The 113,721-nt window shown below is 73.7% G+C and carries 101 protein-coding genes and 1 pseudogene (1 of these 102 only partly in view); 42 read left to right on the forward strand and 60 right to left on the reverse strand.

Annotation, left to right across the window (positions count from 1 at the left end; genetic code table 11):
- From I003_RS0103975 to I003_RS0104005, 7 genes are all read right to left on the reverse strand, one after another.
- Positions 1 to 1,168 (reverse strand): PQQ-dependent sugar dehydrogenase (locus I003_RS0103975; RefSeq protein WP_027770316.1); only part of this gene is annotated, 1,168 nt, incomplete at its 3' end.
- Positions 1,169 to 1,409: 241 nt separating this feature from the next.
- Positions 1,410 to 2,411, reverse strand: coding sequence for a sugar phosphate isomerase/epimerase family protein (locus tag I003_RS0103980; RefSeq protein WP_027770317.1), 1,002 nt, complete (start codon positions 2,409 to 2,411; stop codon positions 1,410 to 1,412).
- Positions 2,412 to 2,468: 57 nt separating this feature from the next.
- A complete protein-coding gene (locus I003_RS0103985; protein WP_027770318.1) occupies positions 2,469 to 3,674 on the reverse strand; it encodes a Gfo/Idh/MocA family protein in 1,206 nt (401 codons plus the stop codon).
- 89 nt (positions 3,675 to 3,763) lie between these two features.
- On the reverse strand, positions 3,764 to 4,783 hold the full coding sequence (locus I003_RS0103990) for a substrate-binding domain-containing protein (RefSeq protein WP_037720047.1): 1,020 nt from the start codon (positions 4,781 to 4,783) through the stop codon (positions 3,764 to 3,766).
- A gap of 44 nt (positions 4,784 to 4,827) precedes the next feature.
- A complete protein-coding gene (locus I003_RS0103995) occupies positions 4,828 to 5,850 on the reverse strand; it encodes an ABC transporter permease (protein ID WP_027770320.1) in 1,023 nt (340 codons plus the stop codon).
- Positions 5,851 to 7,362, reverse strand: coding sequence for a sugar ABC transporter ATP-binding protein (locus tag I003_RS0104000; protein ID WP_027770321.1), 1,512 nt, complete (start codon positions 7,360 to 7,362; stop codon positions 5,851 to 5,853). It lies immediately after the preceding gene.
- A 297-nt stretch (positions 7,363 to 7,659) separates the two neighbouring features.
- Positions 7,660 to 8,841, reverse strand: coding sequence for an ROK family transcriptional regulator (locus tag I003_RS0104005; RefSeq protein WP_027770322.1), 1,182 nt, complete (start codon positions 8,839 to 8,841; stop codon positions 7,660 to 7,662).
- A 179-nt stretch (positions 8,842 to 9,020) separates the two neighbouring features.
- On the opposite strand from I003_RS0104005, the gene fdhD reads away from it, so the two are divergent.
- From fdhD to I003_RS0104030, 5 genes are all read left to right on the forward strand, one after another.
- Positions 9,021 to 9,854 (forward strand): formate dehydrogenase accessory sulfurtransferase FdhD, encoded by an 834-nt coding sequence (gene fdhD, locus I003_RS0104010; RefSeq protein ID WP_027770323.1) that lies wholly within the window; start codon positions 9,021 to 9,023, stop codon positions 9,852 to 9,854.
- Between the two features lie 69 nt (positions 9,855 to 9,923).
- A complete protein-coding gene (locus I003_RS0104015; RefSeq protein ID WP_027770324.1) occupies positions 9,924 to 10,538 on the forward strand; it encodes a TetR/AcrR family transcriptional regulator in 615 nt (204 codons plus the stop codon).
- Positions 10,535 to 11,401, forward strand: a complete 867-nt coding sequence (locus I003_RS0104020) for a thioesterase family protein (RefSeq protein ID WP_027770325.1) — start codon at positions 10,535 to 10,537, stop codon at positions 11,399 to 11,401. Before I003_RS0104015 ends, I003_RS0104020 begins: the two co-directional genes overlap by 4 nt.
- A 387-nt stretch (positions 11,402 to 11,788) precedes the next feature.
- Entirely contained in the window at positions 11,789 to 12,388 is a 600-nt protein-coding gene (locus I003_RS0104025) for a methyltransferase family protein (protein WP_027770326.1), read from the forward strand.
- Positions 12,389 to 12,647: 259 nt separating this feature from the next.
- Entirely contained in the window at positions 12,648 to 15,569 is a 2,922-nt protein-coding gene (locus I003_RS0104030) for a BTAD domain-containing putative transcriptional regulator (protein ID WP_027770327.1), read from the forward strand.
- 55 nt (positions 15,570 to 15,624) lie between these two features.
- On the opposite strand, the gene I003_RS0104035 is transcribed toward I003_RS0104030, so the two are convergent.
- Complete coding sequence (locus I003_RS0104035) at positions 15,625 to 16,206, reverse strand: M23 family metallopeptidase (protein WP_486584080.1); 582 nt, start codon at positions 16,204 to 16,206, stop codon at positions 15,625 to 15,627.
- Positions 16,207 to 16,458: 252 nt separating this feature from the next.
- Here I003_RS0104035 and I003_RS0104040 point away from each other — a divergent pair, with 252 nt between their 5' ends.
- The gene (locus I003_RS0104040; protein ID WP_027770329.1) at positions 16,459 to 17,904 is read left to right on the forward strand and encodes a lipase maturation factor family protein; all 1,446 of its coding nucleotides are present in this window, start codon (positions 16,459 to 16,461) and stop codon (positions 17,902 to 17,904) included.
- Here the strand turns inward: I003_RS0104040 and I003_RS0104045 are convergent.
- Positions 17,894 to 18,733, reverse strand: a complete 840-nt coding sequence (locus I003_RS0104045; RefSeq protein ID WP_027770330.1) for an MmyB family transcriptional regulator — start codon at positions 18,731 to 18,733, stop codon at positions 17,894 to 17,896. The two genes, I003_RS0104040 and I003_RS0104045, sit on opposite strands and share 11 nt — an antisense overlap.
- Positions 18,734 to 18,904: 171 nt before the next feature.
- On the opposite strand from I003_RS0104045, the gene I003_RS0104050 reads away from it, so the two are divergent.
- The 4 genes from I003_RS0104050 (at position 18,905) to I003_RS0104065 (ending at position 23,617) form a co-directional block, all read left to right on the forward strand.
- Positions 18,905 to 19,765, forward strand: coding sequence for an NAD-dependent epimerase/dehydratase family protein (locus I003_RS0104050; RefSeq protein WP_027770331.1), 861 nt, complete (start codon positions 18,905 to 18,907; stop codon positions 19,763 to 19,765).
- 275 nt (positions 19,766 to 20,040) lie between these two features.
- On the forward strand, positions 20,041 to 21,855 hold the full coding sequence (locus I003_RS0104055) for a long-chain fatty acid--CoA ligase (RefSeq protein WP_027770332.1): 1,815 nt from the start codon (positions 20,041 to 20,043) through the stop codon (positions 21,853 to 21,855).
- Positions 21,856 to 21,963: 108 nt separating this feature from the next.
- A complete protein-coding gene (locus I003_RS0104060) occupies positions 21,964 to 22,791 on the forward strand; it encodes an aldo/keto reductase (protein WP_027770333.1) in 828 nt (275 codons plus the stop codon).
- A gap of 100 nt (positions 22,792 to 22,891) precedes the next feature.
- Entirely contained in the window at positions 22,892 to 23,617 is a 726-nt protein-coding gene (locus I003_RS0104065; protein WP_027770334.1) for a tyrosine-protein phosphatase, read from the forward strand.
- 13 nt (positions 23,618 to 23,630) lie between these two features.
- Here I003_RS0104065 and I003_RS35910 read toward each other — a convergent pair whose 3' ends face one another.
- Positions 23,631 to 23,798 (reverse strand): hypothetical protein, encoded by a 168-nt coding sequence (locus I003_RS35910; protein ID WP_158688936.1) that lies wholly within the window; start codon positions 23,796 to 23,798, stop codon positions 23,631 to 23,633.
- Between the two features lie 228 nt (positions 23,799 to 24,026).
- On the opposite strand from I003_RS35910, the pseudogene I003_RS31435 reads away from it, so the two are divergent.
- A pseudogene (locus I003_RS31435) lies at positions 24,027 to 24,794 on the forward strand (GH12 family glycosyl hydrolase domain-containing protein); the annotation flags it as partial.
- A 214-nt stretch (positions 24,795 to 25,008) separates the two neighbouring features.
- Here I003_RS31435 and I003_RS0104080 read toward each other — a convergent pair.
- Positions 25,009 to 25,317 (reverse strand): 4a-hydroxytetrahydrobiopterin dehydratase, encoded by a 309-nt coding sequence (locus I003_RS0104080; RefSeq protein ID WP_027770335.1) that lies wholly within the window; start codon positions 25,315 to 25,317, stop codon positions 25,009 to 25,011.
- A 74-nt stretch (positions 25,318 to 25,391) separates the two neighbouring features.
- Between I003_RS0104080 and I003_RS0104085 the strand changes: the two genes are divergently transcribed.
- The 3 genes from I003_RS0104085 to I003_RS0104095 all read left to right on the forward strand — a co-directional run bounded on the left by I003_RS0104085 (position 25,392) and on the right by I003_RS0104095 (position 30,835).
- Entirely contained in the window at positions 25,392 to 26,264 is an 873-nt protein-coding gene (locus tag I003_RS0104085; RefSeq protein ID WP_027770336.1) for a helix-turn-helix transcriptional regulator, read from the forward strand.
- A gap of 149 nt (positions 26,265 to 26,413) precedes the next feature.
- Positions 26,414 to 28,525 (forward strand): sulfatase family protein, encoded by a 2,112-nt coding sequence (locus I003_RS0104090; RefSeq protein WP_027770337.1) that lies wholly within the window; start codon positions 26,414 to 26,416, stop codon positions 28,523 to 28,525.
- 282 nt (positions 28,526 to 28,807) lie between these two features.
- Positions 28,808 to 30,835, forward strand: coding sequence for a sulfatase family protein (locus I003_RS0104095; RefSeq protein ID WP_027770338.1), 2,028 nt, complete (start codon positions 28,808 to 28,810; stop codon positions 30,833 to 30,835).
- Positions 30,836 to 31,187: 352 nt separating this feature from the next.
- On the opposite strand, the gene I003_RS0104100 is transcribed toward I003_RS0104095, so the two are convergent.
- Positions 31,188 to 31,361, reverse strand: a complete 174-nt coding sequence (locus I003_RS0104100) for a hypothetical protein (RefSeq protein WP_158688937.1) — start codon at positions 31,359 to 31,361, stop codon at positions 31,188 to 31,190.
- Between the two features lie 47 nt (positions 31,362 to 31,408).
- Positions 31,409 to 33,892 (reverse strand): phage holin family protein, encoded by a 2,484-nt coding sequence (locus tag I003_RS0104105; RefSeq protein WP_027770340.1) that lies wholly within the window; start codon positions 33,890 to 33,892, stop codon positions 31,409 to 31,411.
- A gap of 148 nt (positions 33,893 to 34,040) precedes the next feature.
- Here I003_RS0104105 and I003_RS0104110 point away from each other — a divergent pair, with 148 nt between their 5' ends.
- Complete coding sequence (locus tag I003_RS0104110; RefSeq protein WP_027770341.1) at positions 34,041 to 34,823, forward strand: MBL fold metallo-hydrolase; 783 nt, start codon at positions 34,041 to 34,043, stop codon at positions 34,821 to 34,823.
- A gap of 2 nt (positions 34,824 to 34,825) precedes the next feature.
- Positions 34,826 to 35,467 carry a VTT domain-containing protein gene (locus I003_RS0104115; protein WP_037720049.1) on the forward strand — a complete coding sequence of 214 codons (642 nt, stop codon included), beginning with the start codon at positions 34,826 to 34,828 and terminating at the stop codon, positions 35,465 to 35,467.
- 50 nt (positions 35,468 to 35,517) lie between these two features.
- Here I003_RS0104115 and I003_RS0104120 read toward each other — a convergent pair whose 3' ends face one another.
- The 3 genes from I003_RS0104120 to I003_RS0104130 all read right to left on the reverse strand — a co-directional run bounded on the left by I003_RS0104120 (position 35,518) and on the right by I003_RS0104130 (position 38,314).
- Positions 35,518 to 36,549 (reverse strand): MBL fold metallo-hydrolase, encoded by a 1,032-nt coding sequence (locus I003_RS0104120; RefSeq protein WP_027770343.1) that lies wholly within the window; start codon positions 36,547 to 36,549, stop codon positions 35,518 to 35,520.
- Positions 36,546 to 37,865 (reverse strand): aminotransferase class I/II-fold pyridoxal phosphate-dependent enzyme, encoded by a 1,320-nt coding sequence (locus I003_RS0104125; protein ID WP_027770344.1) that lies wholly within the window; start codon positions 37,863 to 37,865, stop codon positions 36,546 to 36,548. The genes I003_RS0104120 and I003_RS0104125 overlap by 4 nt, the downstream gene beginning before the upstream one ends.
- A gap of 206 nt (positions 37,866 to 38,071) precedes the next feature.
- Positions 38,072 to 38,314: a DUF6158 family protein gene (locus I003_RS0104130; RefSeq protein WP_018837095.1), complete on the reverse strand. Its 243-nt coding sequence runs from the start codon at positions 38,312 to 38,314 to the stop codon at positions 38,072 to 38,074.
- 163 nt (positions 38,315 to 38,477) lie between these two features.
- Here I003_RS0104130 and I003_RS0104135 point away from each other — a divergent pair, with 163 nt between their 5' ends.
- Both I003_RS0104135 and I003_RS0104140 read left to right on the forward strand, forming a co-directional pair.
- Positions 38,478 to 39,278: a methyltransferase domain-containing protein gene (locus I003_RS0104135; RefSeq protein ID WP_027770345.1), complete on the forward strand. Its 801-nt coding sequence runs from the start codon at positions 38,478 to 38,480 to the stop codon at positions 39,276 to 39,278.
- A 77-nt stretch (positions 39,279 to 39,355) separates the two neighbouring features.
- Entirely contained in the window at positions 39,356 to 39,703 is a 348-nt protein-coding gene (locus I003_RS0104140; RefSeq protein WP_027770346.1) for a VOC family protein, read from the forward strand.
- Between the two features lie 3 nt (positions 39,704 to 39,706).
- Here the strand turns inward: I003_RS0104140 and I003_RS0104145 are convergent, their stop codons facing one another.
- From I003_RS0104145 to I003_RS0104185, 9 genes are all read right to left on the reverse strand, one after another.
- Positions 39,707 to 40,261 (reverse strand): GNAT family N-acetyltransferase, encoded by a 555-nt coding sequence (locus I003_RS0104145; RefSeq protein WP_027770347.1) that lies wholly within the window; start codon positions 40,259 to 40,261, stop codon positions 39,707 to 39,709.
- 25 nt (positions 40,262 to 40,286) lie between these two features.
- Positions 40,287 to 40,658, reverse strand: coding sequence for a bleomycin resistance protein (locus tag I003_RS0104150; RefSeq protein WP_027770348.1), 372 nt, complete (start codon positions 40,656 to 40,658; stop codon positions 40,287 to 40,289).
- Positions 40,659 to 40,665: 7 nt separating this feature from the next.
- Complete coding sequence (locus I003_RS0104155) at positions 40,666 to 41,232, reverse strand: endonuclease domain-containing protein (protein WP_027770349.1); 567 nt, start codon at positions 41,230 to 41,232, stop codon at positions 40,666 to 40,668.
- 81 nt (positions 41,233 to 41,313) lie between these two features.
- Positions 41,314 to 41,550 carry a LapA family protein gene (locus tag I003_RS0104160; protein WP_027770350.1) on the reverse strand — a complete coding sequence of 79 codons (237 nt, stop codon included), beginning with the start codon at positions 41,548 to 41,550 and terminating at the stop codon, positions 41,314 to 41,316.
- Between the two features lie 60 nt (positions 41,551 to 41,610).
- Positions 41,611 to 42,123 carry a DinB family protein gene (locus tag I003_RS0104165; protein ID WP_027770351.1) on the reverse strand — a complete coding sequence of 171 codons (513 nt, stop codon included), beginning with the start codon at positions 42,121 to 42,123 and terminating at the stop codon, positions 41,611 to 41,613.
- 44 nt (positions 42,124 to 42,167) lie between these two features.
- Positions 42,168 to 45,146, reverse strand: coding sequence for a prolyl oligopeptidase family serine peptidase (locus I003_RS0104170; RefSeq protein WP_027770352.1), 2,979 nt, complete (start codon positions 45,144 to 45,146; stop codon positions 42,168 to 42,170).
- A gap of 100 nt (positions 45,147 to 45,246) precedes the next feature.
- Positions 45,247 to 46,605 carry a M20/M25/M40 family metallo-hydrolase gene (locus tag I003_RS0104175; protein WP_027770353.1) on the reverse strand — a complete coding sequence of 453 codons (1,359 nt, stop codon included), beginning with the start codon at positions 46,603 to 46,605 and terminating at the stop codon, positions 45,247 to 45,249.
- The gene (locus tag I003_RS0104180) at positions 46,598 to 47,431 is read right to left on the reverse strand and encodes a M55 family metallopeptidase (RefSeq protein WP_027770354.1); all 834 of its coding nucleotides are present in this window, start codon (positions 47,429 to 47,431) and stop codon (positions 46,598 to 46,600) included. Before I003_RS0104180 ends, I003_RS0104175 begins: the two co-directional genes overlap by 8 nt.
- A 214-nt stretch (positions 47,432 to 47,645) precedes the next feature.
- A complete protein-coding gene (locus I003_RS0104185) occupies positions 47,646 to 50,120 on the reverse strand; it encodes an MFS transporter (protein ID WP_027770355.1) in 2,475 nt (824 codons plus the stop codon).
- Between the two features lie 325 nt (positions 50,121 to 50,445).
- Between I003_RS0104185 and I003_RS0104190 the strand changes: the two genes are divergently transcribed.
- Complete coding sequence (locus tag I003_RS0104190) at positions 50,446 to 51,504, forward strand: Rv2578c family radical SAM protein (RefSeq protein ID WP_027770356.1); 1,059 nt, start codon at positions 50,446 to 50,448, stop codon at positions 51,502 to 51,504.
- A 96-nt stretch (positions 51,505 to 51,600) separates the two neighbouring features.
- Here the strand turns inward: I003_RS0104190 and I003_RS0104195 are convergent, their stop codons facing one another.
- Positions 51,601 to 52,212, reverse strand: coding sequence for a HEAT repeat domain-containing protein (locus I003_RS0104195; protein ID WP_027770357.1), 612 nt, complete (start codon positions 52,210 to 52,212; stop codon positions 51,601 to 51,603).
- A 422-nt stretch (positions 52,213 to 52,634) separates the two neighbouring features.
- Between I003_RS0104195 and I003_RS0104200 the strand changes: the two genes are divergently transcribed.
- The 9 genes from I003_RS0104200 (at position 52,635) to pssA (ending at position 63,708) form a co-directional block, all read left to right on the forward strand.
- Positions 52,635 to 54,455 (forward strand): 3-hydroxyacyl-CoA dehydrogenase family protein, encoded by a 1,821-nt coding sequence (locus I003_RS0104200; RefSeq protein ID WP_051368080.1) that lies wholly within the window; start codon positions 52,635 to 52,637, stop codon positions 54,453 to 54,455.
- 79 nt (positions 54,456 to 54,534) lie between these two features.
- Positions 54,535 to 55,302 carry a TetR family transcriptional regulator gene (locus I003_RS0104205; protein WP_027770359.1) on the forward strand — a complete coding sequence of 256 codons (768 nt, stop codon included), beginning with the start codon at positions 54,535 to 54,537 and terminating at the stop codon, positions 55,300 to 55,302.
- Between the two features lie 361 nt (positions 55,303 to 55,663).
- Positions 55,664 to 57,082, forward strand: a complete 1,419-nt coding sequence (ccrA, locus tag I003_RS0104210) for a crotonyl-CoA carboxylase/reductase (protein WP_027770360.1) — start codon at positions 55,664 to 55,666, stop codon at positions 57,080 to 57,082.
- Complete coding sequence (locus tag I003_RS0104215) at positions 57,082 to 59,109, forward strand: protein meaA (protein ID WP_027770361.1); 2,028 nt, start codon at positions 57,082 to 57,084, stop codon at positions 59,107 to 59,109. The genes ccrA and I003_RS0104215 overlap by 1 nt, the downstream gene beginning before the upstream one ends.
- 235 nt (positions 59,110 to 59,344) lie before the next feature.
- Positions 59,345 to 60,316 (forward strand): HpcH/HpaI aldolase/citrate lyase family protein, encoded by a 972-nt coding sequence (locus I003_RS0104220; RefSeq protein WP_027770362.1) that lies wholly within the window; start codon positions 59,345 to 59,347, stop codon positions 60,314 to 60,316.
- A gap of 1 nt (position 60,317) precedes the next feature.
- Positions 60,318 to 60,836, forward strand: coding sequence for a MaoC family dehydratase (locus I003_RS0104225; RefSeq protein WP_027770363.1), 519 nt, complete (start codon positions 60,318 to 60,320; stop codon positions 60,834 to 60,836).
- Positions 60,836 to 62,053 carry an acyl-CoA dehydrogenase family protein gene (locus I003_RS0104230; RefSeq protein ID WP_027770364.1) on the forward strand — a complete coding sequence of 406 codons (1,218 nt, stop codon included), beginning with the start codon at positions 60,836 to 60,838 and terminating at the stop codon, positions 62,051 to 62,053. The genes I003_RS0104225 and I003_RS0104230 overlap by 1 nt, the downstream gene beginning before the upstream one ends.
- 166 nt (positions 62,054 to 62,219) lie before the next feature.
- Positions 62,220 to 62,873, forward strand: a complete 654-nt coding sequence (locus I003_RS0104235) for a phosphatidylserine decarboxylase (protein ID WP_027770365.1) — start codon at positions 62,220 to 62,222, stop codon at positions 62,871 to 62,873.
- A complete protein-coding gene (gene pssA, locus I003_RS0104240) occupies positions 62,860 to 63,708 on the forward strand; it encodes a CDP-diacylglycerol--serine O-phosphatidyltransferase (protein ID WP_027770366.1) in 849 nt (282 codons plus the stop codon). The genes I003_RS0104235 and pssA overlap by 14 nt, the downstream gene beginning before the upstream one ends.
- A 182-nt stretch (positions 63,709 to 63,890) precedes the next feature.
- Here pssA and I003_RS0104245 read toward each other — a convergent pair whose 3' ends face one another.
- The 6 genes from I003_RS0104245 to I003_RS0104270 all read right to left on the reverse strand — a co-directional run bounded on the left by I003_RS0104245 (position 63,891) and on the right by I003_RS0104270 (position 70,626).
- Entirely contained in the window at positions 63,891 to 65,018 is a 1,128-nt protein-coding gene (locus tag I003_RS0104245; RefSeq protein ID WP_027770367.1) for a glycerate kinase family protein, read from the reverse strand.
- A gap of 155 nt (positions 65,019 to 65,173) precedes the next feature.
- Positions 65,174 to 65,659 carry a methylated-DNA--[protein]-cysteine S-methyltransferase gene (locus I003_RS0104250; protein WP_027770368.1) on the reverse strand — a complete coding sequence of 162 codons (486 nt, stop codon included), beginning with the start codon at positions 65,657 to 65,659 and terminating at the stop codon, positions 65,174 to 65,176.
- Positions 65,660 to 65,664: 5 nt separating this feature from the next.
- Complete coding sequence (locus tag I003_RS0104255) at positions 65,665 to 67,164, reverse strand: AlkA N-terminal domain-containing protein (protein WP_027770369.1); 1,500 nt, start codon at positions 67,162 to 67,164, stop codon at positions 65,665 to 65,667.
- A gap of 98 nt (positions 67,165 to 67,262) precedes the next feature.
- Positions 67,263 to 68,678, reverse strand: coding sequence for a phytoene desaturase family protein (locus tag I003_RS0104260; protein ID WP_027770370.1), 1,416 nt, complete (start codon positions 68,676 to 68,678; stop codon positions 67,263 to 67,265).
- Positions 68,679 to 68,766: 88 nt separating this feature from the next.
- Positions 68,767 to 69,627: an inositol monophosphatase family protein gene (locus tag I003_RS0104265; protein WP_027770371.1), complete on the reverse strand. Its 861-nt coding sequence runs from the start codon at positions 69,625 to 69,627 to the stop codon at positions 68,767 to 68,769.
- Between the two features lie 267 nt (positions 69,628 to 69,894).
- Positions 69,895 to 70,626, reverse strand: coding sequence for a TRADD-N-associated membrane domain-containing protein (locus tag I003_RS0104270; protein WP_199784231.1), 732 nt, complete (start codon positions 70,624 to 70,626; stop codon positions 69,895 to 69,897).
- A 209-nt stretch (positions 70,627 to 70,835) separates the two neighbouring features.
- Between I003_RS0104270 and I003_RS0104275 the strand changes: the two genes are divergently transcribed.
- From I003_RS0104275 to I003_RS0104285, 3 genes are all read left to right on the forward strand, one after another.
- Entirely contained in the window at positions 70,836 to 71,672 is an 837-nt protein-coding gene (locus I003_RS0104275; protein ID WP_027770373.1) for a Scr1 family TA system antitoxin-like transcriptional regulator, read from the forward strand.
- Complete coding sequence (locus tag I003_RS0104280) at positions 71,669 to 71,893, forward strand: DUF397 domain-containing protein (protein WP_027770374.1); 225 nt, start codon at positions 71,669 to 71,671, stop codon at positions 71,891 to 71,893. The genes I003_RS0104275 and I003_RS0104280 overlap by 4 nt, the downstream gene beginning before the upstream one ends.
- 94 nt (positions 71,894 to 71,987) lie before the next feature.
- Positions 71,988 to 72,731, forward strand: coding sequence for a Sir2 family NAD-dependent protein deacetylase (locus tag I003_RS0104285; protein ID WP_027770375.1), 744 nt, complete (start codon positions 71,988 to 71,990; stop codon positions 72,729 to 72,731).
- Here the strand turns inward: I003_RS0104285 and I003_RS0104290 are convergent.
- From I003_RS0104290 to I003_RS0104315, 6 genes are all read right to left on the reverse strand, one after another.
- A complete protein-coding gene (locus I003_RS0104290; RefSeq protein WP_027770376.1) occupies positions 72,694 to 74,259 on the reverse strand; it encodes an NCS1 family nucleobase:cation symporter-1 in 1,566 nt (521 codons plus the stop codon). The two genes, I003_RS0104285 and I003_RS0104290, sit on opposite strands and share 38 nt — an antisense overlap.
- A 9-nt stretch (positions 74,260 to 74,268) precedes the next feature.
- A complete protein-coding gene (locus I003_RS0104295) occupies positions 74,269 to 75,288 on the reverse strand; it encodes a TIGR03842 family LLM class F420-dependent oxidoreductase (RefSeq protein WP_027770377.1) in 1,020 nt (339 codons plus the stop codon).
- A gap of 50 nt (positions 75,289 to 75,338) precedes the next feature.
- Complete coding sequence (gene hydA, locus I003_RS0104300) at positions 75,339 to 76,739, reverse strand: dihydropyrimidinase (protein ID WP_027770378.1); 1,401 nt, start codon at positions 76,737 to 76,739, stop codon at positions 75,339 to 75,341.
- A gap of 430 nt (positions 76,740 to 77,169) precedes the next feature.
- Entirely contained in the window at positions 77,170 to 78,396 is a 1,227-nt protein-coding gene (locus tag I003_RS0104305; protein WP_051368095.1) for a class-III pyridoxal-phosphate-dependent aminotransferase, read from the reverse strand.
- A gap of 68 nt (positions 78,397 to 78,464) precedes the next feature.
- Entirely contained in the window at positions 78,465 to 79,307 is an 843-nt protein-coding gene (locus I003_RS0104310; RefSeq protein ID WP_027770380.1) for a nitrilase-related carbon-nitrogen hydrolase, read from the reverse strand.
- A gap of 129 nt (positions 79,308 to 79,436) precedes the next feature.
- The gene (locus I003_RS0104315) at positions 79,437 to 80,993 is read right to left on the reverse strand and encodes a hypothetical protein (protein ID WP_486584081.1); all 1,557 of its coding nucleotides are present in this window, start codon (positions 80,991 to 80,993) and stop codon (positions 79,437 to 79,439) included.
- A gap of 122 nt (positions 80,994 to 81,115) precedes the next feature.
- Here I003_RS0104315 and I003_RS0104320 point away from each other — a divergent pair, with 122 nt between their 5' ends.
- Both I003_RS0104320 and I003_RS0104325 read left to right on the forward strand, forming a co-directional pair.
- A complete protein-coding gene (locus I003_RS0104320) occupies positions 81,116 to 81,859 on the forward strand; it encodes a hypothetical protein (RefSeq protein ID WP_027770382.1) in 744 nt (247 codons plus the stop codon).
- A gap of 133 nt (positions 81,860 to 81,992) precedes the next feature.
- On the forward strand, positions 81,993 to 82,739 hold the full coding sequence (locus I003_RS0104325; protein ID WP_027770383.1) for a GntR family transcriptional regulator: 747 nt from the start codon (positions 81,993 to 81,995) through the stop codon (positions 82,737 to 82,739).
- 22 nt (positions 82,740 to 82,761) lie between these two features.
- Here I003_RS0104325 and I003_RS0104330 read toward each other — a convergent pair whose 3' ends face one another.
- The gene (locus tag I003_RS0104330) at positions 82,762 to 83,208 is read right to left on the reverse strand and encodes a DUF6278 family protein (RefSeq protein ID WP_027770384.1); all 447 of its coding nucleotides are present in this window, start codon (positions 83,206 to 83,208) and stop codon (positions 82,762 to 82,764) included.
- 177 nt (positions 83,209 to 83,385) lie between these two features.
- On the opposite strand from I003_RS0104330, the gene I003_RS0104335 reads away from it, so the two are divergent.
- The gene (locus tag I003_RS0104335) at positions 83,386 to 85,197 is read left to right on the forward strand and encodes an SGNH/GDSL hydrolase family protein (RefSeq protein WP_027770385.1); all 1,812 of its coding nucleotides are present in this window, start codon (positions 83,386 to 83,388) and stop codon (positions 85,195 to 85,197) included.
- An 11-nt stretch (positions 85,198 to 85,208) separates the two neighbouring features.
- Here the strand turns inward: I003_RS0104335 and I003_RS0104340 are convergent, their stop codons facing one another.
- The 8 genes from I003_RS0104340 to I003_RS0104375 form a co-directional block, all read right to left on the reverse strand.
- Positions 85,209 to 86,021 carry an exodeoxyribonuclease III gene (locus tag I003_RS0104340; RefSeq protein WP_027770386.1) on the reverse strand — a complete coding sequence of 271 codons (813 nt, stop codon included), beginning with the start codon at positions 86,019 to 86,021 and terminating at the stop codon, positions 85,209 to 85,211.
- A 70-nt stretch (positions 86,022 to 86,091) separates the two neighbouring features.
- The gene (locus I003_RS0104345; protein ID WP_027770387.1) at positions 86,092 to 86,736 is read right to left on the reverse strand and encodes an MBL fold metallo-hydrolase; all 645 of its coding nucleotides are present in this window, start codon (positions 86,734 to 86,736) and stop codon (positions 86,092 to 86,094) included.
- Between the two features lie 21 nt (positions 86,737 to 86,757).
- Positions 86,758 to 87,300, reverse strand: a complete 543-nt coding sequence (locus I003_RS0104350; protein WP_027770388.1) for a hypothetical protein — start codon at positions 87,298 to 87,300, stop codon at positions 86,758 to 86,760.
- Between the two features lie 65 nt (positions 87,301 to 87,365).
- Positions 87,366 to 88,487 (reverse strand): ROK family glucokinase, encoded by a 1,122-nt coding sequence (locus tag I003_RS0104355; RefSeq protein ID WP_027770389.1) that lies wholly within the window; start codon positions 88,485 to 88,487, stop codon positions 87,366 to 87,368.
- 258 nt (positions 88,488 to 88,745) lie between these two features.
- Positions 88,746 to 89,597 carry an ATP-binding cassette domain-containing protein gene (locus tag I003_RS0104360; protein WP_027770390.1) on the reverse strand — a complete coding sequence of 284 codons (852 nt, stop codon included), beginning with the start codon at positions 89,595 to 89,597 and terminating at the stop codon, positions 88,746 to 88,748.
- Positions 89,594 to 90,640 carry an ABC transporter permease gene (locus I003_RS0104365; protein ID WP_027770391.1) on the reverse strand — a complete coding sequence of 349 codons (1,047 nt, stop codon included), beginning with the start codon at positions 90,638 to 90,640 and terminating at the stop codon, positions 89,594 to 89,596. The genes I003_RS0104360 and I003_RS0104365 overlap by 4 nt, the downstream gene beginning before the upstream one ends.
- Positions 90,637 to 91,635: a sugar ABC transporter substrate-binding protein gene (locus I003_RS0104370; RefSeq protein ID WP_027770392.1), complete on the reverse strand. Its 999-nt coding sequence runs from the start codon at positions 91,633 to 91,635 to the stop codon at positions 90,637 to 90,639. The genes I003_RS0104365 and I003_RS0104370 overlap by 4 nt, the downstream gene beginning before the upstream one ends.
- A gap of 165 nt (positions 91,636 to 91,800) precedes the next feature.
- Positions 91,801 to 92,565, reverse strand: coding sequence for a GntR family transcriptional regulator (locus tag I003_RS0104375; RefSeq protein ID WP_027770393.1), 765 nt, complete (start codon positions 92,563 to 92,565; stop codon positions 91,801 to 91,803).
- Between the two features lie 98 nt (positions 92,566 to 92,663).
- Between I003_RS0104375 and I003_RS0104380 the strand changes: the two genes are divergently transcribed.
- On the forward strand, positions 92,664 to 93,671 hold the full coding sequence (locus I003_RS0104380; RefSeq protein ID WP_027770394.1) for a Gfo/Idh/MocA family protein: 1,008 nt from the start codon (positions 92,664 to 92,666) through the stop codon (positions 93,669 to 93,671).
- Here I003_RS0104380 and I003_RS31440 read toward each other — a convergent pair.
- The 3 genes from I003_RS31440 to I003_RS0104395 all read right to left on the reverse strand — a co-directional run bounded on the left by I003_RS31440 (position 93,618) and on the right by I003_RS0104395 (position 95,857).
- Positions 93,618 to 94,151, reverse strand: coding sequence for a hypothetical protein (locus I003_RS31440; RefSeq protein ID WP_027770395.1), 534 nt, complete (start codon positions 94,149 to 94,151; stop codon positions 93,618 to 93,620). The two genes, I003_RS0104380 and I003_RS31440, sit on opposite strands and share 54 nt — an antisense overlap.
- 29 nt (positions 94,152 to 94,180) lie before the next feature.
- Positions 94,181 to 94,801 (reverse strand): 2-dehydro-3-deoxy-phosphogluconate aldolase, encoded by a 621-nt coding sequence (locus I003_RS0104390; protein ID WP_027770396.1) that lies wholly within the window; start codon positions 94,799 to 94,801, stop codon positions 94,181 to 94,183.
- Positions 94,802 to 94,885: 84 nt separating this feature from the next.
- Positions 94,886 to 95,857: a sugar kinase gene (locus I003_RS0104395; RefSeq protein WP_027770397.1), complete on the reverse strand. Its 972-nt coding sequence runs from the start codon at positions 95,855 to 95,857 to the stop codon at positions 94,886 to 94,888.
- A 237-nt stretch (positions 95,858 to 96,094) separates the two neighbouring features.
- Here I003_RS0104395 and I003_RS0104400 point away from each other — a divergent pair, with 237 nt between their 5' ends.
- Positions 96,095 to 98,782 carry a glycoside hydrolase family 84 protein gene (locus I003_RS0104400; RefSeq protein ID WP_027770398.1) on the forward strand — a complete coding sequence of 896 codons (2,688 nt, stop codon included), beginning with the start codon at positions 96,095 to 96,097 and terminating at the stop codon, positions 98,780 to 98,782.
- A gap of 209 nt (positions 98,783 to 98,991) precedes the next feature.
- On the opposite strand, the gene alc is transcribed toward I003_RS0104400, so the two are convergent.
- Both alc and allB read right to left on the reverse strand, forming a co-directional pair.
- Positions 98,992 to 100,086 (reverse strand): allantoicase, encoded by a 1,095-nt coding sequence (gene alc / locus I003_RS0104405; protein ID WP_027770399.1) that lies wholly within the window; start codon positions 100,084 to 100,086, stop codon positions 98,992 to 98,994.
- Positions 100,083 to 101,444, reverse strand: coding sequence for an allantoinase AllB (allB, locus tag I003_RS0104410; protein ID WP_027770400.1), 1,362 nt, complete (start codon positions 101,442 to 101,444; stop codon positions 100,083 to 100,085). Before allB ends, alc begins: the two co-directional genes overlap by 4 nt.
- A 174-nt stretch (positions 101,445 to 101,618) precedes the next feature.
- Between allB and I003_RS0104415 the strand changes: the two genes are divergently transcribed.
- The 4 genes from I003_RS0104415 (at position 101,619) to I003_RS0104430 (ending at position 105,710) form a co-directional block, all read left to right on the forward strand.
- On the forward strand, positions 101,619 to 102,410 hold the full coding sequence (locus I003_RS0104415; protein WP_027770401.1) for an IclR family transcriptional regulator: 792 nt from the start codon (positions 101,619 to 101,621) through the stop codon (positions 102,408 to 102,410).
- Between the two features lie 63 nt (positions 102,411 to 102,473).
- Positions 102,474 to 103,124 (forward strand): NTP transferase domain-containing protein, encoded by a 651-nt coding sequence (locus I003_RS0104420; RefSeq protein WP_051368081.1) that lies wholly within the window; start codon positions 102,474 to 102,476, stop codon positions 103,122 to 103,124.
- Positions 103,125 to 103,290: 166 nt separating this feature from the next.
- Positions 103,291 to 104,892, forward strand: coding sequence for a malate synthase A (gene aceB, locus I003_RS0104425; RefSeq protein ID WP_027770403.1), 1,602 nt, complete (start codon positions 103,291 to 103,293; stop codon positions 104,890 to 104,892).
- 65 nt (positions 104,893 to 104,957) lie between these two features.
- Positions 104,958 to 105,710, forward strand: coding sequence for an SIS domain-containing protein (locus I003_RS0104430; RefSeq protein ID WP_051368082.1), 753 nt, complete (start codon positions 104,958 to 104,960; stop codon positions 105,708 to 105,710).
- Positions 105,711 to 105,906: 196 nt separating this feature from the next.
- On the opposite strand, the gene I003_RS0104435 is transcribed toward I003_RS0104430, so the two are convergent.
- The 6 genes from I003_RS0104435 to I003_RS0104460 are packed head-to-tail and all read right to left on the reverse strand — an operon-like array spanning position 105,907 to position 109,899.
- On the reverse strand, positions 105,907 to 107,283 hold the full coding sequence (locus tag I003_RS0104435) for an 8-oxoguanine deaminase (protein WP_027770405.1): 1,377 nt from the start codon (positions 107,281 to 107,283) through the stop codon (positions 105,907 to 105,909).
- Positions 107,284 to 107,324: 41 nt separating this feature from the next.
- Positions 107,325 to 108,254, reverse strand: a complete 930-nt coding sequence (gene pucL, locus I003_RS0104440) for a factor-independent urate hydroxylase (protein ID WP_051368083.1) — start codon at positions 108,252 to 108,254, stop codon at positions 107,325 to 107,327.
- Between the two features lie 3 nt (positions 108,255 to 108,257).
- Positions 108,258 to 108,659 (reverse strand): hydroxyisourate hydrolase, encoded by a 402-nt coding sequence (gene uraH / locus I003_RS0104445; RefSeq protein WP_027770407.1) that lies wholly within the window; start codon positions 108,657 to 108,659, stop codon positions 108,258 to 108,260.
- A 2-nt stretch (positions 108,660 to 108,661) separates the two neighbouring features.
- Positions 108,662 to 109,174, reverse strand: a complete 513-nt coding sequence (gene uraD, locus I003_RS0104450; RefSeq protein ID WP_027770408.1) for a 2-oxo-4-hydroxy-4-carboxy-5-ureidoimidazoline decarboxylase — start codon at positions 109,172 to 109,174, stop codon at positions 108,662 to 108,664.
- Between the two features lie 57 nt (positions 109,175 to 109,231).
- Positions 109,232 to 109,630: a helix-turn-helix domain-containing protein gene (locus I003_RS0104455; protein ID WP_027770409.1), complete on the reverse strand. Its 399-nt coding sequence runs from the start codon at positions 109,628 to 109,630 to the stop codon at positions 109,232 to 109,234.
- On the reverse strand, positions 109,627 to 109,899 hold the full coding sequence (locus I003_RS0104460; RefSeq protein ID WP_199784232.1) for a hypothetical protein: 273 nt from the start codon (positions 109,897 to 109,899) through the stop codon (positions 109,627 to 109,629). The genes I003_RS0104455 and I003_RS0104460 overlap by 4 nt, the downstream gene beginning before the upstream one ends.
- A gap of 139 nt (positions 109,900 to 110,038) precedes the next feature.
- On the opposite strand from I003_RS0104460, the gene I003_RS31445 reads away from it, so the two are divergent.
- Positions 110,039 to 111,142 (forward strand): FAD-dependent monooxygenase, encoded by a 1,104-nt coding sequence (locus I003_RS31445; RefSeq protein ID WP_051368084.1) that lies wholly within the window; start codon positions 110,039 to 110,041, stop codon positions 111,140 to 111,142.
- Between the two features lie 351 nt (positions 111,143 to 111,493).
- Positions 111,494 to 112,162 carry a response regulator transcription factor gene (locus I003_RS0104470; protein ID WP_027770411.1) on the forward strand — a complete coding sequence of 223 codons (669 nt, stop codon included), beginning with the start codon at positions 111,494 to 111,496 and terminating at the stop codon, positions 112,160 to 112,162.
- A gap of 51 nt (positions 112,163 to 112,213) precedes the next feature.
- On the opposite strand, the gene I003_RS0104475 is transcribed toward I003_RS0104470, so the two are convergent.
- Entirely contained in the window at positions 112,214 to 112,876 is a 663-nt protein-coding gene (locus I003_RS0104475) for a response regulator transcription factor (RefSeq protein WP_027770412.1), read from the reverse strand.
- A protein-coding gene (locus tag I003_RS0104480) for a histidine kinase (protein ID WP_027770413.1) crosses the window boundary here: on the reverse strand, positions 112,873 to 113,721 show its 3' portion. The gene runs 153 nt beyond the window's last position; the window shows 849 of its 1,002 coding nt (coding positions 154-1,002); its start codon lies off the right edge, out of view — the gene reads right to left on this strand; its stop codon occupies positions 112,873 to 112,875. The genes I003_RS0104475 and I003_RS0104480 overlap by 4 nt, the downstream gene beginning before the upstream one ends.

Below are 113,721 nucleotides of genomic sequence, written 5' to 3' on the forward strand. Positions count from 1 at the left end.
GGTAGACGGGGCCGCCCATCGGGGACTCGGAGCCGTTGCCGAACTCGGGGACGGAGCCGCCGTCGTAGGGGATCCAGGCGGGCTGGGCGGGCGGCAGCTCGGTCAGCCCGCTGTTGTGCGGCGAGTTGTTCACGGGCGCGTCGCAGTCGAACGCGTCGCCCGAGGCGCCGGAGCCGAAGTCGTAGTCGCGGTAGGCGTCGTTGGCGCCGGTGCAGTACGGCCAGCCGAAGTTGCCGGGCTCGGTGACACGGGCGAACTCGACCTGTCCGCCGGGCCCGCGGGTGTCGCTCGCGGTGCCCGCGTCGGGGCCGTAGTCGCCGACGTAGACGGTGCCGGTGGCCTTGTCCACGCTCATCCGGAACGGGTTGCGGAAGCCCATGGCGTAGATCTCGGGGCGTGTCTTGTCGGTGCCGGGCGCGAAGAGGTTGCCGTCCGGGATGTCGTACGAGCCGTCCGCGTTGACCTTGATCCGCAGCACCTTGCCGCGCAGGTCGTTGGTGTTGGCCGCGGAGCGCTGCGCGTCGAAGGCCGGGTTGCGCTCGGCCCGCTCGTCGATGGGCGTGTAGCCGTCCGAGGCGAACGGGTTGGTGTCGTCGCCGGTGGACAGATAGAGGTTGCCCTCGGCGTCGAAGTCGATGTCACCGCCGACGTGGCAGCACAGGCCACGGGAGGCGGGCACGTCCAGGACCGCCTTCTCGCTGCCGGCGTCGAGGGTGCCGTCCTCCGTCAGTACGAACCGGGAGAGCCGGTTGACGCCGTCGAACGGCGCGAAGTCCTCTGCGCTGCCGTCGGAGGGGGCGTCGCCGCCGGGGGTGTCCAGGGGCGGGGCGTAGTAGAGGTAGACGAACCGGTTCTGCGCGAAGCCCGGGTCGACGCCGACGCCCTGCAGGCCCTCCTCGTCGTGGTTGTACACGGCCAGCTTGCCGGCGACCTTGGTCGTACCGGCGGCGTCCGTCAGCCGGACCGTGCCGTCGCGGGAGGTGTGGAGCACGGAGCGGTCGGGCAGCACTGCCATGGTCATGGGCTCGCCCATCTCCGGCTCGCCCTTGGCCAGCGTCACCTGCTGGAACTCCGCCGCGGCCGGGGCCGGGTGGTCATGGCCGGGATGCGCGGCGCCGGTGGCGGTCGTGCTCAGCACGAGGGCGGGGACGGCCAGCAGGGCCGCCACCGTCCTCGCGGCCGTTCTCCGCGTCTTTCTGGTGTGCACCTGATCTCTCCTGCCGAGAGTGGGGGGGTTTTTTATGTCAGGGACATCACAGGAACGTAACCGCCTTTTGCAGGATAGAGAAGCCCTTTGACAGGACTTCAGTTATCTTCATCCTTGATGCGGACAAAGTGTTCCCCGGACATGCCGGAGCGGCCCGGCGGCAGGTGCCACCGCCGGGCTGTGCTCCTCGCCGCGACGGCGGTCAGTCGCCGCCGAAGGCGGCGTCGAACGACGCCTGCGGAGGCTCGAAGTCGAGCGCCTTGAGCGCCTTGAGCGCCTCCGGCGCACCCTGCAGGCGGTCCATCCCGGCGTCCTCCCACTCCACCGAGATCGGCCCCTCGTACCCGATCGAGCGAAGCATCCGGAAGACGTCCTCCCAGGGCACGTCGCCGTGACCGGCCGAGACGAAGTCCCAGCCGCGGCGCGGGTCGCCCCAGGGCAGGTGCGAGCCGAGCCGGCCGTTGCGGCCGTCGAGCCGCTTGCGGGCCTCCTTGCAGTCCACGTGGTAGATGCGGTCCTTGAAGTCCCACAGGAACCCGACCGGGTCGAGGTCCTGCCAGACGAAGTGGCTGGGGTCGAAGTTCAGCCCGAAGGCGGGCCGGTGGCCGATCGCCTCCATCGCCTGGTGCGTCGTCCAGTAGTCGTACGCGATCTCGGACGGGTGCACCTCGTGCGCGAAGCGCACGCCCTCGGCGTCGAACACGTCGAGGATCGGGTTCCAGCGGTCCGCGAAGTCCTGGTAGCCGCGCTCGATCATGTGCGGCGGCACCGGCGGGAACATCGCCACCAGATGCCAGATCGACGAGCCGGTGAAACCGATGACGGTGTCGACGCCGAAGGCCGCCGCCGCCCGCGCGGTGTCGGCGATCTCGGCGGCGGCCCGCTGCCGGACGCCCTCGGGTTCGCCGTCGCCCCAGATCCGGGCCGGGAGGATGGCCTGGTGGCGTTCGTCAATGGGATGGTCGCAGACCGCCTGGCCCACCAGGTGGTTGGAGATCGCCCAGCACTTCAGGCCGTACTTCTCCAGAAGCTGACGGCGGCCGTCGAGGTAGCCGGGCTCCTTGAGGGCCTTGTCGACCTCGAAGTGGTCGCCCCAGCAGGCGAGTTCGAGACCGTCATAGCCGAAGTCGCGGGCCAGCCGGCAGACCTCCTCCAGGGGGAGGTCCGCCCACTGGCCGGTGAACAGGGTGAAAGACCGGGGCATCGTGCGCTGCCTCTTTCTCCGGAGTGCCTCCGGGGGTGGTCGGCTGATCCGATGGGGTCAGGTGGCTTGCTCTGTCGGGGCCACGGGCGTGTAGACGGCGTTCTTCTCCGCGCTCTCCTCGACGGCCGCCAGCACCCGCTGCACCTGCAGCCCGTCCGCGAAGGACGGCGCGGGCGGGGCGCCGGCGGCGATGGCGTGGACGAGGTCGCGGGCCTGGTGTACGAAGGTGTGCTCGTACCCGAGGCCGTGGCCCGGCGGCCACCACGCCTCCAGGTACGGGTGCTCCGGCTCGGTGACCAGGACCCGCCGGAAACCGGCGGTCTCGGCCGGCTCCGCGTGGTCGTGCAACTGCAGTTCGTTCAGCCGCTCCAGATCGAAGGAGAGCGAGCCGGACTCGCCGTTCAGCTCCACCGACAGGGCGTTCTTGCGGCCCGCGGCCATCCGGCTGACCTCGAAGGACGCCAGCGCCCCCGAGGCCATCCGGCCGGTGAACAGGGCGGCGTCGTCCACCGTGACGGGACCGCGCTCGCCGCCGCCGGCCGCCGCGCCGGAGAGCCCCGCCGCCGCGGACGGCAGCGGGCGCTCCTTGACGAACGTCTCGGTCTGCGCCGAGACCCCCACCAGCCGCTCGCCGGTCAGGAACTGCGCCAGGTCGACGATGTGCGCGCCGAGGTCGCCGAGCGCCCCGGAGCCCGCCTTCTCCCGCTGCATCCGCCAGGCGAGCGGAAACTCCGGGTCGACGAGCCAGTCCTGCAGGTACGTCACACGCACGTGCCGCAGCGCACCCAGCCGGCCGCGGGCGATCAGCTCGCGCGCGTAGGCCAGTGCCGGCACCCGGCGGTAGTTGAAGCCGACCATGGCGAGCTGCCCGCGCTCCCGCGCCCGCGCCGCGGCGTCGGCCATCGCCTCGGCCTCGGCGACGGTGTTGGCGAGCGGCTTCTCGCACAGCACGTGCTTGCCCGCCTCCAGCGCGGCGATGGCGATCTCCGCGTGGCTGTCACCCGGCGTACAGACGTCGACGAGCTGTACGTCGTCCCGGGTGATGAGCCGGCGCCAGTCGGTCTCCGCCGCGGCCCAGCCCATCCGCCGGGCCGCGGTGGCGACCTTGTCCTCGTCGCGGCCGCAGATCGCGGCCATGACGGGGGTGAGCGGAAGGTCGAAGACCCGGGCGGCGGTCCGCCAGCCCTGCGAATGGGCCGCCCCCATGAACGCGTAACCGACCATGCCGACCCCGAGTGCGGGTGCGGTCGTGTCGTGGGACATAGAACTCCTTGTCAGTAGGCTGCTTCCGGCGCGCCGCAGCGGTCGTTCCGTGATCTACGGGCGTGCGGCTCCTGGCGCTGGATTACCCGTCACTTGAAGCCGGTCGGCAGGTACTGGTCGATGTTGTCCTTGCTCACGACAGCGGAGTACAACGTGATCGACGCCGGGATCTCGAACTCGGCCATGCCCGAGACACCCTTCTGCTGGCCGAGGGCGCGCGCGAGGTCGATCGCGGACGCGGCCATCGTCGGCGGGTACAGGACGGTGGCCTTGATCACCGAGTCGTCGGCCTTGATGGAGTCCATCACCGCCTTGGAGCCGGCCCCGCCGACCATGAAGAACTCGTCGCGGCCCGACTGGTCGATGGCCCGCTTGACACCGACGCCCTGGTCGTCGTCGTGGTTCCACAGGGCGTCGAACTCCGGCACGGCCTGCAGCAGGTCGGACATCTTCCGCTGGCCCGACTCGACGGTGAACTCGGCGGCCTGCCGCGCCACCTTCTCGATGTTGGGGTAGTTCTTCAGCGCGTCGTCGAAGCCCGCGGTGCGCTGCTTGGTCAGCTCCAGGTTGTCGAGCCCGGCCAGCTCGACGACCTTCGCGTTCTCCTTGCCCTTGAGCTGCTCGCCGATGAAGCGCCCGGCGTTCAGGCCCATGCCGTAGTTGTCGCCGCCGATCCAGCAGCGGTACGCCTGCGGGTCGTCGAAGATCCGGTCCAGGTTGATGACGGGGATGCCGGCCCGCATGGCCTTGAGTCCGGCCTGCGTCATCGCCTTGCCGTCGGCCGGAAGGATGACCAGGACGTCGACCTTCTTGTTGATCAGGGAGTCGACCTGGCCGATCTGGGTGGCCGTGTCGTTGGATCCCTCGGTGATGTCGAGGGTGACGTCCTCGTACTTCTTCGCCCGCGAACGCGCGTTGTCATTGATGGCGTTGAGCCAGCCGTGGTCGGCCTCGGGGCCGGCGAACCCGATGGTGACCGGCTTGCCCGGCTTGTCGTTCGCGACGTTCGCCTGCTGCTGCTCGGAGCCGCCGTCGTCGTCGCTGTCGTCATTGCTGGTGCAGCCGGTGAGGAAGGCGGCCGCCGAGACACCGGCGGCGCCGAAGAGCATGTTTCTACGGCTGAAAGGCGATTCGGGCATGTGTGTGCGACCCTTCATTGCGTCGAGGACTTGCGCGAAGTCTGGTGCTGGATAAGGACGGCGGCGACGATGATCGCCCCCTTGGCGATCTCCTGGACCGCGCTCTGCACATTGTTGAGGGCGAACAGGTTCGTGATGGTGGTGAAGACGAGCACGCCCAGCACGGAGCCGATGATGGTGCCCCGGCCGCCGCTGAGCAGGGTGCCGCCGATGATCGCGGCGGCGATGGCGTCCAGTTCGTACAGGTTGCCGTTGGTGTTCTGGCCGGAGCCGCTGAGCACGATGAGCATGAACGCCGCGATGCCGCAGCACATGCCGGACAGGACGTACAGCAGCAGCCGCTGCCGCTTGATGTCGATGCCGGCGAGCCGGGCGGCCTCGGGGTTGCCGCCGACCGCCACGGTGCGCCGGCCGAAGGTGGTGCGGTTGAGCACCACCCAGCCGAGGACGGCGATCCCGAGGAATATGAGTACCAGCGGCGGGATGCCCAGGATGCGGGCGTCCGCCGACGCGAGGTCCAGCACCGCGTCGACCTCGACGATCTGGGTCCCGCCGTCACTCATCTGCTCGGCGAAGCCGCGCGCGGAGGCGAGCATGGCGAGCGTGGCGATGAACGGGACCAGGTTGCCGTAGGCGATGAGCACGCCGTTGACGAGTCCGCAGCCGATACCGACGACCACGGAACAGAAGAGCATGCCGGCCAGGCCGTAGTCCTGGGTGGCCTGCGTCGTCGCCCAGACCGAGGCGAGGGCGACGATGGCGCCGACCGACAGGTCGATGCCGCCGCCGATGATGACCAGCGTCATCCCGATGGTGACGACGCCGATCGCCGACGACTGGACCAGGATGAGCCGGACGTTGTCGATGTCCAGGAACTGGTCGGGCTTGGTGACGGCGCCGACGACGACCAGCACGCCGAGGACGCCGACCAGCGCCACCAGTCTCAGGTCCACGAAACTCTGCCAGCCGGCGGCGTGGCCGTTCCCCTTCGGCTTCTCCGGCGCCGGGGCGGGAAGCGAGTCCGATTTGCTCAACACTTACGAGGTCCCTTCCATGACGAGGTCGAGCACCCGGTGCTCGTCGAGATCCCGGGCCGGGGCGGTGTGCACGACCTGACCCTCGCGGAGCACGAGGACCCGGTCGGCGAGGCCGAGGACCTCGGGGAGTTCGCTGGAGACGAGCAGGACCGCGACGCCTTCGTCGGCGAGCCTGCGGATGAGCGCGTACAGCTCTGCGCGCGCGCCGACGTCCACACCGCGGGTGGGCTCATCCAGCAGCAGCACCCGGCAGTCGCGCAGCAGCCAGCGCGCGAGCACGGCCTTCTGCTGGTTGCCGCCGGAGAGCGTGCGGACGAGCGCGTCGGGATTGTCGGGGCGCAGCGACAGGTCGCGTACGGCCGCCCGGGTCGCGGACCGCTCCCCCGACCGGTCCAGCCAGCCGCCGGTGGAGAAGCGGGTGAGGGAGGAGATGGAGACGTTGCGGCTGACCGATTCCGTCATGAGCAGGGCCTGGGACTTGCGTTCCTCGGGGGCCAGCCCGACGCCCGCCTTCACGGCGGCGGTGACGCTCCCGGGACGCAGCGGACGGCCGCCGACCAGCACCCGGCCGGCGGTCGGCCTGCGCGCGCCGAAGACGGTCTCCAGGATCTCCGAGCGGCCGGAGCCGACCAGGCCCGCCAGGCCCACGATCTCGCCGGGCGCGACCTGGAGGTCCACCGGCGCGAACTCGCCCTTCCTGGCCAGACCTTCGAGGACGAGCACGGGATCTTTGCCCGCGGCCGGTGCCTCGGGCCGGTCGGGGAAGACGTGCGCGACGTTGCGGCCGGTCATGAGGGTGACGATCTCTTTGGTCGACGTGCTCTGGGCCGGCAGGCCGCGGGCCACGGCGCGGCCGTCCTTCAGCACGGTGACGCGGTCGCCGATACGGCGGATCTCCTCCAGCCGGTGGGAGATGTAGACCACCGCAACGCCCTGAGCGGTGAGGTCGGCGACGATGCGGAAGAGGTTGTCGACCTCGTCGGGGTCGAGCGCGGCGGACGGCTCGTCCATGACGATGAGCCGCACGTCGTGGGAGAGCGCCCGGGCCATGGAGACGACCTGCTGACCGGCGGCGGAGAGGTCACCGACGATGGTGCCGGCGGATATCTCCGGGTGGCCGAGCCGGGCCAGCAGGGCCTGGGCGGCGGAGTGCGCCTCGCGGGCCTTGATGAACCCGCCGGAGGAGCGCTCGTGGCCGAGGAAGACGTTCTCCGCCACCGACAGATGCCTGACCAGGTCGAGTTCCTGGTAGATGGTGGAGATGCCCAGGCGCATGGCGGCCACGGGCGACTTCAGCGCGGTCTGCTCGCCCTGCCACACGATGGTGCCCTCGTCCGGCTGGTGGGCGCCGGCCAGGACCTTGATGAGGGTGGACTTGCCGGCACCGTTCTGGCCGAGCAGGCAGTGCACCTCGCCGGCCACGACGTCGAGGTCGACGCCGTCGAGCGCGCGGACGCCGGGGAAGGACTTGGTGATCCCTGTCATCGTGAGCAGGGGTGTGCCGGCGGCGATGGGCGGCGTATCGGACGTGAGCGCCATGTACGGGTCTCCTCGGCGGTGCTCCATCTGCGTCTGCGCAGGGGCAGGTTGGGCAGGGTGGAGCGCAAACGGGCGGGTTCACCGGGTGGTGCGGGTGGTGCGTGAGGTGTTCGGTCCAGCGGGATGGTGCGGGGGGCTTGCCCGCGTGGTGCCGCGGTCGGCCGGGTTACTGCGTCGGTGCCGGGTGGTGCTGCTGGTGCGGTGGTGGTGCGTGGGTCGAATCCTGTGGTGCGGGTCGTACGGGTGGTGCGCGGGTGTCCCCGCCCGGTGTCAGGCGGGCGAGAACAGGTGGTCGCTGGTGAGCCGGGCGGCGCCGATCACGCCCGCGGTGGGGCCCAGCTCGCCGAGCACGATGGGCAGGTTGCCGGTCGCCAGCGGCAGCGACTGACGGTAGACCTGGGTGCGGATGGCGGCCAGCAGCGTGTGACCGAGGCCGGTGACGCCGCCGCCGATGACCACGAGCCCCGGGTTGAAGAAGCTGACCAGACCGGCGATGACCTGGCCGGTCCGGGTGCCGCCCTCGCGGATGAGATCGAGCGCGACCGCGTCGCCCGCGGTCGCCGCCGCGGCGACGTCCTTGGCCTCCAGCTCGCCGCTCTCCTCCAGCCGGGCGGCCAACTGCGCGGAGCGGCCCTCGCGGGCGGCGTTCTCGGCGTCCCGGGCGAGGGCCGAACCGCCGAAGTACGCCTCCAGACAGCCGCGGTTACCGCAGGCGCACGGGCGCCCCTCCACCTCCACCTGGATGTGGCCGATGTCGCCGGCACTGCCGTTCGTCCCGCGGTAGACCTCGCCGCCGACGAGGATGCCGCAGCCGATGCCGGTGCCGATCTTGACGTAGAGGAAGTCCCGCACCGCACGGGCGACCCCGGCGTGCTGCTCGCCCTGGGCCATGATGTTCACGTCGTTGTCGACCATCACCGGGCAGCCCAGCTCCTGGCTGAGCGCCTCGCGGACCGGGAAGCCGTCCCAGCCGGGCATGATCGGCGGCGCGACGGGCACGCCCTCGGGGAAGCGGACGGGACCCGGGACACCGATGCCGGCGCCGTCGAAACCCTCCGCCACCCCGGAGGCGCGGAGCTTGGCCGCCATCGCCAGCGCCTGCTCGAAGACCGCTACCGGACCCTCGCGCACGTCCATGGGCTGGGTCAGGTGGCCGAGCACCTCCAGCTCCGCGTTGGTGACCGCCACGTCGATGGAGGTGGCACCGATGTCGACACCGAGAAAACGCAGCGAAGGCGCGAGGCGGATGTTGTGCGACCTGCGTCCGCCCCGGGAGGCGGCGAGGCCGTCGGCGACCACGAGCCCGGTCTGCAGCAGCCGGTCGATCTCGACCGCCAGCTTGGAGCGGGACAGTTCGACCTGGTCGCCGAGTTGCGCCCGGGAGTTCGGGCCGCCGTCACGCAGCAGGCGGAGCAGTCGCGCCTGGTGCGCGTTCGCGGGCCGAGCTGTCATGCGCCTCACGCCACTCCTCCCCGGCTCGCGCACGTCGTTCTCGTACGCCGTTGTCGGCTTTCCACGGGGAACGTAGCAGTGCTCGGCCACTGAGGGAAGAAGTTCTGCAGGAATCGGTATCTACTTTCTCCACCGCCAGGACAAAGGTCGGTCACCATCGGCGGCGTACGCTGACCGGCATGGGTCGGGTGACGGTGCGGCGTGCGGTGGTGCGGGTGCGTGGGGGGCGGGCGGATCGGCGGGCGGACACGCTGGTGGCGGAGGAGCCGCTGGAGATCCGGCTGGGCGGGCGGGCGCTGGCGGTCACGATGCGGACGCCGGGTGACGACTTCGCGCTGGCGGCGGGATTCCTGGTCAGCGAGGGCGTGCTGGCGCGGGGCGGGGAGTTGGCCGGGATCACGTACTGTGCGGGAGCGGTCGACGGCGCGGAGGGCGGGAACTCGTACAACGTCGTCGACGTGCGGCCGGCCGCGGGAGTGGCGCTGCCGGACATCACGTTGGAGCGGCACGTCTACACGACGTCGTCGTGCGGGCTGTGCGGGAAGGCGAGCCTGGACGCGGTCCGCACCACCACCCGCTGGCCGCTCGCGGACGAGGGGATGCGGCTGACGCCCGAGGTGCTGGCGGTGCTGCCGGAGCGGCTGCGGGCCGGCCAGCGGGTCTTCGACCGCACCGGCGGACTGCACGCCGCCGCGCTGTTCACCCCCGCCGGGGAGTTGATCGACCTGCGCGAGGACGTGGGCCGCCACAACGCCGTCGACAAGCTCGTCGGCCGGGCGTTGCAGCAGGACCGGTTGCCGCTGCGCGACACGGTGCTGATGGTCTCCGGCCGGGCCTCCTTCGAGCTGGCGCAGAAGGCGGCGATGGCCGGCATCCCGGCCCTGGCCGCGGTCTCCGCGCCCTCCTCCCTGGCCGTCGACCTCGCCGCCGAGACCGGGATGACGCTGGTCGGGTTCCTGCGCGGCGACTCCATGAACGTGTACGCGGGCGAACACCGGATCGCGCTCGGCTGACTCCCGGCGGATACGGAAGAAGGCAGCCCGAGGTGGACAGTGTCCACTCCATGGTAGACACTGTCCACCATGGCTCGCTCCACCCGCGCCCGCCTGCTCCAGGCGGCGCTCGAACTGCTCGACGAACGAGGCGTCGACGCCCTGACCCTGCGCGCCATCGCCCGGCGCTGCGGCGTCTCGCACGGCGCCCCGCTCAAGCACTTCCCCCACCGCGCGGCACTGCTGTCGGCCGTCGCCACCCAGGGATTCCACGAACTGCAGGACTGGGCGGACGAGGCGCTGGCGAAGCTGCCCGCAGACGCGAGCCCGGCGCTGCGGCTGCGCAAGGGCACGCGCGCGTACGTGGAGTACGCCGTGGCCCGGCCCGCCATGTTCGCGCTGATGTTCCGGCGCGACCTGCTCGACGCGCACAACCGCGAACTGGGCCGCGCCTCGCTCGGCGGCTTCGAGAACCTCGTCCGCCTCGTCGAGGCCCGGCAGGCCGAGGGCTGGCGGGCCGACGTCGACCCGCGACTGCTCACCGGCGCCCTGTGGTCCGCCATGCACGGCACCGCCGAGCTGTGGTCCTGGGGCTCCCTGCCGCTGGCCACCGGTGCGGCGAGCATCGACGACGTTCTCGACGGCCTCTGCGCGGCGTTCGAGATGGGCCCACCCACCGCACGACGAAAGCGAACCACACCATGACCACCACCCCTCCCCCGGACTTCGACCAGGAGACCGCCGTCCACGCGCGCACCGGCGAGCCCGGTGCGTACGACGCGGACCTGCCCGGCACCTGGAAGGTCGGCGCGGGCATCAACGGCGGCGTGCTGCTGACGGTGGCCGCGCGCGCCCTGTCCGCCGAACTCGGCACCGCCCGCGACGGCCGCCCCGGCCACCCGGACCCGCTGTCCGTCTCCGCGTACTACCTGTCCACCGCCACCGCGGGCCCGGCGGTCGTCCGCACCGAGACCGTGCGCCGCGGCAACTCCCTCTCCCACGGCGACGCGGAACTCCTCCAGCAGAAGGACCCGGCCGCCGCCCCTGTGGCCCGGCTCCGCATCCTGGCGGCGTACGGCACCCTCGCCGACCAGCCCGCCGACGTCCAGACCTCCGCGAAGCCGCCCGTGCTCGCACCGGTGGAGCAGTGCATCGGCAGCGAAGCGGCCCCGCCGGAGTTCCGCGCGGAGTCCCCGATGCTCAGCCGCGCCGGCGTCCGGCTGGACCCGTCGTGCGTGGGCTGGGCGGTCGGCGCCCCGTCCGGGAAGGGCGAGATGAAGGGCTGGTTCCGCCTGCCCGAGGGCCGCGACCCCGACCCCCTGCTGCTCCTGACGGCGCTCGACCTCCTCCCCCCGGTGACCTTCGATCTGGGCCTGCCCGGTTGGGCCCCGACGCTGGAACTCACCGCCCACGTACGCGCCACCCCGGCACCGGGGTGGCTGCGGCTGATCCACACCACGCGCAACGTCGCCGGCGGCCTGATGGAGGAGGACGCGGAGATCTGGGACTCGGCGGACCGCCTGGTGGCCCAGTCCCGCCAACTGGCCCGCCTGCCGCGGAAGCCCTGACCCGGGCCGCCCGCCGGGGCCGGAGGCCGGCCGCCCGGCGCCGCGAGGTCTCCGCGTGGGCTGCCCGCAGGAGCCGCAACAGGGGCTTGCAGGTGGCGAGAGCATGCAGCGAGGACAACAGGGACCTCCAGCAGGCTCGGAGATCGGGGCGGTGGAGATCATGCCGTCCGCCACCGACAACTCCGTCGGTCGTCCTGACCGTCCCCACCCCCGCCGACGCGGCGCCGGGCCTCCTGCGCGAGAGGCTCTGCGCCCCCGTCCGCATCGGCAGGAACGGACGGTTCCGGTGTCCTCCGTTTGGCATGTTTTGACATATACGCAGCAAGACTGTTTCGTCTGTGCCGAGTGTGGTGAAGACCTCTGGAGACAGGAAGGGGGCCATCACCAATGGCCGTTACTGCTCTGGTGATGTTCATCGTGCTGATCACGCTCACGTTGGGCGTCCGGGTGATGATTCAGGTACGCAAGACCGGTGATCACGGTCTGCGGCGCACGTCGGAAGCGAGCAGCCCCGAGAAACGGTGGAGTGAGTCGCTGGGCGCGATCGGCTATCTGGGCCTGGGTGTGGCCTCGCCGGTCGCCGCCATGGTGGGACTGGACCCGGTGATGGACAGCAGCGCCGTCGAGTACACCGGACTCGGGGTGGCGGCGGCGGGGATCATCGCCACCTTCGCCGCCCAGCAGGCGATGGGCAACTCCTGGCGAGCCGGCGTCGACCCCGACGAGCAGGTCCCGCTGGTCACTTCGGGCCCGTTCCGGTTTGTCCGCAACCCGGTCACGGCCACCGCGTTCCTCACCTGCGCGGGGCTGGTCCTCATGGTGCCCACCGTGATCGGCCTGGCCGCGCTCGCCGCCTTCGTCACCGGCAACGAAGTCCTTATCCGCCTGGTCGAGGAGCCCTACCTGCGCCGCATCCACGGCTCGGACTACATCCACTACGCCGCGAGGGTCGGCCGTCTGGTGCCGGGCCTCGGCAGGCTCACCTAGGCCGCCGACGGCCTTCCGCCCGCACCCGGGTCCTTCCTGTCCACCCCCCGGGCAGGAGGGCCCGGGTGCGCCACGCCGGCCCCGGGTCCCGCCCGTCGGCTGCATGCCGCCGTGTCCGCGCCCCTGAGCTGGTCGGTGTGGGCCGGGGCGGGGTTGACACACTGGGTCATGTCCATGACTGTCGAGGCCGTCGGCGCCGCACATCCGGTTCCAGCCGGGCGCGACGCCGACGACAGGCCGCCGACACGGAGGTACGTGGATGAGGGAGCCGACGTTCGGACTCCTGGGGCCGCTGCGTGTGTGGGCGGGAGGCGCCCCGGTCCGGATCGGCGGGCCGAAGCCGCGGGCGGCGCTCGCCACGCTGCTGCTGCAGCCCGGCCGCTTCGTCTCCGTCGACGTGCTGACGGAGGTGCTCTGGCCGGGCGGGGCGCCCCCGTCCGCCGTGGCCAACGTCCGCACCTACGTGCGCACCCTGCGCCGGGCGCTGTCCGCCGCGGGGATCTCCGCCGCGGGGCTGCGGACGGAGCCGTCCGGCTACGCGTTCGACGTCGCGCCGGAGGACGTCGACATGCTGGTTTTCGAGCGGCACCTGGACCGGGCCCGCGCGGCGCGGGACCGGGGCGACGACGTCGCCGCGCTGCACGACTACGAGACGGCGCTCGGCCTCTGGCGCGGCGGCGTACTGCAGGACATACCGGCCAGCGTGGTCTGGGACCCCGGCGTCACCAGGCTGGAGGAACTGCGGGCGACCGCGGTCGACGAGTGCCTCGGGGTCCGGCTGCGGCTGCGGGACTACGCGCTCCTCCTCGCCGAACTGCGCACCCGGCTCACCGAGGACCCGCTGCGGGAGGACCTGTGGCGGATGCTCGTACGTGCGCTGCACGACTCGGGCCGTACGACCGAGGCCCGCTCCGCCTACGCCGAGGCCGAACGCGTCCTGGCAGCCGAACTCGGCACCGAGCCGAGCAGGCCGTTGCGGGCGGTCGGCGAGGAGGTCAACGGTTACGCCGGGCGGCGTCACTCGGCGGCGGTCCCGCCCGTATGCCAGTTACCCCTGGACGTACCGGACTTCACCGGCCGGAGGGCGGAGATCGCCGCGCTGGAGAAGCTGCTGTCGGCGGCCGACCGGCAGCCGGTCGTCGTGGCGATGTCGGGACCGCCGGGGTCGGGAAAGTCCGCGCTCACGGTGCATGTCGCGCACCGGGCGCGCGCGGCGTTCCCCGACGGCCAGCTCTTCGTCGACCTCGGCGGGCTGAGCGACCGGCCGCGCGACCCCGCCGACGTCCTGGCCGAGATGCTGCGCGGCCTCGGCGTCGTCGACAGCACCATCCCCGCCGAGCAGAGCGAACGGGCCGCGCTGCTCCGCTCGCGCCTGGCTCAGCGGCGCTTCCTCGTCGTTCTCGACGACGCGGCCGACGGCGCGCAGGTACGCCCCCTGCTGCCCGGCACCGGGGGCTCGGCCGTGCTCGTCAGCTCCCGCCGGCGGATGCCCGATCTGCCGGCGCACCACTTCTCGCTCGGCGAGCTGAAGCGGGAGGAGGCCCGCGCCCTGCTGGGCACGGTCGCGGGACCGGACCGGCTGGTCACCGACGCGGCCGGCGCGGACCGGGTGCTCGCCAACTGCGGCTCGCTGCCGCTGGCCGTACGGATCGCCGGGTCGCGGCTGGCGAGCCGGCGGACCTGGACCCCGGGAACGCTGGCCGACCTCCTGCAGGACGAGCGCGGGCGGCTCGATCAGTTGCAGGCGGGCGAGCTGGAGGTGCGGGCGAGCGCGGAGCTGAGCCACCGGCACCTGCCCGAGGCCGCGGCCACGGCCTTCCGCGCCTTCGGCCGGCTGCCGGCCGAGCCGGTGGGCGGCTGGCTCGTGGCCGTCGCCATGGGCGGCGACGCCGACGACGCCGCGGAAGCGCTGGCGACGCTGGCCGACAGGCATCTGATCGAGGCCGTGGGGACCGACGCGCTCGGGCTGCCGCGCTACCGCATGCACGACCTGCTGCGCTGTTACGCGCGCGAGCTGGCCGACGCGGACACGTTCACGGTGCGCCGGCGGCAGCAGCTCCGGATCGTCGACGCCCTGACCGCGCTCGCGCGCGAAGCGAACGCGGCGATGCCCACGCGGTTCCTCGGCGTGTTCGGTGCGGCGGACCCTCCGGCCGGGGCGGTCGGGGCGGTCGGGGCGGGCGCCGAGGTCGCGGGGGCCGTGCGGGAGCAGCCCGTCGAGTGGTTCGAGACCGAACGCCGGATCCTCGTCGCCACGGTGGAATCCGCGCTGCGGCTCGGCCGGGTCACGCAGGCCGCCGACCTCGCCCTGGAGCTGGCGAGCTTCTTCGACCTGCGGGGCTACTACGGCGACTGGCTGCGCACGCACCAGTTGGTGCTCGACGCGATACCGGCGCCGGCGGACGCGCGGGCCGCGGCACTGCTGCGCAACATCGGGCAACTGCACCTCTACCGCGACCGCTACGCCGACGCGCTCGACTCCTTCGTCTGGGCACGCGCGGTCTTCGGGGCGGTCGGCCACCCCGCCGGCGAGGCGGTGGCGGCGGCCGGGGAGGGCTCCGTGCACCGGATCCTGGGCGACCTCGACGCGGCACTGGCGACGTTCACCGACACGCTCGGCGGGTTCCGGGAAGCCGGCGACCTGCACGGCGAGGCGGTCGCGTGCAACGCGATCGCCTCCGTATGGCTGGAGCGCCGGAACCCGCGGGCCGCGGCGTCGTGGCTGGACCGGGCGCTGGAGCTGGCCCGGGACCTCGGCGACCGCCACCGCGAGGCGCAGGTGCGCCGCCGCATCGCCGTGCTGCACGATCTGCGCGGCGAGGCGGATCTGGCGCAGGCGGAGCTGGAGCGGGCCCTGGACATCTTCGGCGACCTCGCCGACACGCACTGCGCCGCCTATGTGCAGGAGAGCATCGGCGAACTGTGCCTGCGCCGCGGCAACGCGGGCGAGGCGTCGGCGCGGCTGGCCGACGCGCTGGCCGTACAGCGGCAGCTCGGCGACCGGCGCGCGGAGGCGAGTCTGGCCAATCTCCTCGGTGAGCTGCACCGCGCGACGGGCAGGGTGCAGACCGCGCGGCACTACTTCCACCGCTCCCTGTCCACCTGGCGGCGGCTGGAGGCGCACGACCGGGCAGAGGTGGTGCACGCGAAGCTGCGGGCGCTGCGCCCCGGCCCGGGATGACGCGCGTAGAACGAATGCGGCGGGCACCCGGCCGCATTCGCTCCATGCGGGCGCGTCAGCAACCGTTCGTGCTCTTCAGCCGCCGGTCGAGGTAGTCGTACCACCGGACGCCCTGGACGACCGAGACGACGACGGAGCCGTTGTGGATCTGCTCGTAGTGCAGGTGGGGGGAGAACTCGTAGATCGCGGACGTGGCGCCGACCTTCCCGATCACCTTGCCCCGCTTCACCTGCGCGCCCACCGCGACGCTGCGCTCCTTCAGATGCGCGTACCGGGTCCGCCATCCGTCGCCGTGTGCGATGACGATGGTGTTGCCGTAGCCGTCGCCGGTGGAGTAGTACGACGCGACGACCGTGCCGCCCGCGCTGGCGAGCACGCGGCGGCCCAGGTCATCGGGGGTGCCCTGGGCGTTGTAGTGGTTCCAGTCGATGGAGTGCGCCGGGCTGTGCCCGCGCCAGTTGTTGCCGCGCCAGACCTGACCGCAGATGAACGGCATCCTGAAGGCGGGCCGGGCCAGCGGTTCCGCCGTCGCGGACGACGTGGCGCCCTGGGGCGCCGCGACGGCGACCGGCGTCGCGACGGCCACGGCGGCGGCCACGCTCACTGCGGCGAACAGTCGGTGGAAACGTCTGCGCATGGTTCTCCCCTTGTCGTTCGGTGACCCGGCGATTGAAGGGGGCGCCGATACAAAGCGGATACACAAGGGCGGGTGGTTCGCGGACACCGCGCCGCCGCGGTCGTGGCGGCGCGGCGGCAGCCGGTCGGCCTATCGGCACCAGGCCGTCCGACGGATGACGGTCCTGCCCGACGCCGGAGGGGCCGCCGCCATGCCCGCTGATCCGGCGCGGCGGGGTGTGGGCGCCGTTGCGGCGGTGGTACGCATGGCCTCGTGGAGTGGTTTTCTTCCGACGGGTACTGGCTGAGCCGGCTGGTCTTCCAGCGCGGGCTGGCCCTGCTGTACGTCGTCGCGTTCGTCGCCGCGGCGCGGCAGTTCCGGCCGCTCATCGGCGAGCACGGCATGCTGCCCGTGCCGCGGTTCACCGCCCGGGTGCCGTTCCGTCGTGCGCCGAGTCTGTTCCAGGTGCGCTACTCGGACCGGCTCTTCGCGGGCATCGCCTGGGGCGGTGCCGTCCTGGGCGCCGCGGTGGCCGGCGGGGCGGCGGACGCGGTGCCGCTGTGGGGGTCGATGCTGCTGTGGGCGGCTCTGTGGGCGCTGTATCTGTCGATCGTCAACGTGGGTCAGACCTGGTACTCGTTCGGCTGGGAGTCCCTGCTGCTGGAGGCCGGATTCCTCGCGGTCTTCCTCGGCAACGACACGGTCGGCCCGCCGGTGCTGATCCTCTTCCTCTTCCGCTGGCTGCTGTTCCGGGTCGAGTTCGGGGCCGGGCTGATCAAGATGCGCGGTGATCGGTGCTGGCGCAATCTGACCTGCCTCTACTACCACCACGAGACCCAGCCGATGCCCGGGCCGCTGAGCTGGTTCTTCCACCACCTGCCCCGGCCCCTGCACCGCGTCGAGGTCGGCGCCAACCACGTCGCCCAACTGGGCCTGCCGGTCCTGCTGTTCACGCCCCAGCCGGTCGCCACCTGGGCCGCCGCCGGCATCGTCGTCACCCAGCTCTGGCTGATCCTCTCCGGCAACTTCGCCTGGCTCAACTGGGTCACCGTCCTCATCGCACTCACGGCGACCGACGGACGGCTCGTCGCCGATCACACCCCGCTGCCCGGGCCGCCCGAGTTCAGCGGCACACCGGTCTGGTTCACCGTCGTCGTCTTCACCGCGACCGCCCTGGTGCTCACGCTGAGCTGGTGGCCCGCCCGCAACCTTCTCTCCCGGCGGCAGCGCATGAACGCCTCGTTCAACTCCCTTCACCTCGTCAACACCTACGGCGCCTTCGGCAGCATCACCCGCGTCCGCTTCGAGATCGTCGTCGAGGGAACGGAAGACGTCCGGCCCACCGACGCGAGCGAGTGGCGGGAGTACGGGTTCAAGGGCAAGCCCGGCGACCCGCGGCGGCTGCCGCGGCAGTTCGCGCCGTACCATCTGCGGCTCGACTGGCTGATGTGGTTCGCCGCGCTCTCCCCCGCGTACGCGGAGCGGTGGTTCGGCGCCTTTCTGTACCGGCTGCTCGACGGGGACCGCGACACGCTCCGGCTGCTGCGCCACAACCCCTTCCCCGGCGACCCGCCCGGCAGCGTGCGCGCCCGGCTCTTCCGGTACGAGTACACCGACTGGGCCGAGCTGCGCCGCAGCCGGGCGTGGTGGCGGCGGGAGTTCGTGCGCGAGTACGCCCCGCCCCTGACCGCCGACGCGTGGGGAAGGGTCAGCCCGTGAGCCGCTGCAGCCCCACCACCCGCAGCAGTTCCAGCCGTTCGTACGACTCGCTGCCCGGCCGCGCCGTGTAGACCACCAGCCGCTGGTCGTGCTCCGGGTTCAGCAGCACCTCGCAGTCCAGCTCCAGCAGCCCGACCACCGGGTGGTCGAACCGCTTGACCTCCCGGCGCCGCACCGCCACGTCGTGCGCCTCCCACAGCGCCGCGAACTCCGCGCTGCGCGCCCGCAGCCTGCGTACCAGCCCGGCGACCCGGGCGTCGTCCGGGCGCCGGGCGAGGGTGGCGCGCAGGTCGGCGACCGTGGCGCGGGCAGCGTTGTCGCGGTCCTCGGCCGGCAGGAACTCGCGGGCGTCCGGCTCGGTGAAGTAGCGCCAGACGAGGTTGCGCCCGTCCCCCCGGCGGGCGGCGGTGTCCCCGCTCAGTGCCCGCGACATGGCGTTCTGCGCCAGCACGTCACCGCGGTCGCTGACGACCTGGGCGGGGGTGTCGGTGAGCCGGTCCAGGATCAGCAGCAGGCCGGGGCGCACGTGCTCGGTGGTGTCCCGGGCGCGGGGCGGCTCCTTGCCCGCGAGGTGGAACAGGTGGTCGCGCTCGTCGTCGCTCAGCCGGAGGCCGCGGGCGACGGCGGCGAGCATCTGCCGCGACGGGCGGGAGCCGCGCGCCTGCTCAAGGCGGGTGTAATGGTCGGTGGACATGCCGGCGAGCTGCGCCACCTCCTCTCGCCGCAGCCCCGGTGTGCGGCGCCTGGGGCCCTGCGGCAGGCCCACGTCCGCGGGGGTGAGGCGGGCGCGGCAACGCCGCAGAAAGTCGGCCAGCTCGGTTCTGTCCACGCCCCCAGCGTGCCTCACCCGCCGGCCCGCAGCCAGGGATAACCGGTCCCCGGATACACCCGTCTCTCCCGCCCGGCGCGGGCCGGCCGCAGGCTGGCGGCGACGAGGGCCCGCACCCGCGGGGACCCCGGCGACGAGGGGCCGCATCCGCGGCCCGGGACCGGAGAGATGATGAGCGTGCTGGTGACGGGAGCAACGGGCAAGGTCGGGCAGCGGTTCGTGCCACGGCTGCTGCAGTGGACGGGCGGCGGCGGGGTGCGGCTGCTGGTGCGCGACGCCGAGCGGGCCGCGCCCTTCGCCAGGCTCGGCGCAGACGTCGTCGTCGGCGACCTGCGCGACCCGGGTGACCGGCGCAAGGCGCTGGCCGGGGCACAGACGGTGGTGCACGTCGCGGCGGCATTCCGCGACGTGCCGGACGAGGAGGCGTACGCGGTCAACCGGGACGCGACGCTGGCGCTGGGCGAGCAGGCCGCGGAGGAGGGCGTGCGGCGCTTCGTCTTCACCAGCACCAACCTCGTCTACGGCGCCGGGCGCGGCCGGCCCGCCGTGGAGGCCGACGAGCCGCGGGCGGACGGCCTGCTGCAGGGCGCGTACCCGCAGGCGAAGACCGAGGCGGAGCGGGGCCTGCTGGCACTGCACCGCGAGCGCGGCATGGACGTGCGCGTCGCGCGGCTGGCGTTCGTCTACGGCGAGGGGGACCCGCACATCGAGGAGGCGCTTGGCTGGACGCTGAGCTTCGCCGCACACCAGCGGCTGCAGATGGTGCACCACGCGGACGTGGCCCAGGCGTTGTGGCGGGTGCTGCGTGCCCCGGGCGCCGACGGGCGGATCTACAACGTCGCGGACGACGCGCCGGTCAGCGCGGTGGAGGTTTTGCAGCTCGTCGGCGCGGAGATCCCGGAGGGCATGGCGGACCGCCCGGTGGCCGATCCGTGGCACGGCGTGGTCTCCACCCGCCGCATCCGCGACGAGCTGGGCTTCCGGCCGCTGTACCCGTCGCTGTGGACCGCCCGGGACGCCGGGGCGCTGTAGGGGAGAGGAACGGCGGGCCCTGTTCGTACGCGAGTGCCGTCCACGGCGTACGGGCCGGGCCCCGCTCTCCCCCGCCCGTACCTCGCACTTTCCCCGACCCCGCCCCGCGCCGCCGGCCGCCGCGCCATGCTGGAAGGGCCGCCCGTTCTTCCGGCGACCGGGACGTGCACCCCTCGCAGAGGTTCCGTGCAGAGGTGATGGAGGACAGCAGATCAGCGAACTCCTCGGGTACGGTCGCCGCGCCGGGCGCCCCACCGTCTGAGGAGAGTAAAGCGTTGCGCGAGTTCACCGTGCCTCCCCTGGCAGACGCACCGAAGTCGGGGGGGCTGGCGGACGCGGTCTTCCAGCGGGCCGCGGAGGATCCGGGGCGGGTCGCCTTCGCCCGCAAGGCCGACGGCCGCTGGCAGGACGTGACGATCGGGACGTTCCGCGACGAGGTGCTCGCCCTCGCCAAGGGTCTGCTGGCCGCGGGGCTGCGGTTCGGCGACCGGGTGGGGATCATGTGCAGGACCCGGTACGAGTGGACCCAACTGGACTTCGCGCTCTGGGCGATCGGCGCCCAGGCCGTGCCCGTCTACCCGACCTCGGCCCCCGACCAGGCGTACTGGATGCTGCACGACGCCGGCGCCGTCGCCTGCGTGGTGGAGCACGCGGACCATGCGATGACCGTCGGCTCCGTCATCGACAAGCTGCCCCGGCTCAGGATGCTCTGGCAGATCGACGAAGGCGCGCTCGACGAGCTGACCGCCGCCGGCGCGCACCTGGACGACGACGTGGTCGAGCGGCACCGCCTCGCCGTCACCCCGGACTCCCCCGCCACCGTGATCTACACCTCCGGCACCACCGGCCGCCCCCGCGGGTGCGAGCTGACGCACGCCAACTTCATGGCGGAGGCCGACAACATCCTGCTGCGCTACGAGGCCCTCTTCCGCCCGCACCAGGGCGAGCCCGCCTCCACCCTGCTCTTCCTCCCCCTCGCGCACGTGTTCGGCAGGATGATCCAGGTCACCGCGGTCCGGGGTGGGGTCAAGCTCGGCCATCAGCCGGACCCGTCCGCGCCGGTGCTGCTCGCGGACCTCAAGGCGTTCCGGCCGAGCCTCATCCTGGCCGTGCCGCACATCTTCGAGAAGATCTACGCCGCCGCCCGCCGTAAGGCCGAGACCGAGGGCCGGCTCGCCGTCTTCGACAAGGCCGCCGACGTCGCCGTCCGGCACGCCCGGGCCCGCGAGGAGTCGGCCTTCGACGCCGGCCGCGGGCCGAGCCCCGCGCTGCGGCTGGAGCACCAGGTGTTCGACAAGCTGGTCTACGCCAAGATGCGCGCGGCGCTCGGCGGCCGGACCCGCTTCGTCTTCTCCGGCGGGTCGGCGATGCAGCGTCGGCTCGGGCTGTTCTTCGCCGGCGCGGGCATCACGGTCATCGAGGGCTACGGCCTGACGGAGACCACCGCCGCGGCGGTCGCCAACCCTCCCGAGCGCCCGCGCTACGGCACCGTCGGCATCCCCATCCCCGGCATCACCGTCTACATCGCCCCCGACGACGAGGTCTGGCTGCACGGCCCGCAGGTCTTCAGCGGCTACGTCGGCGAGGGCGCGGGGGTGCTGCGCGACGGCTGGCTGGCCACCGGCGATCTGGGCAGCCTCGACGAGGACGGCTATCTGACGATCACCGGCAGGAAGAAGGAGCTGCTGGTGACGTCGAACGGCAAGAGCGTCTCGCCGCTGCCGCTGGAGGAGCGGGTGCGGGCCCACCCGCTGGTCTCGCAGTGCCTGGCCGTCGGCAACGACCGGCCCTACGTCGCGGCGCTGGTCACGCTGGACCCGGACGGCGTCGCGCACTGGCAGCTCATGCGGGGCAGGCCGTCGATGACACCCACCGAACTGGTCCGGGACGGGGAGCTGGAGGCCGAGATCCGGCGGGCCGTGGTCGCCGCGAACACCCATGTGTCGCCGCCGGAGTCGATCCGGACGTTCCGGATACTGGCCGTGCAGTTCACCGAGGAGCAAGGGCTGCTGACGCCGTCGCTGAAGCTGAAGCGGAAGGCGATCGAGAAGGCGTACGCGAACGAGGTCGATGCCCTTTACCAGATGTAGGCCCGGTCCGGATGGGCTTCAAGGGAATGCCGCGGCGGGCGATCGCGGTTAGCGTCGGGAGGGCGAACCGCCTGTACGAACTCGTCGACGAAGAGGGACACATCCCACGTGAGCAACGTTCCGACCATCACCCTCAACAACGGCGTCGCGATGCCGCAGCTCGGCTTCGGTGTCTGGCAGGTGCCCGATTCCGAGGCCGAGACCGCCGTGCGCACCGCGCTCGACGCCGGTTACCGGAGCATCGACACGGCCGCCATCTACGGGAACGAGGAGGGCACGGGCAAGGCCCTGGCCGCGTCCGGCGTCCCGCGCGAGGAGCTGTTCGTCACCACCAAGCTGTGGAACTCCGACCACGGCTACGACGCCGCGCTGCGCGCCTTCGACGACTCGCTGCGCCGGCTGGGCCTGGACCACGTCGACCTGTACCTCATCCACTGGCCCGCGCCGGCCAGGGACACGTACCCGGAGACCTGGCGGGCCCTGGAGAAGATCTACGCGGACGGACGCGCCCGGGCCATCGGCGTGTCCAACTTCCACCCCTCCCATCTGCAGCGCGTCCTCGACGAGGGCAACGTCGCGCCCGCGGTGAACCAGGTCGAGCTGCACCCGGACTTCGCCCAGGCCGACGTGCGCGCCTTCCACGCCGCGCACGACATCGCCACCGAGGCGTGGTCACCGCTGGGCCAGGGCAAGGGGCTGCTGGACGAGCCCGTGCTGCGGGAACTGGGCGAGAAGCACGGCCGCAGCCCGGCGCAGATCACGCTGCGCTGGCATCTGCAACTGGGCAACGTGGTCATCCCCAAGTCCGTCACCCCGTCGCGTATCCGGGAGAACATCGACGTCTTCGGCTTCGAGCTGGACGACGCCGACATGGCCGCCGTCGGACGCCTGGACGCGGGCAACCGCATCGGCGACGACCCCGACGACGTGAACTGACCCTCCCCCGCCGGCCGGCCGCCGGTCGCCGCCCTCGGAACCGTTGCACCCGCAACCGCGTCTGAGGGGGCGACCGGAAGTCGATCACCAAGGGGGAGTCATGGCTGCACGGGCCGGACGTGAGCTCGACTGGGACGGCTGCTTCAACGTACGCGACCTCGGCGGGCTGGCCGCGACCGGTGGCCGCCACACCCGGCGCGGTGCCCTGGTGCGCGCCGACAACCTGGACGGGCTGACCGAGGCGGGCTGGGCCGCCGTCGCCGACCACGGCGTACGCACCGTCATCGACCTGCGCAACGGCATCGACCACCGCCCGCGCCTGCCCCGCCCGGAGACGATCGGGCTGGTCCGGGTGCCCGTGGACGAGCTGGCGGGGAACGTGCGCTGGTGGCGGGAGTGGGGTCACCTGGAGGGCACGCCGCTGACCTGGGCCGCCTATCTGGAGTACGTCCCGACGGTGGCGGTGTCCGTCGTGCGCGAGGTCGCGGCGGCGCCGCCCGGCGGCGTCGTGGTGCACTGCACGGCGGGGCGGGACCGTACCGGCTTCGCCTCGTTCGTGCTGCTGGCGCTCGCCGGGGTCTCCGCGGCGGACATCGCCGCCGACTACCTGCTCAGCGGGCCCAACCACCGGCGGGCCGCCGCCGCCCTGGGCCACCCGGACCAGACGCTGGAGATCGCCGGGATCCAGTCCCGCTCGGGCCGCACGGCGACGCAGGTCATCGCCGACACGCACGCGACCCTCGACGCGGCGGCGTACCTCACCGCGGCCGGACTGCCGGAGCCGACCGTCGCGGCGGCCCGGGAGCGGCTGCTCACCGGCCAGTGACACCGCCCGGCGGTCAGCTCGCGCCGTGCGCCGGGGCGACGGCCGCGATCCGGCACGCGAGGTCGACGTCCGGCTCGGTGACCCGGCCGCCCACGCCGGGGGTGCTGACGGCGACATCGAGGGTGATGTGGCCGACCTCCGCGGGCGGTTTCCGGCAGACGGTACCTCGCGGTCCTCGCAACCGTCGATGACGTGACGGCGCGTCGGCGAGCACCGTCTACCCGCGCAGGGCCGGTTGGCGACGGAGGACAGAGCGGTTGCCGTCGTTCAGCCCTGCGTTGCCGGGCGGGGGCCGTATCCCGGTGTCTCCTGACCGCAGGAAGCCCCGCCCCGTCTTGTCAGCCGCTTCGCGACCTTCTATCGTCCGCTGGGAGCGCTCCCATGCCCCCCACCTGAAGGAGCACCGCAGATGACATCACGGAAATCGCGCGTCCACGCCCTCGGCCTCGCGGCCGTCCTCACCCTTGGATCGCTGGTCGCCTCCCTGACGACCGCGGAGGCGTCCCCGGTCGTGCAGGCGGAGATCTGCGAGAAGTACGGAAGCACGACGATCCAGGACAGGTACGTGGTCCAGAACAACGCCTGGGGAACGGACCAGGCCCAGTGCATCACCACCACCGACAGCGGCTTCCACATCACGCGGGCAGACGGCAGCGCGCCCACCAACGGCGCCCCGAAGTCGTACCCGTCGGTCTTCCTCGGCTGCCACTACACCAACTGCTCACCGGGCACCAACCTGCCGCGGCAGATCGGCACGATCTCCAGTGCGCCCAGCTCGATCTCGTACTCCTATGTCGACAACGCCGTCTACAACGCCTCGTTCGACATCTGGCTGGACCCGGAGCCGCAGACGGACGGGGTGAGCCAGACCGAGATCATGATCTGGCTCAACCGCGTCGGGCCGATCCAGCCCATCGGCTCGCAGACCGGCACCGCCCAGGTCGCGGGCCACACCTGGGAGGTATGGAGGGGCAGCAACGGAACGAACGACGTGATCTCCTTCGTCGCCCCGTCCGCGCTGGGCAACCTCAGCTTCGACCTGACGGCCTTCATCGACCAGGCGGTCAACGCGGGGCTCGCCACGGACCAGTGGTACCTCACCAGCGTCCAGGCGGGCTTCGAGCCCTGGGAAGGCGGCACGGGCCTCGGCGTGAACTCCTTCTCGGCGTCGGTGAACTGACCGTTCCAAGGCCGGGGCCGGCTACCCCGCCGCCCCTTGCGGTGTGTCACGACCCGTGTCGTGACACACCGCAAGAAGGCCGACGGGGATGCGGCTCGGCTCAGAAGAGATGCCCACCCGCGTACAGCCCGCGTGGTCCCCACACGGCCCCCAGGAATGCTGAGGGCTCCGGCACCCTCCTTGTCCGGAGACGGCGGCGCCGCCCGGGCGGTCAGCTCGCGCCGTGCTCCGGGGCGACGGCCTCGATCCGGCGCGCGAGGTCGACGTCCAGCTCGGTGACCCGGCCGCCCACGCTGTGGGTGTTGACGGCGACATCGAGGGTGTTGTAGCCGAGCGTGAGCATCGCGTGGTGCCCCAGCTCCTCCTGGATCCGGGAAACGTCCGCGACCATCGCCGCGGCGGCCGGGTGCGAGCCGAAGCGGTAGGTGCGCGACAGCAGCTCTCCCTCGGCCACCGACCAGCCGGGCAGCCCGGCGAGCCGGTCCTCGGTCTCCTCGGGGGAAAGCGGTTCGACGGCCATGGGAAGGGCTCCCTTCGCGGCTGGGCGGTTCCCGGCCGACAGTACCCCCGCGGCGCTCGGTTACCGTCGATGACATGACGACCTCCGGCCTCCCCGTCACCCCCGGTACCCCTCCCGGCGGTGACCTGCCCCGCGGCGGCGGCGCCGACGACGGCGCCGGCACCGCCGGTGCCCTGCTGCGCGGCTGGCGGGAGCGGCGCGGGCTGAGCCAACTGGAGCTGGCGCTGCGCGCGGACTCCTCGGCCCGCCACATCAGCTTCGTCGAGACCGGCCGGTCACGGCCGAGCCGGGCGATGGTGCTCAAGCTCGCCGAGCACCTGGACATGCCCGTACGCGAATGCAACGCGCTGCTGCTCGCCGCCGGCTACGCGCCCCACTACCCCGAGACGCCGCTCGACGACCCCGCGATGGCCGAGCTGCGCCACGGCGTCGAGCAGCTCGTCACCGCCCACGAGCCGTTCCCGGCGATCGTCGTCGACGGGGCGTACAACGTGGTGGCCGCCAACCGCGGCATCCTGCTCGTCCTCGACGGGGTGCCGGAGGACCTGCTGCGCCCGCCGCTGAACGCGATGCGGCTGACGCTGCACCCCGACGGGCTGGCGAAGAAGATCCGCAACCTGCCGCAGTGGCGCGCCCATCTGCTGCACCAGATGGACCGTCAGCTCTCACTGGTGCGCTCGCCCGCGCTGAGGGAGCTGTACGACGAGGTGGCGGCCTATCCGCTCGCTCCGGAAGCGGGGGACGAGGAGGTCGCGGAGGTCGGCGGGCGGGCCCCGTTCGCGCTGCCGCTGCGGGTCGCGCACGACGGACACCTGCTGTCGTTCGTCTCCACCATCTCCACCTTCAACACGCCCATGGACGTGACGGTCTCGGAGCTGGCCCTGGAGACGCTGCTGCCCGCGGACGCGGAGACGACGACGTACCTGCGCCGGCAGCTCGGCTCCTGACGTACCCGCAGGGCGCACCGCACTTCCCACCAACAAGCTTTCATAAACCTTTAGCAGGTCTTTATTTGACGGAGGGTCTGTCGTCACGCAAGATCGGCGGCAACGACTGCCGGTCCCTTCCAGCGCGCCGGCGCCTGAAGGGAGCCGTCATGGCCAGCCGTCGCGAAGTCCTCGCCACCTCCGCGGTCGCGGTCGGTGCGACCGCCTTACCGTTCCCCTCCGGCTCGCCCGACGTCCGGGCCGCGGTCACCGGTCCCGACCCGACCCGGCCGCCGGGCCGCGGCCCCAACGTCGTCCTGATCGTCCTGGACGACCTGGGCTACGGCGATCTCGGCTGCTACGGCTCGTCGCTGATCGACACCCCGCATCTGGACCGGCTCGCCCGCCAGGGCACGCGCTTCACCCAGGGCTACTCCGGCGCGCCCGTGTGCAGCCCGTCGCGCGCCGCGCTGCTCACCGGCCGCGTACCGCCGCGCACCGGCGTGCGCAAGGTGCTCAGCCGGGACGACTCGCAAGGGCTGCGGGCCGCGGAGAGGACACTCCCCGGCTATCTGCGGGAAGCCGGATACCACACGGCCGCCATCGGCAAATGGCACCTCGGCCGGCTCGACGAGAACCATCCGTCGCGGCACGGCTTCGACTCGTACTTCGGCGTCGACGCGATGTTCTCCGAACACTCGTACCCCACCGAGATCTGGCGCGACGGCGCCCCCGTGGGGACGCTGCGCGACGACGCCGACCTGGCGACGATGACGCGCCGCTTCACCGACGAGGCGATCGACGTGATCGACCGCGCCGGGAACCGGCCCTTCTTCCTCTACCTCGCCGAGACCATGCCCCACCTCCCCCTCGCCGTCGAGCCCGAGTTCGAGGGCCGCTCCCGCGGCGGCCTCTACGGCGACGCCGTCGAATCCGTCGACCACCACCTCGGCCGCCTCTTCGACGCGATAGCCGACCGCGGCCTCGAACGGGACACCCTGATCATCGTCGCCAGCGACAACGGCCCCTGGTTCGAGGGCTCCACCGGTGGGCTGCGCGGCCGGAAGTCCGGCTTCTACGAGGGCGGGGTACGGGTGCCGTTCCTCATGCGCTGGACGGGCACGGTTCCGCGCGGCCGGGAGTCGCACCAGGTGGTGTCGTTCCTCGACATCCTGCCGACGCTCTGCGGCCTCGCCGGCGTGACACCCGAACCCGGGGTGAAGCTCGACGGCACCGACCTCCGCGCGGTGCTGCGCGGTGAGCGGCTGCACGAGCGCCCGCCGGTGCCGTTCTTCCTCGGCCGGCACGCGGCGGCGGTACGGGACGGCCGGTGGAAGCTGCACGTACGGCGGGCCGGCCGGAACCAGCGCTACCTGCCCGAACTGTTCGACCTGGAGGCCGACCCGCGCGAGGTGGCGAACGTGGCCGCGCGGCGGCCGGAGGTCACCGAACGGCTGCAGACGTTCCTGGCCGGGCTGGAGGAGGACGTCGCCGCGGAACGGCGCCCGCCCGTGGCCCTCACCGCGAAACCCCCGCTGTTCGCCGGCCGCGCCAACACCGTGCGGGTCCGGCTGTCGCGGGCGCTGCGGCCGGACGGCGGCTCCCGGACGAGGGTCACGGTGACGGTCGCGGTGCCGGAGGGCTGGTCGGCGACGACCGTGCGGAAGACGGTCGACCTCGCCGCCGCCCCGGTGCTGGAGGTCGACGTCACCCCGCCGCCCGCGGCCGGGGCCCCCGCGGGGCGGCTGCGCGGCCACCGGCTCACCCCCCGGGTCGTCGTCGACGGGCGGACGGTGACGGGCGCCGACGTGCAGGTGCACGCCGTACCGCACGGCCGCGACGCGGCCCTCGCGCTGGACGCCGGACCCGACGGCCGCCCGGCGCTGGCCTCGTACCGCCCTCTGACACCGGCCACCGCCTGGGACCGGGCCGCCGGCTTCGGCTGGGTCTCCGCCCCGCCGCAGTCCCGCGCCCACGACGGCCCCGATCCGCTGCGGCGCGGCATGGTCCGCGACCGGTCGGCGGGTGTGCTGCGGCTCCGGCTGCCCGCGGGGCCGCGCCGGATCTCCCTGCTGCGCGGCGACGACAAGCGGCCCACGCAGGGATTCGCGGTGGCGGCGGACGGCGAGAAGGTGATCGAGCCGGGCCCGCGGCTGCCCGCGGGGGCGTACCGGTGGGAGGAGTTCCTCAGCGACGGCGGGCCCGGGGGCCGGACGGTCGAGCTGGAGCTGAGCGGCACCGGGGGCAACAGGTGGACGCTCGTGGCGCTGGTGGTGCACTGACGCGGCCAGAGGCCGGGCGCCCCGGGCGACCAACGCGGCACTCGTGCCCTCTTCTTACCCGCATGGCGGGAAAAAGTCCCCACCGCACGTCTTCACAAACCTGCAATACGCTCTTATTTGACGCAGAGGCCGCCGAAGTCCGAGGATCGGCGGCACCTGCCGGTCTCCCGACGTGCCGGCGTCCGAAGGGAGCCCGTCTTGGTCAGCCGCCGCGATGTCCTCGCAGGATCGGCGCTCACGCTCGGTGCGACCGGGTTATCCGTCCCGGTCGGCGGACCCCATGTGCACCAGGCGAGCGCCGAGCCCGCGCGGCCCCCGGGCGGCGGCCCGAACGTCATCGTGATCCTCCTGGACGACCTGGGCTACGGTGACCTCGGCTGCTACGGCCATCCGCTGATCCGCACCCCGCGGCTGGACCGGCTCGCCCGCCAGGGCACCCGCTTCACCCAGGGCTACTGCGGCGCACCCGTGTGCAGCCCGTCCCGCGCCGCGCTGCTCACCGGCCGGGTGCCGCCGCGCACCGGCATCCCTGACGTGCTGAGCCGGGACGACCCGCACGGGCTGGGCACGGCGGAGCGCACCCTCCCCGAGTACCTGCGCACGGCGGGCTATGTCACGGCGGCGATCGGCAAATGGCACCTCGGCCGGCTCGACGCCCACCACCCGGCTCGGCACGGCTTCGACTCCTTCTTCGGCGTCGACGCGATGTACACGGCGGACACGTACCCCACCGAGGTCTGGCGCGACGAGGAACCGGTGGAGGTCCTGAACAGCGACGCCGACCTGGCGACGATGACGCGCCGCTTCACCGACGAGGCGATCGACGTGATCGACCGCGCCGGGAACCGGCCCTTCTTCCTCTACCTCGCCGAGACCATGCCCCACCTTCCCCTCGCCGTCGAGCCCGAGTTCGAGGGCCGCTCCCGCGGCGGCCTCTACGGCGACGCCGTCGAATCCGTCGACCACCACCTCGGCCGCCTCTTCGACGCGATAGCCGACCGCGGCCTCGAACGCGAGACCCTGATCATCGTCGCCGGGGACAACGGCCCCTGGTTCGAGGGCTCGTCGGGCGGGCTGCGGTCCCGGAAGTTCGAGGTCTTCGAAGGCGGGGTGCGGGTGCCGTTCCTCGTCCGCTGGACGGGAACCGTGCCCGGCGGCCGGGAGTCGGACGACGTGGTCTCCTTCCTCGACCTGCTGCCCACGGTGTGCTCCCTCGCCGGCGTCGCACCGGAGCCGCGAGTCGCGCTGGACGGCACCGACCTCACCGCGACGCTCCGCGGGGCCCGGCTGCACGAGCGCGCGCCGGTGCCGTTCTTCCTCAGCTCGCGGGCCGCGGCCGTACGCGACGGCCGCTGGAAGCTGCACGTCCGGCGGCGCGGCTCGGACCAGCGCTACCTGCCGGAGCTGTACGACCTCCACGCGGACCCGCGGGAGTCGGTGAACCTCGCCGCGCGCCGGCCGGAAGTGACCGCGCGGCTGGCTGAGTTCCTGACCGCGCTGGAGGAGGACATCGCGCGCGAGCAACGCCCGGCCGTGGAACTCACCGCCGGCCTGCCGCTGTTCGCGGACCGCCGCAACGTGGTGCGGGTACGGCTGACCCGCGCACTGCGCCCCGACGGCGACCCCGTCGCGGAGGTCACGGTGTCGCCGACGGCTCCCGACGGCTGGGCCACGACGACGGTGCGGCAGGTGGTGGACCTCGACACCGACCCCGTGATCGACGTCGAGGTCACCCCGCCCGTCGCGGTCGCGGCGCCTGCGGGCCGGCTGGGCACGTACGAACTGGCGCCCCGCGTCGAGGTCGACGGGCGGACCGTGACGGGCGAGCCGGTGCGCGTGTACGCGGTGCCGCACGGCGAGGACGTCGCCCTCGCCCTGGACGCCGGCCCGGTCGGCTCCCCGGTCACCCCCTCCTACCGCGCCCTGACCCCGGACTCCTCCTGGTCTCAGTCGGCCGGCTACGGCTGGACGGGCGGGGCACCGGCACCCATGTCCCGCGACCGCGGCGCCCCGGACGTCCTGCGCCGCGACATGGTCAACAACCAGCCGGCGGCGCTGCTGCGGCTGCATCTGCCCGCCGGCCGGCGCACGGTCTCCGTGCTGCGCGGCGACGACGGATACGCCACGCCCGGGATCGTCGTCGAAGCGGACGGTACCGAGGTGATCGCCCCGGGGCCGCAGGTACCGGCGGGCGCGTACCAGTGGGAGGAGTTCGTCCTCGACGGCGGGGCTGCGGGCCGGGTGACCGAGCTGCGCGTCGGCGCCCCGGCCACCGCGAACTGGAAGATCGTCGCGCTGCTGGTGCGCTGACCGGCCCCGGCGGGCCCGCGGGCCGCCGTCCCGGCCGGCACCGGGGCGGTGGCCCGTATGTCCCGGCCGGTCAGCGCGAGGCGGTGGCCCGGACACCGCGCGGCGGCCCGTACCGCACGACGGCGGGCCGCACCCGTACCCGGCAGCCGGAACCCGGGCCGGAGTGCGCCGGTCCGGGCTCCGCTGTTCCCACGGTGCCCGCCCCCGCCCGGCACGTCGATTACCCCCGGGGTAAGGCCGCCCGCCCACGGGTCCCCTCCGTACCGGAGGAGACCCCGAGCTGGTCGGCGCAGTGCCGTCACCCCGCAGGGGCCGACTGCGGCGCGCCGGGGGAGGCGGCGGCACCGGGCTATCACAGGAGGTGCAGTCCGGCACCGGTGTCCGACGAGATGTGGCGTGGAGGATCAGCCGGGGGCAGTTCCGTTCTCTCCTCCGTCGAGGCGGTCACCTCGTCGGGGAAGGCCGTCATCTCGGCCGACGACAGCACTGTGGTGAGTCTGATCCAGCAGATGATCAGGGAGGGCAAGTCGGCCTCCCTCTCCCGCCGGCTGACGGGCGGCCCGGCCGCCGGGTTCACCCCGCCCGCCGGTCCTCCACCACCTGCTCGCCGGGCGCCCCGGCCGCCGCCCGGCGCACGACCGGTCCGCCGCACTCGTTGATCCACCGGCGCAGCACATGGTGCACCGACTCCGCCCCCGCCAGCGTCTCTCCCGCCGGCACCGGCGGCGTCAGCCCTTCGGGCCAGAACAGAAACGCCCGGCTCTGCTCCCCGCCGAGGCCGCCGTGCGAGCCGATCTGGTCCTCGAAGGCGTGCACCGTGCCGCTCTGCGGGTCGTACGAGGAGTTGACCATGATGTCCGCGGCGTGCGGGAAGCGCGCGGTGCGCAGCACCGTCTCGGCGGCGCCGGGCCCGAAGGGCAGCAGCGGGTCGATGCCGACGACCTTGCCGGTCTCCAGGTGGTGCTCCGCGCCGCCGGCGCCGAGGACCACCGGCCCGTGCTCTTCGGAGCGCACCAGCACGAAGCCGATCCCGGGGTGTTCGGTCAGCGCCGGCAGCAGCGCGGGGTGGCGGCGCTCGATCGTCTCCCGGCTCGCCACGCCGGGCAGCTCGGGGAAGGACACCAGGCCCAGATTCCCGGAGCCGAGCACCACGGGCTCCTGGCCGCGCCGCCCTTCGCCGCCGTACACGTCCTCCGGGCGCTCGGGCCGGCGCAGCGCGGCACGGGCGGCGGTGCGCGCCTCGGCGCCGCTCCTGGTCCCGCCGACCCGCCGCGAGACGGGCAGCCCGCAGCCGGCGCGTACCAGGTCCTGCAGCGTGAGGCCGTAGGCGGCGGCGAACGTGGGGCCGTGGCTTTGGCCGTGGTCCGACAGCAGCACGATGCGGTAGGGGCGCGGGGCGTGCTCGGCGGCCTTGGCGACGAGCGCGATCGAGCGGTCGATCCGGCGCAGCACCTGCTGGCTGTCGCGGTGATGCGGCCCCGCATAGTGGGCCACTTCGTCGTACCCGACGAGATCGGCGTAGACCGCCGTGCGCCCGGCGAGCATGTCCCCTATGACGGCGGCCACGACGACGTCGCGGGAGACGACGGTGGCGAAGGCGCGGACGAACGGGTACAGCCCGCCGCGGCCGACGCGCGGCGTCTCCCGGCGCAGCCGGGAGCGCAGCGACTGGAACACCTCGCGGCCGGCCTCGGCGAAGAAGGAGGCGAAGGTGCGGGAGGCGTTGGCGGGGTCGGAGAAGTAGGCGAAGTATCCGGCGCGGGAGCGGGTCTTCTTCTTTCGCCGGACCGCCACCGAGAGCACCAGGGCGAGCTGGGTGGCACCGCCGGTGAACAGGTTGCCGCGACTGGCGGTGTCGCCGGGCGCCCCGGTGGCCAGCAGCCCGGCGGGCGCGGCTGCCTGCTCACCGGCGGTGCCGGCGGTGCGGGCGGCGGCCCGGCGCTCCAGCTCCAGTGCGGTGGAGGGGTGGCTGCAGACCATCACCTCGCCCGTTTCCTTCTCGTACCAGCGGAAGGCCGGTACGTCGTCGTTGGTGCCGTGCAGGATGCCGAGCTGGCTGGCGCCGGTCTGGCTGGACCAGTCGGTGCGCCAGGAGATGAGCCGGTGGCTGGTGCCGTGCCAGGAGGCGACGGTCTCCATCACCGGCGGCAGCCGGTGCGCGAGCAGCCGCTGCCCGCCGATGCTGCGCCCGCCCGCGCGCTCGCGCTCCTGCAGCGCGGCGTGCAGCACATCGTGGCCGACGCCGTCGAGCTGGAGGAAGACGATGCCGGGGGCGGCGTCCGGGGATACGCGCGGACCACCCCGGCGGTACGCGAGCCGGGCGAGCCGGCGGCGGTAGGCGCCGTCGTCGCGGACGGTGAGCGCCGTGCTGGTGGCGGAGGACGCGGCGGACATCACCGCGGCGACGACGACGGCGGTCTCCGGGTTGGCCTCGCCGCGGCCGGTGGGGTTGAGGCTGAGCGCGATCAGCAGCAGGGAGCCGTTGAGGAAGAAGACGAGCAGGCCGAGCACGAAGGCGGGCACCAGCAGCAGGGCCCGTACGAGCACGGGCCACACCAAGGCGGAGAGTACGCCGAAGACGCCGGCGCCGACGGCGGCGGTGACGGCGATGTGGGTGGCGCTGTCGCCGTCGGGCGACTGGAGCCGGAAGTCGGGCAGGGCACCGGCGAGTATGAGCATCGTCACCGTGCCGACGGCCCACACCACGACGATCCGGCCGAGGCCGCGGGCGGCGGCACGCCTGCCCCGGCGCGTGGTGGCCGCCCGCAGGGCGGTCAGGCCGGCGCGGGTACCGGGGGCGGGGTCCGCGGGGGACCCGGGGCGGGGCTCGGTGGGGGATGAGGGGTCGGTGTCCGTGCGGGACGGGGGTTCCGCACCCGTACGGGGCCGGGAGTCCGGGTCCGTACGGGGCCGCGGCGGGCGGTCCGTACGGGACCCGGGCGGCGGCCCGGACCGGCCGTCAGGGCAGGGCCTCGTGCCCTCCCCCGCGCCCTCCCCGGACCAGGGGCCCTCCCCCGGCCCGGTGTCCTCGCCCGGCGCCTTCCGCGGCTCTGCCATGCGCTGTCTCACCTCCGCTCCTGTCGTACCAGCCTTCCACAGCCGGGCGACAAGCGATTTCGCCCGGCCCCGCGCGGCCTCACGGGGCGCCCCGGGACGCCGTACCCTCGGGTGGAGCCGGGACAGGTGGTGGCGGAGGGAGCGGGCGTTGCCGGTGGAGATCACGTGGTGGGGACATGCCACCGCGACCGTGCGGGACTCCGGGGTGCGGGTGCTGACCGACCCGCTGTTCGTGCCGCGGCTGATGCATCTGCGGCGGCGCCGCGGCGCGCTGCCGCCGCCGTCGGCCGCGATCGCCGATGTCGTGGTCGTCTCCCACCTGCACTCTGACCACCTCCACCTGCCGTCCCTTTCCCGGCTCGCCCCCGGCACCCGGCTCGTGGTGCCGTCCGGCGCACGCGCCGCCGTGCCCGGCCTCGGGCGGCTCGCCGCCTCGCGGGGGCTGCCCGTGACCGAGGTGCGCCCGGGGGACGAGGTCGCCGCCGGCCCGCTGACGATTCGCGCCGTGCCCGCGGCGCACGACGGTCGCCGCTGGCCGTACGGGACGCGCACAGCACCCGCCCTCGGCTACGTGTTCGCGGGCGAGGCGCGCACCTACTTCGCCGGCGACACCGGTCTCTTCGACGGCATGGCCCGCGCCGTGGGCGCGTGCGACGTGGCGATGCTGCCCGTCGGCGGCTGGGGACCGTTCCTCGGCCACGGGCACCTCGACCCCGGCCGCGCCGCCGAGGCGCTGGCGGAGCTGGCGCCGCGCGCGGCGGTGCCGGTGCACTACGGCACGTACTGGCCGATCGGCATGGACGCCGTCCGCCCGCACGAGTTCCACGCCCCCGGCCACGACTTCGTGCGCCGGGCCGCCGCGCTGGCGCCCGAGGTGTCGGTGCACCGGCTGGGACACGGCGAGGGCATGCGGCTGGAGGCGGCTCGTTGAGGGTGCCGAACGCGCCGCCCGCACTGCTCGCCGCCGCTGGGGACGTCGCCCCCGCGCAGCAGGCCGTGGGCTACCCGTCGCTCTTCCTCCTCGTGCTCGTGGGGGCGATGGTGCCCGTGGTGCCGACGGGCGCCGTGGTCAGCTCCGCCGCGGTCGTCGCCTTCCACCACGAGGCGGCGTACGCGCTGCTGCTCGTCTTCGCCACCGCCTCGATCGCCGCCTTCCTCGGGGACGTCGCCCTGTACTGGCTGGGCAGCCGCGGCGTGCGCTCGCGGGGCGGCTCCCGCTGGCTGGACCGGCTGCGCGACCGGGTCGCGCCCGGGCAACTGGCCGGAGCGCAGCGGAAGCTGGAGCGGCACCGGATCTCCGTGCTGGTGCTGTCGCGGCTGATGCCCGCCGGGCGGATACCGGTGATGCTCGCGTGCCTGCTGGCGCGGATGCCGCTGCGCACGTTCGTCCGCGGCAACTTCCCCGCCTGTCTGGCGTGGGCCGCCACGTATCAGTTGATCGGCATCCTCGGCGGATCGCTCTTCCCCGAGCCGTGGCAGGGGGTGGCGGCGGCGGTGCTGCTGACGGTGCTGATCAGCGTGGCACCGCCGGCGTGGCGCCGGCTGCGCGGCCCCGGCCCGGGGCACGCGGCATAACCGTACGCGGCCACGCGCCCCGCGTACACGCCGTACGCCCCCTCCCGCTCTCACAGCACCCGCGACGCCCCCACCGGCAGGTCCCACAGCTCCGCCCGCGGCCGGCCGGTACGCTCCCACGCCGCCCGCACCCGCCGCAGCGGCTCCAGCGGCGGCTCCGCCGACAGCAGGAACGTGCCGAAGTGCATCGGCGCCATGCGCCGCGCGCCGACCTCGGCGCAGGCGCGCACGGCCTGCTCGGGGTCCATGTGCACCGGGCCCAGCATCCAGCGGGGCGCGTACGCACCGATGGGCATCAGGGCGAGGGCGATGCCGGGCAGGCGGCGGCCGATCTCCTCGAAGAAGTGGCCGTAGCCGGTGTCACCGGCGAAGTAGACCCGCCGGCCGGCGCCGTCGGTGAGCACCCAGCCGCCCCACAGTGAGCGGCAGGTGTCGGTGAGCGTGCGCTTGCTCCAGTGGTGCGCGGGTACGAAGTCGAAGCGCACGGGACCGCCGGGCGCGGGCAGCACGGCCGCCTCCCACCAGTCCAGCTCGGTGACCCGGGTGAAGCCGCGGCGGCGGCACCAGCGGCCGAGCCCGGCGGGCACGAAGAGCGGTGTGGTGCGCGGCAGCCGCTTCAGGGTGGGGCGGTCGAGGTGGTCGTAGTGGTTGTGGGAGAGGACGACGGCGTCGACGGGCGGCAGGTCCTCCCAGCGCACGCCGACGGGGGTGACGCGGGCGGGGGTGCCGAGGATCCGCCGGGACCACAGCGGGTCGGTGAGCACGGTCAGGCCGCCGATGCGCAGCACCCAGCTGGCGTGCCCGGCCCAGGTGACGGCGACGGTGCGGGGGCCCGCGGAGGGCAGCGGGCCGGGCTCGTAGGGGAGGTCGGGGATCTCTTCGAGGGCCCGGGGAGCGGGGCGGAACTGGCGGGTGCGGGCCAGCCGGGTGAGCATGGCGATGCCGGGGAGCGGAGCGTTGAGGCGGTCGGTGAAGGACCGCGGCCAGCGGCGGATCTCGCCGAGCGGACGCGGTGTTGCGGCGGAGCGCCCGGTCGGCGTGGCGGGCCCGGTGGCTCCCGTCCGCTGGGACTGGCTGGTCAACGGCGGCCTCCTGTCAGCTCGTCGAGGGCCGACCCGAGGGATCTCAGCGCCTCGGCCACCTGCGGCCACTCCGCGGGATCCGGTGGCTCCGCTCCCGGGATCCGCAGGACATCCGGGGCTTCGGGGCCGGGCGCGGCTTCGGAGGCGGGCGCGGCGGCCGGGACCAGGGTGCTCGCGGCGGCGGGCGGCCGGTCGTGGGCCGAGGCGAGAGCCGCGGCGTGCGCCCCGCCGCCCTCGCCGAGCAGCGGCGCCGTCGCCACCCGCAGCCGCAGCGCGGCCAGGTCGTCGCCGAAGCGCTGCGCGCCGGCGACCGCGCGGGCGCGGACCCCGTAGCCCAGGGCGCGCACGACGGCGGACTCCAGGTCCACGGCGTCCATGACGCCGCGCCGGGCCAGGTCCGGCCGCACGGCTTCGAGGTCCGCGTACACGTGGTACCCGGCCTGGGGCGGGCGGACCAGCGCGCCCGCGGCGGTCAGCACGTCCCGTACGGCCGCGGTGAGCGCCGCGTGCCGCCGGACGCCCGCGGCCAGCCGGCCGGTGACGGCGGGCGGCTCGGCGAGCGCCGCCGCGGCGGCGGCCCCCACGGGCGGCGGCAGCGGCGGGACGGCGGTGCCGAGCACGGCCAGCGCGGCGGCGTGGAGCGCGGCCCCCGCGCGGGTGGCGGGGAAGCGGGCGACGGCCGCGGGCCAGCCGGGCGGGGTGAGCGTGCCGCCGAGGTCGGCGAGGACGACGACGTCGTCGGGGAGCATCTCGGCGGGGCTGACGAGCACGGTGGCGTGCGGGTCGTGCAGGGTGTCGCGGTAGGTCTCGTCGCTGACGACGAGAAGCCCCTCCCCCGCCGCCGCCTCGCAGACCTCGTGGACCAGCTCCGGCGGCGGCACGGTGCCGGTGGGGTCGTCGGCGACGGAGAGGACCAGCAGCCGCGGGTCGCCGCCCTCGGCCCGTACCCGGCGCACGGTCTCCAGCAGCGCGACCGGATCGGGGGCGCCGCCGGACTCGGCGGTGGTGGGCACGCGGTGCGCGGGGCGGCCGAGGATCCCCGGCTGCGCCGCGTACCAGGACGCCGAGGGGCGGGGCAGCAGCACCTCGCCGCCGGCGGCGGCGACCAGGGCCAGAAGCAGCGCGGGGCCGCCTGGTGCGGCGGCGGTCTGGCCGGAGTCGGTGGCCAGGCCGCGGCGGCCCCAGTATCCCGCGGCGGCGGTGCGCAGCTCCGGCCCGCCGCCGGGCGGCCCGGGGGCGGAGGTCGCCGCCTGGGTGAAGGCGTCGACGATCTCCGCGGGGGGTGGCAGACCGGCGTCGGGGACGGCCTGCTGCATGCGCCACCTCCCGCCGTCACGCGCCCGTCGGGCGCTCACAAGGTGCGGATCCCTCTCACTGTCCCAGATCGGACGCCCGCCGGGGTGGTGCGCTGCGCGCCTGCTCAGGTGAGGTGTCGTCCGCGCGCGTCCGGTCGGGACGCGCGGCGCGCGCACGCCGGCGCCCGGTAAGTCCCTTCCGGCCCGCGGTTCGTCCGTACGGTCTCTCAGCCGCGCTCGCGCGCGCCCTCACGGGTGCGGCCGAGCGCGACGGAGCGCTCGGGGTGCCGGCTCAGGTACTCGCCTTCGAGCTGCGCCATGCGGGTGTTGTGCATCGCGAGCGCCGCCGCCGACCCGTGCAGCAGCGTGTCGTGGCGGGTGCGGTGGATGGTCTCCAGCTCCTTGATCAGTTGCTGGTCGGTCAGCCGCGCGGGGGCGATGCCGCCCCGGCGCCGGTCGCTCTCGCCCATCTGCGGCTCTCCTTCGCGCCGGCTGTCTGCGTCTCCCAGGATCGGGCAATCCCGGGCCCGCTGCTACCCGGGCGGCACGCACTCATGCGTCGGAAACCCGCCGGTTGACCGCATGGCAAGACAAGGCTTCTCGTCATACGAGACGGAGGTTACGCTGCCGCACATGGCCGTTTACACGCATGGACACCACGACTCGGTGCTGCGGTCCCACCGCTGGCGCACGGCCGCCAACTCGGCGGCGTACCTGACCGGCGAACTGCGCCCGCAGATGCACCTCCTCGACGTCGGCTGCGGCCCCGGCACGATCACCGCCGACCTCGCCGCCCTCGTGCCGGAGGGCCGGGTGACGGCGGTCGACGCGCAGCCGGGGATCCTCGCGCAGGCGCGTGCCGCGGCGGCGGCGCGGGGCGTGACGAACGTGGAGTTCGCCGTCGCCGACGCCGAGGCGCTGCACTTCCCGGACGACTCGTTCGACGTCGTCCACGCCCACCAGGTGCTCCAGCACCTCGCGCACCCGGTGCGGGCCCTGGCCGAGATGCGCCGGGTGTGCCGCCCCGGCGGCGTCGTCGCCGCACGGGACGCGGACTACGCGGCGATGACCTGGTACCCCGGCGTGCCGGCCCTGGACGACTGGCTGGCCACCTACCGCCGGACGGCGCGCGCCTCGGGCGGCGAGCCGGACGCGGGACGGCGGCTGCTGGGGTGGGCCCGCGAGGCGGGATTCCAGGACGTGACGGCCTCGGCGAGCGCGTGGTGCTTCGCGACGGAGGAGGAGCGCACGTGGTGGAGCGAATCGTGGGCCGACCGCACGGTGGCGTCGTCGTACGCCCGCCTCGCGGTCGACGGCGGGCACGCGGACGCTGCTGCGCTGGAGCGGATCGCGGACGGATGGCGGGAGTGGGGCGCGGCGGACGGCGCGTGGTTCGCGGTGCTGCACGGCGAGGTGCTCTGCCGGGTGACGTGAGCGCGCGGGGCCTGGGGCGCCTACCCGCTCCAACGGCCCGCGGTCGCAACGGGCTTCGCCGCCCCTAGACTCTCCCCATGGAGATCCTCGGCACCTCACTGCGCATCTGCGTGGACGATCTGGAGTCCGCCGTCGACACGTACGAGAGGCTGACCGGCGAACAGGCGCAGCACTTCTCGCAGGCGGGCGTCTCCGTCGCCGCGGTCGGCTGCTTCCTGCTGATGTCCGGCCCGCCCCAGACCCTCGACGTGCTGCGCAGAATCACCGCGACGCTGGCGGTCAAGGACGTCGCCGAGGCGTACGCCACGCTCCGCTCGGTCGGCGCCGAGATCGTCGCCGGCCCCTCGGAGACGCCGATCGGGCGCAACATGGTGGCGCGCCACCCCGACGGCAGCATCTTCGAGTACGTCGACCGCCGGCGCTGACCGCTACCGCGGGGCGCCCAGGACGTCGGTCATCTCGGCGGTCAGCGCCCAGCGTTCGTGGTCGCGCCAGGCGCCGTCGATGAACAGGTAGTCCGGCGAGAAGCCCTCCAGCCTGAAGCCCGCGCGCTTGGCCAGCGCGATGGAGGCGGCGTTGCCCGGCTGGACGTTGATCTCCAGGCGGTGCAGGCCGAGATGGGTGAAGGCGTGCCGGACGACCAGGCCGATGCCCTCGGACATGTGACCGCGGCCGGCGTACGGGACGAAGGCGGCGTAGCCGAGGGCGCCGGAGAGGAAGGCACGGCGCACGATGGCGTTGATGTTGACGAAGCCGGCGACGGCGCCGGACTCCCGCTCGCAGACGAGGAATCCCTCGGTCTGGGGCTCGGTGAGCCGCTCCAGATAGGCGCGGTAGTCGGCAGGGGTGGCGGGCGGGGACAGCCACGGGCGGTGGAGCTCGGCGCTGGCCCGCACGCGGGCGAGGAACTCCGCCTCGTCCGCGGGGCGCGGCGTGCGGATCGCGGTGCGGCCGCCGGCCGCGATGACGTCGTTCTCTGGCACCGGGCGAGTCTACGCCCGGCCTCGTTCAGGGGTTGGGCTGGACGAACCGCAGCCGGTTGCCGAAGGGGTCGGTGAGCTCCAGGATCGTGCCGATTCCGGCGTCTTCTTCGAGACCCGGCTTCAGGTACGGGTAGTCCTTGGCCTTCAGCTCCGCGTGCAACTCGCCCGCGCCGTCGACCTCGATGTAGGCGGTGGCGCCGGGGGTGGCGTCGCCGTGGTGCTCGCTCAGGTGGAGCGTGAGGTCACCGCGGGAGACCTGCATGTAGAGCGGGAGGCCCTCGGAGAACCTGTGCTCCCAGTCGACCGTGAAGCCCAGATAGTCGACGTAGAACTCGCGGGCCTTGGCGATGTCGAAGATGCGGAAGACCGGGACGGTACGCCGGAAGAGGACAGTCATGTGTCCACTATGCCTCCGCCGCCAGCCGCTCGGCGAGACGGCGCATCCCGTCTCCCACCAGGTAGTGACCGGGCAGCCCGGGGATCTCGACCGGGCGGCCCGTGGGGCGGCGTGGCGGGTGGCGTATGAGGTGGCCGAGGACGCGGGCGGCGAGCACGGGATCGTCGGGAGGGTCGCCGAGGACGTAGTGGTAGGCGTTCGGGCGCCAGTGCGGATAGCGCTCGGTGAGGCCGACGATCAGCGCGGGCGGGCGGCTGCGGTAGGAGGCGTACGGCTCGGCGTAGTGCGACGTGCGGCGGCCCTCGGCGACGTTGCACGACGCGCAGAGCAGGCCGCGGACCAGCCCGGAGACATGGTGGTGGTCGATGACGAGCCGGGTGGGGCACAGCCCGCACACGGCGCACCGGCCGTCCTGCCACCGCCGTATCACGCCCAGCGCCCCGCCCGGGCCGGCGGACGGCACGACCGCGGACGCGGGTGCGGCGGACGCGGCGGCGGTCAGGCCCGCCGCGCCGGGCGGCGTCCACTCGTGGCAGGCGGGCACCCCGCGGCCCGGCGGTGGCGTCTCGCTCATGCCTCCGACGCTACGGGCCGGCACTGACATCGGCGCCGCCCGCGGTGCTGCCCGGCGCCGCTGCCCTCGCCCGCTCCCCGGTCACCTGCGGCGCCGGAACAGCCATCCCACGATCATGCCGATCACCCCCACGGCCAGCAGCGCCAGCCACAGCGGCGTGGTGACCTCCCAGAACAGCCAGTGGATACGGGTGCGCCGGGTGTTCTGAAAGATGAAGACCAGGCTGAGGGCGGCCAGCACGATCACGACCACCCTGCGGGGCGTGAGCGCCTGCCGTGTACCGCGCACGCCGCCGGTCCCTGCCGTGGTACGAGCCATGACCCCAGCATCGGCCCGCGGCCGCGGCGGCGCCCGGCGGCCGGGGCGTTCGGGCGATCGTCACTCGCCGGTGACGCCGTCGGCCAGCTCCCGCGCGATGTCGAGGTGACCGGCGTGGCGCGCGTACTCCTGCAGCACGTGGAAGAGGATCAGCGCCAGCGACGGCGCCCGGTCCGCGGTCGGGAAGCGCCCGCCGACGGCGGCCGTGCGGTCCAGCGGCACGCCGGCGACGATCTCCCGGGAGCGGGCGCACGCCGCGCGGAAGGCGTCCTTCAGCTCCTCGGTGCCGGCGCCCGCCGGTACCGTCCAGCGGTCGTCCGGCCCGCGGTCGCCCCACGGGTCCGGCAGCGGCCGGGCCGCGAAACCCCACTCGAACCAGCGGCGCTCCACCCACGTCAGATGGACCAGCAGCTCCAGCGGCGTCCAGCCGGAGGCCACCCGGCTGGAACGCAGCTCCTCCTCGGCGAGGCCGTCGAGCTTGCGCAGCACCTCGGCGCGGTAGTGGTCGAGGTAGGTCTCCAGCAGTTCGCGCGGGTCCGTACGGGAGCCGGGTGCGGGCTCGTCGATCGGCATCCGCGCCCGGTCCGGCGGCGGCGCGGACCCGCGGCCCGGGCGACTCATGCGAGCCCCGGGGTGTCGAGGGTGAGCGTGCCGGCGTCCGCGTCGAGGACGGCGGGGACACCGAGGGGGACGGTGAGGGCGGGGACGCCATGGCCGAACTCCAGGCCCTCCAGCACCGGCACGCCGAGGTCGCCGAGCCGGTCGGCGAGCACGGCGCGGATGTCCTCGTACGGGCCGCAGTCCGCCCAGGTGCCGCAGACGACGCCGGCGACGCCGGTCAGCCAGCCGCTGCGACGGAGCTGGGTCAGGATGCGGTCGAGGCGGTAGTCCTCCTCCTCGACGTCCTCGATCAGCAGGATGCCGCCGGCGGCCCCGGCGCGGGCGCCGGGCGTGCCGAGGCCGGCGGCCAGCAGGCTGACGCAGCCGCCGAGGGTGACGCCGCGGGCCCGCCCGGGGACGAGGGCACGGGCGCCGGGGCTGGTCAGCCGCTGCACGGCGGCGGGCTCGAAGAGGGTGCGGCGCAGGTGCTCGCGGGTGGTCTCGTCCGCGGCGAACGGGGTCCAGGCGGGCATCGGACCGTGCAGGGTGGCCGTGCCGAGGTGGGTGGCCAGGGCCTCGTGCAGGGCGGTGGCGTCGCTGAAGCCGACGTAGACCTTCGGGCCCGCGGCGCGCAGGGCGGCCCAGTCGACGTGGTCGAGCATGCGGTGGGCGCCGTAGCCGCCCCTGCCGGAGAAGACGGCGGCGATCTCCGGATCGCACCAGGCCCGCTCGAAGTCCCGGGCGCGGGCCGCGTCGTCGGCGGCGAGGTAGGACAGCGTGCCGTGTTCGCCGTACGCGGTGGGGTGGACGACGACGTCCAGATCCCAGCCGCGCAGCACCTCGACGCCGGTGTCCAGCTCCTTGCGGGGGAACCCGCCGCTGGGCGCGACGACCGCGACCCGGTCACCGGGGCGCAGCCGGCGGGGACGGGTGAGCGCGACGGCGGACCCGGTGGCCGGGGCGGACGCGCGCACGGGCGCGGCGGCCGGGGGCACGGGCGCGCCCAGATCCACGACCGGCACGTCCGGCGCCGCGAAGCCGAACGTCTGCGCGTACAGCGACAGCTCGGCCTCCAGCGCCCGGGTCAGGGTGCCGGCGCGCCGGAAACCGTGGCCCTCGCCCTCGAAGGTGAGGTACGCGTGCGGCAGGCCCCGGCCCGCGAGCGCCTCCAGGAACCGCTCGCACTGCACCGGCGGGCAGATCACGTCGTCCAGCCCCTGCAGCAGCAGGAACGGCGCGGTGATCCGGTCGGCGTGGTGGACCGGGGAGCGCTCGCGGTACCGCTCGGGCACCTCGGCGAGCGGGCCGACCAGCGACTCCAGATAGCGGGACTCGAAGTCGTGCGTCTCATCCGTGGCCCAGCCGGCGAGGTCGAGGATGGGATAGATGATCGTGCCGCACGCGTAGAGCCCCTCGGCCAGCGGCGAGGTGAGGGACGCGGCGGTCGTCCAGCCGCCCGCGCTGCCGCCGCGGATCGCCAGCCGGGCCGGGTCGGCGGTGCCCTCGTCGGCCAGCGCACGGGCGACGGCGGCGCAGTCCTCGACGTCCACCACGCCCCACTGCTCGCGCAGCCGCTCGCGGTAGGCGCGGCCGTAGCCGGTGGAGCCGCCGTAGTTGACCTCGGCGACGCCGATGCCGCGCGAGGTGAAGTAGGCGATCTCCAGGTCCAGCACGAGCGGCACGTGCCCGGTGGGGCCGCCGTGCGCCCAGATCACGTACGGCGGCAGTTCGTCCTCGGGGCCGGTGAACTCCGGGTGCCGCGGCGGGTAGACGTGGGCGTGCACCTCGCGGCCGTGCGGCCCCGCGAACGTGCGGGACACGGGCCGCGGCAGGTGGGCCGGATCCACGGCGTCGCGGTGGGCGTTTCCGGCGACGCGGGCGTAGCCCGTGGCGGTGTCCAGCTCGACGACCTCGTAGCCGGTGGCGGGGCCGGCGGCCAGGCCGAAGACCCGGTCGCCGGCGACCGCGAGCTCCCCCGCCCAGTTCGACCAGGGGCCCGGCACGTCGGCCAGCTCGCCCGAGGCGGGGTCGAGGATGCCGAGGCGGGTGCCGCCGACGCCGTGCAGGGTGGCGATGAGGCCGCTGCCGAGGACGGCGAACCAGCGCAGCCCGACCTTCCACAGCGCGCCGGCGAACTCCTCGGGCAGCGGGCACAGCGGGCCCGTCACGGCGGTGGCGGGGTCGACCCGGTGCAGGTTCCACCAGCCGCTGCGGTCGGTGGCGGCCACCAGTGTGCCGTCCGCGAGCCATTCGGCCTGTGCGACGGACTCGGCCTCGGGGCCGGTCTGGGCGCCGAGCACCGTGGTGACCCCGGCCAGCCGGCCGTCGCCGGTGACGTCGGCGACGCGCAGCTCGGTGCCGTCCCAGGGCATCTGCGGGTGGTCCCAGGCGATCCAGGCGGCCTGCCGGCCGTCCGGGGAGAGACGGGGGCCGGTGACGAAGCGGTGCCGGTCGTCGGTCAGCTCGCGCACGGCGGCACGGTCGCCGGACGCCGAGCCGTCCAGCGGCACGGCGGCGAGCACGCGGCGTACGTCGGTGGGCGCCTGTCCGGTGAACTCCTCCAGCACGCACCACACCTCGCCGCGCTCCGGCAGCACGACCGGGTCGCACCAGCGCAGCCCGCCGCCTACGGCGGAGACGGGCGTGAGCGGGCGGGGCTCACCTCCGCCGTCCGGCTCGTACGCGTACAGCCGCTGGTCGCCGAAGTGGGTGAAGACGATCAGAGGGCCGCCGGTCGCACGCGGCACACCCGCCCAGGGCCTGCCGCCGTATTCGATGACCCTGTTCCGCACGTTCCACGGCGGGGGCAGCACGGACTCCTCCGTGCCGTCCGGGCGCAGCCGCACCAGCGCGCGGCGCCCGCCCTCCTGCGGCCGGGGGGCGGTCCACCACACCTCGTCGCCGACGGCGTGCAGATACTCCGGGCGGCCGTCATGGGTCGCGGCGAGGTCCGCGGTCAGGGGGGTCGTCCAAGTGCCGTACGGGGCGGTGGTCACGGGCGCCGTCGTCTCTCTCCGCTGGTGGTCGGGGCGCCGGCGCTTCGCCGGCGCCCTCGCTGGTCGTCGCGCTGCTGTCCGCGCGGTGGTCGGGGGCGGTTCAGGCCGATCTGAGGAAGTCGTCCAGCACCCGCACGCCGAAGTGCAGCGCCTCCACGGGCACCCGCTCGTCCACGCCGTGGAACAGCTCCTGGTAGTCGAAGCCGGCGGGGAGCTTCAGCGGCGAGAAGCCGTAGCCGGTGATGCCGAGGCGGGAGAACTGCTTGGCGTCGGTGCCGCCCGACATGCAGTACGGCACGACGTGCGCGCCGGGGTCGAAGCGCTCCAGGGAGGCGCGCATCGCGGCGTAGACGGGCGCGTCGACGGGGGCGGTGAGCGGCACCTCGCGGTGGCTGAACTCCCAGTCGACGTACGGTCCGGTCAGCTCGTCGAGCGTACGGGCGAACTCCTCCTCGCCGCCGGCCACCATCCGGCCGTCGACCTGGGCGGTGGCGCTGCCGGGGATGACGTTCACCTTGTAGCCGGCTTCGAGGACCGTGGGGTTGGAGCTGTTGCGCACGGTGGGGGCGACCAGGGCCGCGGCCGGGCCGAGCTTGCCGAGCAGCGCGTCCACGTCGAACCCGGGCTCGTCCAGCGCCTCGGGGGCGACCTCGATCCCGTATACCGCGGCCGTCTCGACGAGCGCCGCCCGGACGGTGGGCGTGAGCCGCACCGGCCAGCGGTGCTCGCCGATGCGGCCGACCGCGGCGGCCAGCCGGGAGACCGCATTGTCGGCATTGACCTTCGAGCCGTGTCCGGCCCGGCCGCGGGCGGTCAGCCGCAGCCAGGCCGTGCCGCGCTCGCCGGCCGCGACGGGGTAGAGGCGCAACCCGTCGCCGGCGTGGAAGGTGAAGGCGCCGGACTCGCTGATGCCCTCGGTGCAGCCGGCGAAGAGCGCGGCGTGCTCCTCGGCGAGATAACCGGAGCCGTACTCGGCGCTGGCCTCCTCGTCGGCGGTGAAGGCGAGCACGATGTCGCGCCGGGGGCGGACGCCGGCGCGCGCCCAGGCCCGCACGACCGCGAGGACCATCGCGTCCATGTTCTTCATGTCGATGGCGCCGCGGCCCCAGACGACGCCGTCGCGCACCTCGCCGGAAAACGGGTGGACGCTCCAGTCGGCGGGCTCGGCGGGCACCACGTCGAGGTGGCCGTGGACGAGCAGGGCGGCGGCACCGGGGTCGGTGCCCTCGATGCGGGCCACGACGTTCGTCCGGTCGGGGGCCTTCTCCAGCAGGGCGGGCTCGATGCCGGCACCGGCGAGCCGCTCCGCGACGTACTCCGCGGCCTGGCGCTCGACGCCGTCGCCGCCGCCGTGGTTCGTGGTGTCGATGCGGATCAGGTCGGAGGTGAAGCGCACCACCTCCTCCAGCGCCGCGTCGTCCGGGCCCGGGCCCTGAGCGGCTGCGGTCGGGTCAGCCATACTGCTCCTCCACGGCGGCCGAGACGAGCGTGGTGACCGCCTTGAAGCAGCGGATGCCGTCGTACATGGTCTCCGTCGTATACGCCACGCGCCGCTCCCCGGTCGGCGCCACGCCCGGCACGACCGTGGCCGCACCGGCCAGATGCTCCGCGTCGAACTCCAGCTCCACCGTGAACGGCCCGCCGCGCACCGGCTCCGTGCGCACCGCGAGCGCCGCGCCCTCGGTGGCCGCCGCGCGGATGTCCGCCGCGGTACGGGCCGGGGTGCGGCACACCGCGGCGTACCGCGAGACGTAGTCCTTGACGGCGACGCCGGGAGCGGCGGGCGCATACCCCTGGGCGTCCTCGACGGTCTTGTCGTCGCCGGTGACGAGCACCACGGGGACTCCGAACTCGGCGACCACGTGCGCGTTCAGCAGGCCCTCGCTCGCCCGTACGCCGTTGAGCCAGACGCCCGTGAGGGAGTTGGCGAGGTAGGTGTGCGCGAGGACCCCTGCGGTGCCCGCGCCGGTGTGATAGCCGACGAAGGCGACGCCGTCGACGTCGCCGCGCTGGACGCCCTCGACCATGGACAGCGACTTGTGCCGCCCGGTGAGCATCTGGGCGCGGTCGTCGAGCCGCTCCAGGAGCAGATTGCGCATCGTCCAATGCGCCTCGTTGACCAGCACCTCGTCGGCGCCGCCGGCGAAGAAGCCTTCGATGGCGGCGTTGACGTCGGACGTGAACATGGGCCGGCAGCGCTCCCACTGCGGGCCGCCGGGAAGCACGTCGGCGGGCCACGTGACGCCGGTGGCCCCCTCCATGTCGGCGCTGATCAAGACCTTCATGACGAGCCACGGTACGCGGTCGGACGAAGCGGTGAAACCCCTGTGGATACGTACAGAGGTCTAGACCGGATCAACTCCCCTGGAACAGCCTGCGACCAGCCACTTCGACGGCGGGCCCGGCCATCGGCCGTCCGGTGCACACCCGGTCGCCGCGACCCTCGCGAACGCCCCGGCGCGCGCGTGCGGCCGGGTCGCCGGACAGCCGCCGCGGGGTCTAGTCGCCGTGCCCGAGCTGGAGGTCGCGCTCCGTGCGACCGCCGCCCTCCACGCGCAGCACGGTGGCCACCGGCGGGTAGCCCGCCGCGATGACGGTGTACTCACCCGCCGACAGGTCGACGAAGCGGAACGCTCCGTCCGGGCCCGTGGTGCCGGTGTCGACGACGTTGCCCGCGGCGTCCAGGAGGGTCACCCGGGCGTCCTCCACCGGCCGGCCGCCGCAGGCCCGTACCGTGCCGCGCAGCACCGCCCCGCCCGCCAGCTCGACGTCCTGGCGGGTCTCCCGCGCCGCCTGCACCGAGACCGGCAGCGCCGCGGGCCGGAAGCCCGGCGCGGTGGCCGCGAGCGTGTACTCGCCGGCGACCAGCTCGCCGATGGCGTACGAGCCGTCATAGGCGCTGCGCGCGGAGGCGACGACCTCGCCCCGTGCGTCGGTGAGCGTCACGACGACGTTCCCCAGCGGCGCACCGTCGGCCGCGGCGACCGTGCCGCAGATGCGTCCCGCGCCGCCGAGCACCAGGTCCAGCTCGACCGGCCGGTCCCCCACGGTGACCGTCACGGCCTGCGGCTGATGCCCGCCGGCGGCGGCCACCAGGACGTACGAGCCGGCGCCCGGCGTGGGCAGCACGTACCGGCCGTCGTCGCGGCTGGCGTCGCGGCCCACCTGCCGGCCGGCGCCGTCGATGAGCGTGAGCGCCGCGCGCGGCACGGTGGTGCCGTCGTGGTGCTGCACGCTGCCGCAGACCGGCACGCCGGCGCCCGCGGGGACGGCTCCGCGGGCGGCGGGAACGGGGGTGTCGACCGCCGGGTACTCGTCCGCGGCGGGGCCCGGCCCCGGGAGGTTCTGGGACACCAGTGGTCTCTCCTTCAGCAGGAACGCGCACACCACACCGAGGACGAGCACGGGCACCAGGTACAGGAAGATGCCCGGCATCGCTTCGGCGTAGGCGCGGATGTAGCCGTCGCGCAGCTCGGCATCGAACGCATGGACGACTTCGGGGGTGATCGACTCCGGGTCCGGCAGCGTGGCGCCGGGGGGCGGCGGGGGCAGGGTGACGGCCAGTTCGTCGGCGAGGCGGTCGAAGAAGACGGTGCCGAAGACCGCCGTGCCGACCGAACCGCCGATCTGCCGGAAGTAGTTGTGCGCGCTGGTGGCGACGCCGAGGTCGGCGGGGCGTACGGCGTTCTGCACGGCGAGGATGAGCACCGGCAGGACGAGGCCGAGACCGACCCCGAGGATGCCCATCCAGATGCTGTACGAAAGCTGCGAGGTGTTCTCGTCCAGGCGGGAGAGCAGCCACACGCCGACGACGCCGAGGGCGCAGCCGAGCACCGGGTAGGGGCGGTAGCGGCCGGTGCGCGTGATGAGCTGGCCGGAGACGATCGAGGCGACGACGGTGCCGATCATCATCGGCAGCATCAGGAGTCCGGACTCGGTGGCACTGGCACCGTCGACCATCTGCAGGAAGGTCGGCAGGTAGCCGGCCGCGCTGAACATCGCCACACCCGTCACCACCCCGATGAGGGAGGTGACGTTGAAGATGCTGTCGCGGAAGAGCCGCAGCGGCAGGACGGGTTCGACGGCGAAGTGTTCGACGACGAGCAGCAGGACCGTGGCTCCGGCGGCGCCCGCGCCGAGGGCGAGGATGACGTCGGAGGTCCAGGAGTACTCCAGGCCGCCCCAACTGGTCAGCAGCACCAGGCAGGTGGAGGCGACGGCGAGGAACAGCGCGCCGAGGACGTCGAGCCGGGGCCGGGAGGCGGGCTTGGGCAGCTTCAGCACCAGGCCGGTCACCAGCAGGGTGACCAGGCCGAAGGGCACGTTGAAGTAGAAGCACCAGCGCCAGGACAGCTCGTCGGTGAAGAACCCGCCGAGCAGCGGTCCGGCGACCGAGGCGAGACCGAAGGCGGCACCGATCAGGCCCATGTACCGGCCGCGTTCCCGGGCGGGCACGATGTCCGCGATGATCGCCTGCACGCCGATCATGAGGCCGCCCGCACCCATGCCCTGGATCGCGCGGAACGCGATGAGCTGGTCCATGCTGCGCGCGGCGCCGGCGAGCCCGGAGCCGATGATGAACACGACGATGGCGAACTGGAAGACGCCCTTGCGGCCGAAGAGGTCGCCGAGCTTGCCGTAGATCGGCAGCCCGACGGTGGCGGTGAGCAGGTAGGCGGTGATCGCCCAGGACATCCGGTCCAGGCCGTGGAGTTCACCGACGATCTTCGGCAGGGCGGTGGCGACGATCATCTGCTCCAGCGCGGCGAGAAGCAGCGCGAGCATCAGGGCCAGGAAGACCAGCCGCACGCGCCGGGGGTCCAGCGCCTCTTCGGCGGTGCCGGCCGCGCCGGGCCCGGGCGGAGGCCCGCTCTTTCCGGTGCGTCCCGGCGAGGGCGCCGGCTGCACCGGTACCGCCGCCGGGCCGGCCGCGGGCGCGGTGACCGGCTCGTCGTTCACCAGGGTCGTCCCCACGTGCCAGCTCCCCGCATCGTCCGCCTGCGCCGGACCATTCTTCGCACCGCCCAAGATCCGGGGGCAACCGCGATTCACTCCCCCGCACGGCGGCGCGGCGGCGCGTCAACTCGGCTGCGCAAAGCGTCCATCGGGCCCTCATCAGCGGGTTTCGCGATGCGCCGGCGGAGCCCGGGGCGCGAGGGCGTGCCGCGGAAGTCCACCCGAACCGGTGAGGCCGCGCGGCGGCCCGTCCCGTACGGCGCCGGCCGGGTCACCCGATCGGGGACTCGACGCAAAGGGAACGCATGTTCTATTCTCGGGGGCAGTACAACGGGAGGTGCTGATGCGCTGGGAGAATCTGACCGACGAGGCCGCCGACGGCGGCGCGGCCACGGGGGCCGCGTCGCCCGCCCTCTTCGGCACGTCCGCCGTCGTCACCCGCACCTTCGACACCCCGGAGTTCCGGGGCATCACGTTCCACGAGGTGCGGGCGCGCTCGATCGTCAACAGGGTGCCGGGGGCGTCGCGGATGGCCTTCGACTGGACCGTGAACCCGTACCGCGGCTGCAGCCACGCCTGCGTCTACTGCTTCGCGCGGAAGACGCACAGTTATCTGGACCTCGATACCGGCCGCGGCTTCGACTCGCAGATCGTGGTGAAGATCAACGCCCCGGAGCTGCTGCGCCGCGAGCTGGCGAGCCGCCGGTGGCGCGGGGAGCACATCGCCATGGGCACGAACGTCGACTGCTACCAGCGGGCCGAGGGGCGCTACCGGCTGATGCCCGGCATCCTGGCGGCGCTGCGGGACTTCGCCAACCCGTACTCGATCCTCACCAAGGGCACGCTCATCCTCCGCGACCTGCCGCTGCTCACACAGTCGGCCGAGGTCACGCAGGTCGGGGTGGCGGTCTCCGTGGGCTTCCTGGACGACGAGCTGTGGCGGACCGTCGAGCCGGGCACGCCCGCGCCACGGCGCCGGCTCGATGTGGTCCGCACGCTCACGGAGCACGGCATCGGCTGCGGGGTGCTCATGGCCCCGGTGATCCCGTTCCTCAGCGACTCACCCGACCACCTGCGCGCCACGGTGCGGGCGGTGGCGGAGGCGGGTGCCACGTCGGTGACGCCGCTGGTGCTCCATCTGCGGCCGGGCGCGCGCGAGTGGTTCATGGCCTGGCTGGAGCACCACCACCCGCATCTGGTCCACCGCTACCGCACGATGTACGCGGGCGGCTCGTACGCGCCGAAGTGGTATCAGCGCCAGATCACCCGGCAGGTCCACGAGTACGCGACGGAGCTGGGCATAGGCCCGTCGGCCCCCGGCACGGCGCGCCGCATCGAGCCCGAGGAGGGGCCGGGCGCACCGCCGGAGGGCCCGGAGAACACACAGTTGACGCTGCTCTGAGCCGCCGGCCGGTCTCCGGTGCCGGCGGCGGTACGCCCCGGGCCCCGGCCCGTACCGCCGCGCCCGCAGTCCGCCGCGCCCCCGGCGCCCGGCACCTCACTGCGACGGGGTGCGCGGGCCGATGCGGGTGATCGCCGCCGTGGCCGCGCGCCACAACTGCGGGAAGCCGAGCGCCTCGGAGAGCGCCGGGATCGCGCGCGGGTCGCCCAGCTCGCCCAGCCCTTCGACGCACGCGGTGGCGATCGGCCAGTGGTGCTGCGGCTCGCGCACCAGCCGCTGCAGCGTGCTGATCAGCGCCGGCGCCGACTCGGGCGCGCGCAGCCGGACCAGCAGCCGGATGGCGTGCAGCGCGTACGCGGTCCGCAGCGGGTTCGTCGCCAGGGCCGCCGCCGCCCGTGCGGTGCGCGGGTCGCCGAGCCGGGCGAGCGCGTGCGCCGCGCTCTCCGCCCGTACCGGATCGCGGTAGTTGAGCAGCAGCACCAGCGTCTCGAACGCCCGCCGGTCCCCCGCCGAGCCCAGCGCGAAGGCCGCCAGTTCCCGCGCCCACAGCGGCTCGCCCGGCAGCTCCAGCACGCGCGCCAGTTCCTCGTGGGCGGTGGTCGTGCGCTGCCGCGCGAGCGCGGTCATGTGCTCGAACCGCGCCCGCGCCGCGGGGTCCTCCAGCCTGCCGCGGATCCGTTCGGTGAGCGCCAGATACTCCTGGTCCATTCCTCGGCCCCCTGCCTCGCGGCACTCAGGGTACGTATCCCGCCACCGGGCGGTGACGGGCTCGTCGATCGGGGTTCACTCCATGTGTGCCCCGGCTGCTGGGTACATTCCCTGATTCGCCCCCTGGCGCCCATGGTTACTCACGAGTTAAGCTCGGAGCACGAGCAGCACACCTGCTCGGGCGGTCTGGTGACGCAGCCGCCGAGAGCTGAAGTCGGTTCGGCAACTGACAGCACGCGCGACGGGCACCCCGGTGCCCGTGGCGGGCACGCCCGGCCCCGGGACAGGGCCGGCCGTCACGTCCCGCCGCCGCGCGCCCCGCCGCTTCGCGCGGCCCCCCGCCATGGGCCCCCGTGCCCCGGCCCGGCCGCCGTGCGCCGCGGCCCGGCCCTCATCTCCCGCGTCACGACTGGAGTCCCGCGATGGACCGCAGCCCTGTCCCCGAGTCCCCCGAGTCCCCCTCGGTTCCCTTCCCCACCGTGGCCGTCGTCGGCCTCGGCACGATGGGCACCGGCCTGTGCGAGGTGCTGGCCCGCGCCGGCCGCGAGGTCGCCGGCATCGACGTCAGCGAGGCCGCCGCCCGCGCCTGCGCCGCGGCGCTGGAGCGCGCCACCGACCGCGCCGTCGCCCGCGGCCGGCTCACGGAGGCTGCCCGCGCCGGCGTCCTGGCCCGGCTGCGTACCTTCACCGACCTGCGCGCCGCCGCCGAGGCGGACCTGGTCATCGAGGTGGTCCCCGAGTCGTACGAGGTCAAGCGGCAGGTCATCGCGGAACTGGACGGGATCGTCCGCCCCGGCACGGTCCTCGCCACCGGCACCAACGCGCTGTCCGTCACCCGCCTCGCCGCCTCCTCCGCCCGCCCCGAGCGCGTCCTCGGCCTGCACTTCTTCACCCCGGTCCAGGCGATGCGGCTGGTGGAGGTGGTCTCCTCCGTGCTCACCGAGCCGTCCGCGGTCCGGCAGGTCACCGCGCTCGTGCGGGAGCTGGGCAAGCAGCCCGTCGCGGTGGGCGACCGGCCCGGGTTCATCGCCGACGGGCTGCTCTTCGGCTATCTCAACCAGGCCGCGGCGATGTACGAGTCGCGCTACGCCACCCGCGAGGACATCGACGCGGCGATGAAGCTCGGCTGCGGCCTGCCGATGGGCCCGCTGGAGCTGCTCGACCTGATCGGCGTCGACACCGCGCGTACGGTGCTGGAGGCCATGTACGCCGCGTCCCAGGACCGGCTGCACGCCCCCGCCCCCGTCCTCGGCCAGTTGACGGCGGCGGGCCTCACCGGCCGTAAGACGGGCCGCGGCTTCTACACCTACGACGCCCCGGGCAGCGGCACACCGGTGCCGGACACCGTGCCCGCCGCCGTGCCGCCCGGTGTGCCGCCGCGGCCGGTCGGGGAGATCGGCGTCGCCGGCTCCGGCACGATGGCGAGCGGCATCGCGGAGGTCTGCGCCAGGGCGGGGTACGCGGTCACGCTCGCGGCCCGCGGCGCGGAGAAGGCGGCGGCGGCCAGGGCCCGTATCGCCGCGTCGCTGGACCGCGCCGTCGCCAGGGGCCGCCTCGGCGCCGCGGACCGCGATGCCGCGCTGGCCCGGGTCTCCCCCGCCGGCGGCCTGGACGCGCTGGCCGGCGCCGGCCTGGTCGTGGAGGCCGTCGCCGAGGACCTGGCGGTCAAGCGGCAGATGTTCGCCGCCCTGGACAAGATCGTGCGGCCGGGCGCCGTGCTGGCCACCACCACGTCCTCGCTGCCCGTCATCGCCTGCGCCGCCGCCACCTCGCGCCCCGAGGACGTGGTCGGCATGCACTTCTTCAACCCCGCGCAGATGATGAAGCTCGTGGAGGTGGTGCGCACGGTCCGTACCGCGGACGACGCGCACGCCACCGTCCGGGAGGTCTGCGCCCGGCTGGGCAAGCACGCGGTGGACTGCGGCGACCGGGCCGGTTTCATCGTCAACGCGCTGCTCTTCCCGTATCTGAACAACGCGGTGAAGATGGTCCAGGAGCACTACGCCTCGCCCGACGACATCGACGCCGCGATGAAGCTCGGCGGCGGCTACCCCATGGGCCCCTTCGAGCTGCTGGACGTTGTCGGCCTGGATGTCTCGCTGGCCATCGAGCGGGTGCTGCACCGCGAGTTCCGCGACCCCGGCCTCGCACCCGCCCCGCTGCTGGAGCAGTTGGTCGCGGCGGGCTGTCTGGGCCGCAAGACGGGCCGCGGCTTCCGCGAGTACGCCGCCGCCGCGAGCTGAGCACCGGCCGGCGCGCAGCGGTCACCCGTACCCCGGATTTGCGGCGATCCGGGGGCCACGCATGGAGTACGTTCCTTACATGTCCCAGCCTGCGAAGCCCAGCCGTTCGAACTCCAGCACCCAGCGCCTGAAGATGCGCCGCGACATCGCGGCCGCCGCGATGGAGCTGTTCGCGACCAAGGGCTACGAGGCGACGACGGTGGACGAGATCGCCGCCGCGGCGGGCGTCGCCCGGCGCACCTTCTTCCGGCACTTCCGCTCCAAAGAAGAGGCGATCTTCCCCGACCACGACGACACCCTGGAGCGGGTGAAGGCCGTTCTGGACGCCGCACCGCCGCACGAATACCCGCTGGACACCATCTGCCGCGGCATCCGGGAGGTCATGCGGATGTACGCGGCACAGCCCGCGGTCTCCGTCGAGCGCTACCGCCTGACCCGGGAGGTGCCGACGCTGCGCGAGCGCGAGATCGCCTCGGTCTCCCGCTACGAGCGGCTGTTCACCCGCTATCTGCTCGGCCACTTCGACGAGGGCGCCCACCGGGACGGCGACGACGACCCGCTGCTCGCCGAAGTCGCCGCCTCGGCCGTGGTCACCGCGCACAACCACGTGCTGCGCCGCTGGCTGCGCGCGGGTGCGGAGGGTGACGTGGAGGGCCAGCTCGACCGGGCCTTCGCGGTGGTACGGGCGCGGTTCACCGGCGTCGGCCAGCCGCACGGTCCGGGGGGCGCGCCGGCGGTCCTCACGGCCGGCGGCGACAGCGCCGACGTGCTCGTCGCGGTGGCCCGCACGGACGCCCCGCTGAGCGAGGTCATGCGCACCATCGAGAAGGCGCTGAAGAAGGGCTGACCGGCGGTTTCACCCCGCCACGGGCTCCCCGGCCGTCTCCGGCCGGGGAGCCTTCGCATGCTCATCCGTGCGTCGGGACCGACAAGTGAGAAAGATTTTTGGCACCGAGTGTCTTGCAGCCTGGCACGCCGTGCCATACGGTACGGGATATCCGGGTGACCGGCGCACGACTTCGAGCGCGCGCCGGCTGTCCCCGCGAGCCCTCGGCTCGCGCGCCCGGGCCGCGCCTCGTCACAGGCGCCGGGGCGCCACCGCGCCCGTACCGCGCACACCGGCCGCACCGCCGGAGCCGAACCGCCGCCCAGCCCTCACCCCCGACGTCCCTCAAGCGTCCCCGACACGCTTCGCCGGAGGCAGCACCATGAACGAGATACTCGCCGCGATTCAGGCACCCGACAGCACAGCCGCCGACTTCGCCTCCCTGCCCCTGCCCGAGTCGTACCGGGCCGTGACGGTGCACAAGGACGAGGCGGAGATGTTCGACGGCCTCCCCACCCGGCAGAAGGACCCCCGCAAGTCGCTGCACCTGGACGAGGTGCCGGTGCCGGAACTCGGCCCCGGCGAGGCCCTGGTGGCGGTCATGGCCAGCTCCGTGAACTACAACTCGGTGTGGACGTCGATCTTCGAGCCCCTGTCCACCTTCGCCTTCCTGGAGCGCTACGGCCGCCTGTCCCCGCTCGCCAGGCGCCACGACCTGCCGTACCACGTCATCGGCTCCGACCTCGCCGGCGTCGTGCTGCGCACCGGACCGGGCGTCGTCGCCTGGCGGCCGGGCGACGAGGTGGTGGCGCACTGCCTGTCGGTCGAGCTGGAGAGCGCCGACGGCCACGACGACACGATGCTGGACCCCGAGCAGCGCATCTGGGGCTTCGAGACCAACTTCGGCGGACTGGCGGAGATCGCGCTGGTGAAGTCCAACCAGCTCATGCCCAAGCCGGCCCACCTGTCCTGGGAGGAGGCCGCCGCGCCCGGCCTGGTCAACTCCACCGCGTACCGGCAGCTCGTCTCCCGCAACGGCGCCGGCATGAAGCAGGGCGACAACGTGCTCATCTGGGGGGCGAGCGGCGGACTCGGCTCGTACGCCACGCAGTTCGCGCTCGCCGGCGGCGCCACGCCCATCTGCGTGGTCTCCAGCCCCGAGAAGGCGGAGATCTGCCGCCGGATGGGCGCCGAGGCGATCATCGACCGCCGCGGCGAGGACTACCGCTTCTGGCGGGACGAGCACGAGCAGGACCCCCGCGAGTGGAAGCGGTTCGGCAAGCGCATCCGCGAGCTGACCGGCGGCGAGGACGTCGACATCGTCTTCGAGCACCCCGGGCGCGAGACCTTCGGCGCCTCCGTCTACGTCACGCGCCGCGGCGGCACCATCGTCACGTGCGCCTCCACCTCCGGCTTCGTGCACGAGTACGACAACCGCTACCTGTGGATGTCCCTGAAGCGGATCATCGGCTCGCACTTCGCCAACTACCGGGAGGCGTGGGAGGCCAACCGCCTGGTCGACAAGGGCCGGATCCACCCCACCCTGTCGAAGACCTACCCGCTGGCCCGGACGGGCCAGGCGGCGTACGACGTCCACCGCAACCTGCACCAGGGCAAGGTCGGCGTGCTCTGCCTCGCGCCGGCCGAAGGGCTGGGCATACGCGACGAGGAGAAGCGTGCCGCGCACATCGACGCGATCCAGCTCTTCCGCAGCGATCCCGCGCCCCCTCCGCGGCTGCCCGCGGGACCCGGCCGCGAGAGCTCTGTGCAGCGGGCCGTCGAGCACGCCGGAAACGTGTGATGGCGGCCAAGGACCGGCCCTGGCTGATGCGCACCTACGCCGGCCACTCCACCGCCGAGGCATCGAACGAGCTGTACCGGCGCAACCTCGCCAAGGGCCAGACCGGCCTGTCGGTCGCCTTCGACCTGCCCACCCAGACCGGCTACGACCCCGACCACGTGCTCGCCCGCGGCGAGGTCGGCCGCGTCGGCGTGCCCGTCTCGCACCTGGGCGACATGCGCCGCCTCTTCACGGGCATCCCCCTGCGGCGGACGAACACGTCGATGACCATCAACGCCACCGCGATGTGGCTGCTGGCGCTCTACCAGGTGGTCGCCGAGGAACAGGGTCTGGACGGGGCGGGCATCGCGGAGCTGACGGGCACCACGCAGAACGACATCGTCAAGGAGTACCTCTCCCGCGGCACGTACGTCTTCCCGCCCGGGCCCTCGCTGCGGCTGACCACCGACGTCATCGCGTACACCGTCGGCCGGATGCCGAAGTGGAACCCCATCAACATCTGCAGCTACCACCTGCAGGAGGCGGGCGCCACTCCGGTACAGGAGATCGCGTACGCGATGGCCACCGCGACCGCCGTCCTGGACGCGGTCCGCGACTCCGGCCAGGTGCCCCCGGAGCAGATGGGCGACGTCGTCGGCCGGATCTCCTTCTTCGTCAACGCCGGGGTCCGGTTCGTCGAGGAGATGTGCAAGATGCGGGCGTTCACCCGCATCTGGGACACCCTCACCCGTGAGCGCTACGGCATCGAAGACCCCCGGCAGCGCCGCTTCCGCTACGGCGTACAGGTCAACTCCCTGGGCCTGACCGAGGCACAGCCGGAGAACAACGTCCAGCGCATCGTGCTGGAGATGCTGGCGGTCACCCTGTCGAAGGACGCCCGCGCCCGTGCCGTGCAGTTGCCCGCCTGGAACGAGGCGCTGGGCCTGCCGCGCCCGTGGGACCAGCAGTGGAGCCTGCGCATCCAGCAGGTGCTGGCGCACGAGAGCGACCTGCTGGAGTATCCCGACCTCTTCGACGGCAGCCATGTCGTCCAGAGGCGGGTGGACGAGCTGGTCGCGGGGGCGACCGCCGAGATGGCGCACATCGAGCACCTGGGCGGCGCCGTCGCGGCGGTGGAGTCCGGTTATCTCAAGGCGCAGCTCGTGGCGGCGCACGCGGAGCGGCGCGCCCGGATCGAGTCGGGCGAGGACAAGATCGTCGGCGTCAACTGCCATACGGAGACCGAGCCCAGCCCCCTCACCGCGGACCTTAACGCCGCGATCATGACCGTCGACGCGGACGTGGAGGCGCGCGTCGTCGCCGCGATGCACGAGTGGCGGCTGTCCCGCGACGAGCCGCGCGCGCAGCGGGCGCTCACGGCGCTGAAGGCCGCCGCGGCCGGTACGGCCAACCTCATGCCCCCGTCGCTGGAGTGCGCCCGCGCCGGCGTCACCACCGGCGAGTGGGCCTGGGCGCTGCGCGACGTCTTCGGCGAGTTCCGCGCCCCCACGGGCGTGAGCGGGGCGCCGGTCGCCGTGCCGGCGACGGCGGACACGGACGGGGAGGCCGGGCTCGACGCCGTACGGGCACGGGCCGCCCGCACCGCAGCGGAGCTGGACACCGGCCGGCTGCGGCTGCTCGTCGGAAAGCCGGGCCTCGACGGGCACAGCAACGGCGCGGAGCAGATCGCCGTACGCGCCAGGGACGCCGGCTTCGAGGTCGTCTACCAGGGCATCAGGCTGACGCCCGCGCAGATCGCCGCCGCCGCGGTCGCCGAGGACGTGCACTGCGTCGGCCTGTCCATCCTCTCCGGCTCGCACGCCGGGCTCGTCCCCGACGTGCTGGATCTGCTGCGCCGCGCGGGCGCCGGCGATGTGCCCGTCGTCGTCGGCGGCATCATCCCGGCGGCGGACGCCGAGGCGCTGCGGGCCGCCGGGGTGGCCGCCGTCTTCACCCCGAAGGACTTCGGAATCACGCAGATCATCGGCCGTATCGTCGACGAGATCCGGCTCGCGAACAAGCTCGGCCCCCGGGAGGTGACCGCATGAGCCCCGCCCGCCGCCGACGGCAGCCCCGCCGCGGCGCACCGGGAACGTTCCGCCCGGTCCGGGAAGCCCGGTCCCTCCGGAGAACGGGCCGGGGGCTGCCTGCCGGCCGGGGGCGCCCGGCTCCGGCGGGTACGTGCGCGGCGGCGGTGCGGCCGGCCGCGCTCCCCGCAAGGGGCCTTCGTATCGTCGACGAGATCCGGCCCGTGAACGAGCCCGACCCTCAGGAGGTCACCGCATGAGCCCCGTCCACCAGCCCGACCGCCTGCGGCCGCGGCGTTCCTGCCTCGCCGTCCCGGGATCCAACCCTCGGTTCCTGGAGAAGGCCCAGGGGCTGCCGGCCGACCAGGTCTTCCTCGACCTGGAGGACGCCTGCGCGCCACTGGCGAAGCCGGACGCGCGGCACACCATCGTGAAGTTCCTCAACGAGGGCGACTGGAACGGCAAGACCCGGGTGGTACGGGTCAACGACTGGACGACGCACTGGACATACCGCGACGTCGTCACCGTCGTCGAGGGCGCGGGGCCGAACCTCGACTGCGTCATGCTGCCGAAGGTGCAGGATGCCGGCCAGATCACCGCCCTGGACCTGCTGCTCACCCAGATCGAGAAGACGATGGGCTTCGAGGTGGGCCGGATCGGCATCGAGGCGCAGATCGAGAACGCCAGGGGCCTGGTGAACGTCGACGACATCGCCGCCGCATCGCCGCGGATGGAGACCATCGTCTTCGGGCCGGCCGACTTCATGGCCTCGATCAACATGAAGTCCCTGGTCGTCGGCGAGCAGCCGCCCGGCTACCCGGCCGACGCCTACCACTACATCCTCATGCGGATCCTCATGGCCGCCCGCAGCCACGAGTTGCAGGCCATCGACGGCCCGTACCTGCAGATCCGCGACGTCGACGGCTTCCGCGAGGTCGCCGGCCGCGCCGCCGCCCTCGGCTTCGACGGCAAGTGGGTGCTGCACCCGGGCCAGGTGGAGGCCGCCAACGAGGTCTTCTCGCCGTCCCAGGAGGACTACGACCACGCCGAGCTCATCCTGGACGCGTACGAGTACTTCACCTCCGAGGAGGGCGGCAGGAAGGGCTCCGCGATGCTCGGCGACGAGATGATCGACGAGGCGAGCCGCAAGATGGCGCTCGTGATCTCGGGCAAGGGCCGCGCGGCGGGGATGGCCCGTACCACCGCCTTCACCCCGCCGGAGGGCTGACATGCAGTTCGGACGCACCTACGAGGAGTTCGAGCCGGGCGCGGTGTACAAGCACTGGCCCGGCAAGACGGTCACCGAGTACGACGACCACCTCTTCTGTCTGCTGACCATGAACCACCACCCGCTGCACCTCGACGCCCACTACGCGGGCGGGACCACCGACTTCGGCCGCAACGTCGTCGTCGGCAACTACGTGTACTCGCTGCTGCTCGGCATGTCCGTGCCGGACGTCTCGGGCAAGGCGATCGCCAACCTGGAGGTGGAGTCGCTGAAGCACGTGGCGCCCACCTTCCACGGCGACACGGTCTACGGCGAGACGACCGTGCTGGCCAAGTGGCCGTCGAAGTCGAAGGACGACCGCGGCATCGTGCACGTCGAGACCCGCGGCCACAAGCAGGACGGCACCCTGGTCTGCGTCTTCCGGCGCAAGGTGATGGTGCCCACGCAGGCGTACGTCGCGGCGCGCGGCGGGGAGCAGCCCGGCCGCCCGGACCCGGCCGAGCGCGACGGGGAGCGGTGATGGGGCGGCTGGCGCAGACGGAGGGGCTGACGGAGGTCCAGCGCGAGATCGTGGCCACCGTGCGCGACTTCGTCGACAAGGAGATCCTGCCGGTGGCCACCGGGCTGGAGCACCGGGACGAGTATCCCGCGCAGATCGTCGAGGGCCTGAAGGACCTGGGCATTTTCGGCCTCATGATCCCCGAGGAGTACGGCGGTCTCGGCGAGTCCCTGCTGACGTACGCACTGTGCGTGGAGGAGATCGCCCGCGGCTGGATGAGCGTGTCGGGGATCATCAACACGCACTTCATCGTGGCGTACATGATCAAACAGCACGGCACGCGCGAGCAGCGCGAGCACTTCCTGCCGCTGATGGCCGCCGGGGAGGTGCGCGGCGCGTTCTCGATGTCCGAGCCGGGGCTCGGCTCGGACGTGGCGGCCATCACGTCCAGGGGCGTACGGTACGGGGAGAGCGGCGACTACCTGCTCACCGGCCAGAAGATGTGGCTCACCAACGGCGGCACGTCGACGCTGGTCGCGGTGCTCTGCCGGACCGACGAGGGGCTGGGTCAGGACGCGCCCGCGCACCGGTCCATGACGACGTTCCTGGTGGAGAAGGAGCCCGGGTTCGGCGCGGTGAAGCCGGGGCTCACCATCCCCGGCAAGATCGACAAGATGGGCTACAAGGGGGTCGACACCACCGAGCTGATCATGGACGGGCTGCGCGTCCCGGCCGACCGTGTGCTCGGCGGCCCCGAAGGGGCCGGCCGGGGCTTCTACCAGATGATGGACGGGGTGGAGGTCGGCCGCGTGAACGTCGCCGCCCGCGGCTGCGGCGTCGCCCAGCGTGCTTTCGAGCTCGGCGTCGGCTACGCCCAGCAGCGCCGGACCTTCGGCCGGCAGATCGCCCGGCACCAGGCGATCCAGTTCAAACTGGCCGAGATGGCTACCAAGGTCGAGGCGGCCCATGCGATGATGGTGCGAGCGGCACGCAAAAAGGACACGGGAGAACGTAACGACCTCGAGGCGGGGATGGCCAAATATCTCGCTTCGGAGTACTGCAAGGAAGTCGTGGAAGACGCGTTCCGCATCCACGGCGGCTACGGCTTCTCCAAGGAGTACGAGATCGAGCGCCTCTACCGGGAGGCGCCGATGCTTCTCATTGGTGAAGGCACCGCCGAGATCCAGAAAATGATCATTGGACGGCGGCTGCTGGAGGAGTACGGGTCCCCAGGTTGACGGACTGCTCCAGGGGCAGGCGGGAGGGGTGGCGTGGCAGCCGGTCACGGGCCCCGGCGGGCGAAAGCTCGCTTCGGCTTGCCGAGTTGCCGGTGCCAACCGATAGCATCCCCGACAAGCCGCCGTCCCCCATCACCGCGGCCCCCTCCCGCTACGAAGGTCAAACATGCCCCACAGCCCAGATAACGTTCCGCGCCGCCGGGTCCGCCTGGCGCGCGGCGCATCGCCGTGGCTCCTGCCGACCTTGGCCACCGCCGCCGTCACCGCCGTCCGCGCCCGCCGCACCGGGCGCTGGCCCGACCGGCTGGCCGCCCTGCCCCCCGCCGCGCTGGCGGCGGGCATGCTGTGGTTCTTCCGCGACCCCGACCGCGAGATCGCCGAGGGCCGGGTCATCTCCCCCGCCGACGGCGTGGTGCAGAGCATCATGCCCTGGCCCGACGGCCGCACCCGGGTCGCGATCTTCATGAGCCCGCTGAACGTGCACGTGAACCGCGCCCCCCTGGCCGGCACCGTGTCGTCCGTGGAACACGTCCCCGGCGGCTACGTCCCGGCGTTCAACAAGGAGAGCGAGAACAACGAGCGCGTCGTGTGGCATCTGGACACCGAACTCGGCGACGTCGAGATGGTCCAGATCGCCGGCGCGGTCGCCCGCCGTATCGTGCCGTACGTGACGAGCGGCACCAAGGTCGAGCAGGGCGAGCGCGTCGGGCTGATCCGCTTCGGCTCCCGCGTCGACGTGTACCTGCCGCAGGGCATCGAGGCCGGTGTGAACGTCGGCCAGGCCACCACGGCGGGGGTGACGCGCCTTGACCGTGATTGATCCGGAGACGAAGGCCGGCTGGGTCCCCGAGGTCGACGAGGACGACGACGACATGCCGCTGTCGACGCGGCTGTCGATCGCCGACACCCTCACGCTGGCCAACGCGACCTGCGGCTTCCTCGCCGTCTACTTCACCACCACCGGCGTGCTCGTTCCGCACCTGATGGGCGAGGACGAGGCCGGCATCGCCCGGCACAGCGCCGCCACCGCCGTGATCCTCATGCTGCTCGCCTCGGTCTTCGACCTCTTCGACGGCCTGGTGGCGCGCAAGCTGCGCAGTTCCGCGATGGGCGCGGAACTGGACAACCTCTCCGACCTGATCAGCTTCGGGCTGGCGCCCGCGTACTTCGTGCTGGTCTACGGCATGGTCGCCGACGACGCACACCAACGCGTCTCCACGGTGGCCGCGGTCGCCGTGGTGCTGGCGGTGGTGCTGCGGCTTGCCCGGTTCTCCTGCGTGACCGTGCGCGACGGCGTCTTCCAGGGCATGCCCAGCCCCTTCGGGGCGCTGACGGTGATCTCGGTGGTGCTGCTGGAGCTGCCGTTCGTGCCGACGCTGCTGGCGATCATCGGGGTGGCCTGGCTGATGGTGAGCCGGGTGGAGTACCCCAAGCCCCGCGGAAGGCTCGCGGTGGCCACGCTGGTGTGGATCTTCATCAGCATGACGTGCCTCGGCGCGTGGGCCTTCGACGCGCCGAACGGGCAGTTGCTGCTCCAGACGGGCTGCGCGCTGCAGATCGTCACGGCCGCGACGATCCCGCTGTTCGCCACCGCCCGCCGGGTGAACACCTTCCGCATGGGCCGCCGCGAGGCGCGCGCCGCGGCGCAGGGCTGAGCCGGCGCGCCGCGGGCAGCAGAGGCCGCGCGGTGCCCGGAAGGGACCACCGGGAACGGACCGCACCGTCGCGTCCGGGAGCCTGATCCGGCACCCGGACGCGACGGCGTTTCCGGCTCCGGCGGTCCCGGGGCGCCTCCGGGCGGCCGGAGCCGGCGGCCGGGGTGTGCGTCACCTTCCCGTCACACGTAGTCGCGGGCCAGGGTCTCGGCCACCGACTCCAGCAACGGCCCCGCCTCCCGCATCGAACGCGCCACGTCCGGTTCCACCGCGGACAGCGGATACGCCCGCTCGATCCCCGCCGACCGCAGCGCGGCCTCGTCGATGGACAGCCCGCCGCACACCGCCACCACCCGCTTCCCCGCCGTCCGGGCCGCCGCCGCCACGCCCGCCGGTGCCTTGCCGTGCAGCGTCTGCCGGTCCAGCGACCCCTCCCCCGTGATCACCAGATCCGCCCGTGCGAGCGCCTCGTCGAAGCCGAGGACGTCGAGCAGCACCTCGATCCCGGGCCGGAAGACCGCGCCGAGGCCGAGGAGCGCCCCGTAGCCGATGCCTCCCGCCGCTCCCGCGCCCGGCCGCAGTGCCAGCTCGGCCGCCCGCGGCCCCACGGCCTCCTCCAGCACCCGCACGTAGTGCGCAAGCGCCGCGTCCAGCGCCTCGACGTCCGCCGCGGTCGCGCCCTTCTGCGGTCCGTAGACCGCCGGGGCTCCGGTCGGCCCGGTCAGCGGGTTGTCGACGTCGCTGGCGAGGATCAGTTCGACGGACGCGAACCGCGGGTCGATGCCGCTCAGGTCGGCGCGCGCAAGCCCCGCCAGTGGCCCGCCGCCCGGTCCGGCCGCCTTCCCCTCCGCGTCGACGAAGACCCCGCCGAGCGCGGCGAGCATGCCCGCGCCGCCGTCGGTGGTCGCGCTGCCGCCGACGCCGAAGACGAGGGTCCGCGCCCCGGCGTCGAGCGCCGCGCGCAGCAGTTCGCCGCTGCCGTACGTGGTGGCGGTACGCGGCGCGAAGTGGCCGGGGGGCAGCAGGTGCAGCCCGGACGCTTCGGCCATCTCGACGACGGCGGTACCCTCGCGCAGCGCGTACGCCGCGGTGACGGGTTCGCCGAGCGGCCCCGTGACCCGCGCCTCGCGGCGTTCGAAGCCGGCCGCCAGCGCCGCGGCCACCGTGCCGTCGCCGCCGTCCGCGACGGGCAGGGCCTCGACCGCGAGGCCGGGCGCGACCCTGCGCAGGCCGGCGGTCACCCGCTGGGCGACCTGTTCGGCGGTGAGAGAGCCCTTGAACTTGTCCGCCGCGATCAGCACCCGGGTCACTGCTGGCTGCGTCACATCTCGCCCCTTGCTCTGGTCCTGGTCACGCCGCTGCGACCCTATCGGGACGGTGCCGCCTTGCCCATTGCGTACGTCACCACGGCCGGACGGGCCCGGGGAGGGCGTCCGCCGTCCCCGGGCCCGTTCGGCGGCAGGGCTCAGCCCTTTCGCCGCTCCAGCGCGAGCAACTGCTTCTTGCGGTCGATCCCGCCCCCGTATCCTGTGAGGCTGCCGTTGGCGCCCACGACGCGGTGGCAGGGGACGATGATCCCGACGGGGTTGCGGCCGTTGGCCATGCCGACGGCACGGGAGGCGGCGGGGTTGCCGACGCGCTCGGCGAGTGCGCCGTAGGAGATCGTCTCGCCGTACGGGATCTGCCGCAGTTGTTCCCACACCCGCTGCTGGAACGGCGTGCCGGCCAGGTGGAGCGGCAGGTCGAAGTCGGTGCGTTCGCCGGCGAAGTACGCGGTGAGCTGCGCGGCGGTCACCGCGAACGGCGGGTCGGCGGGGTCAGCGGGGACGCCGAAGGTCTCCTCGGCGGGGCGGTGACGCTGGTCGGTCATGTAGAGCCCGGTGAGGTTGTCGTCCTCGGCGACGAGGGTGAGGGGTCCTACGGGACTGTCGACGGTGGTGTGCGTACGCATGTCCTTCACTCCGTGGGCATCAGGTTGATCGGGTGGTCGCCGGCGGGCGGCGCCGCCCAGAGGTACTGCACGGCGTACGCCCGCCAGGGCCGCCAGGCGGCGGAGTGGCGGACGAGGGCCGCGGGGCTGCCGGGCAGGCCGAGTCCGGCGGCGGCCTTGCGCACGCCGAGGTCGGTGGCCGGGAAGGCGTCGGGGTCGCCGAGGGCGCGCATGGCGACGACCTCGACGGTCCAGGGGCCGATGCCGGGCAGTTCGGCGAGCTGCCGGCGGGCCTGTTCCCAGTCGCTGCCGCCGCCGAGGTCGAGGTCGCCGGCGGCGAGGGCGGCGACGAGCGCGGTGAGGGTGGTGCGCCGGCTCCGGGGCATGGCCAGGTGGCCCGGGTCGAGTCCGGCGAGGGCGGCGGGCTCGGGGAAGAGGTGGGTGAGGCCGCCTTCGGTGTCCTCGATCCGTGTTCCGTAGGCGGTCACCAGCCGTCCCGCGTGGGTGCGGGCCGCGGCGGTGGAGACCTGCTGGCCGAGCACGGCCCGTACGGCGAATTCGGCGCCGTCCGTGGTGCGCGGCACCCGCCGTCCGGGTGCCTTGGCGATCAGCTCGGCGAGCTGGGGGTCGCGGGTGAGCTGCTCGTCGACGGCGACGGGGTCGGCGTCGAGGTCGAGCAGCCGGCGGCAGCGGCTGATGGCGAGGGCGAGGTCGCGGTGGTCGGTGAGGGCCAGCCGGGCGGCGACGTAGTCGGGCCGGGGGGTGAGCGAGGCGATGCCTGGCCCGTACGGGAGCCGCAGCGTGCGCCGGTACGCGCCGCCGCGCCACTCCTCGACGCCGGGGACGGCGGTGGCGACGAGATGGCCGAAAAGGTTGTCGGGGGTGAGCGGCCGGCGGAACGGCAGCCGGAGGGTGATGACACCGGGGGTGGTGCCGCCGGTCCCGCCCGTGCCGGCGCGGCTGCGCGCGGCGCGGCGGCGCAGCTCGGTGGGCGCCAGCGCGAAGACCTCCTGGACGGTGTCGTTGAAGGTTCGGATGGAGGAGAAGCCGGCGGCGAAGGCGACGTCGGCCATGGGCAGCGCGGAGGTCTCGATGAGGACGCGCGCGGTCTGGGCGCGCTGGGCGCGGGCGAGCGCGAGCGGGCCGGCGCCGAGTTCGGCGCGGAGCTGGCGTTCGATCTGGCGGGTGCTGTAGCCGAGCCGGGCGGCGAGGCCGGCGACGCCGTCGCGGTCGACCACGCCGTCGGCGATGAGCCGCATGGCGCGGGCGGTGAGGTCGGCCCGGTGGTTCCACTCCGGGGAGCCGGGGCTGGTGTCGGGGCGGCACCGCTTGCAGGCGCGGAAGCCGGCCTGCTGGGCGGCGGCGGCGCTGGGGTAGAACCGCATGTTCTGCGGCTTGGGCGGGACGACGGGGCAACTGGGCCGGCAGTAGATGCCGGTGGTCAGCACCCCGGTGAAGAACCAGCCGTCGAAGCGGGCGTCCTTGGACTGGACGGCCCGTACGCAGCGCTCCGTGTCGGTGAACATGTCTCCAGCGTCGGGCACCGCGAGGGCGAAAGCTAGCGAGAATCCGACATCACGACGGGGCCGCGGCGCGCCTGTACCCGCCCGTCACCTGCCCGTCGTCAGCGGGACCGGGTCAGCGTGCGGAAGACCGCGCGGGCCGCGTTGTGCCCGCCCATCCCGTGCACGCCGGGCCCGGGGTACGTGGACGAGGAGCACAGGAAGACACGGGGGTGGACGGTGGCCCACGGCACCCGGGCGAGCCGGGGACGCATCAGGGTCTGCATGCCGGAGAACGCACCCGCCGCGATGTCGCCGCCGACGTAGTTGGCGTTGCGCGCGGCCAGTTGCGGCGGTCCGGCGGTGGCGCGGGCCAGCACGAGGTCGCGGAAGCCGGGCGCGAAGCGGTCGAGCTGCCGTTCGATGGCATCGGTGGCGTCGCCCTCCCAGCCGTTGGGCACGTGCCCGTAGACCCAGAGGGTGTGCTTGCCCTCGGGCGCGCGGGTGGGGTCGGCGATGGTGGGCTGGCAGGCGATGAGAAACGGCACGGAGGGCTGGACGCCGTGCACGGCGGCGTCGAGGGCCGCGCCGATCTCGCCCTCGGTGGGCCCGGCGTGCACCGTCAGGGCGCGCCGCGCCTCCTCGGAGGTCCACGGCATGGGCCCGTCCAGGGCGTAGTCGATCTTGAAGACGGAGGGCCCGTAGCGGAAGCCGTCGTAGGCGCCGCCGAGCCCGGCGATGCGTGCCAGCGCGGTCGGGGTGGTGTCGAAGACGTACGCGCGCGCCGGCGGCAGCTCGTCGAGCCGCTTGACCTCGATCCCGGTGTGGATCTCGCCGCCCAGCTCGCGCAGGTACGCCGCGAGCGCGTCCGAGATGGCCTGCGAGCCGCCGCGGGCGACCGGCCAGCCGACGGCGTGGCCGGCGAGCGCGAAGGCCAGCGCCATGGCCGCGGTGATCGGCGTGTGCAGCGGGGCGATGGCGTGGGCGGCGAGGCCCGCCAGCATGCCGCGGGCGCGCTCGCCCTGGAAGCGGCGGTTCAGCAGCGACACGGGCATGGCGAGCTGGCCGAGCCGCAGGAGGGTGACGGGGTCACGGGGCACGGAGCGCAGCGAGGCGGTGAAGAAGTCCCACGACAGCGTCTCCCACTTCCCGAGGAACGGCTCGACGAGCCGCCGGTAGACGCCGGCGTCGCGGGTGCCGAGCGAGGTCGCGGTCTCGCCCACGGAGCGGGAGAGCACGGCCGCGGAGCCGTCGGGGAACGGGTGTGCCATGGGCAGTTCGCTGTGCACCCAGGCCAAGCCGTGCTCGGCCAGCGGGAGTTCGCGGAAGACCGGGGAGCCGATGCCGAAGGGGTGGGCGGCGGAGCAGGGGTCGTGCCTGAAGCCCGGCAGGGTCAGCTCGGCGGTGCTCGCCCCGCCGCCGATGGAGTCGCGGGCCTCGAAGACCTCGACCGTGAAGCCGCGTCGGGCGAGTTCGACGGCGGCGGTCAGCCCGTTGGGCCCCGCGCCTACGACCACCACGTCGACCAGCGTCGTCATCCGCCTCGCCACTCCCGTCGTCGCTGGCTGGGGTCAGGGCTCTTCTGATGGAACGTCCCGGCCGGCCCGATCCGGCAGAGCGCCCACCCTAGGGTCCCGCCCCGGGTACGCCCCGGCCCGGTCCGGCCAGCAGGGCCAGGATATGCCGCGCGGTTTCCGCGTCCCGCGCCGCGGTGAACGGAAGGGCGTTGCCGCCGGTCACGCGGAACGGCTCCCCCGCGACCGTGCCGCTGGCGCCGCCCGCCTCGGCGACGAGCAGCAGGCCGGCGGCGTGATCCCAGGGCTTCTCCCAGGAGAAGGCGACGGCGTCGATCTCGCCGCGGGCCACGGACAGGTAGTCGTGGCCGGCGGAGCCGCAGGGCCGGGCCCGTACACCGGGGACGTCGAGCCGGGCGAGGGCGCGCTTCTCGGCCTCGGTGGTGAAGTCGTGATGGGAGACGGCGACCTGCAGCTCGTGGCCCGGGTCGGGCACACCGGTGTGCAGTTCCTCGCCGCCGACGAGGTGCGCGCCGCCGGCGCGGCGGGCGACGGCCATGATGTCCTTCGCCGGCAGGTACGTCCAGGAGGCCAGCACCTCGCCGCGGTGGGCGAGGGCGACGAGCATGCAGAAGCCGGGCTCCCCGTGGACGAACTGCCGGGTGCCGTCGACGGGGTCCACGATCCACACCGGCGCCTCACCGCGGAGCGCGGCGAGCCGGCCGGGGTCGGCGTGCGTCCCCTCCTCGCCGACGAGCACCGAGCCGGGCAGCAGCGCGGTCAGGCTGCGCTCCAGGTGCAGCTCCGCCTGCTGGTCGGCGACGGTGACCAGGTCGTGGGGACCGTCCTTCTGCACGATCTCGTCGGCGCCGAGCTGCCGGAAGCGGGGCATGACCTCCTCGGCCGCGGCCTTGCGCAGGGCGTCCTCGACCCGGTCGAGGGCGTCGGCGGAGGCCACGAAATCGTCGATCATATGTCCATCGAACCATGCGGTGGCCCCGGACGCGGCATGCGGCGCCGAGGCACCCCGCTGAGATGGCCGGTTCACCGACCGCGGACCAGCTTGCAGCGTTGCGGAGTCGCACGACGGGTGCGAACGGCGCCATCCGCCGGGCAGCAGCGTGTCATGGCCGTCTGCCCGCGGCGGGTCCGGGCGATAAGGGCCCGGGGCCGGCCTTGGCCGGCCTCCGCCAGGGCCGGACAGGTAGCGCACGCCGGCCGAGGGCGTTCGATGGGCGGGTCAGCGCGTGGCGTCGTCACCCGGTTCGATCTCTTCGGGTGGGCCTGTCGCCTGTTCGGGCAGGAGTCGGTCGACCATGATCTCCGGGCTCGGCTGCATGTCCAATGACTTCATCGCCGCCGCAGCATTGAGGCGGTCACGCGCCGAGGGGTCGTCGATTCGGTCGATCAGAGTGGTGGCGGTTTCCAGCTTATGATCCAGCTCGATCTTCTCGTCGATGCGGTCGGCCTGCTCCGTGACGTGAGCACGCGCGCGCCTTGCGTGCACTGACAGTGCGCCTCCGCCGACCGTGATCAGCGCACCGGTCAGACTGGTGACCAGGGGCAGGTAGCTGAGATCAGAACGTCCCGCGTGCACCAGCGCGAGGACCCCGCCGGTGAGGATCACAGCCGCGCCACCGGTCATGAACCAGACGCTGAGCCGAAAGGTCCATTCGGCTTGCCGCAGGGAATGCTTCAGGAAGTCGAAGTAGAAGCTCTGCCGCTGCGCGGCGAGGGGCGCGGGCGACGGGGAATCCGGCCGCGTGCCCGGTCCCGACGTCTGCGGGTATCCATATGACCCGATGTAGACGCTGCCGCCATCCCCTACGGCGATCGACCCGCCGGCCACGGATCCGATGCTCGGTCCGGATGACTCCTGCGGCGCCTCCGGGCCGTTGTCCCGGGTAACCGGCTCACTGCCGCGAGAGTCGTCCCCTTGCGCCTCGGGGCGGTCGCTCTGATTGGCCGTCACACCGACCCCCGGTACCTCTGCTTTGACGATCCGTCAGCCTTTCTCCAGCGTAGCGCCAGAGCAGTTGTCACGCACCGCTCACGACTCGTCCGGTTACGGCATAGGCCCCGACCCGCACCGCAGTGACTCTATGTAGTTGTTCGATTTCTTACCGTGCTCACATCGGCTAGTCTCGATCCGTCCGCACCATGGGCCCAGGGGGTAATGTCGTGCCACAACCACCACGTGAACTGACTCCGTTCCGCTCGAACAGGGACTTCTACGGAGCCGAGCTACGTCGTCTGCGCACCGAAGCCGGCCTGGCCCTCGAGGGGTTGGCTGCGCAGGTCCCGGTCAGCCGCGCCCACCTCCACCGAATCGAGACGGCGCAGGTGCTGCCGACGCCCGGACTCTCGAAGTCGCTGGACGAGTTCTTCGACACCGGCGGGCACTTCTCCCGGCTGGACGAGCTGGTGCATCAATCGCTGGAAATCCACCCCACGCAGTTCCGGCGCCGGATGGAGCTGGAGCGCCGGGCGCGCCTCATCCGCGAGTACGCGGGGGCGCTCGTGCCGGGCCTGCTGCAGACCGCCGCCTACGCCCGGGCGCTCTTCCGCGCCAGCAACCCGGACGACACACCCGAGGAGATCGAGGGCAGGGTGACGGCCCGGCTGAAACGCCAGGAGCTGCTGCACGCCACCGCCCCGCCCGACTACGCGTGCGTCATCGACGAGGCGGTGCTGGTCCGGCCGGTCGGCGGAGCGGCGGTGATGCGGGAGCAACTGGCCCGGCTCACCGACGCGGTGGACACCCCGTTCACCACCGTTCAACTGCTCCCCGGCGCGCACGGGGAGCACGCCCTGATGGGCGGCGGGCTCACACTGCTGACCCTCGACACCGGCCTCGCGGTCGCCTACGAGGAAGGCATCGAGATCGGAACGCTGCTGGAGGGCCCGGCAGGCGTCACCGCACGCCAGCGGGCATACGATCTGGTGAGGTCCTACGCGCTGTCTCCCCAGGAGACGGCGGAGTTCATCCGATCGGCGATGGAGGAACTGCCGAAATGAACACCACCCCTGACCTCTCCCGCGCGGAGTGGGTCAAGTCCAGCTACAGCAACGGCGCGGGGGGCAATTGCGTCGAGTGGGCACCGGCCACCGCGGCCGCCACCGGCACCGTTCCCGTCCGCGACAGCAAGGACCCGCAGGGACCCGCGCTCGTCTTCCCGGCGGACGCCTGGAGTTCGTTCGTGGATGCGGTCAAGTTCGGCGAGCTGCCGGGCGCCTGACAGGGCACGGCACCACTGCGACGGCGGCATCTCCCACTCCGGAGGCGCCGCCGTCACGTCCGCGGGCAACGTGCGCGCGCCGTACCCTGTGCGCATGTCCGAGGCGACGGAGGGTGAGGGGCGGCGCCCGCTGGTGGCGATCCTCAGCGGCGCCGGGATCTCCACGGACTCCGGCATCCCCGACTACCGGGGGCCGAACGGGGTCTGGCGGCGGGATCCGGAGGCGCAGAGGCTCGTCACGTACGACGACTACATGGCCGACCCGGAGGTCCGGCGCCGCTCCTGGCTCGTGCGCCGGGAGGCCGCCGGCCGCGACCCCCGCCCCAACGCCGCGCACAGGGCCGTCGCCGAACTGGCCCGCGCGGGGACGCCGGTGCGGGTCGTCACGCAGAACGTCGACGGGCTGCACCAGCTCGCGGGGCTGCCCGCCCGCAAGGTGCTGGAGCTGCACGGCTCGTCCCGTACGGCGGTGTGCACGGCCTGCCCGTGGCGGGGGCCGATGGCGGAGACGCTGCGGCGGGTGGCGGCCGGTGAGCCGGACCCGCCGTGCCGGGAGTGCGGCGGGATCCTGAAGTCGGCGACGGTGATGTTCGGCCAGCGGCTCGACCCGGAGGTCCTGGCCACGGCGGTGGCGGTGGCCGAGGCGGCGGAGGTCTTCCTTGCGGTGGGCACCAGCCTGCAGGTGCAGCCTGCGGCGTCGCTGGTGGGGCGGGCCGCGGCGGCGGGGGCCCGGCTCGTCGTCGTCAACGCCGAGCCCACGCCGTACGACCACCTCGCGGCCGAGGTGGTCCGCGAGCCGATCAGCGAGGCGCTGCCGCCCCTGCTGGCCCGGCTGTGACCGCCTTGCCGCGCGTCCCCGCCATCAGCGCCGTGTACAGGATCAGCGACGTCCCGAGGCCCACCGCCCAGCCGTAGTCCGCCAGGGGCTTCAGGAAGGGGATCAGGCCGTCCTCGGGGTACGGGCCCGAGGCGCCCGCGTCCGTGTGGGAGCCGCCGACGGCCAGCAGGCCGCCGACCGTGAAGGCCAGGACGCCGCGCCAGTTCCAGCCGCCCGCGTACCAGTACGCGCCGTCGCGGCGGTACAGGTCGGGCAGCGCGAGTGCGGTGCGTCGGACGAGCCAGTAGTCGGCGATCAGGACGCCGGCGACCGCGCCGAGCAGGCCGCCGTAGGTGCCGAGCCAGACGAAGATGTAGATGTCCGGGTTGGCGATCAGCTCCCAGGGGAACATCAGCATGCCCGCGGTGCAGGCGATCAGCGATCCGGTGCGGAAGCTGATGGCCTTCGGCGCCAGGTTGGACAGGTCGTACGCCGGACTGACCAGGTTGGCCGCGACGTTCGTCGTCAGGGTGGCGAGCAGGATGACGAACAGGGCGAAGGCGACGCCCAGTTTGGTGTCCATGCGCGCGGCCAGCTCCGCCGGCTCCCAGACGGGCTTGCCGTAGACCGCCTGCGAGCCCGAGGTGACCAGCACGGACAGCAGCGCGAACGCGGCCATCGTGGTGGGCAGTCCGAGGGACTGGCCCCAGATCTGCGCGCGCTGCCCGGCGCCGAAGCGGGTGAAGTCCGGGATGTTCAGCGACAGCGTCGACCAGAAGCCGATCATGCCCATGAGGGCGGGGAAGAACACCTTCCAGAACTCGGTGCCCCAGCCCAGCTCGGACGGCTCGTCGAGCAGCGGGCCGAAGCCGCCGGCCTGGTCGGCGATCCAGATGAGCAGGGCGACCGCGCCCGCGAGCATCAGCGGTGCGGCCCAGTTCTCCAGCTTCTTCACCCCCTCCATGCCGAAGAGGATGATGCCGACCTCGACCAGCCAGAACAGCACGAAGCACAGCCACTGCGGCCACGGATAGCCGCCCCACGAGCCGGCCTCGACCCACCAGCTCCCGGCCCCGCTGATCTTCCCGGCCAGGAAGTAGATCGCCTGGCCGCCGATCCACGTCTGGATGCCGAACCAGGCGCAGGCGACGACGCCGCGCAGCAGCGCCGGCAGGTTGGCGCCGACCACGCCGAACGACGAGCGGGCCAGGACGGGGAAGGGTATCCCGTACTTCGGTCCCGCGTGGCCGGTCAGCAGCATCGGCAGCAGCACGATGACGTTCGCCAGGGCGATGGTGAGGACGGCCTGCTTCCAGTCCATGCCCAGCGCGATGAGGCCGGCGGCGAGCGTCCAGGTCGGCACGTTGACCGCCATGCCGATCCACAGCGCGGCGAAGTTGTACGTGGTCCAGGTCCGCCGCGCGGCCGGGACGGGGAGCAGGTCGCCGTTGGCGTAGCGGCTTCCGGCCAGGTCGTCGGAGGGTGCGAGCTCCACCCTGCCGTCGGCCGGCTCCGGCGGGTAGGGCGGTGACGCGGCGTCGGCAACCATGGTTCCCCCTCAGGCCAGCGCCGGGATGACGGACTTCCCGTACGCGTCGATGGTGGACTCCTTCGCGTCGTGCATCGCGTAGATCGCGAACTGGTGCACGCCCAGCTCCCGCAGCCGGCGCAGCTTCTCCAGGTGCGCCTCGACCGGGCCCAGGATGCAGAAGCGGTCCACGATGTCGTCGGGTACGAAGTCGGTGGACGGGTTTCCGGCGCGGCCGTGGTGGGAGTAGTCGTAGCCCTGGCGCTGCTTGACGTACGCCGTCAGCGCCTCGGGGACGACGTCGGAGTGCTCGCCGTAGCGGTCGACGAGGTCGGCGACGTGGTTGCCGACCATGCCGCCGAACCAGCGGCACTGCTCGCGCGCGTGCGCCAGCGCCTCGGGGGTGCCGTCCGTGACGTAGGCGGGGGCGGCGACGCAGATCGTCAGGTCGTCCGGGTCGCGGCCGGCCTGGGCGGCGGCGGTGCGGACGGCCTTGACCATGAACTCGGTGAGGTAGACGTCGGAGAGTTGCAGGATGAAGCCGTCCGCGACCTGCCCGGCGAGTGCCAGCGCCTTCGGCCCGTACGCCGCCATCCACACCGGCAACCGCCCGTTCTCGACCCACGGCAGCGACAGCGTCGTGCCGGACTCGCGGTCGATGAGGGCCTCGCGGCCCTCGGCGAGGTCGCGGATGGCGCCGATGGCGTCGCCGAGGCGGGCCAGGGTGTTCGGCGGGCGGCCGGCGACGCGCATGGCGGAGTCGCCGCGGCCGATGCCGCAGACGGTGCGGTTGCCGTACATCTCGTTGAGGGTGGCGAAGGTGGAGGCCGTGACCTCCCAGGCGCGGGTGCCGGGGTTGGTGACCATGGGACCGACGATCAGCCGGTCGGTGTGCTCCAGGATGCGGCTGTAGATGACGTAGGGCTCCTGCCACAGCACGGTGGAGTCGAACGTCCAGCCGTAGCGGAAGCCGTTGTGCTCGGCGCGGCGCATGAGGCCGACGACGGCGGATGCGGGCGGGTCGGTCTGCAGCACGAGTCCGAAATCCACTTCGGCCCCCTTTGGGAACGATGCCGGAGGTGTGGGTCTGGTGGCTGGTTCTACAGGAACTGGCAGGTACCGCGCGGGATGTACTGGCCGTGTCCCGCGTGGCCGGTGAACTCCCGCCCGTCGAGGACGGTCTCGCCGCGGGAGAGCACGGTCTCGACCCGGCCGGTGATCTCCCTGCCCTCGTACGCCGAGTAGTCGACGTTCATGTGGTGCGTGGCGGCGGAGAGCGTCTGGCGGGCGGCGGGGTCGTAGATGACGATGTCGGCGTCGGAGCCGGGGGCGATGGTGCCCTTGCGGGGGTAGAGGCCGAACATCCGCGCGGGGGTGGCGCAGGCGATGTCGATCCAGCGGCGGCGGGTGAGGTGCCCGTCGAGCACCGCCTGGTGGAGGAGATCCATCCGGTTCTCCACGCCCGGCAGGCCGTTGGGGATCTTGGAGAAGTCGCCGCGGCCCAGCTCCTTCTGGTCGGCGAAGCAGAAGGGGCAGTGGTCGGTGGAGACCACCTGGAGGTCGTCGGTGCGCAGCCCGCGCCACAGGGCGGCCTGGTGCTCGCGGGGGCGCAGCGGTGTGGAGCAGACGTACTTGGCGCCCTCGAAGTCCGGCTCGGCGAGGTTGTCGGTGGACAGGAAGAGGTACTGCGGGCAGGTCTCGCCGAAGACGGGCAGGCCGGCGTCGCGAGCCTGCGCCAGCTCGGCGACGGCCTCCTCGGCGGAGACGTGCACGACGTACAGCGGGCTGCCGGCGACCCGGGCGAGCTGGATGGCGCGGTGCGTGGCCTCCGCCTCCAGCAGGACTTTGCGCACCTCGCCGTGGTAACGCGGGTCGGTCTTGCCGGCCTTGAGAGCCTGTTCGACGAGGACGTCGATGGCGATGCCGTTCTCGGCGTGCATCATGATCAGCCCGCCGTTGCCGGCGGCGCGCTGCATGGCGCGCAGGATCTGGCCGTCGTCGCTGTAGAAGACCCCGGGGTAGGCCATGAACAGCTTGAAGGAGGTCACGCCCTCCTCGACCAGGCCGTCCATCTCCTTCAGCGTGTGCTCGTTGACGTCGGAGAGGATCATGTGGAAGGCGTAGTCGATGCTGCACTGGGCGTCGGCCTTCGCGTGCCAGGCGTCCAGGCCCTCGCGCAGCGCGCTGCCCTGCTTCTGGACGGCGAAGTCCACGATGGTCGTCGTGCCGCCCCAGGCGGCGGCGCGGGTGCCCGTCTCGAAGGTGTCCGAGGCGAACGTGCCGCCGAACGGGAGCTCCATGTGGGTGTGGGCGTCCACCCCGCCCGGGATGACGTACTTGCCGGTGGCGTCGAGCACGACGGCCCCGGCGCGCCAGCCGGCGGCGGCGTCGCTGCCGTGCGCGGCGAGGGCGGTGACGCGGCCGTCCTCGACGAGCACGTCGGCGTGGATCTCGTCGGCGGCGGTGATGACCAGTCCGCCGGTGATGACTGTACGGCTCACGGCCTTGCTCCATTCCGGCGACGCGACGTCACCAGGGGTCTACACCCGTAGAGTCGAGCTGCGTGCGAAGACCGTAGAAGCATGGCACCGCGCTCGGCAATACCGCGGCAGCCACCCTTCTCGGCCGCGTGGCGCGGGCCGTGCGCGCGGTCGCGCGCGGAGCGCCGTATCCGTGGCCTATGCACGCCTTGTTCGTGACAGGAATGACGTCTGCCGGTACGCGTCCGGCATCCGTTCTTCGTGGACCGAAGCGGCTCCCCCACCTCCGCAACTCCCTGTACGCCGGCCGCACGACCGGCGGCGACGCCGCCGCCCTCCACAAACCCGCGGGCGGCCGGGGTCTGGTCGACGTACCGCCCACCCGTCACCCGCCGGGGCCGGCCGGGCGTCTTGAAGCGCCCGGCCGGTCTCCGTGCGTGCGAACTCCGCCTCAGCCGGTGGTCTCCGCGTCGGCGGCGTGCAGGGCGCGTTCGAGGACGGCCGCACCCTCCTCCGCCTCGGCGACCGTCAGCGACAGCGGCGGTGCGATGCGCAGCGTCTCGCCGGACTTGCCGCGGCCCACCAGCAGGCCGCCCGCGCGGGCGTGCTCCAGCACCGCCGCGGCGTGCCCCGGCGTGACCAGCTCGATGCCGATCATCAGGCCCCGGCCGCGTACCTCGCGGACCGAGGCGAGGCCCGCCGCGGCGGCCCGCAGCCGCTCGATGAGCAGGCCGCCGACGCGGCGGGCGTTGCCCTGCAGGTCGTGCTCCAGGAGATGGCCGAGGTTGGCCAGGCCCGCGGCCATGGTGACCGGGCTGCCGCCGAACGTGGACAGGGAGTTGGCGTCGAGGCAGTTCATGACCTCGGCGCGGGCGACGACGCCGCCGATGGAGGCGCCGTTGCCGATCCCCTTGGCGAAGGTGAGCATGTCCGGCGGGCCGTTGCCGGCGTGTGCCTGCCAGCCCCAGAAGTGGTCGCCGGTGCGGCCCCAGCCGGACTGCACCTCGTCGGTGATCCACAGGATGCCCTCCTCGGCGAGCACCTCGCGGAACGCGGCGTACAGGCCGTCGGGCGGGGAGGTGAAGCCGCCGACGCCCTGGATCGGTTCGGCGATGAGGGCGGCGACGCCGCGGGTCTGGGAGAGCATGTCCCGCAGGTCGGCGACGCAGGCGTCGATGAACGCGGCGTCGTCGAGGTGGGCGAAGGGGCCGCTGCCGCGGATGCCGCCGTGGACGTAGAGGGTCTGCAACGGGGAGAGGCTGGTGGGCGACCAGGAGCGGTTGCCGGTGATGCCGACGGCGGTGAACGAGCGGCCGTGGTAGCTGTTGCGCATGGCCAGCACCTGGTTGGAGCCGCGGTACCTGCTCGCCAGCAGCAGCGCGGTGTCGTTGGCCTCGGTGCCGGAGGAGGTGAAGAACACCCGGGCGTCCGGGATGCCGGACAACTGTGCGATGCGCTCGGCCAGGTCGACCATGGGCCGGTTGAGGTAGAGCGTGGAGGTGTGCAGGATGCGGCCGGCCTGCTCGGCGACCGCCTTCGTGACCTCCGGGAGGGCGTGGGCGGTCATCGTGGTGAGGATGCCGCCGAAGAAGTCGAGGTAGCGGTTGCCCTCGGCGTCCCAGACGTGGCGGCCCTCGCCGTGGGTGATCTCGATGGGCTCGGCGTAGTAGAGCGCCATCCAGTCCGGCAGGACGGCCCGGTGCCGGGCGAGCAGGTCGCGGTGTACGCCGCCGCCGTTCGCCGCGCTCACGGCTGCACCAGGTCCTCGTACGCGTCCGGGCGGCGGTCCCGGTAGAAGGCCCACTGCTGGCGGACCTCCTCGATCATGCCGAAGTCGAGGTCGCGCACCACGAGTTCCTCCTCCTTGTCGCTCGCGACGTCGCCGACGAACTGACCACGCGGGTCGACGAAGTAGCTGGTGCCGTAGAAGTCGTTGTCGCCGTACTCCTCGACGCCGACGCGGTTGATGGCGGCGATGAAGTACTCGTTGGCGACGGCCGCCGCGGGCTGCTCCAACTGCCACAGGTACGCGGACAGGCCGCGCGAGGTCGCCGAGGGGTTGTAGACGAGCTGGGCGCCGGCGAGGCCGAGGGCGCGCCAGCCCTCGGGGAAGTGCCGGTCGTAGCAGATGTAGACGCCGACCTTGCCGACGGCGGTGTCGAAGACCGGCCAGCCGGCGTTGCCCGGTTTGAAGTAGTACTTCTCCCAGAAGCCCTTGACCTGCGGAATGTGGTGCTTGCGGTACTTGCCGAGCACCGTACCGTCGGCGTCGATGACGACGGCGGTGTTGTAGTAGAAGCCCTCCTGCTCGACCTCGAAGACGGGGACCACCACGACCATGCCGGTCTCGCGGGCGAGCGCCTGCATGCGCACGACGGTGGGGCCGTCCGGCACGGGCTCGGCCCAGCGGTAGTGCTCGGGCTCCTGCACCTGGCAGAAGTAGGGGGCGTTGAAGACCTCCTGGAAGCCGATGATGCGGGCGCCGCGGGCGGCGGCGGCTCTCGCGTGCTCCTCGTGCTTCGCGATCATCGACTCGGTGTCGCCGGTCCACGTCGCCTGGACGAGTGCGGCGCGTACAACGTTGGCCATGGCTGCTCCTCGGACGGGACGCCGGAGGCTCTACGCACGTAGAACCCGGGGGCAGATGTCTGAACGTAAGGTGGCCGCGGGAGCGCTGGCAAGAGCGGCGCACCGAACGAGGGGGCGGGGAGTACCGGGTCAGGCGGAGTCGGGCGCACCGGGCAGGCCGGCGGAGCGCAGTGCGTGGGCGAGCCGGCGGTGGCGCTGGGCAGGCCCCCGGCCGGCGGCGCGCAGCAACTGGGGCACGAGCCGGCCGGGATCGGAGCCGGCCAGTTCGACGGCCTCGTCGCTGCTGCGGGCGGCGGCGAAGGCATCGAGAAGCTCCTCCGACTCCCGGTCGCGGCCGGCACGGTGGAGGGCGGAGAGGATCGCGGCCAGCTCGGGTACGGGCCGGGCGGCTGCGTGCCGGACGAGCTGCAGCGCCTCGCGGGTACGGCCGGCGGCGGCGAAGGCGTTCGCGGCCCCGGTCAGCCGTTCGGGGGGCAGCGCGGCGGCCTCCCACAGGAGGGTCGCCACCTCCGCGGTGCCGACGGTGCGCTCCAGCTCGGCGGCGAGGTCGGGCAGCGCCTCGGGCGGGCCCGCCGCGGCGACGCTGAGCCGGGCGTACGCCTCGCCGGTACGGCCCGCGTCGCGCAGGGCGGCCACGGTGGCGGCGGTCTCGCCGGCGAGCCGTTGCGCGGCTGCCCGCCGGGCGGCGGCGGCGCGTTCCGCCGCCGCGGCCTCCTTGCGGCGCCGCCCGGCCCCGCCGGCCCCGGCCCCGGTTCCGGCGAACCGGGCGCCGCGGGGCGCGGGCATCGCCGCCGGGGGCGCCGCGTCCGCGGGCCCGGCCGGCTCGCCGGCGCCGGAGGCCGGGAAGCGGGCGCCCCGGGGCACGGACGGCGCGGGAGACCCCGGCGGCGTTGACGTCGCGGACGGTACGGGCGCGCCGGCGCCGTCGGCGGGCGGGCCGGCGCCGGCGGGACCGGGCGGCGGCCCGGTGGCGTCGCCGGCGGGTCCGTCACCGCCCCCGGCGGCGCCCGGCGGCACGACCCCGTACGCCGCGCCCCCGTGTGCCTCATCGCCGGGTGCCGCACCCCCGTACGCGCCGCCCATGGCGGGCAGCACCGGCGGCGGCGCCGGCGCGGCTCCCGCGAACCGTGCGCCCCGGAGAGCCGCCGGGGGCGGCGGGTCGGGCTCTCCTGCGGCAGCCCGCCGGTCCAGTGCCTCGATCCGCTCGCGCAGTTCCGCGCAGCGGGCGGACGCGCGGGCCGCGTCGTCGCCCACCCAGGCAAGCTGCTCCTCCAGTTCCTGCGCCGTCCAGGGGTTCTGCTCCACCGCCAGCCGGGCGCGCAGCCGCCCGGCCTCGTCCTCCGCGGCGCGGTGCTCCGCGAGCCGGGCGCGGAGCACCGCAGTCAGGGCAGCGCGGTCGGGGCGGCGGGCGTCATGGGCCGCGACGGCGGCGCGGTGCAGGTCGCGGGCGCGCGCCAGCGCCGCGTCCGCCGCACGCCGGTCGCCGTACTCGGCCAGGTCGTCCAGCAGTGATCCGACGACGTCCCACGGGGGCACCGCGGTACCGTCCAGGCAGGCTCGCAGCCCGTCCGGATCGCCGCGGCGAAAGACTCCGTACCAGCCGGTCCCTTCGTCCAGCCATCCCGTGATCTGCCGTAAGAATCGTGCGAATTCCGCCATTTCCGGCGGCAGCGATTGTTCCGCCACGGCGGGCATTCGACACCCGCTTTATTTCGTCCGCGCTACGGGGGCTTTGCGGTCGCGGTAACCGGAACCCGATGGGCGGCGGCCTCGAACAACGATACGGACGACCGCTAGCATGCCCCGTCATGAGCGAACCGATCCTCGTCCTCGTCTCGGCCGCCGCCGGCCTCGTGGTCGGCGCCGCGCTCGGGTGGTACGCACGCGGCAGCCTCGGCGGGCGCCGGCAGCGGCGCCGGGAGCGCTTCTTCGGGCTGCCGCGCAACTCGGAGGCCCTGGTGGTGGTGAACCGGGACGCCGGCGGTGGGGACTGGAGCGTGGCCAAGCACGACGCGCTCGCCCTGCTGGAGCTGTCCGCGGTGATCAAGTCCTGCGGGGCGCACGCGCAGGTCGTCGCCCAGGACACCGCGCAGCAGGCGTTCGGTGACCGCACCGAGTTCTGCGTCGGAACCCCGATATCCAACCGCCGCATGGCCGCGCACATGCAGTCGCTGCTGCCGGGCGTACGGATCAACACCGACCCCGAGCCGGGCCCCGACCGCGGCGCGTTCGCGGTGGGCACGGAGCGCTACCGGCTGGAGAACGGGGTCAGCGAGCACGTGCTCCTCGCCCGGCTGGCCGCCGGCCAGGAGGCCAGACCGGTGTTCATCTCCTGCGGCCAGCGCTCCATCACCAACCAGGCCGCGATGCGCTACCTGGTGAAGAACGAGAGCCGGCTGAACCGGAAGTACGGCGGCAACTCCTTCGTCCTGCTGCTGAAGGTCGTCAACTCGCAGTCGTACGGACCCGATGTGGTGGAACTCGTCGGCGACGTGACCAAGCAGGCGCAGACGCCGCCCGCCCAGCCGGCGGCCAAGCACGGCAAGTCGTGACCCCGCCACACCGGGCCTGCGCGGGCCTCGGGGCGCGCCCGGTGGACACGGAGGGGCCCTCGCCGACCTAGGTACGCATTCGCTCCCTGAGTACCTAGCCTGTCGGGCGAGTTGCGGGAGAGGAGCCCCCGGTATGGGCGACGCCAAGCCGGTGTACCAGCGCATCGCCGACGATCTGCGCGAGCGGATCGACGGCGGCGAGCTGTCCGTGGGGGCGCAGATCCCCTCACGCTCCCAGCTCAAGCGGACCTACGCGGCGAGCGACCAGACGGTGGACCGGGCCGTGCGGGTGCTGAAGGCCGCCGGCTACGCCCAGGGGCAGTTCGGCCGCGGCGTGTTCGTCGCCGACCGCACCCCCGTGGGCAGCCTGCTGCGCAGCACGGGCGCGGTCGACTCCCCCTTCGCCGCCCGGCTGGTGCCCGACGGTGTGGCGCTGACATGGGAAGCGGTCTCCACGCCCGCCCCCGCACCGCGGGAGGCCGCGCGGCGGCTCGGGATCCCGGCGGGCGACCGGGTCATGTGCACGCAGTACGAGTACCTGGCCGACCGCAAACCGGTGCAGCTCGCCGTGAGCTGGGAGCCGCTGGTACTCACCGAGGGCACCGACGTCGTCTTCCCCGAGCGCGGCCCGTACGCCCGGCGCGGCGTGCGCGGCCGGTTCGCGGCGATCGGGATCCGGGTGATACGGGCCGCGGAGCTGGTCGGCTCGCGGTCGGCGACGACGGTGGAGGCCGAGGCGCTGGGCTGCGCGCCGGGGCAGTGCGTGACGACGGTGGAGCGGACGCACTACGACGAGCACGGCCGGGCGGTGGAGACCTCCGAGGCGGTGGTGCGCGCGGACCGCTGGCGGCTGGAGTACGACATCACGTTCACGGGCTGACGGGCCGCACCGCGTGCAGGCGTCAGCCCTCCGCGACCTCGGCGTACATCTGGGACAGCTCCGGCGCCCCGTTCGCCGCCCACTCGGCGCCGATGTCCAGCACGTCCATCTCCCGCCCCGACGACAGCCGCACCACCGGCGCGCCGTCGACCGGGTCGATCACCCACTGCGCGTCCACGATCGTCCGCACGATCACGGTGCCCAGATACAGCCCCGCGTCGCTGCCCAGCCAGGGGGTGACCTCCGGGTCGTCCCGCCAGCGCGGCAGCAGTTGGTCCAGCTCCTCCAGCGACCGCGGGGTGTCGTCCAGCTCGACGCCCGCCGATTCCGCCTGGACACGCAGCAGTTCGCACTCGCTGAGCAGTTCGGTGACGCCCTCCTGGTCCACCGGCGTGTCCACGTGCGACGTCCGCTGCTCACGTTCCGAGCCATGTCGCCTGCGCCAGTTGTCGAGGAAGGAGATGTTCATGCCCCCACCCTCGCATCCTGGCAGGCCGCAGCACCACAGGCGCGCGGATCCGATTCGCTCACCAGGCGTTTCCCGGAAGGCGGTCTTGACCGTTCACTCCTGCCTCCTGAGCGTCATGGCGCCCCCCTGAGATGACTGGTCATGTCGAGACGCCGAACCGGGACCCGGAGGGCCACCTTGCGGATTCGCCTCGTCACCACCGCCACCCTGCTCGCACTCGCCGCCACCGCCGTGCCGGTGGCGGCGCACGCCGCCGAACGGCCCGGCAGGCCACAGTCGTTGGCCGAGCTCTTCGACAACACCGCCGTCAGCGACGACGCCGATCCCGCCGCCGCGGACTTCGACGGCGCCGGCGGCTCGTTCTCCGCCGGGGACCTGGCCGCCGCCGGCTGGACGCCCGGACGCACGCTGGACATCGACGCGGCCGGGCTGCGGCTGCCGCGCTACGGCCGCGGCGCAGCCGACAACGTCGTCGCCGACGGCCAGTCCGTCGCGCTGCACGGCAGGGGCAACGCGGTCTCCCTGCTCGTCGCCGGCTCCTCCCCCGGCGCCCCCGGCGCCGGGGTCTCGGGCACCGGCACCGTGCACTACGCGGACGGCAGCTCCAGCGCGTACAGCCTGACCGCGCCGGACTGGCGCTCCGGGCCGCTCACCACCAAGGCGCTGGCGCTGCCGCGGTTCAACACCCCCGACGGGCCGCGGGCCGAGGCCACCCGGCTGTACGCGGTGACCGTGCCCGTCACCCGCGGCAAACCGATCACCGCGCTCACCCTGCCGGAGGACCCGGGCCCCGAGTCGGATCTGCACGTCTTCGCGGCCTCCGTACGGCCGGAAACCACCGGCTGGACCGGAAGCTGGGCCGCCAGCACCTCCGGCTACACCGCCGTGGGGCCGTGGACGGACCGGACGCTGCGGCTCGTGGTGCACGCCGGCGCGGGCGGCGACGTCACCCGCGTGCGGCTGGCCAACACCTTCGCCGCGTCGCCGGTGCGGTTCGGGCAGGCGACCGTCGCGGTGCAGGGCGAGGGCGCCGCCACCGCCGGCCGGCCGGTGCCGCTGACGTTCGACGGCAGGAGCGGCACCACGGTCGCCGCCGGTGCCGAAGTGGTCAGCGACCCGGCCCGCTTCACCGTGCCGCCCGGGTCGAACCTGCTGGTCAGCATCCACCTGCCGGAGACCGTCAGCGCCGCGCCGGTGCATGCCCTGGCCATGCAGACCTCGTACATCAGCCCCGACGGCAGCGGCAACCGCGCCGGTGACTCCGGCGCCGACGCCTTCACCGGCACCGTCACCACCTGGCCGTTCCTCACCGGCATCGACGTGCGCGGCGGGCCCGGCTCCGTCGTCGCGCTCGGCGATTCCATCACCGACGGGCACAGCTCCGGCACGGGGACGAACCAGCGCTGGCCCGATGTGCTCTCCGACCGGCTGCGCGCACAGGACGACGTGCCCCGCTACGGCGTGCTCAACCACGGCATCTCCGCGAACCGCATCGTCACCGACCGGTACAAGGGCGACGGCGTGAGCACCGACGTCGGCGGCGTCAGCGCCCAGCACCGGCTGGAGCGCGACGTGCTGGCGCAGACCTCGGCCCGCACCGTCGTGGTCTTCGAGGGCATCAACGACGTCCGCGCGGGCACCAGCGCCGACGAGGTGATCGCCGGCCTGCGCGGCATCTCCGAACGCGCGCAGGCCCGGGGGCTGCGCGTGGTGGCCGCGACGATCGCGCCGTGCGAGGGCTACGGGGACTGCACCCCCGAAGTCGACGCGCGGCGCACTGCGGTCAACGACTTCATCCGCGCGGGCGTGGGCGGAGCGGACCCCGAGTTCGACGCGATGCTCGACTTCGACGCCGTGCTGCGCGATCCCGGGCGCCCGCAGCGTCTGCTGCCCGCGTACGACAGCGGCGACCACCTTCACCCCGGGCCGGCGGGCCTGAAGGCGGCGGCGGACTCGATCGACCTGGGGCTGCTCGTGCCGCGCCCGTGACGGGCCGCTCCTCAGGCCGTGCCCGTCACCGCTTGGAGGTCGAGGTCGACGACGACGGGGGCGTGGTCGGACGGGTTCTTGTCCTTGCCCGGCCGCCGCGCCTCCCGGTCGGCGTAGGCGTCGGTGACGGCCGCGGTGAACGGCACGTTGCCGTAGACGTGGTCGATGCGCATCCCCTTGTTCTTCTGGAAGCCGAGCTGGCGGTAGTCCCAGAAGGTGAAGGGAATGTCGTACTTCAGCGCGCGCGGGTAGACCTCGCTGAGCCCGGCGGACTTCTGCAGCTCGACGAGCGCCGTGCGCTCGGCCTCGCTGACGTGCGTGTGCCCGTCGAAGAGGGAGATGTCCCAGACGTCCTCGTCCTTGGGCGCGACGTTGTAGTCCCCGAGGAGGGCGAAGGGACGCTCGCCCGGGGCCTCTTCCGCGGCCATCGCGCGCAGCGCCTCCAGCCAGCGCAGCTTGTACGCGTAGTGGGGGTGCCCAAGGTCGCGGCCGTTGGGCACGTACAGCGACCAGACGCGCACCGGGCCGCACGTCGCGCCCAGCGCCCGGGGCTCGGTCACGCCCTCGTACTGCGGCTGGTCCGGCAGGTCCTCCGTGACGTCGGCCAGGCCCGCCCGGGAGACGACCGCCACCCCGTTCCACCGGCCGTCGGCGCGGATCGCCGACTCGTACCCCAGGCCGGCGAGCGCGGCACCCGGGAACGCCTCCTCCGTGCACTTCAGCTCCTGGAAACACACCACGTCGGGCGCGGTCTCCTCAAGCCACTGCAGAATGCGGGGCAGCCGGGGATTGATCCCGTTGACGTTCCACGTAGCGATGCGCACAGCCATGCCGACAACCTACCCCGCACCTCTGACACCGGGCCCCGGGGATCCAAGGGGCGGCCCGGGGCGCCTACACCGTGAGGCTCGCGCCCGGTTCGAGCCGGACGTGCTCCGCACCGCCGACGCCCGGTCCGTTCGGGCCCAGCATGCGCTCGTAGACCTGCGGGGCGAGGTCCGAGAGCAGCGCGTCGTGGACGTCGACCGCACGCCGCGGGGTGACCGCGCGGACATAGTCGATGATCTCCGCGACCTTGTTCCACGGCGCCATCACCGGCAGCAGCAGCGTGTCGACGGCGCGCTCCGGCACGGTCAGCGCGTCGCCCGGGTGGAAGACGGCGCCGTCCACCACGTAGCCGACGTTGGTGATCCGCGGGATGTCGGGGTGGATCACGGCGTGCAGTTGACCGTGCACCTCGACCTCGAAGCCGGCGGCGGTGATCACGTCGCCCTCGCCGACGGTGTGCACCCGGCCGGGGAACGCCGGGGCGACCTGCTCCGCCACGCTGCGCAGCGTCCAGAGCTGCGCCGCGGGGTTGGCGTCGAGCGCGGCGCGCAGCCGTCCCCCGTCGAAGTGGTCGGCGTGCTCGTGCGTGACGAGCAGGGCGTCGGCGCCGGCCGCGGCGTCCGCCTCGCTGAACCCGCCGGGGTCGATGACGAGCACCGCCCCGTCCTTGGCCAGCCGGACGCAGGAGTGGCCCTTCTTCGTCAGTTCCATGATGCCGGTGACAACTCCTCGTCAGTACTCCGTCGTGGACACGGTACGCACCACGAGGTTCTCGGGGTCCGCGGTGTTGACGACGATCGACACATCCGGTCGCGCGCCGGGCTGCCTGAGCTTCAGCCCCGACCAGTCCCCCTCGGTGAAGTCCCAGCCGACCTCGTCCGCCTGCGCGGGGGTGATGGGGTTGAGCCCGTCCCGCAGCCGGGGCAGGGGGCGGACGTCCGTGCGCGAGAACGTCGTCTCCAGGTACTCGTCCACCGACTCCTGCGGGGCGGTGAAGTCGACGTACAGGGCGCTGTCGTGCAGCGCGTTCTGCTCGAAGTAGCGGATGTACTCGGCGCCGCCGGGGACGGGCACCTGGTAGATGCGGCGCAGCAGGCGCGGCGGCCAGCCGGGCTGCATGTCGGTGAAGGCGGCGCGCTCGGCCTTGTCGCGGCCGCTGTCGCGGCTCTGCTGGGTGGAGATCCAGCCGTAGACCAGCGGGATGCCGACGAGCAGGGCGATGGCCAGGTACGCCTTCCAGGAGCGGACGACGCGGCGCGGGGGGCGGTGGGGCATGTGCCCATTGTGTGCCGGATCGGGGTCGGTCCGGCGCACGGGACGCTCGCCGGAGTCCTGCAGGGTCACTTGCCGACCACCTGCGCGAATCTCTCGTAGCGCTCGACGCGCCGGCGGTTGGTGCGGCGGAACCTGCGGGCCACCAGCCGGGCCAGGTCCGCGGCACCGACCAGCCCGGCGTCATTGCCGAGACGGGCGCGTACGATCCGGGCCTCCGGCCGGTAGCCGCGGCCGGTCAGGCTGCGGCCGAAGGCGTCCTGGGCGGGCTTGATGAGCAGGTCGTCGGCGGCGCTGACGCCGCCGCCGACGACGAAGCAGGAGGGATCGAGGGCGGCGGCGAGGTTGGCGATGCCGACGCCGAGCCACTGGCCGATGTCCTGGAGCAGCTCTATGCACATCGCGTCGCCCTCACGGGCCAGCTCGGTGATGAGCGGGCCGGTGATGTCGCCGACGTTGCCCTTGACGCGGTCGATGATCCCGTACGCGACCGGGGACTCGGCCGCGGCCAGCTCGCGCGCCTCGCGGACCAGCGCGTTGCCGGAGCTGTACTGCTCCCAGCAGCCGCGATTGCCGCACGGGCAGCGATGCCCGCCGGGCACCACCTGCATGTGGCCGAACTCGCCGGCCACCCCGTACTTGCCGCGCTTGACCTGGCCGTCCTCCAGGATGGCGCCGCCGATGCCGGTGCCCAGGGTGATCATGACCAGATAGTCCTCGCCGCGGCCCGCGCCGAAGCGCCACTCCGCCCAGGCGGCGGCGTTGGCGTCGTTGTCGACCATGACGGGGACCCGCAGCCGCTCGGAGAGCGCGTCACGCAGCGGCTCGTTGCGCCAGGACAGGTGCGGGGCGAAGAGCACCCGGCTGCGGTCGGCGTCGATCCAGCCGGCGGCACCGATGCCGACGGCGTGCACGTCGTGGCGCTCGGAGAGGTCGAGGACCAGCTCGACGATCACGTCCTCGACGACCTGGGGGCTCTTGGACTTGTCGGGTGTCTCGGTGGTCGCGCGCTCCAGGATGTGCCCGTCGGCGTCGACGACGCCGGCGGCGACCTTGGTGCCGCCGATATCGATGCCCACGGTAGGCACCCGGGGCGCGGTCAGGTGCGAGCGCCGCTCGCGGTGGCTCACGCTGCGCAGCACCGTGGCGCGGGCGGCGCCGCGGTGCGGTGTCCTCTCCGCGGCCGTCACGGGCGCTCCCCTCGCCCGGGCCGGAGACGCGGCTCGGTGGGTGCGGGTGATCGCAAGGGGTGGCCCCTTCCCCTGTCGGAGTCGCTGACGTGTGCCGATTCTGCCTCACCCGCCCACCGCCCCGCACGGCGGAGTGGACAGCGGGTGGCGGCGGGACCGCGCGCCGCCGCCGTACGCTACGGCGGCGGCCGCGGCGCACGGCATCGCGCCCGGTCAGGCCCCTTTCCTGGCGCTGCCGCGCGGAGTCGCCCGCCGCCCCTAGGTTCTCCCCCGCTGCAGCTCGTGGCTGAGCTGCTCCAGCTCGCTGCCGCCGGCCATCTGCCGGGTCAGCTCGTCCAGGGTGATGTCGGCCCGGGCGTGGCTGCCGGCCATGGCGCCGCGCTTGAGCAGGATGAACCGGTCGCCCACGAGGTAGGCGTGGTGCGGGTTGTGGGTGATCAGCACGACTCCGAGGCCCTGGTCGCGGGCGGCGGCGACGTACTTCAGCACCACACCCGACTGCTTGACGCCGAGCGCCGCGGTCGGCTCGTCGAGGACCAGCACCCTGGCGCCGAAGTAGATCGCCCGTGCGATCGCGACCGACTGCCGCTCGCCGCCGGACAGGGTGCCGATGGGCTGGTCGACGTCCCGCAGGTCGATGCCCATGCGCAGCAGCTCGGCGTGGGTGGTGGCGCGCATCTTCTGCACGTCGAGACGGCGCAGCGGGCCGCGGCCCAGCGTCGGCTCGGAGCCGAGGAAGAAATTGCGCCACACGGGCATCAGCGGCACCACGGCGAGATCCTGGTAGACGGTGGCGATGCCCCGGTCCAGCGCCTCGCGCGGGTTCGCCAGCCGGGAGTCCCGGCCCTCGATGCGGAAGCTGCCGGTGTCGTGCTGGTGCAGCCCGGAGATGATCTTGATGAGGGTGGACTTGCCCGCGCCGTTGTCGCCGAGTACGCAGGTGATCTCGCCGGGGTGCACCTGGAGGGAGACGGCTTCGAGCGCACGGATGTTGCCGTAGTACTTGCTGACGTCGGCCAGCTCCACCAGCGGCCGGCCCTCGGCGGGCCCCCCGGCGCCACCGTCGCCGGCCGTGTCGTCCGTGGCCGTGCCGTCCGTGGCCTTCGTCATCTGGCCGCCTCCGCGCGCTTGCGTACCCAGGAGTTGAGGATCGTGGCCAGCAGCAGCATCGCGCCGAGGAAGAACCAGAACCAGTCCGAGTCCCACTGCGCGTAGACGATGCCCTGCTTGGCCATGCCGAAGATCAGCGCGCCGATCGCGGCGCCGATCGCCGAGCCGTAGCCGCCGGTGAGCAGGCAGCCGCCGATCACGGCGGCGGCGATGTAGTGCAGCTCCAGGCCGCGGCCCTCCGCGGACTGCACCACGCCGGAGAACGAGAACAGCAGGTGCTGCCCGGAGATCCAGGCCGCCACCGCGACACCGAGGTAGAGGCCGATCTTGGTGCGGAGCACGGGGACGCCGACCGCGCGGGCCGCCTCCTTGCCGCCGCCGACCGCGAAGATCCAGTTGCCCCAGCGGGTGCGCAGCAGGATCCAGGTGGCCACCGCGACCAGCCCGATCCACCACAGGATCGTCACCCGCAGCTTGAACGAGCCGAGGTCGACGGACGAGGCGAAGAGCACGCGCGCCGACTCGAAGCCCTGCATGTCCTCGATGGCCTTCGTGGAGACCGTGCCCTGGATCCGCTTGGTGAGGCCGATGTTGGCGCCCCACAGCATCAGATACGTGCCCAGCGTGATGATGAAGCTGGGCAGGCCGGTACGGATCAGCATGAATCCGTTGAAGAACCCGATGGCGAGGGTGACCAGCAGGGAGACGAAGACGCCCGCCCAGACGTTGGCGGTCATCTCGTACGCGAACATCGTCGACGTCAGCGCCGCCGTGGTGACCAGCACGCCCGCCGACAGGTCGAACTCGCCGCCGATCATCAGCAGCGCCACGGGCACCGCCATGATGCCGATGGTGGAGGCGGCGTACAGCACCGTGTCGAGGCTGGACAGGAAGCTGTCCGCGATGACGGCGAAGAAGAGGAAGACCGCGACGGCACCGATCACCGAGCCCAGCTCCGGCCGGCCGAGGAGCCGGTGCAGCGGGGAGGCGTCCAGCAGCCGTTCGTCCGGCGCCTTGGTGTCCGCCGGGAGGGTGGTGGTCATCGGGTGCCGCGCTCCGTGAACTTCTTCAGATCGGGGGCGTCCTCCTCGGTGACGATGGCGGGACCGGTCAGCACGGTCTGGCCGCCGCCGATGACGTTGCCGTTGGTCTCGTACAGCCACAGCTCGTCGACCGCCAGGTAGCCCTGCAGATAGGGCTGCTGGTCCACGGCGAAGGTGAGCTGCTTGCTCTCCAGCGCCTCCGCGACGGCCGCGTTCAGGTCGAAGGTCGCGACCTCCGCCTCGCTGCCGGCGGCGTCCTTCGCCTCGACCGCCGAGGCGGCGACGTCCGCGTTGAGCGTGACGACCGAGTCGACGCCGCCGTCCGCCTCCAGCTTCGCCTGGATGCCCGAGAGCACCGCGGGCTTGCTCGCGCCGTCCACGGTCAGGTTCTGCACCGAGCCGGAGAAGGTCTTCTTCACGCCGGCGCAGCGCTGCTCCAGGCCGACGTTGCCCTGCTCGTGGATGACGCAGACGGCCTTCTTGCGGCCGCGCTCGTTCAGCTCCTCGCCGACCGCCTCGCCGGCGACGGACTCCTCCTGGCCGATGTGGCTCAGGGCCCCGTACTCCTTCGAGAACTCCGCGCCGGAGTTGATCGTCACCACCGGGATCCCGGCGTCCACCGCGGCCTGCACCGCGCTCTTCATCGCCTCGGGCTTGGCGAGGGTGACGATGATACCGTCGACCTTCTTGTCGACGAAGGTCTGGACCAGCCGCGCCTGCTCGTCGTCCTTCTCGCTGTTGGCGTAGAGGAACTCGACGTTGTCCTTGGCCGCGGCCTGCTTGGAGCCGCTCTGGACGATGTCCCAGAAGGTGTCGCCGGGCGCGGAGTGGGTCACCATGGCTATCTCCATGCGCGGGGTGTTCACGCCCCCGCCGCCACCGCCGCCGTCGTTCTCCTCGGCGTCCTTGCCGCCGGAGTCACTGCAGCCCGCTGCGGCGACCGCCAGCAGGGTGGTCATCGCCGCCGCCGCGAACACGCGCGTACTACGGGCCATACGGCTGCGCGCCATCTGGATACCCGCCTTTCTTCCCAGGTCGTCCCCGGCCGCCCGCGTGGCGGCTGGAGGTGTTCTAGCCGGGGGCGGGGGCCCAGTCAATGCCTTGCCGGATCATTCTGACCCGCGGCTACCCGCGATTCACCCGGTGGGGTCCCCGCCGCGTCAGCCCCGGTCGAGCAACTGGAACTCGAAGCTGTAGCGCGAGGCCCGGTACAGGTGCGAACCGAACTCCACCCCCCGCCCCGTGTCGTCGTACGTGAACCGCTCCATCGTCAGCACCGCCGCGCCCTCCTCCTCACCCAGCCGCCTGGCCTCCGCCGCCGTCGCGGGCCGGGCGCCGACCCGCTGTCGGGCGCTGTGCAGCGCGATGCCCGCGCCGCGCAGGACCCGGTACAGCCCCGTGGTCTCCAGCTCCTCGGCGCGCAGCCGGACCAGCTCGGCGGGCAGGTGGTTGCAGAGCACGGCGACCGGTTCGCCGTGGGTCAGCCGCAGCCGGTCCACCCGCACGACCTCCGTGCCTTCGGCGACGCCGAGGGCCGCGGCGACGTCCGCGGTGGCCTGCACCTCGGCCACGCCCAGCACCCGGGTGGCCGGGCGCTGTCCCGCGGCCTCCAGGTCGTCGTAGAGGCTGGTCAGGCCGAGCGGGCGGCGCACCTGGCTGTGGACGACCTGGGTGCCGATGCCCCGGCGGCGTACGAGCAGCCCCTTGTCGACCAGCGACTGGATGGCCTGCCGCACGGTGGGCCGCGACAGGCCGAGCCGGGCAGCCAGCTCGATCTCGTTGCCGAGCAGGCTGCCGGGGGTCAGCGCCCCCTGCTCGATGGCCGCCTCCAGTTGCTGCGACAACTGGAAGTAGAGCGGGACCGGGCTGGTGCGGTCCACGCCGAGCCTGAGGGCCGGGACAGGGCCTGTGCCGCGCTTCGTCACGCTCCGGAGCGTAACGGTCGGGCGGCGCCACCGGAAGGCTTCACGTCCGGTTGTCCTGACAATTGACAATCCCGCTGGCCACAGGAGATTTTGACGCCATGCGCATCGGACTACTCGGCACCGGCAGGATCGGCGCCTTCCACGCGGCCGCCCTGCGACGGCACCCGGACGTCAGCTCCCTCGTCGTGACCGACGCCGACCCGCGCCGGGCCGCCGAGGTCGCGGCACGTACGGACGCCGAGGCGGTCGCCACGCCCGCCGACGCGCTGGCCGCGGGAGTGGACGCCGTGGTGATCGCCGCCGCCACCGCCGCGCACGCGGAGCTGCTGGGCGCGGCGGCGCGGGCGGGGCTGCCGGTGTTCTGCGAGAAGCCGGTCGCCGTGGACCTGGCGGGCACCCGGGCCGCGCTGGCGGAGGTGGCGGCTGCCGGGATCGTGCTGCAGATGGGCTTCATGCGCCGCTTCGACGCGGGGTACGCCGCGGCCCGGGAGGCCGTGCGCGGCGGGCGCCTGGGGCGGCTGCACACCGCACGGACCGCCACCTCCGATCCCGCACCGCCGCCGGCCGCGTACCTGCCGCTGTCCGGCGGGCTGTACCGGGACTGCGTCATCCATGACGTCGACGCGCTGCGGTGGGTGACGGGCCGGGAGGTCACCGAGGTGTACGCGGCGGGCTCGGACGCGGGCCCGGCGATGTTCCGCGAGGCCGGCGACGTCGACACCGCGGCGGCGCTGCTCACCCTGGACGACGGCACGCTGGCGACCGCGACGGCGACCCGCGTCAACGGGGCGGGCTACGACGTGCGGATGGAGCTGGCCGGCGAACGCGACCAGATCGCGGTGGGCCTGGACGAGCGGACGCCGCTCACCTCCGTCGAGCCGGGCGTACCGGCGAAGGGCGGCAGGCCGTGGCAGGGCTTCCTGGAGCGCTTCGCACCGGCGTACGAGGCGGAGCTGGCGGCGTTCGTACGGGTGGTCCGCGGCGAACTGGCCAACCCGTGCGACGGGGCGGAGGCGCTGGCGGCGCTGCTTGTGGTGGAGGCGTGCGAGCGCTCACGCCGGGAGCGCCGCCCGGTGCGGGTGGCGGAGATCGCGGAGGCGCCGTAGGACCCCGCCGTCGTCCGCGACCGTCACGGCCAGCGCGGCGTCTTCCCACGGGTCGGCGGCGGGCAACTCGGCGGTCCCGGGCGGCTGCGGCTCCGCCTTCGCCGGATTGCTGCGGACCAGCTCCACGGGCACGCCCACGAACGCCGCCAGGTCGTCGAGACCGCCGTACGCCCAGCGGCTCCGCCAGCCGGGCCACGTCCTGCCCAGCACGGCGAGCAGGGCCGCCCGGTGGACGTGGCCCTCGAGGTGCACGGTGAAGAAGAGCAGCTCGTGTGCATCGAGATCGACCAGGGCCGCACCCTCGCACCACACGTCGTCGAGCCAGGCGTTCCGCTCCACCTCCCGCTGGGCGGTGACGAAGCGGGTCGCGCTGAGGGGGCCGTCGAGCAGGTGGACGTCGAGGCCGCCGGCGCCCCAGTGCGAGGAGAACAGCCGCCAGTCGCCGTCGCGCACCAGCACGTAGTTGGCCCGGTCCCCCATCGCCGGTCCCCTCTCCCGCGGCGCCGCGGTCAGGCCGCCGCGAGGCGGCCCAGAAGCCCGGCCGCGCGCTTGGCGACCTCCTCGCGGTCGCCACCGGACAGCGCCGAGCCCATCCCGACGCCCACCGCGCCCGCGGCGATCCAGTCGGGCGCCTCGGCGATCGGGATCCCGCCCGTGGGCAGGATGGCGGCCTGCGGCAGCGCGGCCCGTACGTCCTTGATCCACCCCGGCGTGTGCGCCGAGGCCGGGAAGAGCTTCATGACGTCCACGCCCAGTTCCAGCGCGCGCACCACCTCGGTGGGCGTGGCGACGCCGGCGAAGACCGGGATGCCGTAGCGGTGCGCGGTCGCGACCACGCCGGCGTCGAGGTTGGGCGCGACCAGGTAACGGGCGCCGGCGTCGACGGCCAGCCGCGCCGACGCGGCGTCCAGCACGGTGCCGGCGCCGATGACCGCCTCCGCCCCGACCTCGCGGCGCAGGGAGCTGACCAGCTCCAGCGCGTAGGGCGTGGTCAGCGAGATCTCCAGGCTGCTGATCCCGGCCGACAGCAGCGAGTCGGCGGTGGCGGCGGCACCGTCGTAGGTGTCACTGCGGACGATGGCGACGACCCGCTGTTCCAGCGCGGCCCGGGTGATCTCCCAGCGGTACACGGTGCTTCCTCCGGCGTTCTCTCTGGGCGGTGCACGGTTCGGCGGTCCGGCGGTGCCGTCACGGCCGTACGGCTCCCGCCGCGCTCAGCGGTGGACCGAGTCGCCGCCGGCGGTGAAGGCGGCGAGCGCGCGGTCGCGTGCGGCGGCGGTCGGCAGCCCGTCGGTGTCGGTCACCGTCTGGATGACGAGCGCGGCGACGCAGGCGCCCTCGGCCAGCGCACGGTCCAGCGGCAGGTCCCGTAGCCGGGCGGACAGGAACCCGGTGGCGAAGGCGTCCCCGGCGCCGACGGGGTCGGCGAGCAGCACGTCGTACGGCGGCTGGTCGACGCGGTCGCCGGCGGCGGTGAGCGCGGTGGCGGTGTGGTCGGCGCGCTTGATCACGACGGTCTCGGTACGGCCGCGCAGCAGCCGGGCGGCGGCGGCGTCGGCGGGCTCGCCGGTCAGCGTCTCCAGCTCGTCGTCGCCGGCGAGCAACAGGTCGGCCTCGGCGAGCAGGGGGCCGACGACCCCGGCCCAGCGCTCGGGACCGGCGAGCTTGCGGCGGACGTTGGGGTCGAAGGAGACCAGGGCGCCGGCCGCGTGGGCGAGTTCGATCAGCTTGGCCGTCGCCTCGGCGGCGGACGGCGACAGGATCGGCGTGATGCCGGAGATGTGCAGCACCCGCACCCCCTCGACCACCTCGGGGCTGATGTGCTCGGGAGCCAGCCGGGAGGCGGCGGAGCCGGCCCGGTAGTACTGCACGTCGATGGCGCGCTGGGGGTGGCTGTCGCGGAGCAGCATGCCGGTGGGCGCGTCGGGGTCGACATCCGCGTACGACACGTCCACCCCGTCCGCGCGGAGCTGGGCGAGGACGGCCTCCCCCGCGGGGTCCGCGCCGACGCGCCCGAACCAGCGCGCCCGGTGGCCGAGCCGGGAGAGCCCGGCGGCGACGTTCGACTCGGCACCGCCGATGGCCCGGCGGAAGTTCACGGCACGCGCCAGCGGCATCCCGGGCTCGGCCAGCATCAGCAGCATGGCCTCGCCGCAGGTCAGCACCTCCGGTGCGGGTTCCGCCATCGGTTCCTCCACGGTCGTGGGGCACGTTCGTGCTCCGAACGTTATCCCGATCGGCGCCCGCGCCGGTATGACGGGGTGCACGGCGCGGAGAGGTCCGCGGGGCGCGGTACGGGCGCGCGGGGCGGACATGAGTCCATGGCCGGGCGCCGGTAAGTCCATTGCCTCCGGGGCGGGTCGGGGTGAGGCTCGACGGTGAGTGACGTGTGCACTACACCCCCGAGATCCCGGAGGTTCCGGATGCCCGTCCCCCGCCAGGCCGTCGTCGGCGCCGTGCTCCTGGCCCTGTGCCTGACCCCGCTCGCCGTCCCGCCGGCCGCCGGCGCGCCACCGCCGCCGGCCCGGCCCGGTGACATCAGCCCCGCCCCGCGCTCGGTGGAGGCGCGCGACGACAGCGTCACCGTGACCCGCACCGTCACCCTCGTCACCGGGCCCCAGCCGGACGGCCCGGCGCTCGCCGTCACCGAGCAGGCGCTGCGCGACGCCGGCGCCGGGGACGTACGCCGTACCGAAAACGCACCGCGGGAGGACCCCGGGCTCACCGTCTACCTCGGCGGCCCCGACGCCAACCCCGCCTCCGCCGCCGCCCTCGGCGCCTTGGGCGTCGACGGGCCCGCCGGGCTGCCCGCCGACGGCTACGTCCTGGCCGCCGGCGGCGACGGCCCGGGCAGCATCGTGCTGGCGGGCGCCGACGCCACCGGCACGTACTACGCCGCCCAGAGCCTGCGCCAGCTCCTCCCCCACCGCGACTCCCCCGGCACCCGCCTCGCCGGCACCGCCGTCCGCGACTGGCCGGGCACCGGCTGGCGCGGCGCCATCGAGGGCTTCTACGGCGTCCCCTGGTCCCACGAATCGCGCCTGGACCAGCTCTCCTTCTACGGCGAGCACAAGATGAACATCTACGTCTACTCCCCCAAGGACGACCCGTACCTGCGCGAACGCTGGCGCGAGCCGTACCCGGCGGACGAACTCGCGCGCATCGCCGAACTGGTCGAGCACGCCCGCGCCCACCACGTGGAGTTCACCTACGCACTCTCCCCGGGCCTGTCGGTCTGCTACAGCTCCGACGCGGACGTGCAGGCGCTGAACGACAAGTTCCAGACCCTGTGGGACATCGGCGTACGCACCTTCGCGGTGCCGCTGGACGACATCAGCTACACCGACTGGAACTGCGCCGCCGACGAGGAGCGCTTCGGCACCGGCGGCGGCGCCGCGGGCGCGGCCCAGGCGCACCTGCTCAACCGGGTCAACCGCGAGTTCGTCCGCACCCATGACGGCGCCGAGCCGCTGCAGACGGTGCCGACGGAGTACTACGACACCACCCCGTCCCCGTACAAGAAGGCGCTCGCCGAGCAGTTGGACGAGGACGTGCTGGTGGAGTGGACCGGCATCGGCGTCGTCGCACCCGTGATGACCGTCGCGCAGGCGCGCGACGCCCGCGAGGTCTTCGGCCACCCGATCCTGACCTGGGACAACTACCCGGTCAACGACTACGCGCAGCAGCGGCTGCTGCTCGGTCCGTTCCACGGCCGGGAGAAGGGCCTGCCGGGCGAGCTGGCCGGGATCACCGCCAACCCGATGAACCAGGCCGCCGCGTCGAAGATCGCGCTGTACACCGTCGCCGACTTCGCCTGGAACGACGCCGCCTACGACCCGCGGACGTCCTGGGCCGGGGCACTCGCCGAACTGGCCGGCGGCGACCGGCGGACGACCGCGGCGCTGCGGGCCTTCGCGGACGCCTCGTACGGCTCGGCGCTCAACCCCGGCCAGGCGCCGGAGCTGTCGGCGGCCATCGCCGCGTACGCGGACGGCGGCGGCGCGGGCGCCCTGGACGAGAAGCTGTCCGCCCTTCAGGCCGCGCCCGGCGTGCTGCGCGACCGGCTCCCCGACCGGGCGTTCGTCGAGGAGTCGGGCCCCTGGCTCGACGCCACCCGCGACTGGGGCACCGCCACCCGCACCGCCCTGCGGATGGTGGAGGCGGCCCGGGAGGGCGACGGCGGCCTCGCCTGGAAGCTGCGGCAGCGGCTGCCGGACCTGGTGGACCAGGCGACGTCGCACCTCTACACCGGACTCAACGGGCGCGAGGTGCCGGTCGTCGTCGGCGAGGGCGTGCTCGACGCCTTCGTCGCCGACGCCGCGGCGGCGCACGACCGCTCGCTCGGGCTGCCCCCACGGCCGAAGGGGGAGACGGACCTCGGCACGTACCAGGGCAACACCGTGGACCGGATGACGGACGGCGACGACACGACGTTCTTCTGGAGCGACGGCGCGCCGCGCCCCGGCTCGTGGGTGGGCGTGGACCTGCACGGCGAGCGCGAGATCGGCGAGGTCACGCTGGCGATGGCCAAGTCCGGCAGCCCGGACGACTACCTGGCGCAGGGCGTGCTGGAGTACTCCGCGGACGGCGAGACGTGGACGGAGCTGGCGGCCTTCTCCGGCACGCCGGACGTCGGGGCGACGGCACCGGAGGGCACCAGGGCGCGGTACGTGCGCGCCCGGTCGATGGCGGCGCAGGGCAACTGGCTGGTGGTGCGGGAGTTCACCGTCGCCGGCGGCGGCTCGACGACGACGTCCGGCGGCCCGCCGGCGGCCGAGGGCAGTTCCCTGGCCGCCGCCGCGGACGGCGACACCGCCTCCGTCTACCGCGCCGCCCGCGCCCCGCAGGCCGGTGAGGCGCTGGACGTCCGCTTCGCGGAGCCGCAACCGGCCGAGTCGCTGGCCGTGCTCCGCCCGCAGGACGCGCCGCACGCGGGCGCGACGGTGCAGGTACGCAACGAGCCGGACGGCCCGTGGCGCACGGCGGGCCCGCTCGCGGGCGCGTACACCGAACTCCGCGTGCCCGGCGGGGCGGTGGCCGAGGTCCGGCTGCGGTGGTCGGGCGGCGGGGCGGTTCCGCAGATCACGGACGTGGGGGTGATCGGCGACTGACCGCGTCACGCCCGGCGGCGGCCCCGGCGGTGAGAGGGGCCGCCGCCGGGCTCCGTCCCGGGTGGACGCGCGACCGCGGGTCCCGTGACCGCAGGTCCGCGGGGCCGGCTGGACCGGCCGGTCCGCTCGCGGAACGCCGCCGGGCGGCGCCCGGCACCCGGCGGCCTCAGCGGCCGGTGCACGTCCCGCCACCGCAGGAACCTTTCCCCTCAGCCGCCGGGGGGCTTGCCCTCCGGGGTCAGGCTTCCGTGCAGCCGCAGCCGCGAAATCCCCCCGTCCGGGTGGATGTCGATGCGCGCGTGCGTGCCGACCGCCGCCGTGGCGAGCACGAAGCGGTGGTTGGTGTCCGGCTGCAGCCGGGTGCGCGGCAGCACCTCCGTCCACGCACCGTCCTCCCCGTCCCGCACGGACACCGCGGCCCAGCCCGCCGCGTTGCCCAGCAGATACGCCGTGTCTATCTCCACCGCGCGGATCTCGCCGCGGCCCGCGAGCGCGTAGCGGATCCAGTCGTGGCCGTGGTCGCGGCGCCGCCGCGTCTCCCAGCCGTCGTCCATCTTCCGCGAGCGGCCCGGCCGGATGGTGTTGACGGGCGGCGAGTAGAAGCGGTCCGAGGCGTCCTCGACGCGGCCGCCGTGCTCCAGCGCGACGAGATCGAAGGTGCCGAGCGCCGCCAGCCACGCCGGGTCCGGAACGACCTCGCCGTGGACCCGCAGGCGCGCGATGCCCCCGTCGGGGTGCTGGCGCAGCCGCAGATGCGTCAGCCGCCGACCGCCGGAGACCGCGAAGCCGTTCGCGGCATGGCCGCCGACCGCCGTGCGGGGCACCAGCTCGGTCCACCGCACGCCGTCCGCAAGCAGATCCCCGGGGGACGGCGCGCCGGGGGCCTCCGTGCCCTCGACGCTCACGGACTGCGGGTGGTTGCCGCGGAAGTGGGCGGTGTCGACGACGATGCCCCGTACGACGCCGGGGGCGCCGAGGCGTATCAGCGCCCAGTCGTGGTCGTCCGCGGCCGGGTGCGGGGCCGCGGCGGTGGCACCGCGGCGGCGCCTGGTCTCCCAGCCGTCCATGACCTTGCCCTTGTGACCGAACGCCGCCGGGTCGAACTCCGCCCGCTCCGGCCGCAGCAGGTTCTCGCGCGGGGCGAAGAACTCGTCGTTCGCGGCGATCACCGCGCCGCCCAGGCGCCGGTCGGCGAGGTCCGGCAGGCCGGCGAAGGGGAAGTCGGCGGCCCGGTAGTCGGCGTAGGGGTCGCCACCGCCGTACGGGGCGGCGGCACCGGTGAAGCGGGGGATCTCGGCGCTCATGCCAGCTGTGGCCTTTCGTCCCGGTCGGTACGGCCGAGGAGCCGGCCGCGGGGTTCGGTGTGGACGCCGTCGTGGTGGACGCGGTGCCCGCGCAGCCAGGTGGCGCGTACGACGCCCTGCAGCCGCCGGCCCGCGTACGCGGTGACGCGGTTTTTGTGCTCCAGATCCGCGGGGTCGACGGTGAAGGAGGCGTCGGGGTCGAGGACGGCGAAGTCCGCGTCGCGGCCGGGCTCGATGGCGCCCTTGGCGGCGAGCCCGGCGAGCCGGGCGGGGCCCGCGGCCATCCACCGGACGACGTCGGCGAGGCCGTGGCCACGGCGGCGCGCCTCGGTCCACACCGCGGGCAGGCCGAGCTGGAGCGAGGAGATGCCGCCCCACGCGGTGGCGAAGTCGCCGGTCTTCAGCTCGGCGGTGGCCGGGGAGTGGTCGGAGACGACGCAGTCGAGGATGCCGTCGGCGAGGCCGGCCCACAGCAGGTCCCGGTTGCCGGACTCGCGGATGGGCGGGCAGCACTTGAACGCGGTGGCGCCGTCCGGGATCTCCTCCGCGGTCAGGGTGAGGAAGTGCGGGCAGGTCTCCGCGGTGACGGGCAGGCCGGCGCGGCGGGCGGCGGCCAGGGCGGGCAGCGCGTCGGCGGAGGAGAGGTGGAGGACGTGGACGCGGGTGCCGTGCCGCGCGGCGAGCGCGACGACCTGTTCGACGGCCCGGTTCTCGGCGGCGCGCGGGCGGGAGGCGAGGAAGCCGGCGTAGGCGCGGCCGGGGACCGGCGGGGCGCCGGCGAGCACGCCGGGGTCCTCGGCGTGGACGACGAGCAGCGCGCCGAGGCGGCCGGCCTCGGCGGCGGCGCGCTCCAGGTCCGCGCCGGCGAGAGGCGGGAACTCCTCGACGCCGGACGGGGAGAGGAAGCACTTGAAGCCGAAGACCCCGGCGGCGTGCAGGGGGGCGAGGTCGGCGGCGTTGCCGGGTATCGCCCCGCCCCAGAAGCCGACGTCGACGTGGGCCCGGGGCCGGGCCACGGCCCGCTTGACGGCGAGCGCCCGCGCGGTGGTGGTGGGCGGCAAGCTGTTGAGCGGCATGTCGATCAGGGTGGTGACGCCGCCGGCGGCGGCGGCCCGGGTGGCGGTGGCGAAGCCCTCCCATGCGGTGCGGCCGGGGTCGTTGACGTGCACGTGGGTGTCGACGAGGCCGGGCAGCAGCGCGTCGGCGCCGTAGTCCTCGGCGCGGGCGCCGGGCGGCGGGGCCGTGTCGTACGGCAGCACGGCGGCGATCCGGCCGCCGGCGACCGTGACGGCGGCGGGCCGCTCACCCTCGGGGGTGACGACGCGGCGTGAGCGCAGCACCAGTTCGACGTCGGGCACCCGGTCCCCTCTCGGCGGCTCCCTGTTTCAACGTTCTGTTGAAATGCACTGTCGCCGCGGGTGCCCGCCCCCGTCAAGGGCCGCCCGCCGGCCGGTTCGGCGGATTCCACATGCTGAAAGCCGGATTCCGGGCCGTTAAGCTGCGGTCCCACCCGTACGGAAGGAATCGCGAACGTGCCCCGCAGCACCGATGAGTCCAGGCCGCCCGCAGGCGGCGGCGTCCAGTCCCTGGAGCGCGCCTTCGACCTGCTGGAGCGGATGGCCGACGCGGGCGGCGAGGTGGGGCTGAGCGAGCTGGCCGGCAGCAGCGGGCTGCCGCTGCCGACGATCCACCGCCTCATGCGCACCCTGGTCGCCACCGGCTACGTACGCCAGCAGCCCAACCGCCGCTATGCGCTGGGGCCGCGGCTGATCCGGCTCGGTGAGAGCGCGTCCCGGCTGCTGGGCACCTGGGCCCGGCCGCATCTGGCGCGACTGGTGGAGGAAACCGGGGAGACCGCGAACATGGCACTGCTCGACGGCGACGAGGCCGTGTACGTGGCGCAGGTGCCGTCGCGGCACTCGATGCGGATGTTCACCGAAGTCGGGCGGCGGGTGCTGCCGCACTCGACCGGGGTCGGCAAGGCGCTGCTGGCGCATCTGCCGGACGAGGAAGTACGGGCCCTGCTGGCCCGCACCGGGATGGCGGCGGCGACGGAGCGGACGATCACCTCGCCGGACGCCTTCCTCAAGGCGCTGGCCGCCGTCCGTGCGGACGGCTACGCGGTGGACGACAACGAGCAGGAGATGGGCGTGCGCTGCCTGGCCGTCGCGGTGCCCGGCGCGCCGACGGCGGCGGCGGTCTCGATCTCCGGGCCGGCGGGACGGGTCACGGAGGCGGCGACCGAGCGGATCGTGCCGGTCCTGCAGGAGGTCGCGCGGGAGCTGTCGGCGGCCCTGACGGACGCGACCGCCGGCGCGGACTGAACCGGCGGCCGGACGGCCCGACCGCACGGCCGGTAGACCACACCACTGGGACGGGTACTTCAGATGAACGCTACTGCCGGATCTCCCGGCCCCGGCACCGCCGTCGCGGGTCTGCTGCTCGCCGCGGGCGGCGGGCGGCGGCTCGGCGGGCGGGCCAAGGCGCTGCTGCCGGCCGGAGCGGCCGGCCGGCCGCTGGTGGAGCGGGCGGCGGAAGCGCTGCGGGCGGCGGGCTGCGCGCCGGTGCACGTGGTGCTGGGGGCGGCGGAGGAGGCGGTACGGGCCGGAGCGCGGCTGTCCGGCTGCGTACCGGTGTCCAACCCGGACTGGGAATCGGGCATGGGTTCGTCGCTGCGCGCCGGACTGGCGTCGCTGGAGCCGACGGCCGCCGCGGCGGCGGTGGTGCTGCTGGTCGACCAGCCGCGCATCGGGTCCGCGGCCGTCGCCCGCGTCGCCGCCGCGTTCGCGCAGGGCGCCGAGCTGGCGGCGGCCACGTACGCCGGGGTGCGCGGCCATCCCGTGCTGCTGGGCCGCCGGCACTGGCCGGAGGTCGCGGCGGGCGCCACCGGCGACCGGGGGGCGCGTGACGTGCTGGCCCGCGCGGCGCGCCGGGGCGGACTGGCGCTGGTGGAGTGCGGCGACGTGGCCGCGCCCGACGACGTCGACACGGCCGCGGATCTGGCGCTGCTCGACGAGCCGCGGGCAGGCCGGCACTGAGCGCCGCCGTGCCCGCACCGACAAGCCTCTCGATATCAACAGACCGTTGAACTTCCGGCATAAGGAAACTATTCTCCACAAGCCAGAAGGGCTTGGAATCCGCTTCCGGCCGCCCACGCCACGTTCCGCCGCGCCCGGCACCCCGTGCCGCCAAGGAAGGACAGCCATGTCCGCAGTCGTCGCCGCCGCCGAGCCCGCGCCCCGCCAGGACGACGTCCTCACCGACGCCGCCCTCGCCTTCCTCGGCGAACTCCACCGCAGGTTCACCTCCCGCCGCGACGAACTGCTCGCCCGCCGTGCCGAACGCCGCGCGGCCGTCGCGCGCACCGCGACACTCGACTTCCTCCCCGAGACCGCGGACGTCCGCGCCGACGACACCTGGCGCGTCGCACCCGCGCCGCCCGCGCTTCAGGACCGCCGGGTGGAGATCACCGGCCCCACCGACCGCAAGATGACGATCAACGCCCTCAACTCCGGCGCCAAGGTCTGGCTCGCCGACTTCGAGGACGCCTCCGCGCCCACCTGGGAGAACGTCATCGGGGGCCAGGCCAACCTCGTCGACGCCTACGAGCGCCGCATCGACTTCACCGACCCGGCCTCCGGCAAGTCCTACGGCCTCAGGCCCGCCGCCGAACTGGCGACCGTCGTCACCCGGCCGCGCGGCTGGCACCTGGACGAGCGCCACCTCACCGTCGACGGCCGCCCCGTGCCGGGCGCGCTGGTCGACTTCGGGCTCTACTTCTTCCACAACGCCCGGCGCCTGATCGACCTCGGCAAGGGCCCGTACTTCTATCTGCCGAAGACCGAGTCCCACCTCGAAGCCCGGCTCTGGAACGACGTGTTCGTCTTCGCCCAGGACTACTGCGGCATCCCGCAGGGCACCGTGCGGGCCACCGTCCTGATCGAGACCATCACCGCCGCCTACGAGATGGAGGAGATCCTCTACGAGCTGCGTGACCACGCCTCCGGCCTCAACGCCGGCCGCTGGGACTACCTCTTCTCGATCGTGAAGAACTTCCGCGACGGCGGCGCGAAGTTCGTGCTCCCGGACCGCAACGCGGTGACGATGACGGCCCCGTTCATGCGCGCCTACACCGAACTCCTCGTGCGCACCTGCCACAAGCGCGGCGCGCATGCGATCGGCGGCATGGCGGCGTTCATCCCCTCCCGCCGGGACCCGGAGGTCAACGAAGTCGCCTTCGAGAAGGTCAAGGCCGACAAGGACCGCGAAGCCCACGACGGCTTCGACGGTTCCTGGGTCGCGCACCCCGACCTGGTGCCGATCGCCATGGAGTCGTTCGACGCGGTGCTCGGCGAACGGCCGCACCAGAAGGACCGGCTGCGCGAGGACGTGTCCGTGGCCGCCGCCGACCTGATCGCCGTCGACTCGCTGGACGCGAAGCCGACGTACCCGGGCCTGGTCAACGCCGTGCAGGTGGGCATCCGTTACATCGAGGCGTGGCTGCGGGGCCTGGGCGCGGTGGCCATCTTCAACCTCATGGAGGACGCGGCCACGGCGGAGATCTCGCGGTCGCAGATCTGGCAGTGGATCAACGCGGGCGTCGTCTTCGACGACGGCCGGCGGGTGACGGAGGAACTCGTCCGGAAGATCGCCGCGGAGGAGCTGTCGGCCCTCCGGGAGGAGCTGGGGGCGGAGGTGTTCGCGGCGGGCCGGTGGCAGCAGGCGCACGACCTGCTGCTCCAGGTGTCGCTGGACGCGGACTACGCGGACTTCCTCACCCTGCCCGCGTACGAACTGCTCGACTGACGCGCGCACTGCCCGCCCTCGCCCCCCTCTGGCGGAGCGGGGGCGGCACGTGGTCGCATGCTGCCATGACCGACGAGACAGAGGTTTCCCCGGGCACCGCCCGCGCCGCCGTCGCCGGCCGCTTCCGCGGCCTGCTCGACGACCTCGACCGGACCTCGGGGACGGCGGTCGCGGACGCGGCCACGCTGATCCTCGACGCCGTCGCCGCGGGCGGCCTGGTGTACGCGGCCGGGGCCGGGCACTCGCTGGCGATGGTCTGCGAGACGTTCTACCGGGCGGGCGGGCTGGCCTGCGTCCGGCCCGTGTGGGACCCGGAGATCCTGCCGCTGAACGGCGCGACCGCCAGCACGGCCGCGGAGCGGCGGCCGGGCTCGGGGCGGGCGGTGGTGGAACGGGTGCGGCCGGGCCCTCAGGACGTGGTGGTGGTCTTCTCCACCAGCGGCCGTAACCCGTACCCGGTGGAGATCGCGCAGGAGTGCATCGCCCGCGGGGTGCCGGTGATCGCCGTGACGTCGATGCCGGCCTCGGCGAGCGCAACGGCGCGGTCCAGCACGAGGCTGGCGGACCACGCGACGGTGGTGCTCGACACCCGCGTGCCGCCGGGCGACGTGGTGCATCCGCCGGAGTCGCCGCACACGGCGGCGGTGTCGACGGTGCTGGGGGCGTATATGTGGGCATTGCTGCTGGCGGAGCTGGACGAGCGGGCGGCGGAGCGGGGGGTGGAGCTGCCGCGGTGGGTGAGTGCGAACGTCCCGGGCGGGGACGAGGCGAACCGGCGCAACTTCACCCGCTACGGGGGCCGCATCCCGGAGCTGTGACGGCGCGGCGGTCCGGGGGTGCTCCCCCGGCCCCGCCCGTTTTCGGCGCCCCGTCGCCGCGCCGACGGGGCGCCGCTCAGAACCCCGCGCGGCTTCCCCCGGGGGCTCTGCGGCAGGCCCCGGTCTCCGGGCTCCACGCCCGCCGCGGGGCAGGGTGCCGGGCCGGGCCGTCCCCCCGGCCGGGGGTTCCGTTCCGTCAGTCCCCCGCCGCCAGCCGGGCCAGCCGCCTCGCCTGCCGCCTGGTCTCTCCCGCCACCGTCTCCTCGTCGACCGTGACCAGCCGGCCCTCCTGCACCACCGGCTCCCCGTCGACCAGCGACAGCGTCACCGGCGCCGGGGCCCCCAGGACCAGCGCCGCCACCGGGTCCGCGATGGACGCGTGGGCCAGGCCGTCGAGTTTCCACAGCACCAGATCGGCCAGCTTGCCCGGCTCCAGCGAGCCGATCGCGTCCGCGCGGCCCAGGACCCGGGCGCCGCCGTACGTGCCGAGGCGGAGCGCCTGGCGGGCCGTCAGGGCCTTCTCCCGGTGCGCGCCGAGCCGGTTGATGAGCAGCGCGTTGCGCAGCTCCGTGTGCAGCTCGCCGGATTCGTTCGACGCGCTGCCGTCCACGCCCAGGCCGACCGGGATGCCCGCCGCCAGCATGTCCGGGACGCGGGCGATGCCCGCGGCCAGGCGGGCGTTGGACGACGGGCAGTGGGCGACGCCGGTGCGGGTACGGGCGAAGGCGGCGATGTCGGTGTCGGTCATGTGGACGCAGTGGGCCATCCACACGTCGTCGCCGAGCCAGCCCGTGGACTCGAAGTAGCGCGTCGGCCCCATGCCGAACCGTTCGTGGCAGAACTTCTCCTCCTCCACCGTCTCGCTGCCGTGCGTGTGCAGCCGAACACCCTTGCGCCGGCCCAGCTCCGCGCCCTGGCGCAGCAGTTCCGTGGAGATGGAGAACGGTGAGCAGGGCGCCGCCGCGACCTGCACCATCGCGTCGTACGCGGGGTCGTGGTACGCATCGATGACCGCTTCCGTGGCCGCCAGCGCGCCGTCCAGCGTCTCGACCGCGAAGTCCGGCGGCAGGCCGCCGTCCTTCTCGCCGAGGTCCATCGAGCCGCGGGCGAAGGTGAAGCGGACGCCCGTCTCGCGGGCGGCGCGGATGATGGCGCCGGCCAGGTCGCCCGCGCCGCGCGGGTAGACGTAGTGGTGGTCCGATGCGGTGGTCACACCGCCGCGCGCGAGCATCGCGAGCGAGCCCTGCGCCGCGGCGTGGCACATCGGCTCGTCGATGCGCGCCCAGGTGGGGTAGAGCGCGACGAGCCAGTCGAAGAGGTGGGCGTCCTGCGCGAGGCCGCGGGTGAGCCACTGGTAGAAGTGGTGGTGGGTGTTGACGAGTCCGGGCGTGGCCAGATGGCCGGTGGCGTCGATCCGGCGCGTGACCCCCGTCAGCCCGGCCGGTGCCGGGCCAGCGCCCACCGACTCGATGCGGTTGTCCGCGATGACGAGATGCCCGGAGGCGTACTCCGTGTCGTCGGCGTCCACGGTGGCGATGGCGCAGTTCTCGACGACGGTGCGGCGTGCTGCCATGGGTTCCTCGGCTTCCTGGACCGCGCGGCGGGGGCCGGCGGTCAGAGGTTGGTCATGTCGTCGGGTATCCGGGCGTCCGCACCGTCGCGCAGAACGGTTGCCTCGATCAGACCGTACGGGCGGTCGGCGGCGAAGTAGACGGCGCCGTCGGCGGCGTCGTTTTTCAGCCCGAAGGGCTCAAGGTCGACACGGAAGTGATGCTTGTTGGGCAGGGAGAAGCGGATCTCCTCGATCTCGGGGCGGTGTTCGACGACCCGTGCGCCCATGGCGTACAGGCTCTGCTGCAGCGAGAGCGAGTAGGTGTCGGCGAAGGCGCCAAGGAGGTGCTTCGCGGTCTGCTCGTACGACTCGTCCCAGCCCGGCGGCTCCGCACCGGCGCCGGTCCAGCGGTGCCGCCACCAGGCGGAGACCTCGGTGGCGAGGATGCGGTCGTGGTCCTCCTGGAGCGTGGTGTACGCGTCCTTGGCGAAGCCCCGGAACTCCGAGGCGGTGGTGTTCATGACGACCAGGTCCTTGAGCCCGCTCAGCACCTCGACGTGCTCGCCGTCGAAGGCGACCTGGGCGACGCGGGTCTCCCGGCCGCGGCGTACGAAGGAGTGGCCGACGGGGGCGTCGATCCGCTCCCAGGCGTACTCCTCGACCCGGATGCGGGCGCGGTGGATCGGCTCCTGGGTGGCGGTGAAGTGGCGGGCGAGGTGGACGGCGAACGCCTCGGGGGACGCGATGCCGTACCTCTTGGCGAAGGCGTACACCGTGTTCTTGGTGGTGTCGGTGGGAAGCACGTGGGTGTTGGTGCCGGAGTAGTGGACCTCGTCCATGTCGCCGGCCAGCGCGACGGAGACGTTGAGGTCCCGGACATGGTGGGTGCCGCCGTCGCGGGTGACCTTGACGACACGGGTCTCGGCCTTGCCGTACTGGTTCCGGCCGAGCACCGCGCGGCGGGCCCGGGCGGGCTGGAGGCGGTCTGCCATCTGCTAGCTCCCTCGGTATACGGAGTAGCCGAACGGGGTGAGCAGCAGCGGCACGTGATAATGCTCGCCGGGGCGGACGGCGAAGACCACCGCCACCTCCGGGAAGAACGGGCCGCTGTCCCGGTGCGCGGGGGCGTCCTGCGGGTCCTCGGCTCCCGGTTCGCTGAGATACGGGCCGGTGGCGAAGACCAGCCGTACGTGGGTGGTGCCCGCCGGCAGCGCCGGGAGGTCCCGGACGCGGCCGTCGGCGTCGGTGGCGGAGGCGGCGTGGGCGGTCCAGCCGCCGGTGTCCGCGTCGCCCGTTCCGCCGGCCGCGACGAAGAGTTCGACGGCGACCCCGGCCGCGGGCCGGCCGACGCTGGTGTCCAGGATGTGTGTGGAGACGGACGTGGCGCCGGCGCTCATGGTCAGGCTCCTTCTGCTTCGACGAGGCGGGTCAGCCGGATACGGTTGATCTTGCCCAGCTCGCCGCGCACGATCTCCCGCTCCCGCTCCGGCGGGTTGTCCAGCCGCGTGCGCAGCGCGTCGCGCATCCGCCCGGCGCTCAGGCCCGTCGCACAGATCAGGAAGACGTGCCCGAAGCGTTCCTGGTACGCGAGGTTCAGCTCCCGCACCTCCGTTCGCAGCGCCTCCGGCGCCCTCGCCATGCCCCGCTGCTCGTGCGCCGAGACGGGATCGCCCGGCCGCGGCCGGCCGATGGGCGGGTGGCCGGCCATCGCCTCGGCCAGCCCCGCGTCGTCGAGCGCGGCGAGGGCGCCGTCGGCCGCGTCGTACAGCCCGGCGGGGTCCGGATAGGGCCGGCCGGCGGCGACGGCCGCGACCCAGGGGCCGGCCGCGCACACCTCGTGCAGCAGAGCGGCAACGGCCTGGTCACCGGCGGAGTTGAGCCGGGCGAGGCCCGGCGGAACGCGCGAAGTCACAGCCGCAAGCTATGAGCCCCGGCGCATCGCGTCAACAGTTTGTTGAATTTTCGTGGGTCAGCCAGGACGGCCGCTCTCCCGCGGCCGGCCCTGCCCGGCCTCCCGGTTCAGGTAGTTGTAGATGGTGAACCTGCTGACGCCCAGCGCGCCGGCGACCGTCTCCACCCCGTGCCGCACGGAGAACGCGCCGCGGGTCTCCAGGACCCGTACGACCTGCTGCTTCGTCCGGCGGTCGAGGCGGGCGAGCGGCACGCCGTGGCGGCGCTCCAGCTCCGCGAGCATGTGGTCCAGCGAGTCCGCCAGATGCGGCAGCCGGACCGCCACCACCTCCCGGCCCTCCCAGGACAGCACGACGTCGTCGCCTCCGGCCGCCTCCGGCGGGACCAGTTCCCCGCCCATCGCGTCGACCAGCGGCTTGACCGCGGCGACGAACGGGTGGTCCGCGGGCACCGTCATGCGCCGTCCTTTCCGGTCTCCTCCGGCGCGTCCCCGACGACGCTCACCTGCAGCGAGATACGGGTCGCCCCGGACGCCAGGGACCTGCGCAGCAGTTCGTCGACCGCGTCGAGCACGACCTCCGCGCCGCCCTCCGCGCTGTTGCCGAACGGGCCGACGTCCACGGTGTCCAGCTCCGCCGACTCCACCAGATCCCGGGCCGCCACCGCGTGCGGCGGGGGCTCCTCCAGGTCGAACGGCTCGGTCGTGAACTCCACCCTGAGTCGCATCCGAGCAGCATACGTGCCCGGTCACGGCGTCGAGGCAGGCCGGGCGGCGCCGGGGCGCCGCTCCCAGGTGCCCGGGACAGCGGGTTGCCTAGCGTAGCCGCGTGATTCCGGGAGGTAACCCATGACAAGGACCCCGCGGGTGGCTGTCGCAGGCGCCGGGCTCGGCGGGCTCGCCGCCGCGGCGGCACTCGTCCGGCAGGGCCTGGAGGTCACCGTCTACGAACAGCGCCCCCGGCTGCCGGAGGACGAGACCGCCCTGCACCTGGCGCCGAACGGCAGCCGCATCCTCCAGCGCTGGGGCCTGGGCGCACAGTTGCTCGCGCTCGCCGTGCAGCCGGTCGCGATGGAGTTCCGCAACTGGAACGACGGCTCGCTCACCTGGCGGCAGCCGCTCGGCAGAATGGGCCCGGGAGCCTTCGCGGCCCCGTACTGCACGCTGCTCACCGACGAGTTGTACGACCTGCTCCTGGCCCGGCTGCCGCAGGAGCGCATCCGGCTGGGCCGCAGGCTCTCCGGATTCACGGAGTCGGCTGACCGCGTGGAACTGGAGTTCGCGGACGGGGGCAGCGCGACGGCGGACGTGCTGGTGGGCGCCGACGGCGTGCGCTCACTGGTGCGTTCCCGGCTGATCGGCACGCCCCGGCGCGTCTACCACGGCACCACCGCCTACAGCGGTGCGCTGCAGGCCGACGACGTGCCGGGGCTGGCCCGCGACCGGGTCACGGTGTGGCTCGGCCCGGAATCCCGCATGGTGGGCGCCCCGGTGGTGCAGGGCGAACAGCTCGGCTTCGTCGCCGTAGTGCCGTCCCGCACCCGTACGCCCCCGCAGCGCCCGGCGCATGGCCGGCCCGCCGCACTGGCGTCGGACTTCGGCGGCTGGGCGCCGGACGTCAAGGCGATCACCGCCGCCGCGGGCGGCATACGGTCGTGGACGCCGTACGACCACGCTCCGCTCAAGCGGTGGAGCAGCCGGCGCGTCACGCTCCTCGGCGACGCAGCGCACCCGATGCTGCCGTACCTCGGGCAGGGAGTCAGCCAGTGCCTGGAGGACGCCGTGGCCCTCGCCCACCACCTGGCCACGGCCCCCGCCCCGGCGCAGGCGCTGCGCCGGTACGAGGCGCTGCGGCTGCCGCACACCGCCCGGGTGCAGCTCGGCTCGCGCGCCAACGCGTTCCGGCCGGCGGCCGTACCGGACATCACCTGGGCGCAGGTCTACGACATCGAGGAACACCTGCCGGGCTGACGGCAGGCCACGACTCCGGCGCCCCGTCTGGGGGGCGGGGCGCCGGGAAGGACGGCCCGGGGGTCGGCACCGGGCCATACGGCCCGCGGGCGGCAGGCGGCGGCGCGGCGAGGGGTGCGACTGGGCCTCGCATCGGCTCCCCGCCCTCCCCCGGCCCTCCGCGCCCGCCACGCCGGTCCGAGACGGCGTGCGGCCCCCGCGGAACTCGCGGGCCGCAGGGACCCCTTCCCCCGTTGTCGCGTGGCGGGGGAAGGGGTCCGCCCCTGGCCGGAGTTGCACCCCCCGTGACGAGCCGGTGACGCACCGCCGGTATCGTCACGCCCGCAGGGGCCGGGGACGGGGCGTGTATACATGTCGATCCGAGTCGTGGTCGCCGACGACCAGGCGCTGCTACGCGGAAGCTTCCGGGTGCTGGTCGAGACGGCGCCCGGACTCAGCGTGGTGGGCGAGGCGGCCACCGGTGCGGAGGCCGTCGGTATGGCGGCGGCGGAGCTGCCGGACGTGGTGCTGATGGACGTGCGGATGCCGGAGGTCGACGGCATCGAGGCGACGCGGCAGATCTGCGGCTCCGCCGGGACGGCCGGTGTCCGGGTGCTGATCCTGACGATGTTCGACCTCGACGAGTACGTGTACGGGGCCCTGCGCGCGGGCGCGAGCGGCTTCCTCCTCAAGGACACCCCGCCGGCGGAGTTGCTGCGCGCGATACGCGTCGTCGCGCGCGGGCAGGCGCTGCTGGCACCGTCGGTGACGCAGCGCCTGATCCGCCACTTCAGCCGGCTGCCGGAGCCGCTGCCCGACCTGCCGCGGGACCTGACGCGGGTGACGGTGCGGGAGCAGGAGGTGCTGGTGCTGGTGGCCCGCGGTCTGGCGAACGGGGAGATCGCGGACCGGCTGGGGCTGAGCCTGCCGACGGTGAAGTCGCACGTGAGCCACCTGCTGACGAAACTACACGCCCGGGACCGCATCCAACTGGTCATCACCGCCTACGAAACCGGCCTGGTGACCCCCTCCCGCCGCTGATCCCCTCCGGGGCGGATCCGGGCGGACACCCACCCCGGGACCCACCGCACCTCACTCCCCCAGACCCGCCTCCCGGGCACGCAGCATCGCCGCGATCCGGTCCCGCACACCCAGCTTCGTGAAGATGTTCGAGATGTGGTTCCGCACCGTTTTCTCCGACAGCACCAGCTCCCGCGCGATCCGCCGGTTGTTGTAGCTGCGCGCGATCAGGTCCAGCACCTCCCGCTCCCGCTGCGTCAACTGCGGGAACGCGCGCCCCGCCGGCACCGTATGCAGCGCCGAGAAGTACCGGCTCAGCCGCTCCGCCACCGCCGGGCTGAAGACCGCGCCGCCCCCCGCCACACACCGCACCGCCCCGAGCAGCTCCGCCCGCGACGCGCCCTTGTCCAGATACCCGTACGCACCCGCGCGCAGCGCCGCGACCACCGCGTCGTCCTCCACCGACGCCGACATCACCAGCACCCGCGGCGCCGGCCCGCCGCGGCGCGAGGAATGGAGCCGCCGCGTCGCCTCCACCCCCGAACACCCCGGCAGATGCAGGTCCATCAGCACCACGTCCACCCGCACGTCCGGCTCCGCCAGCGCCGTCAGCGCGTCCTCACCCGCCCCCGACTCGCCCGCGATCTCCAGGTCCGGCACGTTCTCCAGCGCCACCCGCACCCCGTCCCGGAACACCGGGTGGTCGTCCACGACGTACACCCGCACCGCGCTCATCCCTGCCCGCCCGGCAGCAGCGCGCGCACCAGCGTGCCGTGCGGCAGGTCCGTCCGCGGCAGGATCCGCAGCGTGCCGCCCACCTCCTCCGCGCGCCGGGCCATCGACGCGATGCCCAGGCCGAGCGGGCGCCGCGGCGGGCGGCCGGGGCCGTCGTCGGCGATGTCCAGGCGCAGCGCCGTGGCCGAGGTCCACACCCCGAGCTGGACGGTACGGGCAGCGGCGTGCCGCAGCGCGTTGGTCAGCCCCTCGGCGGCGATGCGGTACGCGGCGACCTCCACCGCCGGGTGCAGCGCGCACAGCCGCCGCGGCACAAGAGTCCGTACCTCCGTGCCTGTGCCGTCGTGGCGGTCGGCGAGCCGGACGAGCGCTCCGGCGAGTCCGGCCTCTGCCAGGTCGGGGGGCCGCAGGTCGTCGATGACCGAGCGGATCTCGGCGGTGATGCCGGCGGCCGTGCGGGCGGCGTCGTCGACGAGCCGGCGCCCCCGGGGCTCGTGCGCGAGCAGTTCCGCCGCCGTCTCCAGCCGCAGCCGGATGCTGGCGAGGTTGCCGCCGAGACCGTCGTGCAGGTCGCGGCGGAGCCGGTGCCGCTCGGCCTCGCGGGCGGCGACGACCTGGTCGCCGCTGCGGCGCAGCTCCTCGCGCAGCACCAGAGCCGCGACCATCGGGGAGAGCTGGTCCACGTACGTGTCGAGGCCGCAGCCGCGCGGCGGCGCGTAGAAGCTGAACACCCCGTAGACCTCGCCCTGGTGGACCAGCGGCCGGCGCACGGCCGGCGCCGTGGACTCTCCGGCGCGGGCGCGGCAGCCGTCCGCGGCTCCTCTCCGCAGCGTGCGCAGGGCGGC

The organism is Streptomyces sp. CNQ329 (assembly GCF_000482585.1).

What these genes read in the sequence shown, in the direction of transcription:
- I003_RS0104420 (WP_051368081.1), top strand. Translation starts at nt 102,474, where the DNA reads ATGAACGCTACTGCCGGATCTCCCGGCCCCGGCACCGCCGTCGCGGGT.
- alc (WP_027770399.1), bottom strand. Translation starts at nt 100,086, where the DNA reads ATGAGCGCCGAGATCCCCCGCTTCACCGGTGCCGCCGCCCCGTACGGC.
- I003_RS0104455 (WP_027770409.1), bottom strand. Translation starts at nt 109,630, where the DNA reads ATGACGGTGCCCGCGGACCACCCGTTCGTCGCCGCGGTCAAGCCGCTG.
- I003_RS0103990 (WP_037720047.1), bottom strand. Translation starts at nt 4,783, where the DNA reads ATGCTCTTCGGCGCCGCCGGTGTCTCGGCGGCCGCCTTCCTCACCGGC.
- I003_RS0104050 (WP_027770331.1), top strand. Translation starts at nt 18,905, where the DNA reads ATGAGCGTGCTGGTGACGGGAGCAACGGGCAAGGTCGGGCAGCGGTTC.
- I003_RS0104460 (WP_199784232.1), bottom strand. Translation starts at nt 109,899, where the DNA reads ATGCGACTCAGGGTGGAGTTCACGACCGAGCCGTTCGACCTGGAGGAG.
- I003_RS0104085 (WP_027770336.1), top strand. Translation starts at nt 25,392, where the DNA reads ATGACGACCTCCGGCCTCCCCGTCACCCCCGGTACCCCTCCCGGCGGT.
- I003_RS0104230 (WP_027770364.1), top strand. Translation starts at nt 60,836, where the DNA reads ATGGGGCGGCTGGCGCAGACGGAGGGGCTGACGGAGGTCCAGCGCGAG.
- I003_RS0104260 (WP_027770370.1), bottom strand. Translation starts at nt 68,678, where the DNA reads ATGACGACGCTGGTCGACGTGGTGGTCGTAGGCGCGGGGCCCAACGGG.
- I003_RS0104195 (WP_027770357.1), bottom strand. Translation starts at nt 52,212, where the DNA reads ATGGACCAGGAGTATCTGGCGCTCACCGAACGGATCCGCGGCAGGCTG.
- I003_RS0104035 (WP_486584080.1), bottom strand. Translation starts at nt 16,206, where the DNA reads ATGCGCAGACGTTTCCACCGACTGTTCGCCGCAGTGAGCGTGGCCGCC.
- I003_RS0104430 (WP_051368082.1), top strand. Translation starts at nt 104,958, where the DNA reads ATGACCGACGAGACAGAGGTTTCCCCGGGCACCGCCCGCGCCGCCGTC.
- I003_RS0104255 (WP_027770369.1), bottom strand. Translation starts at nt 67,164, where the DNA reads ATGTTCACCGACACGGAGCGCTGCGTACGGGCCGTCCAGTCCAAGGAC.
- I003_RS0104105 (WP_027770340.1), bottom strand. Translation starts at nt 33,892, where the DNA reads ATGGCAGAGCCGCGGAAGGCGCCGGGCGAGGACACCGGGCCGGGGGAG.
- ccrA (WP_027770360.1), top strand. Translation starts at nt 55,664, where the DNA reads ATGAACGAGATACTCGCCGCGATTCAGGCACCCGACAGCACAGCCGCC.
- aceB (WP_027770403.1), top strand. Translation starts at nt 103,291, where the DNA reads ATGTCCGCAGTCGTCGCCGCCGCCGAGCCCGCGCCCCGCCAGGACGAC.
- I003_RS0104005 (WP_027770322.1), bottom strand. Translation starts at nt 8,841, where the DNA reads ATGACAGCTCGGCCCGCGAACGCGCACCAGGCGCGACTGCTCCGCCTG.
- I003_RS0104325 (WP_027770383.1), top strand. Translation starts at nt 81,993, where the DNA reads ATGGGCGACGCCAAGCCGGTGTACCAGCGCATCGCCGACGATCTGCGC.
- I003_RS0104380 (WP_027770394.1), top strand. Translation starts at nt 92,664, where the DNA reads ATGCGCATCGGACTACTCGGCACCGGCAGGATCGGCGCCTTCCACGCG.
- pucL (WP_051368083.1), bottom strand. Translation starts at nt 108,254, where the DNA reads ATGGCAGACCGCCTCCAGCCCGCCCGGGCCCGCCGCGCGGTGCTCGGC.
- I003_RS0104310 (WP_027770380.1), bottom strand. Translation starts at nt 79,307, where the DNA reads ATGGCCAACGTTGTACGCGCCGCACTCGTCCAGGCGACGTGGACCGGC.
- I003_RS0104200 (WP_051368080.1), top strand. Translation starts at nt 52,635, where the DNA reads ATGGACCGCAGCCCTGTCCCCGAGTCCCCCGAGTCCCCCTCGGTTCCC.
- I003_RS0104215 (WP_027770361.1), top strand. Translation starts at nt 57,082, where the DNA reads ATGGCGGCCAAGGACCGGCCCTGGCTGATGCGCACCTACGCCGGCCAC.
- I003_RS0104350 (WP_027770388.1), bottom strand. Translation starts at nt 87,300, where the DNA reads ATGCCCCACCGCCCCCCGCGCCGCGTCGTCCGCTCCTGGAAGGCGTAC.
- I003_RS0104285 (WP_027770375.1), top strand. Translation starts at nt 71,988, where the DNA reads ATGTCCGAGGCGACGGAGGGTGAGGGGCGGCGCCCGCTGGTGGCGATC.
- I003_RS0104250 (WP_027770368.1), bottom strand. Translation starts at nt 65,659, where the DNA reads ATGCGTACGCACACCACCGTCGACAGTCCCGTAGGACCCCTCACCCTC.
- I003_RS0104135 (WP_027770345.1), top strand. Translation starts at nt 38,478, where the DNA reads ATGGCCGTTTACACGCATGGACACCACGACTCGGTGCTGCGGTCCCAC.
- I003_RS0104290 (WP_027770376.1), bottom strand. Translation starts at nt 74,259, where the DNA reads ATGGTTGCCGACGCCGCGTCACCGCCCTACCCGCCGGAGCCGGCCGAC.
- I003_RS0104475 (WP_027770412.1), bottom strand. Translation starts at nt 112,876, where the DNA reads ATGAGCGCGGTGCGGGTGTACGTCGTGGACGACCACCCGGTGTTCCGG.
- I003_RS0104165 (WP_027770351.1), bottom strand. Translation starts at nt 42,123, where the DNA reads ATGCCGATCGACGAGCCCGCACCCGGCTCCCGTACGGACCCGCGCGAA.
- I003_RS0104360 (WP_027770390.1), bottom strand. Translation starts at nt 89,597, where the DNA reads ATGACGAAGGCCACGGACGGCACGGCCACGGACGACACGGCCGGCGAC.
- I003_RS0104140 (WP_027770346.1), top strand. Translation starts at nt 39,356, where the DNA reads ATGGAGATCCTCGGCACCTCACTGCGCATCTGCGTGGACGATCTGGAG.
- I003_RS0104470 (WP_027770411.1), top strand. Translation starts at nt 111,494, where the DNA reads ATGTCGATCCGAGTCGTGGTCGCCGACGACCAGGCGCTGCTACGCGGA.
- uraH (WP_027770407.1), bottom strand. Translation starts at nt 108,659, where the DNA reads ATGAGCGCCGGCGCCACGTCCGTCTCCACACACATCCTGGACACCAGC.
- I003_RS0104330 (WP_027770384.1), bottom strand. Translation starts at nt 83,208, where the DNA reads ATGAACATCTCCTTCCTCGACAACTGGCGCAGGCGACATGGCTCGGAA.
- I003_RS0104345 (WP_027770387.1), bottom strand. Translation starts at nt 86,736, where the DNA reads ATGGAACTGACGAAGAAGGGCCACTCCTGCGTCCGGCTGGCCAAGGAC.
- I003_RS0104015 (WP_027770324.1), top strand. Translation starts at nt 9,924, where the DNA reads ATGGCTCGCTCCACCCGCGCCCGCCTGCTCCAGGCGGCGCTCGAACTG.
- I003_RS0104125 (WP_027770344.1), bottom strand. Translation starts at nt 37,865, where the DNA reads ATGCAGCAGGCCGTCCCCGACGCCGGTCTGCCACCCCCCGCGGAGATC.
- fdhD (WP_027770323.1), top strand. Translation starts at nt 9,021, where the DNA reads ATGGGTCGGGTGACGGTGCGGCGTGCGGTGGTGCGGGTGCGTGGGGGG.
- I003_RS0103980 (WP_027770317.1), bottom strand. Translation starts at nt 2,411, where the DNA reads ATGCCCCGGTCTTTCACCCTGTTCACCGGCCAGTGGGCGGACCTCCCC.
- I003_RS0104150 (WP_027770348.1), bottom strand. Translation starts at nt 40,658, where the DNA reads ATGACTGTCCTCTTCCGGCGTACCGTCCCGGTCTTCCGCATCTTCGAC.
- I003_RS0104365 (WP_027770391.1), bottom strand. Translation starts at nt 90,640, where the DNA reads ATGACCACCACCCTCCCGGCGGACACCAAGGCGCCGGACGAACGGCTG.
- I003_RS0104180 (WP_027770354.1), bottom strand. Translation starts at nt 47,431, where the DNA reads ATGAAGGTCTTGATCAGCGCCGACATGGAGGGGGCCACCGGCGTCACG.
- I003_RS0104020 (WP_027770325.1), top strand. Translation starts at nt 10,535, where the DNA reads ATGACCACCACCCCTCCCCCGGACTTCGACCAGGAGACCGCCGTCCAC.
- I003_RS0104235 (WP_027770365.1), top strand. Translation starts at nt 62,220, where the DNA reads ATGCCCCACAGCCCAGATAACGTTCCGCGCCGCCGGGTCCGCCTGGCG.
- I003_RS0104305 (WP_051368095.1), bottom strand. Translation starts at nt 78,396, where the DNA reads ATGGCGCTCTACTACGCCGAGCCCATCGAGATCACCCACGGCGAGGGC.
- I003_RS0104065 (WP_027770334.1), top strand. Translation starts at nt 22,892, where the DNA reads ATGGCTGCACGGGCCGGACGTGAGCTCGACTGGGACGGCTGCTTCAAC.
- I003_RS0104090 (WP_027770337.1), top strand. Translation starts at nt 26,414, where the DNA reads ATGGCCAGCCGTCGCGAAGTCCTCGCCACCTCCGCGGTCGCGGTCGGT.
- I003_RS0104190 (WP_027770356.1), top strand. Translation starts at nt 50,446, where the DNA reads ATGCGCTGGGAGAATCTGACCGACGAGGCCGCCGACGGCGGCGCGGCC.
- I003_RS0104130 (WP_018837095.1), bottom strand. Translation starts at nt 38,314, where the DNA reads ATGGGCGAGAGCGACCGGCGCCGGGGCGGCATCGCCCCCGCGCGGCTG.
- I003_RS0104280 (WP_027770374.1), top strand. Translation starts at nt 71,669, where the DNA reads ATGAACACCACCCCTGACCTCTCCCGCGCGGAGTGGGTCAAGTCCAGC.
- I003_RS0104205 (WP_027770359.1), top strand. Translation starts at nt 54,535, where the DNA reads ATGTCCCAGCCTGCGAAGCCCAGCCGTTCGAACTCCAGCACCCAGCGC.
- I003_RS0104030 (WP_027770327.1), top strand. Translation starts at nt 12,648, where the DNA reads ATGAGGGAGCCGACGTTCGGACTCCTGGGGCCGCTGCGTGTGTGGGCG.
- I003_RS0104265 (WP_027770371.1), bottom strand. Translation starts at nt 69,627, where the DNA reads ATGATCGACGATTTCGTGGCCTCCGCCGACGCCCTCGACCGGGTCGAG.
- I003_RS0104370 (WP_027770392.1), bottom strand. Translation starts at nt 91,635, where the DNA reads ATGGCCCGTAGTACGCGCGTGTTCGCGGCGGCGGCGATGACCACCCTG.
- I003_RS0103985 (WP_027770318.1), bottom strand. Translation starts at nt 3,674, where the DNA reads ATGTCCCACGACACGACCGCACCCGCACTCGGGGTCGGCATGGTCGGT.
- I003_RS0104395 (WP_027770397.1), bottom strand. Translation starts at nt 95,857, where the DNA reads ATGGCGGAACCCGCACCGGAGGTGCTGACCTGCGGCGAGGCCATGCTG.
- I003_RS0104160 (WP_027770350.1), bottom strand. Translation starts at nt 41,550, where the DNA reads ATGGCTCGTACCACGGCAGGGACCGGCGGCGTGCGCGGTACACGGCAG.
- I003_RS0104320 (WP_027770382.1), top strand. Translation starts at nt 81,116, where the DNA reads ATGAGCGAACCGATCCTCGTCCTCGTCTCGGCCGCCGCCGGCCTCGTG.
- I003_RS0104080 (WP_027770335.1), bottom strand. Translation starts at nt 25,317, where the DNA reads ATGGCCGTCGAACCGCTTTCCCCCGAGGAGACCGAGGACCGGCTCGCC.
- I003_RS31440 (WP_027770395.1), bottom strand. Translation starts at nt 94,151, where the DNA reads ATGGGGGACCGGGCCAACTACGTGCTGGTGCGCGACGGCGACTGGCGG.
- I003_RS0104225 (WP_027770363.1), top strand. Translation starts at nt 60,318, where the DNA reads ATGCAGTTCGGACGCACCTACGAGGAGTTCGAGCCGGGCGCGGTGTAC.
- I003_RS0104220 (WP_027770362.1), top strand. Translation starts at nt 59,345, where the DNA reads ATGAGCCCCGTCCACCAGCCCGACCGCCTGCGGCCGCGGCGTTCCTGC.
- I003_RS0104175 (WP_027770353.1), bottom strand. Translation starts at nt 46,605, where the DNA reads ATGGCTGACCCGACCGCAGCCGCTCAGGGCCCGGGCCCGGACGACGCG.
- I003_RS0104155 (WP_027770349.1), bottom strand. Translation starts at nt 41,232, where the DNA reads ATGAGCGAGACGCCACCGCCGGGCCGCGGGGTGCCCGCCTGCCACGAG.
- I003_RS0104400 (WP_027770398.1), top strand. Translation starts at nt 96,095, where the DNA reads ATGCCCGTCCCCCGCCAGGCCGTCGTCGGCGCCGTGCTCCTGGCCCTG.
- I003_RS0104025 (WP_027770326.1), top strand. Translation starts at nt 11,789, where the DNA reads ATGGCCGTTACTGCTCTGGTGATGTTCATCGTGCTGATCACGCTCACG.
- I003_RS0104435 (WP_027770405.1), bottom strand. Translation starts at nt 107,283, where the DNA reads ATGGCAGCACGCCGCACCGTCGTCGAGAACTGCGCCATCGCCACCGTG.